General features: G+C 51.2%; 110 protein-coding genes, 3 pseudogenes and 1 riboswitch (1 of these 114 running past the window's edge). Of the genes and pseudogenes, 60 read left to right on the top strand and 53 right to left on the bottom strand.

All coding sequences use genetic code 11. The annotated features are described in order from the left end of the window. Positions 1 to 50: the start of a macrolide transporter subunit MacA gene (gene macA / locus ACJHYR_RS06440; RefSeq protein WP_001544419.1), read on the bottom strand. 1,066 nt of this gene lie to the left of the window's left edge; the window shows 50 of its 1,116 coding nt (coding positions 1-50); it begins with the start codon at positions 48 to 50; the stop codon falls past the left edge of the window. 150 nt (positions 51 to 200) lie between these two features. On the opposite strand from macA, the gene ACJHYR_RS06435 reads away from it, so the two are divergent. Beyond that, positions 201 to 1,157 carry a VirK/YbjX family protein gene (locus ACJHYR_RS06435; RefSeq protein WP_001355621.1) on the top strand — a complete coding sequence of 319 codons (957 nt, stop codon included), beginning with the start codon at positions 201 to 203 and terminating at the stop codon, positions 1,155 to 1,157. Here ACJHYR_RS06435 and ACJHYR_RS06430 read toward each other — a convergent pair. Then, entirely contained in the window at positions 1,154 to 2,812 is a 1,659-nt protein-coding gene (locus tag ACJHYR_RS06430) for an ATP-dependent endonuclease (protein WP_000599806.1), read from the bottom strand. The genes ACJHYR_RS06435 and ACJHYR_RS06430 overlap by 4 nt on opposite strands. Before the next feature lie 425 nt (positions 2,813 to 3,237). Between ACJHYR_RS06430 and aqpZ the strand changes: the two genes are divergently transcribed. The 8 genes from aqpZ (at position 3,238) to ACJHYR_RS06390 (ending at position 13,534) form a co-directional block, all read left to right on the top strand. Further along, entirely contained in the window at positions 3,238 to 3,933 is a 696-nt protein-coding gene (gene aqpZ, locus ACJHYR_RS06425; RefSeq protein ID WP_000488716.1) for an aquaporin Z, read from the top strand. A 483-nt stretch (positions 3,934 to 4,416) separates the two neighbouring features. Next, positions 4,417 to 5,316 carry an L-lysine exporter LysO gene (lysO, locus tag ACJHYR_RS06420; RefSeq protein ID WP_000491136.1) on the top strand — a complete coding sequence of 300 codons (900 nt, stop codon included), beginning with the start codon at positions 4,417 to 4,419 and terminating at the stop codon, positions 5,314 to 5,316. 143 nt (positions 5,317 to 5,459) lie between these two features. Beyond that, the gene (gene hcp, locus ACJHYR_RS06415; protein ID WP_000458817.1) at positions 5,460 to 7,112 is read left to right on the top strand and encodes a hydroxylamine reductase; all 1,653 of its coding nucleotides are present in this window, start codon (positions 5,460 to 5,462) and stop codon (positions 7,110 to 7,112) included. Positions 7,113 to 7,123: 11 nt separating this feature from the next. Further along, entirely contained in the window at positions 7,124 to 8,092 is a 969-nt protein-coding gene (gene hcr, locus ACJHYR_RS06410; RefSeq protein ID WP_000178665.1) for an NADH oxidoreductase, read from the top strand. A gap of 132 nt (positions 8,093 to 8,224) precedes the next feature. Then, positions 8,225 to 9,943, top strand: coding sequence for a ubiquinone-dependent pyruvate dehydrogenase (poxB, locus tag ACJHYR_RS06405; protein WP_000815339.1), 1,719 nt, complete (start codon positions 8,225 to 8,227; stop codon positions 9,941 to 9,943). A gap of 36 nt (positions 9,944 to 9,979) precedes the next feature. Then, complete coding sequence (ltaE, locus tag ACJHYR_RS06400) at positions 9,980 to 10,981, top strand: low-specificity L-threonine aldolase (protein ID WP_001522745.1); 1,002 nt, start codon at positions 9,980 to 9,982, stop codon at positions 10,979 to 10,981. A 10-nt stretch (positions 10,982 to 10,991) separates the two neighbouring features. Next, positions 10,992 to 12,422: an SDR family oxidoreductase gene (locus ACJHYR_RS06395; RefSeq protein ID WP_033866869.1), complete on the top strand. Its 1,431-nt coding sequence runs from the start codon at positions 10,992 to 10,994 to the stop codon at positions 12,420 to 12,422. A 98-nt stretch (positions 12,423 to 12,520) separates the two neighbouring features. Then, a complete protein-coding gene (locus tag ACJHYR_RS06390; protein WP_001305933.1) occupies positions 12,521 to 13,534 on the top strand; it encodes an NAD-dependent epimerase/dehydratase family protein in 1,014 nt (337 codons plus the stop codon). On the opposite strand, the gene amiD is transcribed toward ACJHYR_RS06390, so the two are convergent. From amiD to ACJHYR_RS06375, 3 genes are all read right to left on the bottom strand, one after another. Next, on the bottom strand, positions 13,531 to 14,361 hold the full coding sequence (amiD, locus tag ACJHYR_RS06385) for an N-acetylmuramoyl-L-alanine amidase AmiD (RefSeq protein ID WP_001255153.1): 831 nt from the start codon (positions 14,359 to 14,361) through the stop codon (positions 13,531 to 13,533). The two genes, ACJHYR_RS06390 and amiD, sit on opposite strands and share 4 nt — an antisense overlap. Continuing rightward, a complete protein-coding gene (locus ACJHYR_RS06380) occupies positions 14,358 to 14,681 on the bottom strand; it encodes a heavy metal-binding domain-containing protein (RefSeq protein WP_001160737.1) in 324 nt (107 codons plus the stop codon). Before ACJHYR_RS06380 ends, amiD begins: the two co-directional genes overlap by 4 nt. 210 nt (positions 14,682 to 14,891) lie before the next feature. Further along, positions 14,892 to 16,661, bottom strand: coding sequence for a pentapeptide repeat-containing protein (locus tag ACJHYR_RS06375; protein ID WP_047663863.1), 1,770 nt, complete (start codon positions 16,659 to 16,661; stop codon positions 14,892 to 14,894). 644 nt (positions 16,662 to 17,305) lie between these two features. On the opposite strand from ACJHYR_RS06375, the gene ACJHYR_RS06370 reads away from it, so the two are divergent. The 6 genes from ACJHYR_RS06370 to artJ all read left to right on the top strand — a co-directional run bounded on the left by ACJHYR_RS06370 (position 17,306) and on the right by artJ (position 21,864). Then, positions 17,306 to 17,821: a lipoprotein gene (locus ACJHYR_RS06370; RefSeq protein ID WP_001270657.1), complete on the top strand. Its 516-nt coding sequence runs from the start codon at positions 17,306 to 17,308 to the stop codon at positions 17,819 to 17,821. Positions 17,822 to 18,038: 217 nt separating this feature from the next. Continuing rightward, positions 18,039 to 18,767, top strand: a complete 729-nt coding sequence (gene artP / locus ACJHYR_RS06365) for an arginine ABC transporter ATP-binding protein ArtP (protein WP_000027205.1) — start codon at positions 18,039 to 18,041, stop codon at positions 18,765 to 18,767. A 17-nt stretch (positions 18,768 to 18,784) separates the two neighbouring features. Continuing rightward, positions 18,785 to 19,516: an arginine ABC transporter substrate-binding protein ArtI gene (artI, locus tag ACJHYR_RS06360; protein WP_000756575.1), complete on the top strand. Its 732-nt coding sequence runs from the start codon at positions 18,785 to 18,787 to the stop codon at positions 19,514 to 19,516. A 6-nt stretch (positions 19,517 to 19,522) separates the two neighbouring features. Continuing rightward, a complete protein-coding gene (gene artQ, locus ACJHYR_RS06355; RefSeq protein ID WP_001001687.1) occupies positions 19,523 to 20,239 on the top strand; it encodes an arginine ABC transporter permease ArtQ in 717 nt (238 codons plus the stop codon). After that, on the top strand, positions 20,239 to 20,907 hold the full coding sequence (artM, locus tag ACJHYR_RS06350) for an arginine ABC transporter permease ArtM (protein WP_000464491.1): 669 nt from the start codon (positions 20,239 to 20,241) through the stop codon (positions 20,905 to 20,907). The genes artQ and artM overlap by 1 nt, the downstream gene beginning before the upstream one ends. A 225-nt stretch (positions 20,908 to 21,132) precedes the next feature. Beyond that, positions 21,133 to 21,864: an arginine ABC transporter substrate-binding protein ArtJ gene (gene artJ / locus ACJHYR_RS06345; protein ID WP_001295905.1), complete on the top strand. Its 732-nt coding sequence runs from the start codon at positions 21,133 to 21,135 to the stop codon at positions 21,862 to 21,864. A gap of 28 nt (positions 21,865 to 21,892) precedes the next feature. On the opposite strand, the pseudogene rlmC reads toward artJ, so the two are convergent. The 10 genes and pseudogenes from rlmC to ACJHYR_RS06295 form a co-directional block, all read right to left on the bottom strand. After that, positions 21,893 to 23,020 (bottom strand): annotated as a pseudogene (gene rlmC / locus ACJHYR_RS06340) (23S rRNA (uracil(747)-C(5))-methyltransferase RlmC). 40 nt (positions 23,021 to 23,060) lie between these two features. Then, the gene (locus tag ACJHYR_RS06335) at positions 23,061 to 23,549 is read right to left on the bottom strand and encodes a YbjO family protein (RefSeq protein WP_000389260.1); all 489 of its coding nucleotides are present in this window, start codon (positions 23,547 to 23,549) and stop codon (positions 23,061 to 23,063) included. Between the two features lie 59 nt (positions 23,550 to 23,608). After that, on the bottom strand, positions 23,609 to 24,454 hold the full coding sequence (gene potI, locus ACJHYR_RS06330; RefSeq protein ID WP_001061664.1) for a putrescine ABC transporter permease PotI: 846 nt from the start codon (positions 24,452 to 24,454) through the stop codon (positions 23,609 to 23,611). Further along, the gene (gene potH / locus ACJHYR_RS06325; RefSeq protein ID WP_000105436.1) at positions 24,451 to 25,404 is read right to left on the bottom strand and encodes a putrescine ABC transporter permease PotH; all 954 of its coding nucleotides are present in this window, start codon (positions 25,402 to 25,404) and stop codon (positions 24,451 to 24,453) included. Before potH ends, potI begins: the two co-directional genes overlap by 4 nt. Positions 25,405 to 25,413: 9 nt before the next feature. Continuing rightward, entirely contained in the window at positions 25,414 to 26,547 is a 1,134-nt protein-coding gene (gene potG, locus ACJHYR_RS06320; protein WP_000996007.1) for a putrescine ABC transporter ATP-binding subunit PotG, read from the bottom strand. Between the two features lie 94 nt (positions 26,548 to 26,641). Next, a complete protein-coding gene (potF, locus tag ACJHYR_RS06315; RefSeq protein ID WP_000126075.1) occupies positions 26,642 to 27,754 on the bottom strand; it encodes a spermidine/putrescine ABC transporter substrate-binding protein PotF in 1,113 nt (370 codons plus the stop codon). 350 nt (positions 27,755 to 28,104) lie between these two features. Further along, on the bottom strand, positions 28,105 to 28,581 hold the full coding sequence (locus ACJHYR_RS06310; RefSeq protein WP_000203025.1) for a YbjN domain-containing protein: 477 nt from the start codon (positions 28,579 to 28,581) through the stop codon (positions 28,105 to 28,107). A gap of 87 nt (positions 28,582 to 28,668) precedes the next feature. Next, on the bottom strand, positions 28,669 to 29,571 hold the full coding sequence (gene rimK, locus ACJHYR_RS06305) for a 30S ribosomal protein S6--L-glutamate ligase (protein WP_000684321.1): 903 nt from the start codon (positions 29,569 to 29,571) through the stop codon (positions 28,669 to 28,671). Positions 29,572 to 29,631: 60 nt separating this feature from the next. Beyond that, positions 29,632 to 30,354, bottom strand: coding sequence for a nitroreductase NfsA (gene nfsA, locus ACJHYR_RS06300; protein WP_000189134.1), 723 nt, complete (start codon positions 30,352 to 30,354; stop codon positions 29,632 to 29,634). Next, on the bottom strand, positions 30,338 to 30,625 hold the full coding sequence (locus ACJHYR_RS06295; protein ID WP_001201580.1) for a DUF1418 family protein: 288 nt from the start codon (positions 30,623 to 30,625) through the stop codon (positions 30,338 to 30,340). The genes nfsA and ACJHYR_RS06295 overlap by 17 nt, the downstream gene beginning before the upstream one ends. A gap of 159 nt (positions 30,626 to 30,784) precedes the next feature. On the opposite strand from ACJHYR_RS06295, the gene grxA reads away from it, so the two are divergent. Beyond that, positions 30,785 to 31,042, top strand: coding sequence for a glutaredoxin 1 (gene grxA / locus ACJHYR_RS06290; RefSeq protein WP_001195231.1), 258 nt, complete (start codon positions 30,785 to 30,787; stop codon positions 31,040 to 31,042). 29 nt (positions 31,043 to 31,071) lie between these two features. Here the strand turns inward: grxA and ACJHYR_RS06285 are convergent, their stop codons facing one another. Continuing rightward, positions 31,072 to 31,449 carry an inner membrane protein YbjM gene (locus tag ACJHYR_RS06285; protein ID WP_000681108.1) on the bottom strand — a complete coding sequence of 126 codons (378 nt, stop codon included), beginning with the start codon at positions 31,447 to 31,449 and terminating at the stop codon, positions 31,072 to 31,074. A gap of 269 nt (positions 31,450 to 31,718) precedes the next feature. Here ACJHYR_RS06285 and ACJHYR_RS06280 point away from each other — a divergent pair, with 269 nt between their 5' ends. Continuing rightward, on the top strand, positions 31,719 to 33,404 hold the full coding sequence (locus ACJHYR_RS06280; protein ID WP_001024883.1) for an aspartate:alanine antiporter: 1,686 nt from the start codon (positions 31,719 to 31,721) through the stop codon (positions 33,402 to 33,404). A gap of 174 nt (positions 33,405 to 33,578) precedes the next feature. Here the strand turns inward: ACJHYR_RS06280 and rcdA are convergent, their stop codons facing one another. Beyond that, positions 33,579 to 34,115, bottom strand: coding sequence for a DNA-binding transcriptional regulator RcdA (rcdA, locus tag ACJHYR_RS06275; RefSeq protein WP_001297003.1), 537 nt, complete (start codon positions 34,113 to 34,115; stop codon positions 33,579 to 33,581). Between the two features lie 83 nt (positions 34,116 to 34,198). Between rcdA and ACJHYR_RS06270 the strand changes: the two genes are divergently transcribed. The 3 genes and pseudogenes from ACJHYR_RS06270 (at position 34,199) to ybjH (ending at position 36,592) form a co-directional block, all read left to right on the top strand. Then, positions 34,199 to 35,407, top strand: a complete 1,209-nt coding sequence (locus tag ACJHYR_RS06270; RefSeq protein ID WP_000217859.1) for an MFS transporter — start codon at positions 34,199 to 34,201, stop codon at positions 35,405 to 35,407. After that, positions 35,407 to 36,222: pseudogene (gene ybjI, locus ACJHYR_RS06265) on the top strand (5-amino-6-(5-phospho-D-ribitylamino)uracil phosphatase). The gene ACJHYR_RS06270 and the pseudogene ybjI overlap by 1 nt, the downstream one beginning before the upstream one ends. Positions 36,223 to 36,307: 85 nt before the next feature. After that, a complete protein-coding gene (gene ybjH / locus ACJHYR_RS06260) occupies positions 36,308 to 36,592 on the top strand; it encodes a protein YbjH (RefSeq protein WP_000605480.1) in 285 nt (94 codons plus the stop codon). Positions 36,593 to 36,632: 40 nt separating this feature from the next. On the opposite strand, the gene mdfA is transcribed toward ybjH, so the two are convergent. Beyond that, positions 36,633 to 37,865, bottom strand: a complete 1,233-nt coding sequence (gene mdfA / locus ACJHYR_RS06255; RefSeq protein WP_001305940.1) for a multidrug efflux MFS transporter MdfA — start codon at positions 37,863 to 37,865, stop codon at positions 36,633 to 36,635. Between the two features lie 284 nt (positions 37,866 to 38,149). Here mdfA and ybjG point away from each other — a divergent pair, with 284 nt between their 5' ends. Then, the gene (gene ybjG, locus ACJHYR_RS06250; protein ID WP_000892317.1) at positions 38,150 to 38,746 is read left to right on the top strand and encodes an undecaprenyl-diphosphate phosphatase; all 597 of its coding nucleotides are present in this window, start codon (positions 38,150 to 38,152) and stop codon (positions 38,744 to 38,746) included. Between the two features lie 57 nt (positions 38,747 to 38,803). Further along, positions 38,804 to 39,562: a DNA-binding transcriptional repressor DeoR gene (gene deoR, locus ACJHYR_RS06245; protein ID WP_000450121.1), complete on the top strand. Its 759-nt coding sequence runs from the start codon at positions 38,804 to 38,806 to the stop codon at positions 39,560 to 39,562. 46 nt (positions 39,563 to 39,608) lie between these two features. On the opposite strand, the gene dacC is transcribed toward deoR, so the two are convergent. Further along, complete coding sequence (gene dacC, locus ACJHYR_RS06240) at positions 39,609 to 40,811, bottom strand: serine-type D-Ala-D-Ala carboxypeptidase (RefSeq protein WP_000195961.1); 1,203 nt, start codon at positions 40,809 to 40,811, stop codon at positions 39,609 to 39,611. 246 nt (positions 40,812 to 41,057) lie between these two features. Here dacC and gstB point away from each other — a divergent pair, with 246 nt between their 5' ends. Continuing rightward, positions 41,058 to 41,684 carry a glutathione S-transferase GstB gene (gene gstB / locus ACJHYR_RS06235; protein ID WP_001314584.1) on the top strand — a complete coding sequence of 209 codons (627 nt, stop codon included), beginning with the start codon at positions 41,058 to 41,060 and terminating at the stop codon, positions 41,682 to 41,684. On the opposite strand, the gene yliI is transcribed toward gstB, so the two are convergent. Then, positions 41,681 to 42,796 (bottom strand): aldose sugar dehydrogenase YliI, encoded by a 1,116-nt coding sequence (gene yliI / locus ACJHYR_RS06230; protein ID WP_000555033.1) that lies wholly within the window; start codon positions 42,794 to 42,796, stop codon positions 41,681 to 41,683. The genes gstB and yliI overlap by 4 nt on opposite strands. Positions 42,797 to 42,906: 110 nt before the next feature. After that, positions 42,907 to 43,290 carry a biofilm formation regulator BssR gene (bssR, locus tag ACJHYR_RS06225; protein WP_000497137.1) on the bottom strand — a complete coding sequence of 128 codons (384 nt, stop codon included), beginning with the start codon at positions 43,288 to 43,290 and terminating at the stop codon, positions 42,907 to 42,909. Between the two features lie 212 nt (positions 43,291 to 43,502). On the opposite strand from bssR, the gene rimO reads away from it, so the two are divergent. The 3 genes from rimO (at position 43,503) to ACJHYR_RS06210 (ending at position 45,759) form a co-directional block, all read left to right on the top strand. Continuing rightward, positions 43,503 to 44,828, top strand: a complete 1,326-nt coding sequence (gene rimO / locus ACJHYR_RS06220) for a 30S ribosomal protein S12 methylthiotransferase RimO (RefSeq protein WP_000049367.1) — start codon at positions 43,503 to 43,505, stop codon at positions 44,826 to 44,828. Positions 44,829 to 45,053: 225 nt separating this feature from the next. Continuing rightward, positions 45,054 to 45,440, top strand: coding sequence for a type II toxin-antitoxin system RelE/ParE family toxin (locus ACJHYR_RS06215; protein WP_000539521.1), 387 nt, complete (start codon positions 45,054 to 45,056; stop codon positions 45,438 to 45,440). Beyond that, entirely contained in the window at positions 45,430 to 45,759 is a 330-nt protein-coding gene (locus ACJHYR_RS06210) for a helix-turn-helix domain-containing protein (RefSeq protein ID WP_001280945.1), read from the top strand. Before ACJHYR_RS06215 ends, ACJHYR_RS06210 begins: the two co-directional genes overlap by 11 nt. A 69-nt stretch (positions 45,760 to 45,828) precedes the next feature. Here the strand turns inward: ACJHYR_RS06210 and ACJHYR_RS06205 are convergent, their stop codons facing one another. The 7 genes and pseudogenes from ACJHYR_RS06205 to iaaA all read right to left on the bottom strand — a co-directional run bounded on the left by ACJHYR_RS06205 (position 45,829) and on the right by iaaA (position 55,916). Beyond that, positions 45,829 to 47,157: a GGDEF domain-containing protein gene (locus ACJHYR_RS06205; protein WP_021564116.1), complete on the bottom strand. Its 1,329-nt coding sequence runs from the start codon at positions 47,155 to 47,157 to the stop codon at positions 45,829 to 45,831. A 7-nt stretch (positions 47,158 to 47,164) separates the two neighbouring features. Beyond that, positions 47,165 to 49,505 (bottom strand): annotated as a pseudogene (locus tag ACJHYR_RS06200) (EAL domain-containing protein). A gap of 177 nt (positions 49,506 to 49,682) precedes the next feature. Next, a complete protein-coding gene (gene gsiD, locus ACJHYR_RS06195; protein ID WP_001236042.1) occupies positions 49,683 to 50,594 on the bottom strand; it encodes a glutathione ABC transporter permease GsiD in 912 nt (303 codons plus the stop codon). 2 nt (positions 50,595 to 50,596) lie between these two features. Continuing rightward, on the bottom strand, positions 50,597 to 51,517 hold the full coding sequence (gsiC, locus tag ACJHYR_RS06190; protein WP_000936043.1) for a glutathione ABC transporter permease GsiC: 921 nt from the start codon (positions 51,515 to 51,517) through the stop codon (positions 50,597 to 50,599). A gap of 17 nt (positions 51,518 to 51,534) precedes the next feature. After that, the gene (gene gsiB / locus ACJHYR_RS06185) at positions 51,535 to 53,073 is read right to left on the bottom strand and encodes a glutathione ABC transporter substrate-binding protein GsiB (RefSeq protein ID WP_021564114.1); all 1,539 of its coding nucleotides are present in this window, start codon (positions 53,071 to 53,073) and stop codon (positions 51,535 to 51,537) included. Positions 53,074 to 53,092: 19 nt separating this feature from the next. Then, positions 53,093 to 54,964, bottom strand: coding sequence for a glutathione ABC transporter ATP-binding protein GsiA (gene gsiA, locus ACJHYR_RS06180; protein WP_021564113.1), 1,872 nt, complete (start codon positions 54,962 to 54,964; stop codon positions 53,093 to 53,095). Then, on the bottom strand, positions 54,951 to 55,916 hold the full coding sequence (gene iaaA / locus ACJHYR_RS06175; RefSeq protein ID WP_000513765.1) for a beta-aspartyl-peptidase: 966 nt from the start codon (positions 55,914 to 55,916) through the stop codon (positions 54,951 to 54,953). The genes gsiA and iaaA overlap by 14 nt, the downstream gene beginning before the upstream one ends. Positions 55,917 to 56,119: 203 nt before the next feature. Here iaaA and moeA point away from each other — a divergent pair, with 203 nt between their 5' ends. Continuing rightward, entirely contained in the window at positions 56,120 to 57,355 is a 1,236-nt protein-coding gene (gene moeA / locus ACJHYR_RS06170; protein ID WP_000397322.1) for a molybdopterin molybdotransferase MoeA, read from the top strand. After that, the gene (moeB, locus tag ACJHYR_RS06165) at positions 57,355 to 58,104 is read left to right on the top strand and encodes a molybdopterin-synthase adenylyltransferase MoeB (RefSeq protein WP_000829211.1); all 750 of its coding nucleotides are present in this window, start codon (positions 57,355 to 57,357) and stop codon (positions 58,102 to 58,104) included. The genes moeA and moeB overlap by 1 nt, the downstream gene beginning before the upstream one ends. A 75-nt stretch (positions 58,105 to 58,179) precedes the next feature. Here moeB and fsa read toward each other — a convergent pair whose 3' ends face one another. After that, positions 58,180 to 58,842 carry a fructose-6-phosphate aldolase gene (gene fsa, locus ACJHYR_RS06160; protein WP_001305948.1) on the bottom strand — a complete coding sequence of 221 codons (663 nt, stop codon included), beginning with the start codon at positions 58,840 to 58,842 and terminating at the stop codon, positions 58,180 to 58,182. Positions 58,843 to 58,972: 130 nt separating this feature from the next. On the opposite strand from fsa, the gene ACJHYR_RS06155 reads away from it, so the two are divergent. The 4 genes from ACJHYR_RS06155 to ACJHYR_RS06140 all read left to right on the top strand — a co-directional run bounded on the left by ACJHYR_RS06155 (position 58,973) and on the right by ACJHYR_RS06140 (position 64,682). Then, the gene (locus tag ACJHYR_RS06155; protein WP_001305949.1) at positions 58,973 to 59,872 is read left to right on the top strand and encodes a glycyl-radical enzyme activating protein; all 900 of its coding nucleotides are present in this window, start codon (positions 58,973 to 58,975) and stop codon (positions 59,870 to 59,872) included. Between the two features lie 5 nt (positions 59,873 to 59,877). Beyond that, positions 59,878 to 62,310: a glycyl radical protein gene (locus tag ACJHYR_RS06150; RefSeq protein ID WP_000209348.1), complete on the top strand. Its 2,433-nt coding sequence runs from the start codon at positions 59,878 to 59,880 to the stop codon at positions 62,308 to 62,310. A gap of 145 nt (positions 62,311 to 62,455) precedes the next feature. Further along, positions 62,456 to 63,271 carry a sugar-phosphatase YbiV gene (gene ybiV, locus ACJHYR_RS06145; protein ID WP_000114247.1) on the top strand — a complete coding sequence of 272 codons (816 nt, stop codon included), beginning with the start codon at positions 62,456 to 62,458 and terminating at the stop codon, positions 63,269 to 63,271. A 151-nt stretch (positions 63,272 to 63,422) separates the two neighbouring features. Continuing rightward, positions 63,423 to 64,682: a DUF1479 domain-containing protein gene (locus ACJHYR_RS06140; protein ID WP_000144238.1), complete on the top strand. Its 1,260-nt coding sequence runs from the start codon at positions 63,423 to 63,425 to the stop codon at positions 64,680 to 64,682. 239 nt (positions 64,683 to 64,921) lie between these two features. Here ACJHYR_RS06140 and ACJHYR_RS06135 read toward each other — a convergent pair whose 3' ends face one another. Then, positions 64,922 to 66,514, bottom strand: a complete 1,593-nt coding sequence (locus tag ACJHYR_RS06135; protein WP_000961458.1) for an ABC-F family ATPase — start codon at positions 66,512 to 66,514, stop codon at positions 64,922 to 64,924. 218 nt (positions 66,515 to 66,732) lie between these two features. Here ACJHYR_RS06135 and ldtB point away from each other — a divergent pair, with 218 nt between their 5' ends. Next, a complete protein-coding gene (ldtB, locus tag ACJHYR_RS06130; RefSeq protein WP_001056384.1) occupies positions 66,733 to 67,653 on the top strand; it encodes a L,D-transpeptidase in 921 nt (306 codons plus the stop codon). 57 nt (positions 67,654 to 67,710) lie between these two features. Here the strand turns inward: ldtB and ACJHYR_RS06125 are convergent, their stop codons facing one another. Beyond that, positions 67,711 to 68,829, bottom strand: coding sequence for an anion transporter (locus ACJHYR_RS06125; RefSeq protein ID WP_021564111.1), 1,119 nt, complete (start codon positions 68,827 to 68,829; stop codon positions 67,711 to 67,713). Beyond that, positions 68,826 to 69,293 carry a manganese-binding transcriptional regulator MntR gene (gene mntR / locus ACJHYR_RS06120; RefSeq protein WP_000091016.1) on the bottom strand — a complete coding sequence of 156 codons (468 nt, stop codon included), beginning with the start codon at positions 69,291 to 69,293 and terminating at the stop codon, positions 68,826 to 68,828. Before mntR ends, ACJHYR_RS06125 begins: the two co-directional genes overlap by 4 nt. A gap of 185 nt (positions 69,294 to 69,478) precedes the next feature. Here mntR and mntS point away from each other — a divergent pair, with 185 nt between their 5' ends. Continuing rightward, positions 69,479 to 69,607, top strand: a complete 129-nt coding sequence (gene mntS / locus ACJHYR_RS06115; RefSeq protein WP_001001761.1) for a manganase accumulation protein MntS — start codon at positions 69,479 to 69,481, stop codon at positions 69,605 to 69,607. Between the two features lie 271 nt (positions 69,608 to 69,878). Next, entirely contained in the window at positions 69,879 to 71,462 is a 1,584-nt protein-coding gene (gene opgE / locus ACJHYR_RS06110) for a phosphoethanolamine transferase (protein ID WP_021564110.1), read from the top strand. 48 nt (positions 71,463 to 71,510) lie between these two features. On the opposite strand, the gene ompX is transcribed toward opgE, so the two are convergent. Both ompX and ACJHYR_RS06100 read right to left on the bottom strand, forming a co-directional pair. After that, positions 71,511 to 72,026, bottom strand: coding sequence for an outer membrane protein OmpX (ompX, locus tag ACJHYR_RS06105; protein ID WP_001295296.1), 516 nt, complete (start codon positions 72,024 to 72,026; stop codon positions 71,511 to 71,513). Between the two features lie 52 nt (positions 72,027 to 72,078). After that, positions 72,079 to 72,144: a protein YliM gene (locus tag ACJHYR_RS06100; RefSeq protein ID WP_120795379.1), complete on the bottom strand. Its 66-nt coding sequence runs from the start codon at positions 72,142 to 72,144 to the stop codon at positions 72,079 to 72,081. A gap of 234 nt (positions 72,145 to 72,378) precedes the next feature. Between ACJHYR_RS06100 and rhtA the strand changes: the two genes are divergently transcribed. The 6 genes from rhtA to ybiO all read left to right on the top strand — a co-directional run bounded on the left by rhtA (position 72,379) and on the right by ybiO (position 79,221). After that, positions 72,379 to 73,266 (top strand): threonine/homoserine exporter RhtA, encoded by an 888-nt coding sequence (gene rhtA, locus ACJHYR_RS06095; protein ID WP_410233097.1) that lies wholly within the window; start codon positions 72,379 to 72,381, stop codon positions 73,264 to 73,266. Positions 73,267 to 73,564: 298 nt separating this feature from the next. Continuing rightward, on the top strand, positions 73,565 to 74,068 hold the full coding sequence (dps, locus tag ACJHYR_RS06090; protein ID WP_000100800.1) for a DNA starvation/stationary phase protection protein Dps: 504 nt from the start codon (positions 73,565 to 73,567) through the stop codon (positions 74,066 to 74,068). A gap of 403 nt (positions 74,069 to 74,471) precedes the next feature. Then, complete coding sequence (gene glnH, locus ACJHYR_RS06085; RefSeq protein WP_000843866.1) at positions 74,472 to 75,218, top strand: glutamine ABC transporter substrate-binding protein GlnH; 747 nt, start codon at positions 74,472 to 74,474, stop codon at positions 75,216 to 75,218. A gap of 138 nt (positions 75,219 to 75,356) precedes the next feature. Next, positions 75,357 to 76,016 carry a glutamine ABC transporter permease GlnP gene (glnP, locus tag ACJHYR_RS06080; RefSeq protein WP_001159065.1) on the top strand — a complete coding sequence of 220 codons (660 nt, stop codon included), beginning with the start codon at positions 75,357 to 75,359 and terminating at the stop codon, positions 76,014 to 76,016. Continuing rightward, the gene (glnQ, locus tag ACJHYR_RS06075; RefSeq protein ID WP_000569080.1) at positions 76,013 to 76,735 is read left to right on the top strand and encodes a glutamine ABC transporter ATP-binding protein GlnQ; all 723 of its coding nucleotides are present in this window, start codon (positions 76,013 to 76,015) and stop codon (positions 76,733 to 76,735) included. Before glnP ends, glnQ begins: the two co-directional genes overlap by 4 nt. 260 nt (positions 76,736 to 76,995) lie before the next feature. Next, on the top strand, positions 76,996 to 79,221 hold the full coding sequence (gene ybiO / locus ACJHYR_RS06070) for a mechanosensitive channel protein (RefSeq protein ID WP_001267249.1): 2,226 nt from the start codon (positions 76,996 to 76,998) through the stop codon (positions 79,219 to 79,221). Here ybiO and rlmF read toward each other — a convergent pair. Then, positions 79,218 to 80,144, bottom strand: a complete 927-nt coding sequence (gene rlmF / locus ACJHYR_RS06065; protein WP_001305954.1) for a 23S rRNA (adenine(1618)-N(6))-methyltransferase RlmF — start codon at positions 80,142 to 80,144, stop codon at positions 79,218 to 79,220. The genes ybiO and rlmF overlap by 4 nt on opposite strands. 275 nt (positions 80,145 to 80,419) lie before the next feature. On the opposite strand from rlmF, the gene mcbA reads away from it, so the two are divergent. The 5 genes from mcbA (at position 80,420) to ybiJ (ending at position 84,811) form a co-directional block, all read left to right on the top strand. Beyond that, positions 80,420 to 80,680: a DUF1471 family periplasmic protein McbA gene (mcbA, locus tag ACJHYR_RS06060; protein ID WP_000710619.1), complete on the top strand. Its 261-nt coding sequence runs from the start codon at positions 80,420 to 80,422 to the stop codon at positions 80,678 to 80,680. A gap of 264 nt (positions 80,681 to 80,944) precedes the next feature. Next, positions 80,945 to 83,227, top strand: a complete 2,283-nt coding sequence (locus ACJHYR_RS06055; RefSeq protein ID WP_247142069.1) for a catecholate siderophore receptor Fiu — start codon at positions 80,945 to 80,947, stop codon at positions 83,225 to 83,227. 41 nt (positions 83,228 to 83,268) lie between these two features. Beyond that, positions 83,269 to 83,946 carry a PKHD-type hydroxylase YbiX gene (ybiX, locus tag ACJHYR_RS06050; protein WP_000990140.1) on the top strand — a complete coding sequence of 226 codons (678 nt, stop codon included), beginning with the start codon at positions 83,269 to 83,271 and terminating at the stop codon, positions 83,944 to 83,946. Between the two features lie 73 nt (positions 83,947 to 84,019). Further along, complete coding sequence (ybiI, locus tag ACJHYR_RS06045) at positions 84,020 to 84,286, top strand: C4-type zinc finger protein YbiI (protein ID WP_000146357.1); 267 nt, start codon at positions 84,020 to 84,022, stop codon at positions 84,284 to 84,286. Between the two features lie 264 nt (positions 84,287 to 84,550). Beyond that, positions 84,551 to 84,811, top strand: coding sequence for a DUF1471 family protein YbiJ (ybiJ, locus tag ACJHYR_RS06040; protein WP_000849302.1), 261 nt, complete (start codon positions 84,551 to 84,553; stop codon positions 84,809 to 84,811). 102 nt (positions 84,812 to 84,913) lie between these two features. On the opposite strand, the gene ybiE is transcribed toward ybiJ, so the two are convergent. The 4 genes from ybiE to dinG form a co-directional block, all read right to left on the bottom strand. After that, positions 84,914 to 84,973 carry a protein YbiE gene (gene ybiE, locus ACJHYR_RS06035; protein WP_211180490.1) on the bottom strand — a complete coding sequence of 20 codons (60 nt, stop codon included), beginning with the start codon at positions 84,971 to 84,973 and terminating at the stop codon, positions 84,914 to 84,916. 66 nt (positions 84,974 to 85,039) lie between these two features. Further along, positions 85,040 to 86,125, bottom strand: coding sequence for a hydroxycarboxylate dehydrogenase HcXB (gene hcxB / locus ACJHYR_RS06030; RefSeq protein WP_000443544.1), 1,086 nt, complete (start codon positions 86,123 to 86,125; stop codon positions 85,040 to 85,042). 140 nt (positions 86,126 to 86,265) lie between these two features. After that, entirely contained in the window at positions 86,266 to 87,228 is a 963-nt protein-coding gene (gene ybiB, locus ACJHYR_RS06025) for a DNA-binding protein YbiB (protein ID WP_000386513.1), read from the bottom strand. Between the two features lie 27 nt (positions 87,229 to 87,255). Beyond that, a complete protein-coding gene (gene dinG, locus ACJHYR_RS06020) occupies positions 87,256 to 89,406 on the bottom strand; it encodes an ATP-dependent DNA helicase DinG (protein ID WP_014639112.1) in 2,151 nt (716 codons plus the stop codon). Positions 89,407 to 89,525: 119 nt separating this feature from the next. Here dinG and ybiA point away from each other — a divergent pair, with 119 nt between their 5' ends. Both ybiA and ACJHYR_RS06010 read left to right on the top strand, forming a co-directional pair. Further along, positions 89,526 to 90,008: an N-glycosidase YbiA gene (gene ybiA / locus ACJHYR_RS06015; protein ID WP_001145139.1), complete on the top strand. Its 483-nt coding sequence runs from the start codon at positions 89,526 to 89,528 to the stop codon at positions 90,006 to 90,008. 15 nt (positions 90,009 to 90,023) lie between these two features. Continuing rightward, positions 90,024 to 90,164: a hypothetical protein gene (locus tag ACJHYR_RS06010; RefSeq protein ID WP_000502599.1), complete on the top strand. Its 141-nt coding sequence runs from the start codon at positions 90,024 to 90,026 to the stop codon at positions 90,162 to 90,164. Between the two features lie 79 nt (positions 90,165 to 90,243). Here the strand turns inward: ACJHYR_RS06010 and rhlE are convergent, their stop codons facing one another. Next, positions 90,244 to 91,608 carry an ATP-dependent RNA helicase RhlE gene (gene rhlE / locus ACJHYR_RS06005; RefSeq protein WP_000007147.1) on the bottom strand — a complete coding sequence of 455 codons (1,365 nt, stop codon included), beginning with the start codon at positions 91,606 to 91,608 and terminating at the stop codon, positions 90,244 to 90,246. Positions 91,609 to 91,836: 228 nt separating this feature from the next. On the opposite strand from rhlE, the gene cecR reads away from it, so the two are divergent. Genes cecR through ACJHYR_RS05980 form a run of 5 tightly spaced genes read left to right on the top strand, consistent with a single transcriptional unit; the run spans position 91,837 to position 97,478 of the window. Further along, positions 91,837 to 92,508, top strand: a complete 672-nt coding sequence (cecR, locus tag ACJHYR_RS06000; RefSeq protein WP_001296991.1) for a DNA-binding transcriptional regulator CecR — start codon at positions 91,837 to 91,839, stop codon at positions 92,506 to 92,508. A 2-nt stretch (positions 92,509 to 92,510) separates the two neighbouring features. After that, positions 92,511 to 93,506, top strand: a complete 996-nt coding sequence (hlyD, locus tag ACJHYR_RS05995; protein ID WP_000743444.1) for a secretion protein HlyD — start codon at positions 92,511 to 92,513, stop codon at positions 93,504 to 93,506. Continuing rightward, positions 93,499 to 95,235 carry an ATP-binding cassette domain-containing protein gene (locus ACJHYR_RS05990; RefSeq protein WP_072837463.1) on the top strand — a complete coding sequence of 579 codons (1,737 nt, stop codon included), beginning with the start codon at positions 93,499 to 93,501 and terminating at the stop codon, positions 95,233 to 95,235. The genes hlyD and ACJHYR_RS05990 overlap by 8 nt, the downstream gene beginning before the upstream one ends. Continuing rightward, the gene (locus ACJHYR_RS05985) at positions 95,228 to 96,361 is read left to right on the top strand and encodes an ABC transporter permease (RefSeq protein ID WP_000070131.1); all 1,134 of its coding nucleotides are present in this window, start codon (positions 95,228 to 95,230) and stop codon (positions 96,359 to 96,361) included. The genes ACJHYR_RS05990 and ACJHYR_RS05985 overlap by 8 nt, the downstream gene beginning before the upstream one ends. Before the next feature lie 10 nt (positions 96,362 to 96,371). After that, positions 96,372 to 97,478, top strand: a complete 1,107-nt coding sequence (locus ACJHYR_RS05980; RefSeq protein ID WP_000469031.1) for an ABC transporter permease — start codon at positions 96,372 to 96,374, stop codon at positions 97,476 to 97,478. On the opposite strand, the gene ACJHYR_RS05975 is transcribed toward ACJHYR_RS05980, so the two are convergent. Next, a complete protein-coding gene (locus tag ACJHYR_RS05975; protein ID WP_000871982.1) occupies positions 97,440 to 97,850 on the bottom strand; it encodes a YbhQ family protein in 411 nt (136 codons plus the stop codon). The genes ACJHYR_RS05980 and ACJHYR_RS05975 overlap by 39 nt on opposite strands. 132 nt (positions 97,851 to 97,982) lie before the next feature. Here ACJHYR_RS05975 and ACJHYR_RS05970 point away from each other — a divergent pair, with 132 nt between their 5' ends. The 3 genes from ACJHYR_RS05970 to ACJHYR_RS05960 are packed head-to-tail and all read left to right on the top strand — an operon-like array spanning position 97,983 to position 100,938. Continuing rightward, on the top strand, positions 97,983 to 98,744 hold the full coding sequence (locus ACJHYR_RS05970; RefSeq protein ID WP_001113348.1) for an endonuclease/exonuclease/phosphatase family protein: 762 nt from the start codon (positions 97,983 to 97,985) through the stop codon (positions 98,742 to 98,744). Next, positions 98,741 to 99,982: a cardiolipin synthase ClsB gene (gene clsB, locus ACJHYR_RS05965; protein WP_000650337.1), complete on the top strand. Its 1,242-nt coding sequence runs from the start codon at positions 98,741 to 98,743 to the stop codon at positions 99,980 to 99,982. The genes ACJHYR_RS05970 and clsB overlap by 4 nt, the downstream gene beginning before the upstream one ends. Then, entirely contained in the window at positions 99,982 to 100,938 is a 957-nt protein-coding gene (locus ACJHYR_RS05960) for a YbhN family protein (protein WP_000045450.1), read from the top strand. The genes clsB and ACJHYR_RS05960 overlap by 1 nt, the downstream gene beginning before the upstream one ends. 35 nt (positions 100,939 to 100,973) lie before the next feature. Here ACJHYR_RS05960 and ACJHYR_RS05955 read toward each other — a convergent pair whose 3' ends face one another. The 7 genes from ACJHYR_RS05955 to moaA form a co-directional block, all read right to left on the bottom strand. Further along, positions 100,974 to 101,363, bottom strand: coding sequence for a hypothetical protein (locus ACJHYR_RS05955; protein WP_000446924.1), 390 nt, complete (start codon positions 101,361 to 101,363; stop codon positions 100,974 to 100,976). A gap of 204 nt (positions 101,364 to 101,567) precedes the next feature. Next, a complete protein-coding gene (locus tag ACJHYR_RS05950; RefSeq protein ID WP_000373624.1) occupies positions 101,568 to 102,272 on the bottom strand; it encodes a Bax inhibitor-1/YccA family protein in 705 nt (234 codons plus the stop codon). A 136-nt stretch (positions 102,273 to 102,408) separates the two neighbouring features. After that, a complete protein-coding gene (gene moaE / locus ACJHYR_RS05945) occupies positions 102,409 to 102,861 on the bottom strand; it encodes a molybdopterin synthase catalytic subunit MoaE (RefSeq protein WP_000852278.1) in 453 nt (150 codons plus the stop codon). 1 nt (position 102,862) lies between these two features. Next, entirely contained in the window at positions 102,863 to 103,108 is a 246-nt protein-coding gene (moaD, locus tag ACJHYR_RS05940; RefSeq protein WP_000598612.1) for a molybdopterin synthase sulfur carrier subunit, read from the bottom strand. Continuing rightward, on the bottom strand, positions 103,101 to 103,586 hold the full coding sequence (gene moaC, locus ACJHYR_RS05935; protein ID WP_039064017.1) for a cyclic pyranopterin monophosphate synthase MoaC: 486 nt from the start codon (positions 103,584 to 103,586) through the stop codon (positions 103,101 to 103,103). Before moaC ends, moaD begins: the two co-directional genes overlap by 8 nt. A gap of 2 nt (positions 103,587 to 103,588) precedes the next feature. Continuing rightward, positions 103,589 to 104,101 (bottom strand): molybdenum cofactor biosynthesis protein B, encoded by a 513-nt coding sequence (gene moaB / locus ACJHYR_RS05930; RefSeq protein WP_000084639.1) that lies wholly within the window; start codon positions 104,099 to 104,101, stop codon positions 103,589 to 103,591. A gap of 21 nt (positions 104,102 to 104,122) precedes the next feature. Next, complete coding sequence (gene moaA, locus ACJHYR_RS05925; protein ID WP_001295301.1) at positions 104,123 to 105,112, bottom strand: GTP 3',8-cyclase MoaA; 990 nt, start codon at positions 105,110 to 105,112, stop codon at positions 104,123 to 104,125. Beyond that, positions 105,100 to 105,244: riboswitch (molybdenum cofactor riboswitch) on the bottom strand. It overlaps the preceding gene by 13 nt. 264 nt (positions 105,245 to 105,508) lie before the next feature. On the opposite strand from moaA, the gene yvcK reads away from it, so the two are divergent. Then, positions 105,509 to 106,417: a uridine diphosphate-N-acetylglucosamine-binding protein YvcK gene (yvcK, locus tag ACJHYR_RS05920; RefSeq protein WP_001305602.1), complete on the top strand. Its 909-nt coding sequence runs from the start codon at positions 105,509 to 105,511 to the stop codon at positions 106,415 to 106,417. Between the two features lie 146 nt (positions 106,418 to 106,563). On the opposite strand, the gene uvrB is transcribed toward yvcK, so the two are convergent. The 5 genes from uvrB to bioB all read right to left on the bottom strand — a co-directional run bounded on the left by uvrB (position 106,564) and on the right by bioB (position 112,767). Continuing rightward, positions 106,564 to 108,585: an excinuclease ABC subunit UvrB gene (gene uvrB, locus ACJHYR_RS05915; RefSeq protein ID WP_000042533.1), complete on the bottom strand. Its 2,022-nt coding sequence runs from the start codon at positions 108,583 to 108,585 to the stop codon at positions 106,564 to 106,566. Between the two features lie 578 nt (positions 108,586 to 109,163). Further along, entirely contained in the window at positions 109,164 to 109,841 is a 678-nt protein-coding gene (gene bioD, locus ACJHYR_RS05910) for a dethiobiotin synthase (protein WP_072837464.1), read from the bottom strand. Continuing rightward, positions 109,834 to 110,589, bottom strand: a complete 756-nt coding sequence (bioC, locus tag ACJHYR_RS05905) for a malonyl-ACP O-methyltransferase BioC (RefSeq protein ID WP_000246782.1) — start codon at positions 110,587 to 110,589, stop codon at positions 109,834 to 109,836. The genes bioD and bioC overlap by 8 nt, the downstream gene beginning before the upstream one ends. Continuing rightward, the gene (bioF, locus tag ACJHYR_RS05900; RefSeq protein ID WP_000118805.1) at positions 110,576 to 111,730 is read right to left on the bottom strand and encodes an 8-amino-7-oxononanoate synthase; all 1,155 of its coding nucleotides are present in this window, start codon (positions 111,728 to 111,730) and stop codon (positions 110,576 to 110,578) included. Before bioF ends, bioC begins: the two co-directional genes overlap by 14 nt. Then, complete coding sequence (gene bioB / locus ACJHYR_RS05895) at positions 111,727 to 112,767, bottom strand: biotin synthase BioB (RefSeq protein WP_000951213.1); 1,041 nt, start codon at positions 112,765 to 112,767, stop codon at positions 111,727 to 111,729. The genes bioF and bioB overlap by 4 nt, the downstream gene beginning before the upstream one ends. Positions 112,768 to 112,853: 86 nt before the next feature. On the opposite strand from bioB, the gene bioA reads away from it, so the two are divergent. From bioA to ACJHYR_RS05880, 3 genes are all read left to right on the top strand, one after another. Further along, a complete protein-coding gene (gene bioA / locus ACJHYR_RS05890) occupies positions 112,854 to 114,143 on the top strand; it encodes an adenosylmethionine--8-amino-7-oxononanoate transaminase (RefSeq protein WP_001309367.1) in 1,290 nt (429 codons plus the stop codon). 58 nt (positions 114,144 to 114,201) lie between these two features. Further along, complete coding sequence (locus tag ACJHYR_RS05885) at positions 114,202 to 114,678, top strand: kinase inhibitor (protein ID WP_000767422.1); 477 nt, start codon at positions 114,202 to 114,204, stop codon at positions 114,676 to 114,678. A gap of 448 nt (positions 114,679 to 115,126) precedes the next feature. Further along, positions 115,127 to 115,343, top strand: a 217-nt coding sequence (locus ACJHYR_RS05880) for a GtrA family protein (protein WP_410233095.1), incomplete at its 3' end; no start/stop codon positions are given.

Genomic DNA, 115,343 nt, shown 5'->3' with positions numbered 1-115,343 from the left:
ATCACCAGCGCAATAACGTAACGCTTCTTCACGGTTTTCCGCTTTTTCATAAATATTCTGAATACTCCATATGCCAATCCGGGTCATTAACTTCAACGAAATATCAACAAAACCCTAAAATTTACGTTAGTAATCACACTATTGATGTTTGGTTAAGATACGCAATGGTGAAATCGACGTCATGTATAACCATTGATTTCATGAATATGTCGCAGCTAACTGAACGGACCTTTACGCCATCTGAATCTCTCAGCAGCCTGTCACTTTTTCTTAGTCTGGCACGTGGACAGTGTCGGCCGGGTAAATTCTGGCATCGCCGTAGTTTTCGCCAGAAATTTTTGCTGCGCTCGTTGATTATGCCGCGTTTAAGCGTTGAGTGGATGAACGAACTTTCCCACTGGCCTAATCTCAATGTGTTGTTAACGCGCCAGCCGCGACTGCCTGTGCGTCTGCATCGCCCTTACCTTGCGGCGAATCTTAGCCGTAAGCAATTGCTGGAGGCGTTACGTTACCATTATGCGTTACTCCGCGGGTGTATGTCGGCGGAAGAATTCAGCTTATATTTGAATACCCCCGGGCTGCAACTGGCGAAGCTGGAAGGCAAAAACGGCGAGCAGTTCACACTTGAGCTGACCATGATGATCTCAATGGATAAAGAAGGTGACAGCACAATCCTGTTCCGCAACAGCGAAGGTATTCCTCTGGCAGAGATCACGTTTACCCTGTGTGAATATCAGGGGAAAAGAACAATGTTTATTGGCGGACTGCAAGGCGCAAAATGGGAAATTCCACATCAGGAAATCCAGAATGCGACGAAAGCCTGCCACGGGCTATTTCCCAAACGCCTTGTGATGGAAGCAGCCTGTCTGTTTGCCCAACGTTTGCAGGTAGAGCAGATCATTGCCGTCAGCAATGAAACACATATTTACCGCAGCCTGCGTTATCGCGATAAAGAAGGCAAGATCCATGCTGATTACAACGCGTTCTGGGAGTCGGTTGGCGGCGTATGTGATGCTGAACGCCATTACCGCCTTCCGGCACAGATAGCACGAAAAGAGATTGCCGAAATCGCCAGTAAAAAACGGGCTGAATACCGTCGGCGCTATGAGATGCTCGACGCTATTCAGCCACAAATGGCCACGATGTTTCGCGGTTAATCCGCGCGACCGCGCGCCAGCCACAGCACGCGTGAGAACATTTTTTTCAGCAGCGTCGGTACGGAATCCACACCACGACGTCCTGCCTCCATTGCCACTTCAATGGCAAGATCGGGTTTGGAAGAGCGATGGATCGCTTTCGAGATAATTTTGCGCAGATTCATCGGTACATTTTCCGGGATTTGCGCCACGCGGTGGAACACATCGGAAAATCCCTGGCGATACATAAAATGTTCCATATCCAGCGCCGGTAACGCCGTTAAATGTTCTCGTTCGGCTTCCCGATCGTTATTCAACAGGCTGCGTACCGTAGCGGCATATTTCTTCCCTGCTTCATCGCCATCGACCAGTACATGCCATTCAATCCCCATTCGCCGGGCAAATTTAACCAGTGGCTTTAGCCCGGACTGGGCAAACTCAATGACCTTGATCCCTTCGGCATCAAAATGATGTCCGCACTGACGCGCCAGTTCATTGATAACCCAGGTTTCCGTTTCGCCTTCCACCAGCAGCCAGCAGCGTGCAAACAACGATGACGGACGATTAAAACGAATATGGAAAGAGATGCGTCGGCTATCTTCGGTACTCAAACCACTCGGCCCCAGACGCCAGGCGGCAACGCGCGAGGACTCACGTACCAGTCGGCAAACATGCTCTACCGGCGTTAACGAAAGCAACTCACCCGAGTTGGTGGTGGCAATGCGCTGCAATGGCAGAAGATTCAACAGATGCCAGGCAACTGAAAGCATAATGGGGTGTAAACGGGTTTCTGGATCTTCGATCAGCAACAATGGACGGGCGTCTTTATCCAGCCGCAATGTGCCTTTTGCCTGCAATAAAGTAGCAAACAGGCCGAGCAAAATAACCCGATACGAGCGCCCACCAGGTCGGTCAATCATCCTGTTGATGATATCCAGATAGCGCCAGCTTCGTTGCTCATTGCTGGCCCGCCGCCGCATTAAACGATATCGCGCCTGTCCGGCCCCCTGCTCAGAGAAATAATGCTCAAGCAGTTGCACCATTGCGGAAAGTCCCTGACGAATCTGCCCATCAGAGAGATTTTGCGGATGTGAGGATAACTCACGGGCGAGGAAATCGAGCTGGCGCGCGGTGACTTCCACATTAGGGACATTTGGCACCGTGCCGTTACGAATACGGCGCATAAAACGGGCATCACGCAAGCGCAGCACCGGCATTAAACGCACCAGATGGCGTGCCTGGTCGTTAATATCCTCGACATCAATCGGATGTCCGTCTTTATCGAGAAAACTGCGCAGTGTCATCACGCTGCCGTCTTCCGCACTCTCCCCTTCCAGACGATAAAAAATACGGTGATAGCCATCGGTGCATGGCGTCCAGCACGCTTCCAGCGGCCGATAGCGGCGAACCCGATGTCGGCCTGGCAGCGATTCGCGGAAGGTCAAAATAATATGCAGATGATGTTCTCGCCCGTTGATATCTCCCGGCGGGAACCAGAAATCGTCGCGCTCAAAATGGTAGAGATCTGATTCTGGCGATAGCAGCAGGGTTAAGGCGTCCAGCAAGCTGGATTTACCCCACGCGTTCTCCCCAATCAGGACGTTGTTTTGTTCCAGCATCAACGACAAACGGTTGATACCGCGAAAACCCACAATTTCAACGCGCTCAAGAATCATATCCCCTCCAGAAATATGTGACTTATCCTTTACGCTGGCAGTATAACGGGAAAGGCCATGCTAATACGTGATGACATCACATTTAAGCATGGCAAATGTCTGAAAAATGAGCGAATAATCGCGTTATACTCCCTCTTGCTGATAAGCCTGCAAAAACAACAAAATCAAATAATTAGCATGATAAATTATTTTTTATTACGCCTAAAGGATTAAATCTTTTGCTTGCACTACACTGTCAATCAGACAAATGACTATATGGGGCAACCCGCTGTTGCCCTAAATCAAATTTACTGGATTTATTTATCTGGTGAATGACTCGCCTTCGTTTTTAAAATAGCCGCGCATTATTTCCGTCGTCACTTTTTTACGACGACCCTATAAAACGACCATATTTTTCACAGGGTCAATTTTTAATTGAGGTGGATATGTTCAGAAAATTAGCAGCTGAATGTTTTGGTACTTTCTGGCTTGTTTTTGGTGGCTGTGGTAGTGCCGTACTGGCCGCAGGCTTCCCGGAATTAGGCATTGGTTTTGCCGGCGTGGCGCTGGCATTCGGTCTGACCGTTCTGACGATGGCCTTTGCTGTTGGTCATATTTCTGGTGGTCATTTTAACCCGGCGGTCACTATTGGTTTATGGGCTGGCGGACGTTTCCCGGCAAAAGAAGTCGTTGGCTACGTAATTGCCCAGGTTGTCGGCGGTATTGTTGCGGCGGCGCTGCTGTATTTAATTGCCAGTGGTAAAACAGGTTTTGACGCGGCAGCCAGCGGTTTTGCTTCTAACGGTTATGGCGAGCATTCGCCAGGCGGTTATTCCATGCTTTCCGCGCTGGTAGTTGAACTGGTATTGAGTGCAGGTTTCCTGCTGGTGATCCACGGCGCAACCGACAAATTCGCTCCTGCTGGTTTTGCGCCGATCGCTATTGGTCTGGCCTTAACCCTGATTCACTTAATCAGTATTCCGGTGACTAACACTTCTGTTAACCCGGCGCGCAGCACCGCGGTTGCTATCTTCCAGGGCGGCTGGGCATTAGAACAACTGTGGTTCTTCTGGGTGGTGCCAATTGTCGGCGGCATTATCGGTGGTCTGATTTACCGGACCCTGCTGGAAAAACGTAATTAATTAACGCAGAAGGCCTGGCGCAATGTCAGGCCTTTTTTAAATATATTGATTCATCTTCCTGTTGCGCTCCTTGATGTGTTAAGCCACATATAGTCACTGGCGCAGGGAGCGCGCAGGGGGCGGCCAATCGCCGCCGCCCCCTGCACCCCCGGGCTCTGGCGAACAAAATCGCCGCTGCGCGGTGCCCTCGACTTATCCCTTGCGGCTACCGGGTCGGGCGCGAGGTAACATCCCTGTAAAACGCGCCCTCAGCCCACATCCATGTGGGCTGCCCCGGCCTTCAGGGAACGCCTCGGCGATTTTGACGCCACCAACACCGGTGCGGTTTGTAATTAAAGCGCAAGAATATCTTTAAATGAAAATGAATACCCTACCGATCCTTATGCATAACATTTCCTTTTAATTGCAACTTTACTCGTCCTTCCGCTTTCAGTAGTGTGTCATCGCGCATTTCGACTTCATCTTTGCAAGGACTGGGTTTTCATGTTTTCTGGGCTGTTAATCATTCTGGTTCCCCTGATTGTGGGTTACCTCATTCCTCTTCGCCAAAAAGCTGCATTAAGAGTTATTAATCAGCTATTAAGCTGGATGGTTTACCTCATTCTCTTTTTTATGGGTATCAGTCTGGCGTTTCTCGATAACCTCGCCAGTAACCTGTTGGCGATTCTGCATTATTCTGCCGTCAGTATTACCGTTATTTTACTGTGTAATATTGCCGCCCTTATGTGGCTGGAACGAGGCCTGCCATGGCGCAATCACCATCAGCAAGAAAAACTCCCGTCGCGTATTGCGATGGCGCTGGAGTCGCTAAAACTGTGCGGCGTAGTAGTGATTGGTTTTGCCATTGGTCTGAGTGGACTGGCTTTCTTACAACACGCGACCGAAGCCAGTGAATACACCTTAATTCTGCTACTTTTCCTCGTCGGTATTCAGTTGCGCAATAATGGCATGACCTTAAAGCAGATTGTCCTTAATCGCCGGGGAATGATTGTCGCCGTGGTGGTGGTTGCCAGTTCATTAATTGGTGGTTTAATTAACGCCTTTATTCTTGATCTTCCCATCAATACCGCGCTGGCAATGGCCTCTGGTTTCGGCTGGTATTCTCTTTCCGGTATTTTATTGACCGAATCTTTTGGTCCGGTAATCGGGAGCGCGGCGTTTTTTAATGATCTGGCCCGTGAGCTGATTGCAATTATGTTGATCCCTGGGCTGATTCGCCGCAGCCGCTCTACCGCACTGGGCTTATGCGGTGCGACGTCGATGGATTTCACCCTGCCCGTTCTTCAACGTACTGGCGGGCTGGATATGGTCCCGGCGGCAATTGTTCACGGTTTTATTCTTAGCCTGTTAGTGCCGATCCTCATCGCCTTTTTCTCTGCGTAATACCTCTCTGGCGGTAGATCCCTGCCGCCAAAATTGCGCTAAATCAATCTCCCTTAAAGTTGCATGAAAAATCCCTTTTATCCCTGCGTTAAGCGTCTTAACCTTAAACATGTATATTAAATATAACTTTAAAAGGTGTGATCATGTTTTGTGTGCAATGTGAACAAACTATCCGTACTCCGGCAGGAAACGGCTGCTCATACGCGCAGGGGATGTGTGGTAAAACGGCGGAAACCTCTGACCTTCAGGATTTACTCATCGCGGCGCTGCAAGGGCTTTCGGCCTGGGCGGTAAAAGCGCGTGAATACGGCATCATCAACCACGATGTAGACAGCTTTGCGCCACGCGCATTTTTCTCAACCCTGACCAACGTTAACTTCGATTCTCCGCGTATAGTCGGCTACGCTCGTGAAGCGATTGCCCTGCGCGAGGCGCTGAAAGCACAATGCCTGGCTGTAGATGCCAACGCCCGCGTCGATAACCCGATGGCTGACCTGCAACTGGTGAGCGATGATCTTGGCGAGCTGCAACGTCAGGCAGCAGAATTTACCCCTAACAAAGATAAAGCGGCGATTGGCGAAAACATTCTCGGCCTGCGCCTGCTGTGCCTGTATGGCCTGAAAGGTGCGGCGGCCTATATGGAACACGCGCATGTTCTCGGTCAATACGACAACGATATTTATGCCCAGTACCATAAAATCATGGCGTGGCTGGGAACCTGGCCTGCCGATATGAACGCGCTTCTTGAGTGTTCAATGGAAATCGGCCAGATGAACTTCAAAGTGATGAGCATTCTGGACGCAGGCGAAACCGGTAAATACGGTCACCCGACCCCAACCCAGGTCAACGTCAAAGCGACGGCGGGTAAATGCATTCTGATTTCCGGTCACGATCTCAAAGATCTCTACAACCTGCTGGAACAGACCGAAGGCACGGGCGTTAATGTCTACACCCACGGCGAAATGCTGCCTGCGCATGGCTACCCGGAGCTGCGTAAATTCAAGCATCTGGTCGGTAACTACGGCAGCGGCTGGCAGAATCAGCAAGTGGAGTTCGCTCGTTTCCCTGGCCCCATCGTGATGACCTCGAACTGCATCATCGACCCAACCGTAGGCGCTTATGACGATCGTATCTGGACCCGCAGCATCGTTGGCTGGCCGGGTGTGCGTCATCTGGATGGCGAAGATTTCTCTGCGGTCATTGCCCAGGCGCAACAAATGGCAGGCTTCCCGTACAGCGAAATTCCGCACCTGATCACCGTGGGCTTTGGTCGTCAAACGCTGCTTGGCGCAGCGGATACGCTGATTGATCTGGTAAGCCGTGAAAAACTGCGTCATATCTTCCTGCTTGGCGGCTGTGACGGCGCACGCGGCGAGCGTCACTACTTCACCGATTTCGCCACCAGCGTGCCGGATGACTGCCTGATCCTCACTCTCGCCTGTGGTAAATATCGCTTTAACAAACTCGAGTTTGGCGATATCGAAGGTCTGCCGCGTCTGGTGGATGCTGGTCAGTGTAACGATGCTTACTCAGCAATTATTCTGGCGGTAACGCTGGCAGAAAAACTGGGCTGCGGTGTCAACGATCTGCCGCTGTCACTGGTGCTCTCCTGGTTTGAACAGAAAGCGATTGTCATTCTGCTGACACTGCTTTCTCTGGGTGTGAAAAATATCGTCACCGGCCCGACTGCACCTGGTTTCCTGACACCAGACCTGCTGGCGGTGCTGAACGAGAAATTCGGCCTGCGTTCTATCACCACTGTTGAAGAAGACATGAAGCAACTGTTGAGCGCGTAAGGAATTTGTCGATGACGATGCCAACGAATCAATGCCCGTGGCGGATGCAGGTTCATCACATTACGCAAGAAACGCCGGATGTGTGGACGATTTCCCTGATTTGCCACGATTACTACCCATATCGCGCCGGGCAATATGCACTGGTCAGCGTGCGTAACTCAGCGGAAACGCTGCGTGCTTACACCATTTCCTCCACGCCAGGCGTGAGTGAATACATCACCCTGACTGTGCGGCGGATTGATGACGGAGTCGGCTCCCAGTGGCTGACGCGCGATGTAAAACGCGGTGATTATCTCTGGCTTTCAGACGCAATGGGGGAATTTACCTGCGACGATAAAGCAGAAGATAAATTCCTGTTGCTGGCGGCAGGCTGCGGCGTCACGCCGATTATGTCGATGCGTCGCTGGCTGGCGAAGAACCGTCCGCAGGCCGATGTGCAGGTGATCTACAACATGCGTTCGCCGCAGGATGTTATTTTCGCCGATGAGTGGCGCAACTATCCGGTGACGCTGGTGGCAGAAAATAACGTTACCGAAGGCTTTATCGCTGGTCGTCTCACTCGCGAACTGCTGGCAGGTGTCCCTGACTTAGCTTCACGTACCGTGATGACCTGCGGCCCGGCTCCGTATATGGATTGGGTAGAGCAGGAAGTGAAAGCGCTCGGCGTGACGCGTTTCTTTAAAGAGAAATTCTTCACCCCAGTAGCGGAAGCGGCGACCAGCGGTCTGAAATTCACCAAACTGCAACCGGCACGAGAATTTTACGCCCCGGTTGGCACCACGCTACTGGAGGCGCTGGAAAGCAATAAAGTTCCGGTTGTCGCTGCCTGCCGTGCGGGTGTTTGCGGCTGCTGTAAGACGAAAGTGGTTTCCGGTGAATATACGGTGAGCAGCACAATGACGCTGACCGACGCCGAAATCGCTGAAGGTTACGTGCTGGCCTGCTCCTGCCATCCGCAGGGAGATTTGGTTCTCGCATAATCGCCTTATGCCCGATGATATTCCTTTCATCGGGCTATTTAACCGTTAGTGCCTCCTTTTTCTCCCATCCCTTCCCCCTCCGTCAGATGAACTAAACTTGTAACCGTTATCACATTCAGGAGATGGAGAACCATGAAACAAACGGTTGCAGCTTATATCGCCAAAACACTCGAATCGGCAGGCGTGAAACGCATCTGGGGAGTCACGGGCGACTCTCTGAACGGTCTTAGTGACAGTCTTAATCGCATGGGCACCATCGAGTGGATGTCCACCCGCCATGAAGAAGTGGCGGCCTTTGCCGCTGGCGCTGAAGCACAACTTTCAGGAGAACTGGCGGTCTGTGCCGGATCGTGCGGCCCCGGAAACCTGCACTTAATCAACGGCCTGTTCGATTGCCACCGCAATCACGTTCCGGTACTGGCGATTGCCGCTCATATTCCCTCCAGCGAAATTGGCAGCGGCTATTTCCAGGAAACCCACCCACAAGAGTTATTCCGCGAATGTAGTCACTATTGCGAGCTGGTTTCCAGCCCAGAGCAGATCCCACAAGTGCTGGCGATTGCCATGCGCAAAGCGGTGCTTAACCGTGGCGTTTCCGTTGTCGTGTTACCGGGCGACGTGGCGTTAAAACCTGCGCCAGAAGGGGCAACCTCGCACTGGTATCATGCGCCACAGCCAGTCGTGACGCCGGAAGAAGAAGAGTTACGCAAACTGGCGCAACTGCTGCGTTATTCCAGCAATATCGCCCTGATGTGTGGCAGCGGCTGCGCGGGGGCGCATAAAGAGTTAGTTGAGTTTGCCGGGAAAATTAAAGCGCCTATTGTTCATGCCCTGCGCGGTAAAGAACATGTCGAATACGATAATCCGTATGATGTCGGAATGACGGGATTAATTGGCTTCTCGTCAGGTTTCCATACCATGATGAACGCCGACACGTTAGTGCTACTCGGTACTCAGTTCCCCTACCGCGCCTTCTACCCGACCGATGCCAAAATCATTCAGATTGATATCAACCCAGCCAGCATCGGCGCTCACAGCAAGGTGGATATGGCACTGGTCGGCGATATCAAGTCGACTCTGCGTGCATTGCTGCCATTGGTGGAAGAAAAAGCCGATCGCAAGTTTCTGGATAAAGCGCTGGAAGATTACCGCGACGCCCGCAAAGGGCTGGACGATTTAGCTAAACCGAGCGAGAAAGCCATTCACCCGCAATATCTGGCGCAGCAAATTAGTCATTTTGCCGCCGATGACGCCATCTTTACCTGTGACGTTGGTACGCCAACGGTGTGGGCGGCACGTTATCTGAAAATGAACGGCAAGCGTCGTCTGTTAGGTTCGTTTAACCACGGTTCGATGGCTAACGCCATGCCGCAGGCGTTGGGTGCGCAGGCAACCGAGCCGGAACGTCAGGTGGTCGCCATGTGCGGCGATGGCGGTTTTAGCATGTTGATGGGCGATTTCCTCTCAGTAGTGCAGATGAAACTGCCGGTGAAAATTATCGTCTTTAATAACAGCGTGCTGGGCTTTGTGGCGATGGAGATGAAAGCCGGAGGCTACCTGACAGACGGTACTGAGCTGCACGACACCAACTTTGCCCGCATTGCCGAAGCGTGCGGAATTACGGGTATTCGCGTGGAAAAAGCCTCTGAAGTCGATGAAGCCCTGCAACGCGCCTTTTCCATCGACGGTCCGGTGCTGGTGGATGTGGTGGTCGCCAAAGAAGAATTAGCCATTCCACCGCAGATCAAACTCGAACAGGCCAAAGGTTTCAGCCTGTATATGCTGCGCGCAATCATCAGCGGACGCGGCGATGAAGTGATCGAACTGGCGAAAACAAACTGGCTAAGGTAAAAAGGGTGGCATTTCCCGTCATAATAAGGACATGCCATGATTGATTTACGCAGTGATACCGTTACCCGACCGAGCCGCGCCATGCTCGAAGCGATGATGGCCGCCCCGGTTGGGGACGACGTTTACGGAGACGACCCTACCGTTAATGCTCTGCAGGACTATGCAGCAGAGCTTTCCGGTAAAGAAGCCGCCATTTTTCTGCCTACCGGCACTCAGGCCAACCTGGTCGCTCTGCTCAGTCACTGTGAACGCGGCGAAGAGTATATTGTCGGTCAGGCCGCGCATAACTATCTGTTTGAAGCCGGTGGCGCGGCGGTGCTGGGCAGTATTCAACCGCAACCCATCGACGCGGCTGCCGACGGCACGCTACCGCTGGATAAAGTGGCGATGAAAATCAAACCCGACGATATCCATTTCGCCCGCACCAAATTACTCAGTCTGGAAAACACCCACAACGGCAAAGTGCTGCCGCGGGAATACCTGAAAGAAGCATGGGAATTTACTCGCGAGCGCAATCTGGCGCTGCATGTTGACGGTGCGCGCATCTTTAATGCCATCGTGGCTTATGGCTGCGAACTAAAAGAGATCACGCAATATTGTGATTCGTTCACCATTTGTCTGTCGAAAGGTCTTGGTACGCCAGTCGGTTCGTTACTGGTCGGTAACCGTGACTACATTAAACGTGCAATTCGCTGGCGGAAAATGACCGGTGGCGGGATGCGCCAGTCCGGCATTCTGGCAGCCGCCGGGATGTATGCGCTGAAAAATAACGTCGCACGCTTGCAGGAAGATCATGACAATGCCGCCTGGATGGCGGAGCAGTTGCGTGAAGCAGGCGCGGATGTGATGCGTCAGGACACCAATATGCTGTTTGTTCGCGTCGGGGAAGAAAATGCTGCCGCGTTAGGCGAATACATGAAAGCGAGAAACGTGCTGATTAACGCCTCGCCGATTGTCCGCCTGGTGACGCATCTCGACGTCTCGCGCGAGCAACTGGCTGAAGTCGCCGCCCACTGGCGCGCATTCCTGGCGCGTTAAGGAGGGAGACGTGCCGCAACGCATTTTAGTTCTCGGTGCCAGTGGCTACATTGGTCAGCATCTGGTGCGAACTCTCAGCCAGCAAGGGCATCAGATCCTGGCGGCGGCACGTCATGTCGACAGGCTTGCAAAGCTGCAACTGGCAAACGTCAGTTGCCATAAAGTCGATCTCAGCTGGCCGGATAACCTTCCGGCCCTGTTACAGGATATCGATACCGTCTATTTTCTGGTGCACAGCATGGGCGAAAGCGGCGATTTTATCGCTCAGGAGCGCCAGGTGGCTCTCAACGTCCGCGATGCGCTACGTGAAGTACCAGTTAAGCAATTAATCTTTCTCAGTTCGTTGCAGGCCCCGCCACATGAGCAGTCGGATCATCTGCGTGCTCGTCAGGCTACGGCGGACATTCTTCGTGAAGCGAATGTACCAGTGACCGAACTGCGGGCCGGAATTATCGTTGGCGCAGGTTCAGCGGCGTTCGAAGTCATGCGCGATATGGTCTACAACCTGCCAGTGTTAACGCCGCCACGCTGGGTACGTTCACGCACCACGCCCATCGCGCTGGAAAACTTGCTGCACTATCTGGTGGCGCTGTTAGACCATCCAGCCAACGAACACCGCATCTTCGAAGCCGCCGGACCAGAGGTGCTCAGTTATCAGCAACAGTTTGAACATTTTATGGCGGTGAGCGGTAAGCGTCGCTGGTTGATCCCCATCCCCTTTCCGACCCGCTGGATTTCGGTGTGGTTTCTCAATGTGATTACTTCCGTACCGCCCACCACCGCCAAAGCGTTGATTCAGGGGCTGAAACACGATCTGCTGGCAGATGACACCGCGTTACGTGCACTCATCCCACAACGGCTGATCGCTTTCGATGACGCGGTACGTCGCACCCTGAAAGAAGAAGAAAAGCTGGTCAACTCCAGCGACTGGGGCTACGACGCTCAGGCCTTTGCCCGCTGGCGACCGGAGTACGGTTATTTCGCCAAACAGGCGGGGTTTACCGTTAAAACGTCCGCCAGCCTTGCGGCTTTATGGCAGGTGGTGAATCAAATCGGCGGTAAAGAGCGTTATTTCTTTGGCAATATTTTGTGGCAAACCCGGGCGTTGATGGACCGCGCGATCGGTCATAAGCTGGCGAAAGGCCGCCCGGAGCGTGAATATTTGCAGACCGGCGATGCGGTGGATAGCTGGAAAGTGATTGTCGTTGAACCGGAAAAACAACTTACGCTGTTATTTGGCATGAAAGCGCCGGGGCTGGGACGACTGTGTTTTACCCTGGAAGATAAAGGTGACTATCGTACTATCGATGTTCGCGCATTCTGGCATCCGCACGGTATGCCGGGGCTGTTTTACTGGTTATTGATGATCCCCGCGCATCTGTTTATTTTTCGCGGAATGGCAAAACGAATCGCCAGACTGGCAGAACAAAGCACAGATTAATCGACAAAACCTGCGTTATTCTTTCATGTTTCCCATTGCATCATGGGGGAAATCACGGAAGAATGCGCACGTTATTTTCTCAACAACAGTGGATTGATATGAAGGTACTGGTTACCGGCGCCACCAGCGGCTTAGGTCGAAACGCGGTAGAGTTTTTATGCCAGAAAGGCATCAGCGTGCGAGCGACCGGTCGCAACGAGGCAATGGGTAAATTGCTGGAAAAAATGGGCGCAGAGTTTGTTCCGGCGGATCTGACCGAGCTGGTCTCATCACAAGCTAAAGTGATGCTCGCGGGCATTGATACGCTGTGGCACTGCTCCAGCTTTACCTCGCCCTGGGGGACACAACAGGCTTTCGATCTGGCTAACGTTCGCGCCACTCGCCGCCTGGGTGAATGGGCTGTCGCCTGGGGTGTGCGTAACTTTATTCATATCTCTTCCCCCTCCCTGTACTTCGATTATCACCACCATCGCGATATTAAAGAAGATTTTCGCCCTCACCGCTTTGCCAACGAGTTTGCCCGCAGCAAAGCAGCCAGCGAAGAAGTGATCAATATGCTTTCGCAGGCGAATCCACAAACGCGCTTTACTATTCTGCGCCCACAAAGTCTGTTCGGACCGCACGATAAAGTCTTTATCCCCCGTCTGGCGCATATGATGCACCACTACGGCAGCATTCTGTTACCGCACGGCGGCAGTGCGCTGGTCGATATGACCTACTATGAAAATGCCGTGCACGCCATGTGGCTGGCAAGCCAGGAAGCCTGCGATAAGCTACCTTCCGGGCGTGTGTACAACATCACCAACGGCGAGCATCGCACACTGCGCAGCATCGTGCAGAAGCTGATCGACGAGTTGAATATTGACTGTCGTATTCGTTCCGTCCCCTACCCGATGCTGGATATGATCGCCCGCAGCATGGAGCGTTTAGGCCGCAAGTCAGCAAAAGAGCCGCCGCTGACCCACTACGGCGTCTCCAAGTTGAATTTTGACTTTACGCTGGATATTACGCGTGCGCAGGAAGAGTTAGGTTATCAACCAGTCCTCACCCTGGATGAAGGTATCGAGAAAACTGCCGCCTGGCTACGCGACCACGGAAAACTGCCGCGCTAATCCTGCCCGTATTTCTCCAGCAACGCTTCGGCAATCGCCTGAGTTTCTGCATCCGCTTCGCCGTTGTATAACGTCGGGCGGAAATGCATCTGGAACGCCATAATCACGCGCCGCTGCTCGCGCGGTGTCATATCAGGTTTAACGTCATAACCGTAGCGCGCCAAAAGCTCCAGCAATGATGCGGTATCTACCGGTGTGTGCGGCGCGCGCCCGGCAAGGTAAAAGTTCACCCGCTGCGCATCCGGCCAGGCACCAATCCCCTGCTGCGCCAGTTGTTGCCAGGGGAATAACGGCCCCGGATCGTCTTTGCGCTGCGGCGCAATATCCGCATGCGCCACTACGTTTTCCGGCTTGATGTGATAACGGGCAATAATATCTTTCGCCAGCGGAATAAGCGCCTGAATCTGTGCCTGTTCAAACGGGGCAAAATATTTAACTCCGGCTGATTTCTGCCAGCCACGGTTTTCCAGCTCAATGCCAATAGAGGTGTCGTTAAGGCGCGTTGCCCCGCGCCAGGCGCTAATCCCCGCATGCCAGGCCAGCTCCTGTTCCGGCACCAGTTGCCAGATGCGCGGTTTACCGTTGTATCGCGGTGGCACAGCAGGCACCAGATAATGCGAACTGACCTGCTTATCGGTCAGTGTCGCCAGCGAGCTATCAAAATCATCTGCGGTGTAGTGGATCACCAGCACTTTAATGCGCGGATACGCCGCCTGCGCCTGGCGTCGGGTATCAAGCTGATATCCCTCTTTCTCGACAATGCCTTTTTCGCCTGCACACCCTGCCAGTAACAGAGCGACAGCGATCAGCCAGAAGACTCTTCTCATCGACGCGTTTTCACCGCCGTACCGCTGACGCTAACCATCAGCATACTGCCGTTTTGCCCGACCGTTTCGTAGTCGATATCAATACCAACCACGGCATCGGCCCCCAGTGCCCGCGCCTGGGAGCCTAGTTCCTCAAAGGCGATCTCCCGCGCTTTACGTAGCTCTTTTTCGTAGGCACCGGAGCGTCCGCCAACGATATCGCGGATACCGGCAAAGAAATCACGGAAAATATTGGCACCTAAAATCGCTTCGCCGGTCACCACACCGCAATATTCGACGATGGTCTGGCCTTCCAGAGTTGGGGTTGTAGAAAATTGCATGATCGATCTCCTTGTTTGTTAAGCCTTCGATCTCTAAAGCATTATCGGACTGATATGCCATGTTGGGAAGAAGGTTTTGATCAGTTTAGGAAATCATCTCATTGTGTCAAAAACACCCACTTAAGTCTTTACGATTATCCGTTGCATAACCCGATATTGGTTTCATTATAGGGTACCGCTTACCTGTCTTATTATGTTGCACCAACAACATTAATGAGCGGAAAGAGGCAACTTATATTGTAAATGACTCCTAAAGTCTTCCCCATCTTGTGACTGAGGTATATACCTCTGGATTGCTTTTTGGTCAGACGCCGCAAAACAAGAAAGTAATAAGATCTCAATGCTTTTGTCATTAATATAAGCGAAGATCATTCTTGCAAATTCGTAAATAAACGCCCGATCCTGAGCGCTTAATAGTTTAATGCAATATTTATTCTTAAGAGAGAAAATAATTTCAAGGAAAGCATCCGCAGCAACCTTCACGTTATTCCCGGCGCTCATATTATATATATCCCTTGCACAGATAGAGTACAGAGATAGTAAACAGCCATACAAATAATCATTTATTAACTCTTTTGTCCATTTTACTGGCAACCATGGTTTTATCTTGACACCATGCATACTACAGTCATGAAAAAGACATTTGCTGAAATTAACTCTTATCATATCAACATTAAAAAAATGGCAATTAATAAATTTTAAAGAATGAGTATTTACGTTGTTAATTTTAACAGATCTAAACGAAACATTTTTGAATACATTGTTTACTATATTGCTATTTGTTATTTTAACATCACCTAAACTGCCGTTTTCAAAACAACATTTTTTCAATATGCTTTCATTCACAACAGTGTGTGATAAGTAGAGATTACTTATGTTTTGCTTTATTAATGCCACGTCATTAAAATGACTATATTTAATGAAACAACCATCATTGAGTAGTGTTTTAAGATTGACTAAATTACTTGCATCTTCACGTACCATCGTGGCAACTGGAACAGGCAGAGACATGAAAACTTCTTCATTCACCATCAAGTGGATCATGCATTGCGTTCCCTTTGTCATATCCACACTTATGCTACAAATATCGTTGTAATGCGAAGAGTGCATTTCAGGAAACAAATTAAACACGGTATCTTGAAAGGCACTAAATCGTGTTAATAAATCCTGATAATGAACAGGTTTTGTTTCAAAATTATCATCAGCAAATCCAAGCACTATTGCATGCTCTACATCTAACGCAGTTTCAAATGACTCTTCTTCTGTAAAATCATTATTTAAAACCTCACCTGACGTATTATCACTGTCATAAAAAGTGCTCATCAATGCGATATTGTTTGTTACAGCGTCTTTTGCGATATTCTCACTAATTGCATATCGCCTGCTATAATCATAAAAATGAATAAACGCATCCTTTATAAAGGATATATATTGCTCTTTGTTAAAGTCAATACGACTGTATAATTTTTCAAAAATCACATTCGCAATCTTACTACCCATAGTATGCCTGTATAATAATGGGTGCAATTCAATCGTAAAATACTTGTCTAATTGATGTTGTAATTTATTCTCATAGTCCAGTGGGAAAAGAAATTTTTGTCTTTCAAGTTTTCCATTCGATATATTACGTATTCCAATGGTAATTCTTTCATTACCCACTTTTATTTCAACTTCGTTATCTTCTGATTTGCCAAGATATTTTTTAACATCAATCTCGAAAGCATTACTAAAAAATATATTAAATTGATAATTCGCTGATGGAATATTTTCCGCTAGCAACTCATCATTTTTTATGAGATCACTATCAGCATTTATTGCTAATATCAGATGCAAGTAGATGGTGTCCCATGTAGACAACTCACCCTTACGACTGGAATTTAATATCGCGAAAAATTCCCTCAGTGAATCGAGGAAATTATCACTTTGATTCAGTTGTGTGCCTGGAAATGATGATGCTTGATCAGATATATTGTTTATCATATTAAAAATCACCCAAGGGAAAAGATATTCCACTGAACTCCTCGTGCTTTATTATAAAAGCACAACGCATTTATACTCATATTAATTAACGAAATACTGATACAGTTTGATTTATTCTTCACTCAAACTCATTAGCTTAAATTCTTTACCCACAACTGTAGCATATATAATATTATCAAAAGTCAAAGCTGGGACTATCAAATTTCGCTCATTTTCAAAAATACAATATAATTTTAGCAATCATCTTAATCGCAGGATCTCTTATTGCATGTGAAAAATTCTGTAATGATTAGACAATAACCGCGTTCATTTATCACGCGTTATAAATGTGAAACTGGCTTCTTGCAGATGCTCTTAACCTCTACAGGAGGATTTATCCCGCCATTTCAGAACTATCACATTTACCTTAAATGATCATTTCAGCCATATAACACGCTCAACCTCACAAATGGTTTACACTGTCTATTGTTTGAGTAATTTAAGTAAGTCAGCTACGAGCAACCTTGAGTGGGTAGCCAGCAATGGACTCAAACCTAATCAGGTGTTCAGATTGTTTCAGAATTGTACTAAAAACAATGTATTAAATAATCTGATAGTGTTTGGTCGTAGTGTGACACAGACAGCAAGCTAATAAGGAAATGATTATGCGCTACCGTTCACTATCTCTACTTATTCCATGTGCACTGCTGCTGAGTGCCTGTACCACCGTCACGCCAGCTTATAAAGATAACGGCCCCCGCACCGGTTCCTGTGTCCAGGGTGGCCCTGACAGCGTGGCTCAACAATTCTATGACTACCGCATTCAACATCGCAGCAATGACATTACCGCCCTGCGCCCCTATTTGAGTGACAAACTGGCAACCCTACTTAGCGATGCCAGCCGCGATAATAGTCATCGTGAATTGTTAAGCAGCGATCCGTTCTCCAGTCGAACCACCTTGCCAGACAGCGCCCACGTTGCCAGTGCATCGACTATCCCTAATCGTGATGCCCGTAACATTCCATTGCGCGTGGATCTCAAACAGGGTGACCAAGGATGGCAGGATGAAGTGTTAATGATTCAGGAAGGCCAGTGTTGGGTCATCGACGATGTGCGCTACTTAGGCGGTAGCGTTCACGCCACAGCGGGTACGCTCCGTCAGTCCATCGAGAATCGCTAAAGCCTTGATCAACCAATAAACCCCGTAAATTGTCCGGCATTTCGTGAGGAATGCCGACATTTATGCTCGCCGACCACCGCCCCCGTTATTTTGTGCTATGTTTATTGAATAATGCGCTTTGCTTTTAACTTTTAAAGCAGAAATATTGCATAATTATTCTGTCAAAGGTACTATCTTCGACCTCAATAGCTATCAGACTGCCAGTATACGAGTGTCAATGAGTATTCAATTAAACGGCATTAATTGCTTCTACGGCGCGCATCAGGCGCTGTTCGATATCACGCTGGATTGCCCACAGGGCGAAACGCTGGTGTTACTTGGCCCCAGCGGCGCGGGTAAAAGCTCGCTGCTGCGTGTACTCAATCTGCTTGAGATGCCGCGCTCCGGTACGCTCAACATTGCAGGCAACCATTTCGATTTCACCAAAACACCCTCTGACAAAGCGATTCGCGATTTGCGTCGTAACGTTGGCATGGTGTTTCAGCAATACAACCTGTGGCCGCATCTGACCGTGCAGCAAAACCTGATTGAAGCGCCCTGCCGTGTACTGGGGTTGAGCAAAGATCAGGCGCTGGCCCGTGCAGAAAAACTGCTGGAACGTCTGCGTCTCAAACCTTATAGCGATCGTTACCCGCTGCATCTTTCTGGTGGTCAGCAGCAGCGTGTTGCTATTGCCCGTGCGTTGATGATGGAACCGCAGGTACTGCTGTTCGATGAACCGACCGCCGCACTGGACCCGGAAATTACGGCACAAATCGTCAGCATCATTCGTGAGTTGGCAGAAACGAATATTACCCAGGTGATCGTCACCCACGAAGTTGAAGTGGCGCGTAAAACCGCCAGCCGAGTGGTGTATATGGAAAACGGTCATATCGTAGAACAAGGCGACGCGAGCTGCTTTACCGAGCCGCAAACCGAAGCATTTAAAAACTATCTCTCTCACTAATATTCGGGATAACAACAATGAAAAAAGTTCTGATTGCCGCGTTAATTGCAGGTTTTAGTCTTTCCGCCACAGCTGCCGAAACCATTCGTTTTGCTACCGAAGCCTCCTATCCTCCGTTTGAATCGATTGATGCAAACAACCAGATCGTTGGTTTTGACGTCGACCTGGCACAGGCGCTGTGTAAAGAGATTGATGCAACCTGTACTTTCTCTAACCAGGCGTTTGACAGCCTGATCCCAAGCCTGAAATTCCGTCGCGTAGAAGCAGTGATGGCGGGCATGGATATCACTCCGGAGCGTGAAAAGCAGGTGCTGTTTACCACGCCGTACTATGACAACTCTGCCCTGTTTGTGGGTCAGCAAGGCAAATACACCAGTGTTGATCAGCTGAAAGGCAAAAAAGTCGGCGTTCAGAACGGGACGACACACCAGAAGTTCATTATGGATAAGCACCCGGAAATCACCACCGTTCCGTATGACAGCTACCAGAACGCAAAACTGGATCTGCAAAACGGTCGTATCGACAGCGTATTCGGTGACACTGCAGTGGTCACCGAGTGGCTGAAAGACAACCCGAAACTGGCGGCAGTGGGCGATAAAGTGACCGATAAAGATTATTTCGGTACTGGCCTCGGCATCGCGGTACGTCAGGGCAACACTGAACTGCAGCAGAAACTCAACACTGCGCTGGAAAAAGTGAAGAAAGATGGCACTTACGAAACCATCTACAACAAATGGTTCCAGAAGTAATTCCTGATGAATGAATTTTTTCCTTTAGCAAGCGCCGCCGGGATGACCGTCGGCCTTGCCGTTTGTGCATTGATTGTCGGGCTGGCGCTGGCGATGTTCTTTGCGGTATGGGAGTCGGCAAAATGGCGTCCTGTCGCGTGGGCAGGTTCAGCGCTGGTAACCATTCTGCGTGGCCTGCCAGAAATTCTGGTGGTGCTGTTTATCTATTTTGGCTCCTCGCAGCTGCTGCTGACGCTTTCGGATGGCTTCACTATCAATCTTGGGTTCGTGCAGATCCCGGTGCAGATGGACATTGAGAACTTCGACGTTAGCCCGTTCCTTTGTGGTGTCATCGCTCTGTCGCTGCTGTATGCCGCCTATGCCTCGCAAACGCTGCGCGGCGCGTTGAAAGCGGTGCCGATGGGTCAGTGGGAATCCGGCCAGGCGCTGGGGCTGTCGAAATCGGCTATCTTTTTCCGTCTGGTGATGCCGCAGATGTGGCGTCATGCGCTGCCTGGCCTCGGTAACCAGTGGCTGGTGCTGCTGAAAGATACCGCGCTGGTCAGTTTGATTAGTGTGAATGATTTAATGCTACAAACCAAAAGCATTGCTACTCGTACCCAGGAACCGTTTACCTGGTACATTGTGGCGGCGGCGATTTACCTGGTGATCACCCTGCTCAGTCAGTACATTCTCAAACGCATTGACCTGCGCGCGACACGTTTTGAGCGGAGGCCTGGCTAATGTTTGAGTATTTACCCGAACTGATGAAAGGGCTGCACACCAGCCTGACGCTAACCGTTGCCTCGCTGATTGTGGCACTGATTCTGGCGTTGATTTTTACCATCATCCTGACGCTGAAAACGCCGGTACTGGTGTGGCTTGTGCGGGGTTATATCACGCTGTTTACCGGTACGCCGCTGCTGGTGCAGATCTTCCTGATTTATTATGGGCCGGGCCAGTTCCCGACGTTGCAGGAGTATCCGGCACTGTGGCATCTGTTGTCAGAACCGTGGTTATGTGCGCTGATTGCGTTGTCGCTGAACAGTGCAGCGTATACCACGCAGCTGTTTTACGGTGCCATTCGTGCGATCCCGGAAGGTCAGTGGCAGTCCTGTAGCGCCCTGGGAATGAGCAAAAAAGATACGCTGGCGATCCTGCTGCCGTATGCCTTTAAACGCTCGCTCTCTTCTTATTCCAACGAAGTGGTGCTAGTGTTCAAAAGTACCTCTCTGGCTTACACCATTACGCTGATGGAAGTGATGGGATACAGCCAGTTGTTGTACGGACGCACCTACGATGTCATGGTGTTCGGTGCGGCAGGGATTATTTACCTGGTCGTCAACGGCCTGCTGACGCTGATGATGCGTCTGATCGAGCGCAAAGCACTGGCATTCGAACGGCGGAATTAATGTAGCTGCGTGCTGATGCCGGATGCGTCGTGGACGTCTTACCCGACCTGCATAGTGCATAAATTCTTATAATGAAGACGGACAACCCACTAAGTTGTCCGTCTTTTTTTATTCCATGTAAATTATTTAATCATATTTATTGCATATAAATTCACTTGATGGCATTGTTATCCCATGCCGCAGACACGGCTAAAAATCATAAGATTGACAGACGGGAGTTCCATCATGAAAAAGTTAGTTCTTGCCGCTTTACTTGCTTCCTTTACTTTCGGTGCTTCTGCCGCAGAGAAAATCAATTTTGGCGTTTCAGCCACCTATCCACCCTTTGAATCTATAGGTGCTAATAATGAGATTGTCGGCTTTGATATCGATCTGGCAAAAGCCTTGTGCAAACAAATGCAGGCAGAATGTACTTTTACTAATCACGCGTTCGACAGCCTGATCCCGTCACTGAAATTCAGAAAATATGACGCCGTAATCTCCGGTATGGATATCACCCCGGAGCGTAGCAAACAGGTATCGTTTACCACGCCCTACTATGAAAACTCAGCCGTCGTGATTGCCAAAAAAGATACCTACAAAACGTTTGCCGATCTGAAAGGCAAACGTATTGGGATGGAAAACGGTACTACGCACCAGAAATATATTCAGGATCAGCACCCGGAAGTGAAAACTGTCTCCTATGACAGTTATCAGAATGCCTTTATCGATCTGAAAAATGGTCGTATTGATGGGGTATTTGGTGACACAGCGGTGGTTAATGAATGGCTGAAAACCAACCCGCAACTGGGCGTTGCGACTGAAAAAGTGACCGATCCGCAATACTTCGGCACCGGCCTGGGTATCGCTGTACGTCCGGATAACAAAGCTCTGCTGGAAAAACTGAATAACGCGCTGGCAGCAATTAAAGCTGACGGTACATATCAGAAAATCAATGACCAGTGGTTCCCACAGTAAGATTCAGAAAGCCGCACCTGCGGCTTTTTTATTGCTTCACCAGCAGCGTCAGCACTTCATAGTGCGCGGTGTGCGGGAACATATCAAAAAGCTGTACCCGTTCGATGCGGTAACCTGGCAGTTCGCGGATATCTTTCGCCATGGTTTGGGCGTTACAGCTGGAGTAGATAATAAAACGCGGTGCCATCGTTGAGAGATAATCACATAGCGGTTTACCAATGCCGCGGCGCGGCGGGTTAACCAGCACCAGCTCCGGCACTTCCCCCTGGGCGGTGGCAAACTGAGTGGAGTCCAGCGCCTGAAATTGTAAACGCGTTAAGCCCAGTTCAGCGGCTGACTGCTTTGCACAGGCAATGGCCTCTGGCGCAATTTCGATCCCGGTTAACTGCATGTCAGGCGTCGCGCAGTGTAAACCAAAGCCCCCCACACCGCAGAACAGATCCCACATATGTTTAACCGGCAGCTGTCGTACCCAGTCGCGCGCGGTGGCGTACAACTGGCTGGCGACCGCCGGATTAGTCTGGAAGAAACTTTGCGGACGGATCCACAGCGGTACGTCATTAAAACGCTCCGCCAGCGACTGTTGTTCCGTCAGGTAGATCTCCGTCTCCCCTTCCATAATCGCCATATGTACCGGCTGAATATTGACGGTAATAACTTTCAGCTGCGGTAGTTGTTCCTGTAACCACGGCAGCGCCTTACGCAGTTGCGCCAGTTTGGTTTCAGAACGCAGTACAAAGCGCAGCATCATACCGCCATCGCTCTAGCTTTCGGTCAGCAGAATGTATTTCAGTTCGCCACGCTTACGCGCCACGTTGTAGGGCGTTAACCCCGCTCGGGCGATAAACGGTTTTAGCGCCGCAAAAACGGGCGCAAATGAGGCAGGATAAAGCGGGCAGTCACAAAGGTCTTCCGGTGTGCCGTCTCGATGCAGCATACCGAGCAGTGGTTTTTCAACGCTACCACTCACCACCATTTTGGCTTTATTACGAAACCCTTGTTCCGGGCCTGACACTGGCGCACACCATTCCCCAACCGGAAAATCGGCGAGCAGATTTTTAAGATCGGCGGTTTTAGCGGAGAGTTGCTCAGGAATCGGCTGCGTTATCCACTGACAGGAACGACAGCGACCCGCGTCGTAAAGTGCGCACTGCATACATTGACCTTCACATCATCAGGGGCGACGATTATACACATTATTGCAACTGGAAGAACCGCCGACTGGTCGAGGGAACGAACAGCAGCATCAGGATGAGCATATCCGGCAGCTTCTGCAGCATCAGGCTATGGAAGATTTCACGTTTTGATTCACCGGGAATGCTGAACAGCTCCGGATAACCATACCCCAGCGAAGCCGCCCACAAGTAACTTGCGGCCGTGATTTGTGTCAACAGATACAGCCAGCGCGCCCAGCGACGCCCTTTCACCAGTGAAAACGCACACCAGATCTCAATAAAAACCAACACCAGACTGCTTAAAAAGACCAGCGTTAGACTCCAGGTTTGTACGCTGCGATGAATGAACTCGCCAATACCGCGCACGCCCAGCGTATTGAAAATCATCAGCACGTCGAGGCCACGGATCATAATAATGGCGAGCGCCGCCACCTGCACCAGCGCAGGCACATTCAGGCGAGCATGAGATGAAGATGTTTTCTTAAAAAATCCCAACGTTTCGTCTTCCATGAAAACAATGCCGCGACATGCGCGGCATTATGTAGCCAGGTTGGCAAATTTTAGTGTCTTCAGCCACGTCTTGCACGCTGGATGTCGCGTATCCGCTGTTTTTCTGCGCGCGCCATCAGATACCAGGCGATAAATCCGACAATTCCGACCGCGCAGAGGATCAATGTTGCCAGGGCGTTGATTTCCGGATTCACCCCCATCCGCACGCTGGAAAAGACCAGCATCGGTAACGTGGTGGCTCCCGGCCCGGAAACAAAGCTGGCGATCACCAGATCATCAAGCGACAAAGTAAAAGCCAGTAACCAGCCAGAAATGATCGCGGGCATGATCATCGGTAGCGTAATGACAAAAAACACTTTCAGTGGCGTCGCACCGAGATCCATCGCTGCTTCTTCTATCGAGCTATCCAGTTCCCGCAGACGCGACGAAATAACGACTGCCACATAAGCCGTACAGAAAGTGACATGCGCCAGCCAGATGGTGAGCATACCGCGGTCCGCAGGCCAGCCAATGGCATGAGCAAGCGCGACGAATAACAACAATAGCGACAAGCCCGTGATGACATCTGGCATCACCAGCGGCGCGGTGATCATAAAGGCAAAGCCATTTGATCCGCGAAACCTGCCAAAGCGCACCAGCACGACCGCCGCAATCGTCCCGAGGATCGCCGCCGCCGTCGCCGCACAGGCCGCAATTGTCAGGCTTAAACCAACCGCACTCATCATTGCGTCATCGCGCAATAACTCACCATACCAGCGTGTTGACCAGCCGGCCCACACCGTCACCAGCTTCGAGCTGTTGAATGAATAGATCACCAGCATCAGCATTGGCGCGTAGAGAAAGGTGAAGCCCAGCAGCAAAATCACAATCCGCCAGGGCGAACGAACTACCGGTAAATTATTCATCCGTGTTCTCCCACACTTTTTTGCTGATGCTTGTGGAACCACATTATCGGCACAATTAGCAGCAGCAACATGATGATCGCTACCGCTGAGGCCACCGGCCAGTCGCGATTGTTAAAGAACTCCTGCCATAGCACGCGCCCGATCATGATGCTGTCCGGGCCACCGAGCAGTTCAGGGATCACAAACTCGCCCACAGCCGGGATAAAAACCAGCATCGATCCGGCAATAATCCCGCCTTTGGTCAGCGGCACGATCACAGTAAAGAACGTTTTCAGCGGTCTTGCACCGAGATCCAGTGCCGCTTCCACCAGCGAATAATCAATACGAATCAACGCGGTATAAATCGGCAGCACCATAAACGGCACATAGGCGTAAACAATGCCAATATAAACAGCCAGATTGGTATGCAGAATGGTCAGAGGTTGATCGATAACCCCCAGCCACAGCAGAAAATTATTCAGAACGCCGTTATTTTTTAATATTCCCATCCAGGCATAAACGCGAATCAGAAACGAGGTCCACGACGGCAGGATCACCAGTAGTAATAAGATATTACGGGTCGAAGGCTTACTGTGCGCCACCGCCCACGCCAGCGGATAGCCGATCAGTAAACAGCAAATAGTCGAAATCGCCGCCACCTGTAGCGACTGGAGATAAGCATCGAAATAGAGCGGATCGTCGGTCAGTTGCAGGAAATTACCGAGATTAAGAGTGATGGAAAGTTGCCCGTCAGCCCACTCCATCAGTTCGGTATAAGGTGGAATGGCGCGCGCCATCTCCGCCAGGCTTATTTTAAAGACAATCAGAAATGGCAGCAGAAACAGCAGGATTAGCCAGATATACGGCAGCGCAATCACCAGTTTGCGCCCATGCTTCATTTGCAGCTGCGACAACCACAGCTTAAATCCGCCCGGCGGTTTCGACTGGGCAGCAGGTTCAAGTGTACTCATTTTTGCTCCTTAAACCGTCAGCACCACACAGCTGTCCACTTCCCAGCACAAACGCACTTCATCGCCCCAGGTCGGTAACCCTTTACGATGACGATGGGCGTTTTGTAGCTGGGCGCTGATCATCTGCCCACTTTTCAGACGAACGTGATACACTGAAAGATCGCCGAGATAGGCAATGTGTATCACCTCCCCCACCGCGAAGTTACAACCATTGGCGGGCGGCTCTTCGCAAAGCATGATTTTTTCCGGACGCAGCGCTACGTGTACCGGCACGTTATCAACCACTGAAGCATCTGCATCGACTTTCAGTGGATGCACCAGCCCCGGCGAATAAAGCACCAGACCATCTTCCTGACGCTCTTTGAGTACACCTTCAAAGACATTAACCGAGCCAATAAATTCGGCGCTGTAGCGAGTGGTCGGATGCTCGTAGATCTCTTCCGGTTCGCCAATCTGGACAAATTTCCCTCGATTCATAATGGCGATACGCCCCGCCATGGTCATCGCCTCTTCCTGATCGTGAGTAACCATCACGCAGGTCACACCGACGCGCTCCAGAATATCCACCACTTCAAGCTGCATCCGGTCACGCAGCTTTTTATCCAGTGCGCCCATCGGCTCATCGAGCAGTAATAGTTTCGGGCGCTTGGCAAGGCTTCGGGCCAGTGCCACACGCTGTCGCTGACCGCCGGAAAGCTGATGCGGTTTGCGTTTGGCGAACTCCTGCATATGCACCAGGCCGAGCATCTCATTGACCCGGCTGGCAATTTCCGCTTTCGGCAATTTGTCCTGTTTCAGGCCAAAAGCGATATTCTGTTCCACGGTCATATGCGGAAACAGCGCGTAAGACTGAAACATCATATTGATGGGGCGCAGGTAAGGCGGTACCTGTGACAAATCGACGCCATCAAGCATTATCTGTCCGGCAGAAGGTTGTTCGAAACCTGCCAGCATACGCAGCAGCGTGGACTTGCCACAGCCGGATGCGCCCAGCAGCGCGAAGATTTCACCTTTGTAGATGGTCAGGCTGACATCATCCACTGCATGTTGACCATCGTAGGATTTGGTGAGGTTGCGGATTTCTAATAGCGGCGTCAGCGCCTTACGGGTTTTCGCCTGCGGGCGAGGGATAGCGTCATTCACGGCTGCTCTCCGGCATTGAATGTGTGCAAGCGCACCATAATGGTGCGAATTGCCGGCGGGTGTGGTGCGCCCGTCCGGCATCTACGACTACGGATTATTTTCCGCTCTTCACTTTGGTCCACGCGCGGGTGCGCACACGGTCTATTTTTGGATCCTGCACTTTCAGAGTGAACAACTTCGCACGAACGTCCGCCGGAGGATAAATCCCTGGATTATCACGCACTTCCGCGCTTACCAGCGGCGTAGCTTCTTTGTTCGCGTTGGCATAGAACACATGGTCGGAAATATGCGCCACCACATCCGGGCGCAGCAGGTAATTCAGGAACTGATAGGCTTCGTCTTTATTTTTGGCATCCGCAGGCATGGCGAAGACATCAAAGAACGCCATCGCCCCTTCTTTCGGAATCGAGAACGAGACATTTACGCCATTCTTCGCTTCCTTCGCGCGGTTTGACGCCTGCCAGACATCACCTGCCCAGCCGATAGCGACGCAAATATCGCCGTTTGCCAGGTCGTTAATGTATTGAGATGAATGGAAATAACGAATGTTCGGGCGCAGCTTTAACAGCAGATCGGTTGCCGGTCCGGTGTAATCATCTGCTTTAGTGCTGTTGGGATCTTTACCGAGATAATTCAGCACGGTAGCAAACACTTCTTCCGGTGCATCAAGGAAAGAGACGCCGCAGCTTTTCAGTTTTTCCAGATTTTCAGGTTTGAGGATCAAGTCCCAGCTATCGACGGGCGCGTTTTCGCCCAGTACCGCTTTGACTTTATCGACGTTATAGCCAATCCCGGTTGTCGCCCACATATAGGGCATAGCAAATTTATTATCCGGGTCGTGTTTGGCAACCAACTTCAGCAGTTCCGGGTCGAGATTCTTCCACTCCGGCAATTTGCTTTTATCCAGCGGCTGGAAAACTCCCGCAGTCAACTGGCGTTCAAGAAAGCTTGCTGACGGCACCACCAGGTCAAAGCCGGTGCTACCCGCCATTAATTTGCCTTCCAGTACTTCGTTAGAGTCGAAAACATCGTAGACGACTTTAATACCGGTTTCTTTTTCAAAATTGGCCACCGTGTCCGGGGCGATATAATCAGACCAGTTATAAATGTGGAGTGTTTTTTGTTCAGCCGCGAGCGTGCCGACAGAGACGGCCATCAGAGCACCCGCAACCAGACCCGATAGCCATTTTTTATTTAAGGCGGTCATATCTCTTTCCTTCTGAAAGTTCGTTAACAAACGAACAAAAGTTGTCACACTGAAAGATATGCAATAAACGTGCATATTTTTTATCGGCGCGGTGTAAGAAAAGAGAACTCTCTCCCGGCCAGCACTGCTCGCTATATAAAAGCATCGCAAGAATAACTTTAGCCAGGGTTTGAGACTATAGCTCGGATTAAAAAACGGTATTTAACAAATTTTTATGCGTATTTGCTCTATGTGATAAAGCCAAATCGCCACAAGAGAAGTGAAATAATCTTTAAGAAAAGGTTAAAAGCAGCAGATAATTTTGCAGCACGCAGTCACTGCGGCAGCGACTGCGTACTCGAAAGGAGTTATCAGTGGAGGAAATAGTTTTCGGTAACGTTGTTTTGCCCTTCATCGTCAGTCGGTAACAGCAGTTGATGGGCATTAGCTTCAAGAATGACCATCGAAATCTGCTCTTCGCTCTGACGCACGAACCATGCAAACTGCTCATAGGTTACGCCCTGCATAACGGATAAAGACTGGCAAACCACCAGCTTTGGCAGATTATCATCCTGCATATCAAGAAATGCTTTCACGGTCAGCGAACTGGCATTGATGGCAGATAAATCCGCCGCCAGCGGCAATACGGCTGAAGGTCGGACTTCCGCCATGGCAGAAAACAGGATCGTGTTATCGATCAGATCGATTTTGGCATCAAAGACACCGTCGAAATTCTGCATATGGGGCAGATGCAGAGCCTGACAGTTATCACATTCAAAAAAACTCATCCCCAGGTCATCGAGCCATTGACGCAGCGTATCCAGACCAGGAACGACCAGCGATGTCATAATTTTGTACAACCTCTTTCGATAAAAAGACCGGCACAGCTTACGCAAAAAGCGCAGGCAAAACCATGATCAGTAATGTGATTGCGACTAACCACCCGTTTTCAGGCAATATTCTGTCGTAGCGTGGCGTTCGATCCAGCGGATCATTTTACCCGCGATGTCGATACCGGTGGTTTTTTCTATTCCTTCCAGCCCCGGCGACGCATTCACTTCCATCACCAACGGCCCGCGATTAGCACGCAGAATATCCACACCAGCAACGTCCAGCGCCATCGTTCGCGCGGCTTTTATCGCGATTTCACGCTCCTGTGGTGTGATACTGGCGACGCTTGCCGCGCCGCCACGATGCAAATTGGAACGAAAATCGCCCTCTTTCGCCCGCCGTTCAATCGCAGCGACCACTTCATCGCCAACAACCAGACAGCGGATATCGCACCCTTGCGCCTCTTTGATATATTCCTGCACCAGAATATGCGCGTTCAGACCGCGGAAAGCGTCAATCACGCTTTCGGCCGCCTGACGCGTCTCCGCCAGCACGACGCCAATTCCCTGCGTGCCTTCAACCAACTTGACCACCAGCGGCGCACCACCGACCATGTCGATTAAATCGCTGGTATCATCCGGCGAATGCGCAATGCCCGTGACAGGCAGGTCGATGCCCTGACGCGCCAGCAGTTGCATGGAACGCAATTTGTCACGCGCCCGGGCAATGGCGACCGACTCATTGAGCGGATAGCTCCCCAGCATCTCGAACTGGCGCAGTGCCGCCGTCCCATAAAAGGTAATGGCGGTGCCAATACGCGGGATCACTGCGTCAAAATGGGGTAACTTGCGGCCTTTGTAGTGAATAGAAGACGCCGCAGGATTTATGTTCATGTAGCAAGAAAGCGGATCAAGAATTTCAACCAGGTGACCGCGCTGTATAGCGGCTTCACGCAGCCGCTTACACGAATAGAGCGTTCCATCCCGGGACAATATGGCAATTTTCACCCTGCACCTCTCTGTCAGACCTGGTCAAAAGCCCGCGTATCATACATCGGCGTGGCGGTTTTAGCGCGTTGCCCAACCCTGTTTGTGCAAATAATCCAGAATAAATGGGCGGCTTTCTTTAATGATTGTTCGGCGGATATGATCGCTCCAGGTATCCCGGCGATTATTGCTGCCACGTGTGAGGTAATATTCCGCCAGTTGCTCGTCATACTGCGCCAGTTCGTCTTTATCCAGCGGTTGATAGCTGTTTTCATGCACCAAAATGGAGGCCGGTAAACGCGGCTTAAGATCTGGATTATCCGCAGGCCAGCCAAGGCACAGCCCAAACAGCGGCAGAACATGCTGCGGTAATTTCAGAAGTTCCGTCACCGCTTCAATATTATTGCGCAGGCCGCCGATATATACCCCACCCAATCCCAGCGATTCCGCTGCGGTTAATGCATTCTGCGCCATCATTGCCGTATCAACGACACCGAGCAACAGTTGTTCCGCCAGGCCAAGTTGTGCATCCGGACAGATCTGTAAATGGCGATTAAAGTCGGCACAGAACACCCAAAACTCCGCCGCTTTCGCTACGTGTTTTTGCCCGCCGGTCAGCGTCACTAATTCATCACGTAACGCTTTGTCGGTAATGCGAATAATGCTACTGCACTGCAAAAAACTGGAACTAGACGTCGCACGGGCGCTGTTAATAATCGCCTCACGCTGCGCTTCGGAAATGGGTTCATCAGTGAAATGGCGAATGGAGCGATGGCCACAAATAAGTTCAATGGTTGGCGTCATTATCTTTTTCTCTTTCTGAACGTGAATATTGCGGTGGACGGTTCATCAGCTGTGGGGCAAGACGTTTTGCCACCTGAAGAATAACCACCACCGCAGCGGGAAGCATGAGCAAAACACCGAGAAAAATCATCAGAATCTGCACTTCTGGCCGAGAAAATGGCTCAGGCAGCGACAGGGAGCCGCTTACCGACAGCAGCGCCACCGCCAGCAACATCATTCCGATAAATTCCAGTATCAACACGCTTTTAGGCAATTTACCGATCGCGCGCATACGCTTCCCTCTGCAAAGTGAGCCTTCAGTCTAAAACTTTTCACTGTATTGTGTTTAACAGTTATAGCTTTTAGCAATTAATGCAACAGGTTAAACCTACTTTCAGCGAATACATTTTAGCGTGATCATTACAGGCATAAATCTATGAGGAGAGAAATAATGCAAACCGTTATTTTTGGTCGTCCGGGTTGCCCTTACTGTGTGCGTGCAAAAGATCTGGCTGAGAAATTGAGCAATGAACGCGATGATTTTCAGTATCAGTATGTAGATATTCGTGCGGAAGGGATCACTAAAGAAGATCTACAACAAAAGGCAGGTAAACCCGTAGAAACCGTGCCGCAGATTTTTGTCGATCAGCAACATATCGGCGGCTATACCGATTTTGCTGCATGGGTGAAAGAGAATCTGGACGCCTGATCGTCTGACAAGCCCTCGCGTTGAGGGCTTTATTGATTTTTTCTGTGCTGTGGTTTAAACAAACTACTGATAAATAAGAAACACAGTGCCCCCAGCGCACACCAGAACACCGCACTTAATAACCATGCCAGCTCTTGCCAGAATGAGCGCGTCGGTGAAAAAAACAGCCGCATAATAAGCATGGAACAGGGTGCCGCCAGCATTGCGCCAAACAGAGGTTTCAGGACTTCTCTACGCTGTGAAAAGAAGCTGGCAACTGCTCCAGGAAGAATGAAAAACAGCAAGCCGATTTCAGGATGCCCGGCAGCCCGAAAAGCGCCTTTCATGTGCGTCGCCAGAAAAAGGCACACCACAATGAAGAGGACAAAACAGCAGATTGCCCCCGCCCAACGTTGTTTATGTTTCACTCGTTCCTCCTGACACTGCGTCTATCGAACACATTTTTCGCCAGTGTGGCGTTCAGTAAGATAAAGCCGCTTCGCATTCCATGCTAATATAGGCCAACGCAATTCATATAGCCGTTGATACCTAATGTGATTACACTAGTAAAATATATTGTTACTTTACTATCGTTTAGGTGCGCTGAATGAATCTGCGCCCTGAATTCTGGTAAAAAACATTATCGTAAATTACCATTTCTTTCAACAGCTTACTAGTAAACAAGAAGTTAGCCTCCGTGAATATAAACGTCGCCGAATTGTTAAATGGGAATTACATTCTGTTATTATTTGTGGTCCTCGCGCTTGGGCTATGTCTCGGGAAATTACGACTTGGTTCGATCCAACTGGGTAATTCCATTGGCGTTTTAGTCGTATCGCTGTTATTAGGCCAACAACATTTCAGCATTAACACCGACGCGCTTAATCTTGGCTTTATGCTGTTTATTTTCTGCGTCGGGGTCGAAGCCGGACCGAACTTTTTTTCCATTTTTTTTCGCGATGGGAAAAATTACCTAATGTTAGCACTGGTGATGGTTGGCAGTGCGCTGGTCATCGCCTTAGGGTTAGGTAAGCTGTTTGGCTGGGATATTGGCCTGACGGCCGGTATGTTAGCAGGCTCTATGACGTCAACACCGGTTCTGGTCGGTGCTGGCGATACACTGCGTCATTCCGGCATGGAAAGTAGGCAGCTCTCACTGGCACTGGATAATCTGAGCCTCGGGTATGCCTTAACCTATTTAATCGGTCTGGTGAGTTTGATTGTTGGTGCGCGTTACTTGCCAAAATTGCAGCATCAGGACTTACAGACCAGCGCCCAGCAAATCGCCCGCGAACGTGGCCTGGACACAGATGCCAACCGTAAGGTTTATTTGCCGGTGATCCGCGCCTACCGCGTCGGCTCGGAGCTGGTAGCCTGGACCGACGGCAAAAATCTGCGTGAACTGGGTATTTATCGACAAACTGGCTGTTACATTGAACGTATTCGACGTAACGGGATTCTGGCAAATCCAGACGGTGATGCCGTGCTACAAATGGGCGATGAAATAGCGTTGGTAGGCTATCCCGACGCCCATGCCCGACTCGATCCCAGCTTCCGTAACGGTAAAGAAGTTTTCGATCGTGACCTTCTCGACATGCGTATCGTCACTGAAGAAGTGGTCGTTAAAAACCATAACGCTGTAGGTAAACGTCTCGCACAACTGAAGTTGACCGATCACGGTTGCTTCCTTAACCGCGTCATTCGTAGCCAGATTGAGATGCCGATAGATGACAACGTCGTGCTTAACAAAGGTGACGTTTTACAAGTCAGCGGCGATGCCCGCCGGGTAAAAACCATCGCCGATCGCATCGGCTTTATCTCGATTCACAGCCAGGTCACTGACTTGCTGGCATTCTGCGCCTTCTTTGTTATTGGGTTGATGATCGGGATGATCACCTTCCAGTTCAGCACATTCAGTTTCGGCATGGGGAACGCTGCCGGGTTGTTATTCGCCGGAATTATGCTGGGCTTTATGCGTGCTAACCACCCGACCTTCGGTTACATTCCGCAAGGTGCATTAAGCATGGTGAAAGAGTTCGGCTTGATGGTGTTTATGGCAGGCGTTGGTCTGAGCGCCGGTAGCGGTATTAATAACGGCCTGGGCGCGATTGGCGGTCAAATGTTGATTGCCGGATTGATTGTCAGTCTGGTGCCAGTGGTTATCTGCTTCTTGTTCGGTGCTTATGTATTGCGAATGAACCGCGCACTGTTGTTCGGCGCAATGATGGGCGCACGCACCTGCGCGCCGGCAATGGAGATCATCAGTGATACAGCTCGCAGTAATATCCCGGCGCTGGGCTATGCGGGCACTTACGCAATCGCCAACGTCCTGCTGACGCTGGCAGGGACAATCATCGTCATGGTATGGCCAGGATTAGGATAAAACTGAAGTTGCCCTGAAAATGAAATTTTTTTGCACAACCGCAGAACTTTTCCGCAGGGCATCAGTCTTAATTAGTGCCACTGCTTTTCTTTGATGTCCCCATTTTGTGGAGCCCATCAACCCCGCCATTTCGGTTCAAGGTTGGTGGGTTTTTTGTTATCTAAAACTTATCTACTACCCTGCAACCCTCTCAACCATCCTCAAAATCTCCTCGCGCGATAGCGGCTTACGGTCGGTGACAAAATGCAGCGTCATCCCCTCAATAAACGCATCAAGCGCGCGGGCGGTTCCGGGTTCAAACCATTGTTCGAGCGTTTGCTGACTGCGCTGCATCCAGTTTTGCATTACCGTTTTTAATAGCGGTTTTCGGCTAGCCAGCGCGTAGAGCTGGTACATCAGCTCCATGTTATCCGGCGTTGCAACCTGTGAGCTGTAGATCATATCGGTGATAGCCTGGCATGCGCCTTGAGCATCACTAACATCGCTAAAAAATGCCTGATATTGCCGGGACATGATCTCAGTAAAACTGCTGAACGCCTCCAGCAACAACTCATCAATTCCTGAAAAATAGTAGGTCATCGATCCCAACGGTACCCCGGCAAGGGTAGCAATTTTGCGGTGCGTAACAGCATGTATTCCATAAAGTTTCACCGCCTCCAGCGTGGCCTGGATAATTTTTTCTCGCCGTTGCGGATCGTTAGCGCGACGCATGTCATTTCCTCTCTCTGCAATTGTGTACAAATGTACACAACCTTGCTAATGTTGTCTTCCCTCTTCTTATTTTGACGTGATCTATGACCGTAAATTCTTCACGTAATGCATTGAAACGCCGAACCTGGGCGCTGTTTATGTTCTTCTTTTTGCCGGGCCTGTTAATGGCGTCCTGGGCAACCCGTACGCCTGCTATCCGCGATATTCTTTCTGTTTCGATCGCTGAAATGGGCGGAGTCCTCTTTGGTCTGTCGATCGGTTCAATGAGCGGTATTCTCTGCTCGGCGTGGTTAGTGAAACGCTTTGGGACGCGTAATGTCATCCTGGTCACGATGTCCTGCGCATTGATCGGGATGATGATACTAAGTCTGGCACTCTGGCTGACATCGCCCCTGCTCTTCGCGGTTGGTCTCGGCGTCTTTGGGGCAAGTTTTGGTTCTGCGGAAGTGGCGATAAACGTTGAAGGTGCCGCCGTTGAGCGAGAAATGAATAAAACGGTTTTGCCGATGATGCACGGTTTTTATAGCCTGGGCACGCTGGCAGGCGCAGGTGTCGGGATGGCACTTACGGCCTTTGGCGTTCCGGCAACGGTGCACATTTTATTGGCGGCGCTGGTAGGCATCGCGCCTATTTATATCGCCATTCAGGCAATCCCTGACGGTACGGGCAAAAATGCTGCCGATGGCACCCAGCATGGTGAAAAAGGCGTACCTTTTTATCGCGATATCCAGTTGCTGCTGATTGGTGTTGTGGTGCTGGCGATGGCCTTTGCCGAAGGTTCTGCCAACGACTGGTTACCCTTATTAATGGTTGACGGTCACGGTTTTAGCCCTACTTCCGGCTCGCTGATTTATGCCGGTTTTACCCTGGGGATGACTGTTGGACGCTTTACCGGCGGTTGGTTCATCGACCGTTACAGTCGCGTTGCCGTGGTTCGGGCCAGTGCACTAATGGGAGCGTTGGGTATTGGGCTGATTATTTTTGTCGATAGCGCCTGGGTCGCAGGAGTGTCTGTTGTACTTTGGGGACTAGGTGCCTCGCTGGGCTTCCCACTGACCATTTCTGCCGCCAGCGATACCGGCCCCGATGCACCAACCCGCGTCAGTGTGGTAGCAACGACCGGTTATCTGGCTTTCCTCGTCGGGCCGCCGCTGCTGGGCTATCTCGGCGAACATTATGGATTACGTAGTGCAATGCTGGTTGTACTGGCGCTGGTTATTCTCGCGGCTATTGTCGCGAAAGCCGTCGCCAAACCCGATACCAAAACGCAGACGGCGATGGAGAATAGTTGATGAGCATTAAATTAATTGCGGTAGACATGGATGGTACTTTCTTAAGCGATCAAAAAACCTATAACCGTGAGCGGTTTATGGCTCAGTATCAGCAAATGAAAGCACAAGGCATTCGCTTTGTGGTCGCCAGCGGGAATCAATATTATCAGTTGATCTCTTTCTTCCCTGAAATTGCTAATGAAATTGCCTTTGTGGCTGAAAACGGCGGCTGGGTAGTGAGCGAAGGCAAAGATGTTTTTAATGGCGAGCTGTCGAAGGATGCGTTTGCTACTGTCGTGGAACATTTGCTGACGCGCCCGGAAGTGGAAATTATTGCCTGCGGAAAAAATAGTGCCTATACACTCAAAAAATATGACGATGCCATGAAAACGGTGGCGGAAATGTATTATCACCGTCTGTAATACGTCGATAACTTTGACAACTTAGAAGATATCTTCTTTAAGTTTGGCCTGAATCTTTCCGATGAACTGATTCCACAAGTACAAAAAGCATTACATGAGGCCATCGGCGATATTATGGTGCCGGTCCACACCGGCAACGGCAGCATCGATCTGATTATCCCCGGCGTACATAAAGCCAATGGCCTTCGCCAACTGCAGAAATTATGGGGAATAGACGACAGCGAAGTGGTGGTCTTTGGCGATGGCGGTAACGATATTGAGATGCTGCGTCAGGCTGGCTTTAGTTTTGCAATGGAAAATGCCGGCAGCGCGGTCGTCGCAGCGGCAAAATACCGGGCAGGCTCCAATAACCGTGAAGGCGTACTGGATGTGATCGATAAAGTTCTTAAACACGAAGCGCCATTTAACCAATAAAAACGGCAGCACGCCCGGCAACACAATGCCTGAATGAAGGCTGCATAATTCGCGCAAATTAACCCGCTGCATTATTTCAGGCGAAATGATTATGAAAAATTGTCTACTGTTGGGCGCGCTTTTAATGGGCTTTACTGGTGTGGCGATGGCGCAAAGTGTCACCGTCGATGTGCCGAGTGGATACAAAGTGGTTGTGGTTCCTGATTCAGTCAGCGTTCCACAAGCGGTCAGCGTCGCGACTGTGCCGCAAACCGTCTATGTGGCTCCTGCGCCAGCTCCGGCTTACCGCCCGCATCCTTATGTTCGCCATCTTGCCAGCGTAGGTGAAGGGATGGTTATCGAACACCAGATTGACGACCATCACCATTAATTCGAAAATGCCTGATCGCACAAAGCAATCAGGCATTTTTTTACCCTTCGTGCGAATTTCCCATCTGTTTATCTTTTAAAAAGATAACCATCAGCAACAGCCACAAAATTCCGTTGACAAGGTTGAAGAGATTAAACAGTCCGTTGCCCCCGTTCAGCCAGGCATGTTTGCTGATTTCAATACCGACGGTAAAGATCAGCATTTGCAGCATTCCCATCGCCGCAGAAACCGTACCTTTACTCATATCGCTGGCAAACAGGGTTAATCGCACCAGTCCCGCATTCGCCAGACCAATACCGAAAGCATAAAGACTTAACCCGGCGGTCATCCATAAATACGCATGCGATGAGATAACCGTTGCCGCAGCAGCGACCAACAGACCAATCATAATCGGCCAGCCGCCCATAATAATCAGCGAACGTACGGTGCGGCGCGAGGTCAGACGCGCTAACAGCAAGTTACCCGCAATTAACGCCCCGAAAATAGGCACTTGCAGCAAACCATATTCATAGCTGCTTAACTGCTCGCCGGTAATGATGATAATCGGCGACTGGGCGATCCACGCCAGCAACGGCAAACTAACGAATCCCAGCGCCAGCGCCCCCGCAACAAAGCGACCGTTCTTCAGCACCAGCTTATAGTCACGACCGAGTTCTTTCAGCGACAGTTTCTCGCCTATACGCGTGGCGGTTTCAGGCATGGCTCGTTGCAGACCGAAAAAGGAGATCGCTGCCAATGCGGCAAACAAGACAAACATCCCTTCCCAGGGCAGCACATGGATCCACGCCGCGCCCACCAGCGGGCCAAGTAGTGGAGCAATCAGCGCCACGTTCGCCATCAGCGCGGTGATCTTGATACAAACCGCCTCTTCGAAGGATTCCTGAATTGCGGCGTATCCCACAGCGCCAATGAAACAGAGGCTTATGCCCTGCAAGAAGCGCAACAGGGTGAATTGTTCAATGTTTTGCGCCAGTAATATTGCCAGACAGGTGATGATAAACCACACCACCCCCGCCAGCATCACCGGACGGCGACCAATACGATCCGACAGCGGCCCCAGGAGCCATTGTAAAAACATCCCGCCCGCCAGATACGCGGTCATCGAAGTAGGAACCCAATCAATGCCCGCCTGATATTGTTCCACCACGGCCAACATACCGGGTTGAATCATATCGTTGCCGATATAGGTTGAAAATTCGTAAAGCACCAGACAGAGAGGGAAAAGTAACGCCTGACGTCCAAGCCTGGCACCGGAAGCTAATTTATTTTGCATGCAATTTCTTCGCCAATAATAATCGCGCAAAGTTTAATAAAAGCGCAGCTAACGAGAAAGCGAATTTTGTAGCTGAAACCACGGTTAAGCACATTCTTACATTATCGCGAGTATAGCTACGCTTTCTTTAAGTTTTATTTAACCTATGCCCGTTACAATCACCCACCGTAAACAGGCCGCTTGAGGGAAATAAGACGATGCCGCTTTACCCAGTTTAACCTGCACTTTATTCTCAACGACTTGCCTGTATTGGCTCCCTTTTAATCACTTTGCGTCGGGAAGTTATGCTGGAAAATTTGAATCTCTCTCTATTCTCTCTTATTAACGCGACGCCAGACTCTGCGCCGTGGATGATCTCGTTGGCGATTTTTATTGCTAAAGATTTGATTACCGTGGTGCCGTTGCTGGCCGCGGTACTTTGGCTGTGGGGGCTTACAGCACAACGGCAACTGGTGATAAAAATCGCTATCGCGCTGGCGGTCAGCCTGTTTGTGTCCTGGACGATGGGGCATCTTTTTCCGCACGACCGACCCTTTGTCGAAAATATCGGCTATAACTTCCTGCATCATGCGGCGGATGACTCATTCCCGAGCGATCACGGTACGGTGATTTTCACCTTTGCACTGGCATTTTTATGCTGGCATCGCCTGTGGTCCGGCTCACTTTTAATGGTGCTGGCCGTCGTCATTGCCTGGTCGCGCGTTTATCTTGGCGTCCACTGGCCGCTGGATATGCTCGGTGGATTGCTGGCAGGTATGATTGGCTGCCTTAGCGCCCAGATTATCTGGCAAGCGATGGGGCATAAACTCTATCAACGTCTGCAATCGTGGTATCGCTTCTGTTTTGCATTACCGATCCGCAAAGGCTGGGTGCGTGACTGATCTCTGCTAAAAAGTGTAGTATTGAGCGGCTCGCTTCAATAACTATTCAGAGGGATTATGGAAACACGTCGCGAAGAGCGTATCGGGCAGCTGCTGCAAGAATTAAAACGCAGCGATAAGTTACATCTTAAAGACGCCGCCGCCCTGCTTGGGGTTTCGGAGATGACGATTCGTCGCGATCTGAACAACCACAGTGCGCCCGTCGTTTTGCTCGGCGGCTATATTGTTCTGGAACCGCGCAGCGCCAGCCATTACCTGTTAAGCGATCAAAAATCCCGCCTGGTGGAAGAAAAACGCCGGGCGGCAAAACTGGCTGCGACGCTGGTAGAACCCGATCAGACCCTCTTTTTTGACTGTGGCACCACCACACCGTGGATTATTGAAGCAATTGATAATGAAATCCCCTTTACCGCCGTTTGTTATTCGCTAAATACCTTTCTGGCACTGAAAGAGAAACCCCATTGCCGCGCGTTTCTGTGTGGTGGTGAATTTCACGCCAGCAACGCCATTTTCAAACCCATCGATTTTCAGCAAACGCTGAATAATTTTTGCCCGGATATCGCTTTTTATTCCGCGGCGGGGGTGCATGTCAGTAAAGGCGCTACCTGTTTTAATCTTGAAGAGTTGCCGGTAAAACACTGGGCCATGTCGATGGCGCAAAAGCATGTGCTGGTTGTCGACCACAGTAAATTTGGCAAGGTGCGTCCGGCACGCATGGGTGACCTGAAACGCTTTGATATTGTGGTGAGCGATTGTTGCCCGGAAGATGAGTATGTGAAGTACGCGCAGACGCAGCGTATTAAGTTGATGTATTAATGACGTATTACCGGATGACGTTTCGCGCCATCCGGTTATCAGAAGATTAAGAGAACCAGCTGCCGAACCACTGATGGAATTTCATCATAACGAAATCCCACATCCGCCCAAAGAATCCGCCCTCTTCCACATTTTCCATCACGATCAGCGGACGCTGCTCAATGGATTTACCGTTAAGCTGGAAATCAATGGTCCCGACAACCTGACCTTTTTTCAGCGGTGCGGTAAGCTGCGGTTCCGTTAACGTGTAGCTCGCTTTCAGGTTTTTCAGCTGCCCACGCGGTATGGTCACTGAGCCCGCTTCGCCTGCCCCGAGATTCACTTCGCTCTTATCACCAAACCAGACGCGCTGAGTCACAAAGGTGGCATCAGGTTTAATTGGCGTCACGGTTTCAAAGAAGCGGAAACCCCAGGTCAATAATTTCTCAGACTCATTAAAACGGATACGGTCAGTTTTCGCACCCAGTACTACGGAGATCAAACGCATATCGCCCTGGGTAGCCGAAGCAACCAGATTATATCCCGCGCCTGCCGTGGTTCCTGTCTTCATGCCATCAACATTCAGATTGCTGCTCCATAGCAGACGGTTACGGTTAGGCTGTCGAATTTTGTTGAAGGTGAACTCTTTCTCTTTATGAATGGCGTACTCTTCCGGCACATCGTGGATTAATGCTTTACCCAGCAATGCCATATCGCGCGCGGTACTGAACTGCCCCGGCGCATCCAGACCGTGCACCGTCTGGAAGGTAGTGTTGGTCAGACCCAGTTTTTTGGCATAACCATTCATCAAACCAATAAATGACTCCTGGCTCCCGGCAACGTAATCGGCCAGCGCAATACAGGCGTCATTACCGGACTGGATAATCACACCTTTGTTCAAGTCTGCCACCGAAACCTGATCGCCCGGTTTGAGGAACATTACCGATGAACCACGCAGTGCCGGATTTCCCGTCGCCCAGGCATCTTTGCCGACCGTCACCATATCGGTGAGTTTAATCTTATCGGCCTTAAGCGCCTGCCCAACCACATAGCTGGTCATGATTTTAGTCAGGCTCGCGGGATCCAGTTTCTCATCCGCATTGCCTTCTGCCAGCACTTTACCGCTGGCGTAATCCATTAAAATCCATGCACGCGCATCCACGCTCGGCGCTTCAACGGTTTGTTCCGCCGCGAATGCCGTTGGGGCAAAAAGGAATAAAAATGCAGAACCCGCTGCAAGACCACGAAGGAGAGAGGAGTATTGCGTCATAAATGCCACCCGAGTATCCATTCAAAAAAAATACGTTATATCGCCGTATGATAAGTTCGGTGATTAATAACGCACACACAAACTTAAAGAAACCGTAAGTTGGTAAAGTTTTTAAAGTTTATGCAATATCCTGCCGCTTCGCTGCTTCTGGTGTCATTTTTTTGCCAGCTGTTGCTTAAAAGTTAACTTTACTTCACCATCGGAGTCCTGTTCAGCCTGTGGCTGCCTGTCGGAAAAGGGGTGAGTATGATTACGCTGTGGGGTCGGAATAATTCAACCAACGTAAAAAAAGTATTGCTGACGCTCGAAGAACTGGAACTACCTTATGAGCAAATTCTCGCGGGCCGTGAGTTTGGGATAAATCACGATGCTGATTTTCTGGCGATGAACCCTAACGGGCTGGTGCCGTTGTTACGCGACGACGAAAGTGATCTCATTCTTTGGGAATCAAACGCCATTGTCCGCTATCTGGCGGCACAGTACGGGCAAAAACGCCTGTGGATCGACTCACCGGCACGTCGTGCGGAAGCAGAAAAATGGATGGACTGGGCAAACCAGACGCTCAGTAATGCCCATCGCGGGATCCTGATGGGATTAGTCAGAACACCACCGGAAGAGCGCGATCGGGCCGCCATTGATGCCAGTTGTAAAGAGTGCGACGCCCTGTTTGCCCTGCTCGATGCGGAACTGGCAAAAGTAAAATGGTTCTCCGGCGACGAGTTTGGTGTGGGCGATATCGCTATCGCACCGTTCATCTACAATTTGTTTAACGTTGGCCTGACCTGGACACCGCGTCCAAATCTGCAACGCTGGTATCAGCAACTCACTGAACGCCCAGCAGTGCGCAAAGTGGTGATGATTCCCGTTAGCTAATTGCGTGGGCTAACTTTAAGTAATTCCCCACTGGACTCGTCGGTGAGAACGTATAAATAACCGTCGGGTCCAGTGCGAACATCACGAATTCGCTGCCCTCTGTCCGTTAAAATACGGCCATCTTCTGTCACTTTGTCGCCGTTGACGCTCATCACAATGACATCTTTATCTTTCAGCGCGCCAATAAATAATTTTTGCTGCCACTGGGGGAATTTATCGCTGTTATAGAAGGCCATGCCGCTCACGGCGGGCGAATCTTTCCAGTAAAAAACAGGTTGCTCGGTCCCGGCGACGATCTCCCCTTTCGCTTCCGGTATCTTAAAGCCTGAATAGTTGATTCCCCAGGTTGCCAGCGGCCAGCCGTAGTTTTTGCCTTTTTGCGGGATATTAATTTCATCGCCACCGCGCGGGCCATGTTCATTCAGCCATAGTGCATTACTCCACGGATTCATCGCCATTCCTTGCGGATTACGATTGCCATAAGACCAGATCTCGGCGCGCGCACCGGATTCCTTTATAAAAGGATTATCATCCGGGATTTCGCCCTGGTCGGTCAGACGCACCAGTTTGCCCTGTAATTTATCCAGATCCTGCGCCGTCGGGCGCTGATTGTTTTCGCCCAGAGCAATAAAAAGATAACCTTTACCGTCGAATACCAGCCGCCCGCCAAAATGGTTGCCGGTAGACAGTTTTGGCATCTGGCGAAAGACGGTGCGGAAGTCGGTCACCTTTGAGAGATCATCACTTAAGCGGCCATAACCCACAGCAGTTCCGGCTTTGCCATCATCGCCAACTTCGGAATAACTTAACCAGATGCGGCGCGACTGAGCAAAATCAGGCGCTAAAACCACGTCCAGCAGACCGCCCTGCCCGTGCGCCCAAACGTCCGGCACTCCGGAAAGCGGCGCAGATAATCCTTTTCCTGCTTGCCAGTGACGCAACTCGCCGCCGCGCAGAGTGATTAACATACCGTGATTGTCGGGTAAAAAGGCCAGCGCCCAGGGATGGTCGAGTTTGTCTTGCAGTACTTCGACATTTACCGTTGCAGGAGCCGCCCAGAGAGCGGAAGAAAGACAAATAAGGGGCACAAGGAAAAAGGATTGTCGATGCATAACGCCTCCGGATTGACTCTGGCTTAAAGCGTAGTCAGTGGAGGAGATAACAAATTCATTTTTACAAAAACTTAAACATGAAGGGGGAGACGCTTTCTCCCCCTTAGTTTTCAGGCCTTCTCAAGCATGGCGTGCTTCTGCAGGCTCTGGATACTCAGCGTTAAGCTCATCAGACAATTTTCAAGCTTATCGGCGTTGACGGTAATAACAGTCGGGCAATCATGGTGCCCACTCATCAAACATACTGCGGCTGTCGCTAATGCTTCTTCAGCATGATGAAGAGCACTCCACTCTTCCTGATCCAGATGAAGATTCAACCGCAGCGATTTATCGTGCAGTTCGCGATTCAGTTTAAAAAAGTTATCTCGTAGATGATTGCTTTCGCTGACGGACATGTATCCTTTTGCCTTCCTCAGTTGCACGTATGCGGCGAGGTCAACGCGTGCGTCGATCAACCGGTTCAGCAGATCGATTCGCTGTCTGTCAACGAACATACTTCGATCCTCCTCTTTCCAGCCTTGTTGCAATTAAATAGTATGGCTATTTTTTGAGCAAAATGCTGTCCAGGATCAATTCTTCACGCCGAATTAACAAAATTTACATTTCCTTCGCCTCCGCCAGCGAATGAGATTGCGATACAAATTTTATCCAGAACTCTGTAGAATCCCTGCCCTGACCTTTCCTGTAACTGAATATTTTTTAAGCTATGAGCAAAGTAACTCCCCAGCCGAAAATCGGCTTTGTTTCCCTTGGCTGTCCGAAAAACCTTGTCGATTCAGAGCGTATTCTCACCGAACTACGCACTGAAGGTTATGACGTGGTACCGAGCTATGACGATGCGGACATGGTGATCGTCAACACCTGCGGCTTTATTGACAGCGCGGTACAAGAATCACTGGAAGCCATTGGTGAAGCGTTGAATGAAAACGGCAAGGTAATTGTGACCGGTTGTCTGGGGGCAAAAGAAGATCAGATCCGCGAAGTCCACCCGAAAGTGCTGGAAATCACCGGGCCTCATAGCTATGAGCAGGTTCTGGAGCACGTTCATCACTACGTGCCAAAACCGAAACACAACCCATTCCTGAGCCTGGTGCCAGAACAAGGCGTGAAACTGACGCCGCGTCATTATGCCTATCTGAAAATTTCTGAAGGCTGTAATCACCGCTGCACCTTCTGCATTATTCCGTCTATGCGCGGCGACCTGGTGAGCCGTCCGATTGGCGAAGTGTTAAGTGAAGCGAAACGTCTGGTTGATGCGGGCGTTAAAGAGATTCTGGTGATCTCGCAGGATACTTCCGCCTATGGCGTCGATGTTAAACATCGTACTGGCTTCCACAACGGCGAGCCGGTAAAAACCAGCATGGTCAGCCTGTGCGAACAGTTATCGAAACTGGGGATCTGGACACGTCTGCACTACGTTTACCCTTATCCGCATGTGGACGACGTCATCCCACTGATGGCAGAAGGCAAAATCCTGCCGTATCTGGACATTCCGTTGCAGCACGCCAGCCCGCGCATTCTCAAACTGATGAAGCGTCCGGGTTCTGTAGATCGCCAACTCGCGCGCATCAAACAGTGGCGCGAAATCTGCCCGGAACTGACCCTACGCTCAACCTTTATTGTCGGCTTCCCTGGCGAGACAGAAGAAGATTTCCAGATGCTACTCGACTTCCTGAAAGAAGCGCGTCTGGATCGCGTTGGCTGCTTTAAATACAGCCCGGTTGAAGGTGCAGACGCCAATGCCCTGCCTGACCAGGTTCCGGAAGAAGTGAAAGAAGAACGCTGGAACCGTTTCATGCAGTTGCAGCAGCAGATTTCCGCCGAGCGCCTGCAAGAGAAAGTGGGCCGTGAAATTCTGGTGATTATCGACGAAGTGGACGAAGAAGGTGCGATTGGTCGCAGCATGGCAGATGCACCGGAAATCGACGGCGCGGTTTATCTCAATGGTGAAACCAACGTTAAGCCGGGTGATATCCTGCGTGTGAAAGTCGAGCACGCCGATGAGTACGATTTGTGGGGTAGCCGGGTTTAATTAATCTTAAGGCAGATCTAACAAGAATATTGTTCTTCGATCTGCCTCTGCTACCCTTCCCTATGTCCTACCCTTACGCACAAAATCCCCTGACGCATAAATCGAGAAAAATGAATCGTACTCGAGGCAACTCTCACTTTTTCACACCAAATTAAAGTTTTGATCGCAATTACTTGAAATAAGCGTAATGGTTACTATAGTAAACATTACCACAAGGATGGATGTATGGGTGTGTATAAGGCAAGACGATTCAGCCAAAGCACGAAAAAACTTGGTATTCACGATAAAGTTCTCATGGCTGCCGCTGAAGAAGTGATGCAGGGCATATGGGAGGCTGATTTAGGTAGCGGTGTCATCAAAAAACGTTTACCCCTCCAACAAGGAAAGAGTGGTGGAGCCAGAACAATTATCTTTTTTAAATCAGCAAATCATGTGTTTTTTTATGATGGTTGGTCCAAGAGTGGTCTAAGCAGTAAAGGAACCAAAGAAATCGAAGATGATGAACTGGCGGCCTACAAAAAAATGGCAAATGCATTTCTGGCCTTTAGCAATAAGCAAATAGAGGATTTGATCGAAACTGGCTTTTTGATTGAGGTGAAAAATGAGCGATAAATTACAAATGATGCTGGAAGATGCAAAGGAACTGAATGCACTGGGCCTGATGTCTGATAGTGAAGTTGATGCCATTGCCGTCATGGTCAAAGCTCGTGAAGTCAGCGCCCGTATAGCCAAAGTCAAATCAATGACGGGTGAAGAGATCAAAGCCATCCGCACCCGATACGGCATGTCACAATCCGTGCTGGCACATACAATGGGAATGTCAAAAGAAAGTGTCTCGAAATGGGAACGTAATGAAATAAAACCGAGCGGCCCGGCATTACGTATTTTGAATACATTGGCAATAAAAGGGCCGGAAGTTTTTGCAAAGTAAAATGTTTGCAAATGATTTACCACATTCATTAGTACCCCTTGATTAAGGGGTACTAACACTATTCTAATTCTACTGCCAGCTAATCTGCGCCCTGCCGTTTTTCTTACTCTTATACAGCCGCTCATCCGCCAGCATTTTCAAGCGTTCGACGGTAGTACATTCATTTGAATGCGCTACACCGATACTGGTGCTTAAATTAATGCTTCCCACCTGGAAATGAACAATTTCTTTTAGAATCGATAGCAACTCTTCCAGCGTTCCACCCGTATAAATCACCGCAAATTCGTCACCGCCGAAGCGGTAGACTTTACCTTTATCTACCGGGATCTGTGATTTAAGGATTTTCACCACTTTCATCAACACTTCATCGCCCAGCAAATGACCGAAGGTGTCGTTGATGTTTTTGAATTTATCGACGTCAAACAGGCACAAATAACCGCCTTTTTCCGGCAGCGCTTTTAAATCTTCGTCAAAGGATTTTCTGCCCATTGCTTTGGTCAGGTCATCCAGGAACGCCGAGTTATACAGACTGTAGAGTTTTTTGACATCGGCAGCCGAAAAGAAAAGCCCGCCATCCAGTACGCGTTCAAAATGGTTATTAATGATGGCTTCTTTCTCCACAATACCACGATTAATCACTCTGCGTACCAGATAGAGGCAACTGACACCCGATATCACTGCCACCAATGCGGCAAAGAAAATAATCAATGTACAGACCCGCAAATAAACATCTTTTTTATACGCAAATACGTACAATCCGGTCGGCAAATAGGCGAAGTGCTCCATCGCTTCCGAAACGGTGAAGATGGCGTTTTTAGCATTAAATTCATCACCGGTCACCGGTTTACCGTTCTTAAACAGAGAGAACATCAGGTTCTCGCTATCCATCGCCAGCGATTTTGACAGTAAAGAAAAACGCTCCAGACCAAGCAAAAATATCAGACTGCGATTGTGAGTTACCGGATAGAGGTAATAGACGAAGGTTTTACCGTCAAAAGAGATAAACCCTGTATTTTTGACATGTCGATACTTCACAATCTGCATAATATCTGCACAATAATTTTTCTCGAACTCCTTTACCTGAATACATTCGTCACTGGAAATCAGATAAGGACCGACATCGTACAAATAAGAGGGTGAAACCGAGTCGGCGTAAGCTGTGCGCAAACCAACCAACAGCTGTTCCTCCGTGGGGTTTAGCGTGTTGATGAGCTCAATTGCCACGCTACGCCGATATTCAGCAATATTTGCCACCGCAAAAGCAGTATCAATAACGGACTGTTTCAGGCCATACACCCGTTCTTTTACCATTTGAGTGTAGATCCCGCAGGCAACTGCTGAAATCATGATAAAAATCAGCAGACTGACTGTAAGTACGAACTTATTGATTCTGGACATACGTAAACTACTCTTTTACTAATTTTCCACTTTTATCCCAGGCAGAGAATGGCATGGGTTTCTGGTACAGATACCCCTGAGCCTGAACACATCCTAATTTGATTAATTCGCGCGCAACGTCTTCGCTCTCTACGCCTTCCGCAATCACCGGGATCCGGTTATAGCGTGCCAGATCGAAAATAATGCGCACAATTTTTCCCGCAGTACCGAAAATATCGCCGGTAAATTGCGAGTCCACTTTTATGCTATCTGGATTAATTTCATAAAAACGTTTCAGGTTTGACAAACCGGTGCCAAAGTCATCAATCGATATCCGTACCCCTTGTTTACGCAGTTGTTCAATATTGAGATAAAAATGTTCATTAATTCGCTCGATCACGGTTTCAGTGATCTCAACACAGAGGCTGTTCGCCTTCAGGCCATTTTCTTCCATGATGGTGGTAAAACGCTCATGAAAGTGTGGTTCGTTTAACTGCCAGGGCGAAACATTAATATGCAGTAAGAAACCGTCCTTCAGAACCGCACGCTCGCTAAAATGCCTGAATTCACCCATTGCCGTTTTAATAATCTGATAACCCAGCTCATTGATAAACCCGATATCTTCAGCAATGGTAATGAACTTTAGCGGTGAAATGATCCCCCGCTCCGCAGACACCCAACGGCACAACGCCTCCGCGCCCAGAATGGTGCGGGTGTTAATATCAACGATCGGCTGATAGACCAGGAATAGTTCGCCAATTTCCATTGCATGGCGAATATTACGCGCAATCCAGATATTCTCTTCTATTTCGTTGAGTTTCGCGTCATCACAGAAAATAAACTCTGAGAACATATGGTCACGGATGCTGGAAATCGCCAGTTTCAGTTTTTCTGCGTAACTCCAGGCGTTTTCCCCCTGCAAAGGTTCACAAATGGCAGACTTATGGATGCGCAGATTGCGGTAGCCAAAGCTGCTGTCAAAATCGTTTACCATCGCTATTTTACGGGTAAATGTCTGTACATTTTCCCGACACAGAAGTAAATAGAGATCGGCATTGAATGTCACGATATCGCAGCATTGCGCATATTTCTCGGCAATTCGCTGACACAATTTCCTGACGATTTTATTGCGTTCATCAACACCAAACACCGCTTCCACGGCTTCCAGACCACACAGTTTGATGATCCCAACAGCCAGATACTGATTATTGTTGGACTCAATAATCGCCATATTTTTAATAAAACCGCTTTCCTGATCGTAAGAGATCAGTGAGAGCAATTTATTTGACCGTTCAATTTCGGCATCTTTCATTTCCGCGATCGAATTTTTGATGCTGATAATCTCTTTCGCATCGCCTTCGCGAATTTTCAGAGCCTCGATCTGATCCGTTGAGTCGGGCAAAAACGCCAGCGTATTAACCAGCTCGGTCATTTCAGAAAATTGCCGACGGAACACACGAGTGGTCATTAAATAAACCACCAGCAATACGATAATAATGAAAGCAAACGGAAAGTTTATCTGATGCGTTCAATAAATTACCGCCAGGATAATAAAAATAGATTTCGAATAATGCGTTGTTTGGCACCGCTGATGTTTTTTCGATATATTCAGTATCGACAGAATCAATAATATTATAATTACCTTCGCTATTATAAATAATCAGTTTTTCACGCGCGAGTTGATTCTTGGCAATGATCTCATGGCCTTGTTTCAAAAATAGAACTTCATCATTAGCGCTGATTTGATCAAGATACTCGTTCAGATATCGCCAGTTTAAATCGACATGAATTTTATCCACCGCTAACAAATCGTGATCTTTGCCGTTGATGTGTAGCGTAAAAGAGATACATTTTTTACCCGGACGATCAAAGCAATTGTATGCCGGATTCCAGCTGTTGTTAGAGTCATCTGAAGCCACCGACCACGGTCGTTTCGATGGGTTAAAATCGGCAAAAATAACCCGCCCTGACTCGTCGACAAGCGGTCCATTTACTTGTTCCTGATGATAAACTACGATTTTATCATTCGCCCTCCGCGAAAAGAGATAATATTTATTATCATCAAGTACCAGTCCCACCGAGTCTAAAAATGGCATCATTTCCATTTTAAGAATCACGGCGCGTTGAATCTCCTCTGTATTTTTTAATAAATACAGTGAGTCCTTTAATGTCAGGGCCGAACGTTCAATATCTTTAAAGAAATAGCCAACGTTTTTCTGAATAAGTTCAAAGCGGCTATCGGCACGTTTTACCGCGCGCTCCGATACCAGTTGATAGTTAATGATGAAAAAAAGACCAATAAATGACAGTGCTGCCAATAAAAATAAAATTATCAGCCTTATCTTTATCTTTTCGTATAAACTCAGCATGTTAATACATTTAACAAAATAACTATCTGAACGCTGTGCCGCTGCAAAAATTGTCCCTTGCTGCGGCTTTTTAACCAAATTACCCGATTCTACAAAATCAGCAGAAAGTTACAACACTTGCTTAGGGCAATAATTTCCTGTGAGGTGATTACCCTTTCAAGCAATATTCAAACGTAACTATCCTTTAATTTTCGGATCCAGCGCATCGCGTAAACCATCACCCAACAAATTGAACGCCAGTACAGTCAGAAAAATAGCCAGGGCCGGAAAAATAGCGACATGCGGCGCGATAACCATATCCGCTCGTGCCTCATTGAGCATTGCTCCCCACTCTGGTGTCGGCGGCTGCGCACCGAGGCCGAGAAATGACAGGCTGGCGGCAGAGATAATCGAGGTACCGATGCGCATGGTGAAAAACACCACGATAGACGAGACAGTCCCGGGCAAGATATGGCGCAATAAGATGGTCATGTCGCTGGCACCAATACTGCGCGCCGATTCAATAAAAGTTTGCTGTTTCAACACCAGCGTGTTGCCGCGCACCAGTCGGGCAAACGCGGGGATGGAAAAAATGGCGACTGCAATAATCACGTTAGCAATGCCGCTTCCCAACACCGCAACAACAGCGATCGCCAGTAAAATACCAGGGAAGGCAAACAGCACATCGCAAATGCGCATGATCAGCCGATCCCACCAGCCTTCATAATATCCAGCCAACAAGCCCAGCAACGTCCCGATCGCCGCACCGATAAACACGGCAAACACGCCCGCCGCCAGCGAGATTTGTGCACCAACCAGGACACGGCTGAAAATGTCACGCCCCAGTGAATCAACGCCAAACCAGTGCTGCAAAGAAGGTCCGTTATTCAGATTGTCATAATCAAAATAATTTTCGGCGTCATAGGGAGCGATCCAGCGTGCAAAAATAGCCACCACAATCAATAAAATAACGAACAATGCGGCGGTCATCGCCATATGCTGACGGCGAAATCGTCGCCAGAATTCATGCCACGGTGTACGTACCTGGTCAGGTTTGACCAGTGGCATGGCGTTTAACACCGCCTGACGTCGCCAGTTAAATAGTCGCATCCTTACTTGTACCTGATAGCCGGGTTAATGGCGGCGTAAAGCACATCCACCACTAAGTTGATAAGAATAAATTCCAGCGAGAAAAGCAGAATTTCTGCCTGAATCACTGGGTAATCGCGCATTTCAACGGAGTCAACGAGTAAGCGTCCAAGTCCGGGCCAGTTGAAAACTTTCTCCACCACGATGGAACCACCGAGCAAAAAGCCAAACTGTAAGCCCATCATGGTCACTACCGGGATCATCGCGTTACGTAGCCCGTGTTTGAGGACAACCCAGGTTTCGCTCACCCCTTTCGCCCTCGCGGTACGCATATAATCTTCGCTTAAAACGTCGACAAACGACGCGCGGGTAAAGCGCGCCATCACGGCTGCCACTGCCGCGCCGAGCGTCAGGGAGGGTAAAATGTAGTGCTGCCAACTGTCTGCTCCCACGGTAGGCAGCCAGCCCAGTTCAACGGAGAATACCTGAATTAAAAGCATCCCCAGCGCAAATGCCGGAAACGAGATCCCCGACACCGCAATGGTCATACTCAATCGATCCGGCCAACGATTACGCCAGACGGCGGCGATAATTCCCGCCGCCATACCAAATATCACCGCCCAGACCATACTGGTTATGGTCAGCCACAGCGTTGGCATAAAGCGGCTGGCAATCTCATCGGCAACCGGACGACGCGACACCATCGACAGGCCAAAATCCCCCTGCACAGCATTGCTGATATAGTGCCAGAACTGGTGATACAGCGGCTGATCCAACCCCAGCTGCTGACGCACCAGTTCTATAACCTGCGCATCAGCTTCGGGCCCGGCAATCAATCGCGCCGGATCGCCGGGCAGCATATGCACAAATAAAAACACCAGCACCGAGACGATAAACAGCGTTGGAATCAACCCCAGTAAGCGTTTGATAACGTAATTAAGCATTCCACTCCCTGCGTTGCTTATTGCAAATCCGCGTCTTCAAAGCTGAAACCGGTGTCTGGCATGATCCAAAAACCGGTCAGGTTTTTACTGTGTGCCGACACCAGTTTTTCTACCACCAGCGGGATCCACGGCGACTCTTGCCAGATGATATCCTGCGCCGCCTTATATAAACGGGTCTTTTCTGCCGGATCATTAGTTTTCAGTGCCTGAGCCAGGAAGTCATCCACCTGTTTATTGCTGTAAAACGCGGTATTAAACAGCGTCGGTGGCCAGTTCTGCGAGGCAAACAGCGGCGATAGTGCCCAGTCCGCTTCGCCGGTTGAAGCCGACCAGCCAGTGTAGAACATTCGCACGCCGCTCTCTTTTTGCCCTTTACCTTCAACTTCTGCCGCCCGCTGTCCGGCATCCATCGCAGTCACCTGGGCTTTAATCCCGACCTGCGCTAACTGCTGCTGGGTAAATTGCAGCACTTTCTGCGCGGTGCTGTGGTTATGTGACGACCACAGCGTGGTACTGAAACCGTTGTGATATCCCGCCTCTTTCAGTAATTCGCGCGCTTTCACTGGATCGTAAGGCCACGGTTTATAACTTTGCGCGTAGGCGATACTCGGCGGTACCACACCAGTAGCTGGCGTTGCATAGCCCGCGAAGGCTACTTTCACCAGCGCCGGGCGGTTAATGGCGTAATTCAGCGCCTCACGGACCTTCGGGTTATCGAACGGCTTTTGCGTCACGTTCATACTGATATAACGCTGCATAATTGACGGACTGGCCATCAACTCGATATTTTTGTTTTTCTCCAGCAGTGCGGCCTGCTCGTAGGGAATGGGGAAAGCAAACTGCGCTTCACCGGTTTGCAGCATTGCCGCGCGGGTGTTGTTATCCGCCACCGGACGCCAGGTTATGCTGTCCAGTTTGGGCAATCCTGGCTGCCAGTAACCCGCGAATTTTTTCACCTTCACAAAATCAGTCTGATTCCAGGTATCCAGTTCATACGGCCCGGTTCCCACTGGATGAAAACCAATATCCTTGCCATATTTTTCCAGCGCTGCCGGCGAAATCATCGCGGTCGCCGGATGGGCAAGAATATTAATAAACGCTGAGAACGGCTGTTTGAGGGTAATCTTTACCGTTGTTGGATCGATCGCTTCCGTTTTGGCAATATTCTTATACAGGTTGTAGCGTTTAAGATGATTCGCCGGATCGCTGGCCCGGTCCAGATTCGCTTTTACCGCCGCTGCGTTGAAGTCGGTGCCATCCTGGAATTTAATTCCTTCCCGCAGTTTCACGGTGTAAGTAAGGCCGTCATCGGAAACGGTATAACTCTCCGCCAGCACGTTTTTCAGTTTCATCTCTTTATCGAGACCGAACAGCCCCTGGTAAAACGATTTCGCTACGGCCTGAGATAACGTGTCATTTGCGTCATACGGATCGAGCGTGGTGAAGTTCGATCCTACCGCCACCACCACATCTTTGGCAGCGAATGCACAAGATGCCATCAACGCTGTCGCAATGCCCAGCGCCACTAACCCACTACGGTGTACAGCTCTTGCCATTTTATTCTCCGCCTGAATGTTATCTACGCATGAATGCGTATTCTGATTGTGGTTGTGCGACGTAATGCCCCGGCCCGACGCATTGCAACGAGACGGCTGCCACCTCTTCGCCACGCAGATGAATATTGCTGGGAAGATCGTCCGACAGCAGTACACGCTGCGGTCGTTGTCGGGACGGTTCAGCGACCGGAACTGCCGCCAGTAATTTACGCGTATAAGGATGCTGCGGGTTTTCGAAGACCGCGCGCCGTGGACCAATTTCAACAATTTGTCCGAGATACATCACCGCCACACGATGACTAATCCGCTCTACCACGGCCATATCGTGGGAGATAAACAGATACGCAATGCCGAAATCACGCTGGAGATCGAGCAACAAGTTGATAATCTGCCCGCGAATAGAAACGTCCAGCGCCGAGACGGCTTCGTCGGCAATGATCACTTTTGGATTCAATGCCAACGCGCGAGCAATGCAGATGCGCTGGCGCTGACCGCCGGAAAACTCATGCGGGTAACGCCAGGCATGTTCAGGTAACAGGCCCACGCGCTCCAGCAACCACGCAACGCGTGCAGCCGCTTCTTTACCTGGCAATAAACCGTGTACGCGCAGCGGTTCGATAATCGAATCACCGATGGTCTGACGTGGGTCCAGCGAAGCGTAAGGGTCCTGAAAAATAAACTGAATATCGCGGCGCAATGCCTGAAGTTTACCGGATGACAAGGTATCGATTCGCTGACCGTTAAAGATAATTTCGCCGCCCTGCGATTCGACCAGGCGCAGCAACGCCCGCCCGGTAGTGGATTTACCGCTGCCAGACTCGCCCACCAGCGATAGCGTTTCGCCAGGCCAGAGATCAAAACTGACTTTCTCAACGGCATGCACTTCCCGCGTTACGCGATTCAACAAACCGCTGCGCAAAGGGAAACGGGTGACCAGATTACGCACCCGTAAAACAGGTTCGCCATCCACCACCGTTTTCTGCTCGATGGGGGGGTCCTGTTTCGCTGGATGTTCAAGCGATATCAACGGGAAACGTCGGGGATAATCTAACCCTTTCATAGCACCAAGTTGCGGAACAGCAGCTAACAGCGCACGGGTGTAAGGATGTTGCGGTGCATGGAAAATCTGTTCGACGCTACCCGTTTCCACCGCCTCGCCCTGATACATCACCAGTACCCGATCGGCAATCTCTGCCACCACGCCCATATCGTGAGTGATAAAGATAACGCCCATCGACATCTCTTTTTGCAATACTTTGATTAATTGCAGGATCTGCGCCTGAATAGTGACATCCAGCGCGGTGGTTGGCTCATCGGCAATCAGCACCGCCGGGCGGCATGACAGCGCCATCGCAATCATCACTCGCTGGCGCATCCCGCCAGAGAGTTGATGCGGATAACGTGAAAGAATGGTTTGTGCCTCCGGAATGCGTACCTGATCCAGCATCCGCTTCGCCTCGACCATCGCTTCTTCACGACTGGCGTTCTGATGCAGACGAATTGATTCGGCAATCTGTTCACCCACAGTAAATACCGGGTTCAGCGATGTCATCGGTTCCTGAAATATCATCGCCATATCCGCACCGCGCACATGGCGCATTTGTGCAGCGCTCTGCTCGCTAAGTTCAATCACTTCGCGACTGCGCCGCCGCAACAGCATTTTATCGCACTGTACTAAACCGCCCGCCTGTTCCAACAGACGCATCAATGCCAGCGCAGTCACTGACTTACCGGAGCCGGATTCGCCAACAATTGCCAGCGTCTCACCGCGTTGCAGGCTAAAAGAGAGATTGCGGACCGCAGCTATTTTCTGCTGGTCCTGCATAAAGGCAATATTAAGATTTTCAACCGCCAGCACATTACCGGCATCAAGTTCATCACTGTGTGGCAACGGTGTCCCCTTTTTCACGGTAGATACCGGTGGTTGGCGTATCGCCTGCGTAGCCCCAGGCGCGATACATTCCTTCGGTGTTAAACGGTAGCGCGACATTCCCTTCATGGTCGATAGCGATTAAGCCACCGCTACCGCCAAGCGCAGGGAGTTTTTCCATTACTACCCGCTCGCAGGCTTCCGCGAGACTTAATCCGCCGTAATCCATTAACGCGGCGATGTCATATGCCGCCAGCGCGCGGATGAAGACTTCGCCCGTGCCGGTACATGAAACCGCCACACTGGCGTTATTGGCGTAGCATCCGGCCCCCACTAAGGGACTATCGCCAACTCGTCCGGGTAATTTATTGGTCATTCCGCCTGTGGACGTGGCTGCCGCCAGATTGCCGTCTAAATCCAACGCCACGGCCCCCACAGTGCCCATTTTCTGTTTTTCATCCAGTGGCGCACCGCTATGGTCGAGGACCATTTCCCCTTCCTCGCGCGCTGCCAGTAGTTGTTCATAACGCAAAGGCGTGGAGAAAATCTCCGGCGAGACGCGCTCCATGCCATGAGCAAACGCAAAATTTTCTGCCCCTTCGCCAATCATCATCACATGCGGGCTTTGCTCCATCACCAGCCGGGCGGCAAGAACCGGATTACGCAGATGACTAACGCCCGCCACCGCACCGGCTTTCAGGGTGTTACCATCCATCACACAGGCGTCCAGTTCATGGGTTTCATCACGCGTAAAGACAGCGCCAATTCCGGCGTTAAACAGTGGACACTCTTCCAGCAGACGCACCGCTTCCGTCACCACATCCAGCGCACTTTCGCCCGCTTCCAGCATTTTCTGCCCGGTTTCAACAATGGCAGACAGCGCCTCGATGTAGCGTAATTCCTGTTGCAGACTCATCTGCGCGCGGCTAATTGCACCTGCGCCACCATGAATTGCAATGACTGCTTTGCCCATAGTATTCGTCCATTAAGGGTGGCTCGCCACTTTTGCTATAAATATCAGAATTTTTATGAATTACTCATTCAATTTTTGAATATAGAAAGATGGATATGGCATGTAAAGGCAGGAGCCAGCGCTACGCCCGAGGTGGCATACAGTCTGTGGCGTTTTTCTGACATAATAGGCAAATTCGATTTTGCCTCCGCAGGAGTGTTTTCATGGAATTTACCACCGGATTGATGTCGCTCGACATCGCGCTTAATGAGATGCTTTCTCGCGTTACCCCACTGACCGCCCAGGAAACGCTGCCACTGGTACAGTGTTTTGGTCGTATTCTGGCGAGCGATGTCGTTTCGCCACTGGATGTCCCGGGGTTTGATAACTCCGCTATGGACGGCTACGCGGCGCGTTTAGCCGATATTGCCTCCGGGCAACCGCTGCCCGTTGCCGGTAAATCCTTTGCCGGTCAGCCGTACCATGGTGAATGGCCTGCGGGTACCTGCATTCGTATTATGACCGGTGCGCCGGTGCCGGAAGGCTGCGAAGCGGTGGTGATGCAGGAACAGACCGAACAGACTGACGCTGGCGTGCGTTTTACTGCTGAAGTGCGTAGCGGGCAAAATATTCGCCGTCGCGGTGAAGATATCTCTGCAGGTGCGGTTGTTTTCCCGGCGGGAACACGCCTGACTACCGCAGAGCTGCCAGTAATTGCTTCACTGGGGATTGCCGAAGTTCCGGTGATTCGTAAAGTGCGTGTAGCGCTGTTTTCTACCGGTGATGAACTCCAGTTGCCAGGCCAGCCGCTGGGCGACGGCCAAATCTACGATACCAACCGTCTCGCCGTACACCTGATGTTAGAACAGTTGGGATGCGAGGTAATCAACTTAGGGATTATCCGCGACGATCCCCATGCCCTGCGCGCCGCATTTATTGAAGCCGACAGCCAGGCGGATGTGGTGATCAGTTCCGGCGGTGTTTCAGTGGGTGAAGCGGATTACACCAAAACGATTCTTGAAGAGCTGGGGGAGATCGCCTTCTGGAAGCTGGCGATTAAACCAGGTAAACCGTTCGCGTTCGGTAAACTCAGCAATAGCTGGTTCTGCGGCCTGCCGGGCAACCCGGTTTCAGCAACGCTGACCTTCTATCAACTGGTACAGCCTTTGCTGGCAAAACTAAGCGGCAATACCGCCAGCGGCCTGCCCGCGCGCCAGCGTGTACGCACGGCATCGCGTCTGAAAAAAACGCCAGGACGCCTTGATTTCCAGCGCGGCGTGCTGCAACGCAACGCCGATGGCGAACTGGAAGTGACGACCACCGGACATCAGGGTTCACATATATTTAGCTCCTTTAGCCTCGGCAACTGCTTTATCGTGCTGGAGCGCGAACGCGGCAATGTGGAAGCGGGCGAATGGGTGGAAGTAGAACCGTTTAACGCGTTGTTCGGAGGCCTGTAATGGCGGAACTCAGCGATCAGGAGATGCTGCGCTATAACCGGCAAATCATTCTGCGCGGCTTTGATTTTGATGGTCAGGAGGCGCTAAAAGATTCTCGTGTGCTGATCGTCGGCCTCGGTGGACTCGGCTGCGCAGCCTCACAGTATCTGGCAAGCGCCGGTGTCGGCAACCTGACGCTGCTCGACTTCGACACGGTTTCGCTCTCAAATTTACAGCGCCAAACGCTGCACAGCGATGCCACAGTCGGGCAACCGAAGGTGGATTCTGCCCGTGACGCCCTGACGCGGATCAACCCACATATCGCGATTACGCCAGTCAATGCACTGCTGGATGACGCAGAACTTGCTGCGATGATTGCAAAACACGATCTGGTGCTCGACTGTACGGATAACGTTGCGGTACGTAATCAACTGAACGCAGGCTGTTTTGCCGCGAAGGTGCCGCTGGTTTCCGGCGCGGCAATTCGCATGGAAGGTCAAATCACGGTCTTCACTTATCAGGACGGCGAGCCTTGCTACCGCTGCCTCAGCCGTTTGTTTGGCGAAAATGCATTAACCTGCGTAGAAGCAGGCGTGATGGCACCGTTGATCGGCGTAATTGGTTCGTTGCAGGCAATGGAAGCGATCAAACTGCTGGCAGGTTATGGCAAACCTGCCAGTGGCAAAATCGTCATGTACGATGCGATGACCTGTCAGTTTCGCGAAATGAAACTGATGCGTAATCCGGGATGTGAGGTGTGCGGGCAGTAATTGCCACCTCCAGGCCTGATAAGACGCGGCACTGCGCCACGTCATCAGCAATTTATGAGGATGCAGAACGTCCGGTTAAATCGACGTTCTGCCAAACGCTCCCTGCCAGTCCTGCTCAAACTTCGCCACAGCGGCATCAACCGCCGGATAGCTAATCATCTGTTGTGCCACATCCAGTGGCAGAGTAATTGATTCACATCCTGCCAGTAAGCAGTCCAGCGCCTGACGCGGGGTTTTGAAACTTGCGGCTAACACTTTTGCCTGCGGCGCATGCATTTTCAATAACTGGTGTAAGTCGGTCACAGTCTGAATGCCGCTACCGCCCTGAGCATCAATACGATTAACGTAAGGCGCAACATATTCCGCACCTGCCAGCGCCGACAGTAGCCCTTGTGCTGCGCCATATACCGCGGTTCCCAGCGTCGGAATCCCTTCCGCTTTTAACATCTTAATTGCTGCCAGCCCCTCAGCGGTCACCGGAACTTTCACCACGATATCCGCAATAATAGAGCGCAGCTTACGCGCGTCATTCACCATCCCTTCAGCAGTGGTAGCCATTACCTGGGCAAACAGACGCCCCTGACCGCCCATCGCTTCATGAAGTTCCGGAAGCACAACCTCCAGCGGTTTTTTACCCGCTGCGATAATGCTTGGGTTAGTGGTTACACCCGCCAGCGGAAAAATACGTGACAGCGCCTTCACCGCAACAACGTCTGAAGTATCCAGATACAGTTCCATAACCATCCTCAAAATGTACTTTTTGTCTGAATGTAGACTATCACGGGAAAACTCTCTGAACAGTTGACGCACATCAATCTAACTTTCATTCGAAAGTATTTTAATGTTTGAACGAAACAGAGAGGCAACTATGATTTTCAATATTCAGCGCTACTCGACCCATGATGGCCCCGGTATCCGCACGGTCGTATTTCTTAAAGGCTGTTCGCTGGGCTGCCGCTGGTGTCAGAACCCGGAAAGCCGCGCCCGCACGCAAGATCTGCTGTATGACCCACGACTCTGTCTGGAAGGCTGTGAACTGTGCGCTAAGGCCGCGCCGGAAGTGATTGAGCGCGCGTTGAATGGTTTGCTTATTCATCGAGAAAAGTTAACCCCGGAGCATTTTACGGCGCTAACCGACTGCTGCCCGACACAGGCATTAACCGTGTGTGGTGAAGTGAAAAGCGTTGAGGAGATCATGGCGACCGTTTTGCGGGATAAACCGTTTTACGATCGCAGCGGCGGCGGCTTAACGCTTTCGGGCGGTGAACCGTTTATGCAGCCGGAAATGGCGACGGCGCTACTGCAAGCCAGCCACGAGGCCGGCATTCATACTGCGGTAGAAACCTGTCTGCATGTGCCGTGGAAATATATCGCCCCTTCTCTGCCCTATATCGATCTGTTTCTTGCCGATTTAAAACACGTTGCCGACGCGCCGTTTAAACAGTGGACCGACGGTAACGCCGCCAGAGTGCTGGATAACCTGAAAAAACTCGCCGCAGCGGGCAAAAAAATCATTATCCGCGTGCCGCTGATTCAGGGCTTTAATGCCGACGAAACCTCTGTAAAAGCCATTACCGATTTTGCCGCCGACGAGCTGCACGTTAGCGAAATTCATTTCCTGCCCTACCACACGCTGGGCATCAACAAATATCACTTACTTAATCTGCCCTATGACGCCCCGGAAAAACCGCTTGATGCGCCAGAACTGCTCGACTTTGCCCAGCAGTATGCCTGCCAGAAAGGGTTAACCGCGACCTTACGAGGATAACAACCATGACCACACTGAAACTGGACACGCTCAGCGATCGCATTAAAGCGCACAAAAATGCGCTGGTGCATATTGTGAAACCGCCGGTCTGTACCGAGCGCGCGCAGCACTATACCGAGATGTATCAACAACATCTCGATAAGCCGATCCCGGTACGTCGCGCGCTGGCACTGGCGCATCACCTGGCGAATCGCACCATCTGGATCAAGCACGATGAGTTGATCATTGGCAACCAGGCAAGCGAAGTTCGCGCCGCGCCGATCTTCCCGGAATATACTGTCTCATGGATCGAAAAAGAGATCGATGATCTGGCAGATCGTCCCGGTGCTGGCTTTGCGGTGAGCGAAGAGAACAAACGCGTTCTGCATGAAGTGTGCCCGTGGTGGCGCGGTCAGACCGTACAGGATCGCTGCTACGGCATGTTTACCGATGAGCAAAAAGGTCTGCTGGCGACCGGCATCATTAAAGCGGAAGGCAATATGACCTCCGGCGATGCGCACCTGGCGGTCAATTTCCCGCTGCTGCTGGAAAAAGGGCTTGATGGTCTGCGCGAGAAAGTAGCGGAACGTCGCTCGCGCATCAACCTGACGGTGCTGGAAGATTTACATGGCGAGCAATTCCTGAAAGCGATTGATATCGTGCTGGTAGCGGTCAGTGAACACATTGAACGTTTCGCTGCCCTGGCGCGTGAAATGGCCGCGACCGAAACTCGCGAAAGCCGTCGCGATGAACTGCTGGCGATGGCAGAAAACTGCGATCTTATCGCCCACCAACCGCCGCAGACTTTCTGGCAGGCGCTGCAACTGTGTTACTTCATCCAGTTGATTTTGCAGATCGAATCTAACGGTCACTCAGTATCTTTTGGTCGTATGGACCAGTATCTGTACCCGTATTATCGTCGCGACGTTGAACTCAACCAGACGCTGGATCGTGAACACGCCATCGAGATGCTGCATAGCTGCTGGCTGAAATTGCTGGAAGTGAACAAGATCCGCTCCGGCTCGCACTCAAAAGCCTCTGCGGGAAGTCCGCTGTATCAGAACGTCACTATTGGCGGGCAAAATCTGGTTGATGGTCAACCAATGGACGCGGTGAATCCACTCTCTTACGCGATCCTTGAATCCTGCGGTCGCCTGCGTTCCACTCAGCCTAACCTCAGCGTGCGTTACCACGCGGGAATGAGCAACGATTTCCTCGACGCCTGCGTACAGGTGATCCGGTGCGGCTTCGGGATGCCGGCGTTCAACAACGACGAAATCGTGATCCCGGAATTTATTAAACTCGGTATTGAACCGCAGGACGCTTACGACTATGCAGCGATTGGTTGTATCGAAACCGCCGTCGGTGGCAAATGGGGCTATCGCTGTACCGGCATGAGCTTTATCAACTTCGCCCGCGTGATGCTGGCGGCGCTGGAAGGCGGTCGTGATGCCACCAGCGGCAAAGTGTACCTGCCACAAGAAAAAGCGTTGTCGGCAGGTAACTTTAACAATTTCGATGAAGTAATGGACGCGTGGGACACGCAAATCCGTTACTACACCCGCAAATCAATCGAAATCGAATATGTCGTTGACACCATGCTGGAGGAGAACGTGCACGATATTCTCTGCTCGGCGCTGGTGGATGACTGTATTGAGCGAGCAAAAAGTATCAAGCAAGGCGGCGCGAAATATGACTGGGTTTCTGGCCTGCAGGTCGGCATTGCCAACCTCGGCAACAGCCTGGCGGCAGTGAGGAAACTGGTGTTTGAACAGGGCGCGATTGGTCAGCAACAGCTGGCTGCCGCACTGGCGGATGACTTCGACGGCCTGACTCATGAGCAACTGCGTCAGCGGCTGATTAACGGTGCGCCGAAGTACGGCAACGACGATGATACCGTCGATACGCTGCTGGCTCGCGCTTATCAGACCTATATCGACGAACTGAAACAGTACCATAACCCGCGCTACGGTCGTGGTCCGGTTGGCGGCAACTATTACGCGGGTACGTCGTCTATCTCCGCTAACGTACCGTTTGGCGCGCAGACTATGGCAACGCCGGACGGGCGTAAAGCCCACACCCCGCTGGCAGAAGGCGCAAGCCCGGCCTCCGGTACTGACCATCTTGGCCCTACTGCGGTCATTGGCTCAGTGGGTAAACTGCCTACGGCAGCGATTCTCGGCGGCGTGTTGCTCAACCAGAAACTGAATCCGGCAACGCTGGAGAACGAATCTGACAAGCAGAAACTGATGATCCTGCTACGCACCTTCTTTGAAGTGCATAAAGGCTGGCATATTCAGTACAACATCGTTTCCCGCGAAACGCTGCTGGAAGCGAAAAAACATCCGGATCAGTACCGCGATCTGGTAGTGCGTGTCGCGGGTTATTCCGCCTTCTTCACTGCGCTCTCTCCAGACGCACAGGACGATATCATCGCCCGTACTGAACATATGCTGTAACTCTTCCGCCCGGCGGCCACCGTCGCCGGGCCAAATCATTCACATCATCAATTTCAGCCTCGCTTTCATTCGAAATATAATTTGTGCTCTGCGTCACATTGTTATTACACTGTTACGGTTTCATTTTCGAGCCAGGAGCACACCTATGAGCGTAAAAGTTATCGTCACAGACATGGACGGTACTTTTCTTAACGACGCCAAAACGTACAACCAACCACGTTTTATGGCGCAATATCAGGAACTGAAAAAGCGCGGCATTGAGTTCGTTGTCGCCAGCGGTAATCAGTATTACCAGCTTATTTCATTCTTTCCTGAGCTAAAGGATGAGATCTCTTTTGTCGCGGAAAACGGCGCACTGGTTTACGAACATGGCAAGCAACTGTTCCACGGCGAACTGACCCGACATGAATCGCGGATTGTTATTGGCGAGTTGCTAAAAGATAAGCAACTCAATTTTGTCGCCTGCGGTCTGCAAAGTGCATATGTCAGCGAAAATGCCCCTGAAGCATTTGTCGCACTGATGGCAAAACACTACCATCGCCTGAAACCTGTAAAAGATTATCAGGAGATTGACGACGTACTGTTCAAGTTTTCGCTCAACCTGCCGGATGAACAAATCCCGTTAGTGATCGACAAACTGCACATAGCACTCGATGGCATTATGAAACCCGTCACCAGTGGTTTTGGCTTTATCGACCTGATTATTCCCGGTCTACATAAAGCAAACGGTATTTCGCGGTTACTGAAACGCTGGGATCTGTCACCGCAAAATGTGGTAGCGATTGGCGACAGCGGTAACGATGCGGAGATGCTGAAAATGGCGCGTTATTCCTTTGCGATGGGCAATGCTGCGGAAAACATTAAACAAATCGCCCGTTACGCTACCGATGATAATAATCATGAAGGCGCGCTGAATGTGATTCAGGCGGTGCTGGATAATATCGCTCCTTTCAATAGTTGATCTTCCCCCTGGCCGAAGTGACCACTTCGGCCTCTCTCCTTTTTGCTCGCTTTGTGCACTGACTCAAGATTTTAATCTTGCGTTAACTTATTTTTAACTTAATGTATCAATCGTAATCATTTTACTTCCGAATGAAAGATGCGAGGTTGATATGACTTTTTCCTGTGAGACGCTGCCCACAGATGCGAAAGCGGCTATCCGAGAGATGAAAGCTGCGCTGCGGGAACAGCTCGGTGATGTGCAACAGGTTTTCGATACACTCTCTGCAAAAATCGAAACGCGTGTTGCTGAAATCGATGCCCTAAAAGCGCAATGGCTGCCGGTTTGGCCGGAAGTTTCTTATAGTGATATTGCCGCAGGTACAGTAAGCGATGCCACTCGCAATGAAATTAAGCGTCGCGGCTGTGCAGTCATAAAAGGCCATTTCCCTCGCGAGCAGGCGCTGGCGTGGGATCGTGCCATGCTCGATTATCTTGATATCAATCATTTTGATGATGTTTATAAAGGCCCTGGCGACAGTTTTTTCGGCTCGCTGGAGGCTTCTCGTCCCGAAATCTATCCCATTTACTGGTCGCAAGCACAGATGCAGGCGCGGCAGAGCGAAAATATGGCTGCTGTGCAATCTTTTCTAAACCGACTGTGGACGTCTGAAAGCAACGGCAAACAGTGGTTTGATCCTGATATCAGTGTAATTTATCCAGACAGGATCCGCCGCCGCCCTCCAGGTACCACATCTAAAGGCCTGGGCGCACATACCGATTCTGGTGCGCTGGAACGGTGGTTATTACCCGCTTATCAGCGCGTTTTTGCCAATGTGTTTAATGGTAATTTCGATGATTACGATCCCTGGGATGCTACACACCGGACCGAAGTCGAAGAGTACACGGTAGATAACACTACCAAATGTTCGGTGTTCCGCACGTTTCAAGGCTGGACGGCGCTCTCTGATATGTTATCGGGTCAGGGATTGTTACATGTGGTGCCTATCCCGGAAGCGATGGCGTATGTTTTATTGCGCCCGCTGCTGGATGACGTACCGGACGATGAACTGTGCGGGGTTGCACCTGGCAAAGTTCTGCCCATTTCAGAGAAATGGCATCCACTACTGCTTAAAGCGCTGACTTCCATTCCCGCGATAACAGCAGGGGATTCCGTCTGGTGGCACTGCGATGTGATTCACTCCGTCGCGCCAGTAGACAATCAACAGGGTTGGGGCAACGTGATGTATATCCCTGCTGCGCCAATGTGCGAGAAAAATCGGGCTTATGCACACAAAGTCAAAATGGCACTGGAAAAAGGCGCATCGCCGGGCGACTTCCCGCGCGAGGACTATGAAACAAACTGGGAAGGACGCTTTACGCTTGCCGACCTCAACATTCACGGTAAGCGAGCGTTGGGCATGGATGTTTGAGAGTTAATGGAAGTGAATTGATGTGGGATTAAGAAAATCGATTCGACGTTACTCAGATTGCTGACAAGTGCGCTTTGTTAATGCCTGATGCGGTGTTAACGCCTTATCTGGCCTACAAAGTCCAGCAGATTCAATATATTACAGGTACTGCCAGGCCTGATAAGCGTAGCGCATCAGGCAATTTTGCATTTGTCATCAGTTTCAGTAGCCCTGACCATATCAGGGCTACTGATAATAACTTACTCGATCCCTTTACTACGCAGATAATCTTCGTAATTACCGCTAAAGTCGATCACGCGTTCCGGGGTGATTTCCAGAATTCTGGTCGCCAGGGAGCTTACAAACTCACGGTCGTGAGACACAAAGATCAGCGTGCCCTGATACAGTTCCAGCGCCATGTTCAGCGACTCAATGGATTCCATATCCAGGTGGTTGGTCGGTTCGTCCATGATCAGAATGTTCGGCTTCTGCATCATTAACTTACCAAACAGCATCCGCCCTTTTTCTCCACCGGAAAGCACTTTCGCTGGCTTTTTGATGTCGTCCTGGCTGAACAGCAAACGACCGAGAATGCTGCGTACCGCCTGCTCGTCATCGCCTTCCTGCTTCCACTGGCTCATCCATTCGAACACGGTAAGATCATTTTCAAACTCATATTCGTGGTCCTGAGCGTAGTAACCAATGCGTGCGTTTTCAGACCATTTTACGGTGCCGCTGTCCGGTTGCAGATCTCCCACCAGCGTTTTCAGCAGCGTTGATTTACCGACGCCGTTGGTACCCAGTACCGCCAGTTTTTCACCCACTTCCAGCAGCAGGTTGAGATTTTTAAACAGTGGACCGTTATCAAACCCTTTGGTCAGACCTTCCACTTCCAGCGCGTTACGGAACAGTTTCTTATCCTGCTCAAAACGGATGAACGGGTTCTGACGGCTGGAGGCTTTCACCTCTTCCAGTTTGATTTTATCAATCTGGCGCGCGCGCGAAGTTGCCTGGCGAGATTTCGAGGCGTTGGCGCTAAAGCGGCTAACGAAAGATTGCAGCTCAGCAATCTGCGCTTTCTTCTTGGCGTTATCAGCCAGCAGACGTTCACGCGCCTGGGTCGCCGCCGTCATGTACTCATCGTAGTTGCCCGGATAAACGCGCAGCTCGCCGTAATCCAGATCAGCCATGTGGGTACAAACCATGTTAAGGAAGTGACGGTCGTGCGAGATGATGATCATGGTGCTGTCACGCTCGTTCAGCACCTGTTCCAGCCAACGAATGGTGTCGATGTCGAGGTTGTTGGTCGGTTCGTCGAGCAGGAGAATGTCCGGATCAGCAAACAGCGCCTGCGCCAGCAGCACACGCAGCTTCCAGCCAGGAGCAACTTCACTCATCGGGCCGTAGTGCTGTTCCACTGGAATTCCCACGCCAAGCAACAGTTCACCGGCGCGAGCTTCCGCAGAGTAACCGTCCATTTCGCCGTATTTCACTTCCAGATCGGCCACTTTATAGCCGTCTTCTTCACTCATTTCCGGCAAAGCATAGATGCGGTCACGCTCCTGTTTCACTTCCCACAACTCTTTATGCCCCATGATCACCGTATCCAACACAGTGAACTCTTCAAAGGCAAACTGATCCTGACGCAGCTTACCAATGCGCTCGTTGGGATCGAGGGAAACGTTACCCAACGTCGGCTCTAAGTCGCCGCCGAGGATCTTCATAAAGGTGGATTTACCACTACCGTTCGCGCCAATCAGGCCGTAACGGTTGCCGCCGCCAAATTTGACGGAAATGTTTTCAAACAACGGCTTACTGCCGAACTGCATGGTGACGTTACTGGAAACTAACACAGGCGTATCCTGAAAAGAGATATGACAAACCGCGCATTATGCCATAAGTCTGAAAGAAGATCCTGCTCCTCGCTTAAGGTCTACACTCAAGCCAAAGGCAAAAAATGTGATTTCGTACACATCTGATTTCACTGTGAGCAGGAATGAACTTATAATGCGCTTCCAATACTCTAATATTCTCAACCCAATGGCCTGCCAGGCACAAAATCTCGCTTAACATGAATATGAAATTGAAAACATTATTCGCAGCGGCCTTCGCTGTTGTCGGCTTTTGCAGTACCGCCTCTGCGGTAACTTATCCTCTGCCAACCGACGGGAGTCGCCTGGTTGGTCAGAATCAGGTGATCACCATTCCTGAAGGTAACACTCAGCCGCTGGAGTATTTTGCCGCCGAGTACCAGATGGGGCTTTCCAATATGATGGAAGCGAACCCGGGTGTGGATACCTTCCTGCCGAAAGGCGGTACTGTACTGAACATTCCGCAGCAGCTGATCCTGCCGGATACCGTTCATGAAGGCATCGTCATTAACAGTGCAGAGATGCGTCTGTATTACTATCCGAAAGGAACCAACACCGTTATCGTGCTGCCGATCGGCATTGGTCAGTTAGGCAAAGACACGCCTATCAACTGGACCACCAAAGTTGAGCGTAAAAAAGCAGGCCCGACCTGGACGCCGACCGCCAAAATGCACGCAGAGTACCGCGCTGCGGGCGAACCGCTTCCGGCTGTCGTTCCGGCAGGTCCGGATAACCCGATGGGTCTGTATGCACTCTACATCGGTCGCCTGTACGCAATCCATGGCACCAACGCCAACTTCGGTATCGGCCTGCGTGTAAGTCATGGTTGTGTGCGTCTGCGTAACGAAGACATCAAATTCCTGTTCGAGAAAGTGCCGGTCGGTACTCGCGTACAGTTTATTGATGAGCCGGTAAAAGCGACCACCGAGCCAGACGGCAGCCGTTATATTGAAGTCCATAATCCGCTGTCTACCACCGAAGCCCAGTTTGAAGGTCAGGAAATTGTGCCAATTACCCTGACGAAGAGCGTGCAGACAGTGACCGGTCAGCCAGATGTTGACCAGGTTGTTCTTGATGAAGCGATTAAAAACCGCTCCGGGATGCCGGTTCGTCTGAATTAATCGTCAAAACGTAAAACAAAGGCGGACTCATCATCCGCCTTTTTAATTTGCCAGACCTTATCCCGCCGGGATCATAACCAACAAAACATATCCCACCAGCGCCGCCCACAACAGCATCGGTATCGAATAAAGATGAAAACGCCACCAGATACGGCGATCGTTCGCCATCCGTAACGCAATCAAATTTGCCAGCGATCCGGGTAATAAACCAAAGCCACCCACGTTTACCGCCCATGCCAGTAATAAAGACGGTGGCACATAATTGAGCAGCAAAATGGTACTCGGCACGTTACTGATCACCTGCGATAAACCGATTGCCGTTAACCATAATCCGGGTTCGGATAAATGACTCACGTTACTTAACCCCCCCTGCAAAGCTGGCAGTTGGGTTAGTAAATGGACGTCGATAAACATCGCCATAAACACCAGCAGCAGCGTCCAGTCCACACTCAACACCACGCGACGTGCCAGCAGCGCAAAGCCCGCCGCCACAATCACCAGTCCCCACAGCTCTTGTTTTAACTCCAGCGCCGTCAGAAAGACGATATACAGCCCCAGACAACTCCACACCAGCCGCGGTTTCCACTCCGGAGTTTGCACCCCCGTATGGTATTGCAGTGCCTTTCCAGGGAAACAACACCAGCACAGGAGCAGGAGCGTCAGCATCATTGCGCCAGCCAGTGGTGCCATTTGGGCAATAAATCCGGCAAACGAAAGATCAGAACGTCCCCAGATAAGAATATTTTGCGGGTTGCCAATTGGCGTCAGTAGCGAACCAGCGTTGACTGCCAGCGCTTCAAAAATAATCAGCCGATTAACCGGGATCTCACACAGTCTTTTTAGCGTGATAGTCAGCGGAACAACAATAAACAGCGCGACATCGTTGGTCAGAAAGGTAGAAAGCAGCGCCGCCGCCAGCACCATAAACATCGCCAGCCGACGCTCCGTAGCAAAGCGGCGCACCATTTTGCGCCCCAGCACATCAAAATAACCGCTTAACTCCACACCTTTGGTCAGCAGCATCAGGCCGCTTAAGGTGATGATGGTGTGCCAGTCGATAGCAGCAGGCCAGGATTTCGGTGCAAAAGGCACGAAAAAGCTTAATCCGATACCAACAAGAATTAATAACTGAAAAAAACGATCACCTTGCAGCGTGCGTAAAAAAGGCAGGCTCATTTGGCACCGTGTTTCTGGGTAAACAAACGAAAGGCATCCAGCGTCTCTTCACTAACATGGTGCTCCATGCCTTCCGCGTCGCGACGGGCGATTTCCGGACTGACGCCCAACACCAACAAGAAATTTTCGACTATCTGATGTCGCTCGCGGCTTTCCTGCGCCAGCTTCTCTCCTTCTGCCGTTAAAAACACGCCACGCCAGGGGATCATTTCAATCAGCCCCATGGTTGCCAGCCGCTTAAGCATTTTAGCCACCGTCGGTTGCGAAACTCCCAAACGAGCAGCCATGTCTACCTGACGAGCTTCCCCCACTTCCCTGATCAAGTCAGAAATCAGCTCAACGTAATCATCAATAAGCTCGCGCCGATGCGCCTCTCTGACCTGGCGGAACCCTTCAACGTGCTCTTCCACGTTCACTAACTGCGTCACTTTTTTTGCTGTTGGCGTACCTGCGCGACGACTCATTGTGCTTCCTCATTATGGTGACGCATACCTAGCGTTCTCATTTCGTGCGCACATTGTAAACCAGAGTTGCGAAGGTACAAAAAATTAACGTTTTAGCAATAGCTATATAATATAGCCTGTGCTATATCTGTATGTAATGCAATCATCCCTCAAGGATCGACGGGATTAGCAAGTCAGGAGGTCTTATGAATGAGTTCAAGAGGTGTATGCGCGTGTTTAGTCATTCTCCCTTTAAAGTACGGTTAATGCTGCTCTCTATGTTGTGCGATATGGTCAACAACAAACCGCAGCAAGATAAACCTTCCGATAAATAGCGGCGTCGCGGTACGCCGCTTCACTCCTGCTTTTATGCAGGCACAACGCGTTTTGGTCTGAAAAACCCCACTTTTTGTCGGATTTGCAATCCCCTTCGCAAAAGATTTGTTCGTCAGTAGTTGACCTGAACGGCGGCGCGCTCTATCTTCTTGCAGCCCTGCGTATATTGCGGCTCGCGGATGCGGACCCCTTTCCCCTCTCCACGCACTCTTGCAGGTATTGACCCTTGACGCCAGGGTAAGCACATGGCGTTTGTTACGATAGTGGCATATGAATTTAACCCTCAAAGAATCGCTTGTTACCCGTAGCCGGGTATTTAGTCCGTGGACTGCGTTCTACTTTTTACAGTCGCTATTAATTAACCTCGGCTTAGGTTATCCCTTCAGTTTGCTCTACACCGCTGCGTTTACGGCTATTTTGCTTTTGCTATGGCGAACATTGCCTCGCGTACAAAAAGTTCTGGTCGGTGTCAGTTCGCTGGTGGCGGCTTGTTATTTCCCTTTTGCTCAGGCCTACGGCGCGCCTAATTTCAATACATTGCTGGCATTGCACTCCACCAATATGGAAGAGTCGACCGAAATCCTGACGATTTTTCCGTGGTACAGCTACCTGGTCGGCTTATTTATTTTTGCGCTCGGCGTAATAGCAATCAGGCGAAAAAAAGAGAGTGAAAAAGCGCGCTGGAATACCTTCGACAGCTTGTGTCTGGTATTCAGTGTGGCGACATTTTTTGTTGCTCCCATGCAAAACCTGGCCTGGGGCGGCGTATTTAAACTGAAAGATACTGGCTATCCGGTATTTCGTTTTGCTAAGGATGTCATCGTCAATAATAACGAGGTGATTGAAGAGCAAGAACGGATGGCAAAACTTTCCGGAATGAAAGATACCTGGACGGTCACTGCCGTTAAGCCGAAATATCAGACCTATGTGGTGGTGATCGGTGAAAGCGCGCGTCGCGATGCCCTCGGTGCCTTTGGCGGTCACTGGAACAATACCCCGTTTGCCAGCAGTGTTAACGGTTTGATATTTGCTGACTACATTGCCGCCAGTGGCTCCACGCAGAAATCGCTTGGCTTAACGCTCAATCGCGTAGTCGATGGCAAACCACAGTTTCAGGATAACTTTGTCACCCTGGCAAATCGCGCGGGCTTCCAGACCTGGTGGTTTTCCAACCAGGGCCAAATCGGCGAATACGATACCGCCATCGCCAGCATCGCCAAACGTGCAGATGAAGTGTACTTCCTGAAAGAAGGTAATTTTGAAGCAGATAAAAACACGAAAGACGAAGCGTTACTGGATATGACCGCTCAAGTGCTGGCGCAAGAGCACTCGCAACCGCAGCTGATTGTTTTACATCTGATGGGCTCACATCCGCAGGCCTGCGACCGGACACAAGGCAAATACGAAACCTTTGTGCAATCGAAAGAAACGTCGTGCTATCTCTATACCATGACGCAAACAGACGATTTACTGCGCAAGCTGTACGATCAGTTACGCAACAGCGGCAGCAGCTTCTCGCTGGTTTACTTTTCTGACCACGGTCTGGCTTTTAAAGAGCGCGGCAAAGACGTGCAATACCTTGCCCATGATGATAAGTATCAGCAAAATTTCCAGGTGCCTTTTATGGTCATTTCCAGCGACGATAAAGCGCATCGGGTGATTAAAGCCCGCCGCTCAGCCAATGACTTCTTAGGCTTTTTCTCGCAGTGGACGGGAATTAAAGCGAAGGAAATTAACATCAAATACCCGTTTATATCTGAGAAGAAAGCCGGGCCGATATACATCACCAACTTCCAGTTACAGAAGGTGGATTACAACCATCTCGGAACCGATATTTTCGACCCGAAACCTTAAAAACAAAAATCCGCCCCGAGAGGCGGATTTTTTATATCACCGAAGTGATTAGAAGCGGTAACCAACACCGGCAATCCAGGTGCCTACGTCAACGCTACGAATACGGCTCTGCTCGTAAGAGAAGTCCAGAGCAACGTTTTCCATCGGGTTGAACTGCAGACCAGCACCGTAGGAGAAACCGTAGTCGCTGGTGTCGTGTTTGTAAGTCGGGTATTCAGTGGTCTGGAATTTACCATAACCCACACCCACTACACCGTAGATGCTTGCCCAGTCGTTAATGCGGTAAGCCGGACCAGCAGTGATGCCGTAGTACTGGTTTTTGTTGTAGTCACCAGAGCTTGCAGTACGGCTTTTCTCGGTGTAAGTGAAAGAACCGATCACACCCAGCGGGCTGTTGTCTTCTTCATAGCGGTATTTCAGGTTGAAACCGCCCATTTTGTTCATTTGGCCCTGAGCGTCGCTCTGTGCGTAACCGCCAGTTACGGTAGAAGTTGCAGCTACGGAAGTACCTGCGGTGAAAGCCAGAACTGCGGCCAGTGCTGAAAGACATGCAATTTTTTTCATAACCACCTCAAATGTGATTCAAATAAGTCCTAAGTTTTAAATATATCAAAAATTAATGGGAAACTCTTCGCGATTTGTGATGTCTAACGGGCCATTTCATGTAACAGAACGTTTCCATACACCGCTATCCATCTAAATTTAAATCACTTTTTCAGAGAACTGCGTAAGTATTACGCATGTTTTCCCTGTCATTCATCCAGATTATTCCTAATCACCAGACTAATGATTCCATCAATCCTGGCGCATTTTAGTCAAAACGGGGGAAAATTTTTTCAACAAATGCTCAACCAGCATTGGGTATATCCAGTACACTCCACGCTTTACTTAAGTCTAGATATTTGTGGGAGAAAGGATGCCTGGTTCATTACGTAAAATGCCGGTCTGGTTACCAATAGTCATATTGCTCGTTGCCATGGCGTCTATTCAGGGTGGAGCCTCGTTAGCTAAGTCACTTTTTCCTCTGGTGGGCGCACCGGGTGTCACTGCGCTGCGTCTGGCATTAGGAACGCTGCTCCTCATCGCGTTCTTTAAGCCATGGCGACTGCGCTTTGCCAAAGAGCAGCGGTTACCGCTGTTGTTTTACGGCGTTTCGCTGGGGGGGATGAATTATCTTTTTTATCTTTCTATTCAGACGGTACCGCTGGGTATTGCGGTGGCGCTGGAGTTCACCGGACCACTGGCGGTGGCGCTGTTCTCTTCTCGTCGCCCGGTAGATTTCGTCTGGGTTGTTCTGGCGGTTCTTGGTCTGTGGTTCCTGCTACCGCTGGGGCAAGACGTTTCCCATGTCGATTTAACCGGCTGTGCGCTGGCTCTGGGGGCCGGGGCTTGTTGGGCTATTTACATTTTAAGTGGGCAACGCGCAGGAGCGGAACATGGCCCTGCGACGGTGGCAATTGGTTCGTTGATTGCAGCGTTAATTTTCGTGCCAATTGGAGCGCTTCAGGCTGGTGAAGCACTCTGGCACTGGTCGGTTATTCCATTGGCTCTGGCTGTCGCTATTCTCTCGACCGCTCTGCCTTATTCGCTGGAAATGATTGCCCTCACCCGTTTGCCAACACGGACATTTGGTACGCTGATGAGCATGGAACCGGCGCTGGCTGCCGTTTCCGGGATGATTTTCCTCGGAGAAACACTGACACCCATACAGCTGCTGGCGCTCGGCGCTATCATCGCCGCTTCAATGGGGTCTACGCTGACAGTACGCAAAGAGAGCAAAATAAAAGAATTAGACATTAATTAAATTTACATTTCTGCATGGTTATGCATAACCATGCAGAATTTCTCGCTACTTTTCCTCTACACCGTCTTTATATATCGAATTATGCAAAAGCATATTTATTCCGAAAATTCCTGGCGAGCCAATAAATAAGAATTGTTCTTATCAATATAACTAACCCATTGAATTTTTATTAGTTTTGTTTTTCACGCTTGTTACCACTATTAGTGTGATAGGAACAGCCAGAATAGCGGAACACATAGCCGGTGCTATACTTAGTCTCGTTAATTACTGGGACATAACATCAAGAGGATATGAAATTATGAGTACCGCTAAATTAGTTAAATCAAAAGCGACCAATCTGCTTTATACCCGCAACGATGTCTCCGACAGCGAGAAAAAAGCAACAGTAGAGTTGCTGAATCGCCAGGTTATCCAGTTTATTGATCTTTCTTTGATTACCAAACAAGCGCACTGGAACATGCGCGGCGCTAACTTCATTGCCGTACATGAAATGCTGGATGGCTTCCGCACCGCACTGATCGATCATCTGGATACCATGGCAGAACGTGCAGTGCAGCTGGGCGGTGTAGCTCTGGGGACCACTCAAGTTATCAACAGCAAAACTCCGCTGAAAAGTTACCCGCTGGACATCCACAACGTTCAGGATCACCTGAAAGAGCTGGCTGACCGTTACGCAATCGTCGCTAATGACGTACGCAAAGCGATTGGCGAAGCGAAAGATGACGACACCGCAGATATCCTGACCGCCGCGTCTCGCGACCTGGATAAATTCCTGTGGTTTATCGAGTCTAACATCGAATAAATCCATCGCTGATGGTGCAGAACTTTAGTACCCGATAAAAGCGGCTTCCTGACAGGAGGCCGTTTTGTTTTGCAGCCCGCCTCAACGCACTTATTTAGTGCATCCATCTGCTATCTCCAGCTGATTAAGTAAATTTTTTGTATCCACATCATCACACAATCGTTACATAAAGATTGTTTTTTCATCAGGTTTTACGCTAAATAATCACTGTGTTGAGTGCACAATTTTAGCGCACCAGTTTGGTGCCCCAGAATGGTGCATCTTCAGGGTATTGCCCTAGAAATCGTGCATCACGTTTTTACCGCATCTCGATAAATCAATGAGTTGCAAAACTGGCACGATTTTTTCATATATGTGAATGTCACGCAGGGGATCGTCCCGTGGATAGAAAAAAGGAAATGCTATGAAGTCTGTATTAAAAGTTTCACTGGCTGCACTGACCCTGGCTTTTGCGGTTTCTTCTCATGCCGCGGATAAAAAATTAGTTGTCGCGACGGATACCGCCTTCGTTCCGTTTGAATTTAAACAGGGCGATAAATATGTGGGCTTTGACGTTGATCTGTGGGCTGCCATCGCTAAAGAGCTGAAGCTGGATTACGAACTGAAGCCGATGGATTTCAGTGGGATCATTCCGGCACTGCAAACCAAAAACGTCGATCTGGCGCTGGCGGGCATCACCATTACCGACGAGCGTAAAAAAGCGATCGATTTCTCTGACGGCTACTACAAAAGCGGCCTGTTAGTGATGGTGAAAGCTAACAATAACGATGTGAAAAGCGTGAAAGATCTCGACGGGAAAGTGGTTGCGGTGAAGAGCGGCACTGGCTCCGTTGATTACGCGAAAGCAAACATCAAAACTAAAGATCTGCGTCAGTTCCCGAACATTGATAACGCCTATATGGAACTGGGCACCAACCGCGCAGATGCCGTTCTGCACGATACGCCAAACATTCTGTACTTCATCAAAACCGCCGGTAACGGTCAGTTCAAAGCGGTAGGTGACTCTCTGGAAGCACAGCAATACGGTATTGCGTTCCCGAAAGGTAGCGACGAGCTGCGTGACAAAGTCAACGGCGCGTTGAAAACCCTGCGCGAGAACGGAACTTACAACGAAATCTACAAAAAATGGTTCGGTACTGAACCGAAATAATAACGCTACGCCTGTAAGGCGCACTGGCAGTTCCCTCTCCCCTCTGGGGAGAGGATTAGGGTGAGGGGCGCAAACCCGCTCCGGGGCCATTAATTACCCTGAATTTGATTATTTACACCACGGTAACAGGAACAACATATGCAGTTTGACTGGAGTGCCATCTGGCCTGCCATTCCGCTTCTGATTGAAGGTGCCAAAATGACCCTGTGGATCTCGGTCCTCGGTCTGGCTGGCGGCCTGGTGATCGGATTGCTGGCAGGTTTTGCACGCACCTTCGGTGGTTGGATAGCCAACCACGTCGCGCTGGTCTTTATTGAAGTGATCCGCGGCACACCTATCGTCGTCCAGGTGATGTTTATCTATTTCGCCCTGCCGATGGCGTTTAACGACTTACGCATCGACCCGTTTACTGCGGCGGTGGTCACCATCATGATCAACTCCGGCGCGTACATTGCGGAAATCACGCGTGGTGCGGTGCTGTCTATTCACAAAGGTTTTCGTGAAGCAGGACTGGCGCTCGGTCTTTCACGTTGGGAAACCATTCGCTACGTCATTTTACCGCTGGCACTGCGTCGTATGCTGCCGCCGCTGGGTAACCAGTGGATCATCAGCATTAAAGACACCTCGCTGTTTATTGTGATCGGCGTGGCGGAACTGACCCGTCAGGGGCAAGAAATTATTGCCGGTAACTTCCGCGCCCTTGAGATCTGGAGCGCCGTGGCGGTGTTCTATCTGATTATTACCCTGGTGCTGAGCTTTATTCTGCGTCGTCTGGAAAGAAGGATGAAAATCCTGTGATTGAATTTAAAAACGTCTCCAAGCATTTTGGTCCAACCCAGGTGCTGCACAATATCGATTTGAACATTGCTCAGGGCGAAGTCGTGGTGATTATCGGGCCGTCCGGTTCCGGTAAATCGACCCTGCTGCGCTGCATCAACAAACTGGAAGAAATCACCTCCGGCGATCTGATTGTCGATGGCCTGAAGGTTAACGATCCGAAAGTTGACGAGCGCCTGATTCGCCAGGAAGCGGGTATGGTGTTCCAGCAGTTTTACCTCTTCCCGCATCTGACGGCGCTGGAAAACGTGATGTTTGGTCCGCTACGCGTGCGTGGCGCGAACAAAGAAGAGGCGGAAAAACTGGCGCGTGAGCTGCTGGCGAAAGTCGGTCTGGCAGAACGTGCACATCACTACCCTTCCGAACTTTCTGGTGGTCAACAGCAGCGTGTGGCCATCGCCCGCGCGCTGGCGGTGAAGCCGAAAATGATGCTGTTTGATGAACCGACTTCCGCTCTTGACCCGGAACTGCGCCATGAAGTGCTGAAGGTTATGCAGGATCTGGCTGAAGAAGGGATGACGATGGTGATCGTGACCCACGAAATCGGTTTTGCCGAGAAAGTAGCTTCGCGCCTTATCTTTATCGACAAAGGCCGGATTGCGGAAGATGGCGATCCGCAGGTGTTGATCAAGAACCCGCCGAGCCAGCGCTTGCAGGAATTTTTGCAGCACGTCTCTTAATAAGACACATTGCCTGATGCGCTACGCTTATCAGGCCTACAGGATATCTGGCAACTTATTAAAATTGCATGAACTTGTAGGACGGATAAGGCGTTCACGCCGCATCCGGCAAAAAAGCCCGCACGTTGTCAGCAACCTGCTTAATATCCCTTCCTCCCTTTCCCCCGAAAGGGAGGCACACCAGATTCCTCTCATTTAAAATCGCCCCTCCCCCAGCATCTATACTTATCTTTTTGCTCTGTTTTCTCACTGGAGGAGTCATGCGGTGGATCCTGTTCATCCTCTTCTGCCTGCTGGGCGCACCTGCCCACGCGGTATCCATACCCGGCGTTACAACCACAACGACAACGGACTCAACGACTGAACCGGCCCCGGAACCGGATATCGAACAAAAAAAAGCGGCCTATGGCGCACTGGCGGATGTGCTGGATAATGACACCTCGCGTAAAGAATTGATCGACCAGTTGCGCACCGTCGCCGCTACGCCCCCTGCGGAACCGGTACCAAAGATCGTGCCGCCGACGCTGGTTGAAGAGCAAACCGTGCTGCAAAAGGTCACCGAAGTCAGCCGCCATTATGGTGAAGCCCTTTCCGCCCGCTTCGGGCAACTTTATCGCAATATCACCGGCTCCCCGCATAAGCCGTTTAATCCACAAACCTTCAGCAATGCGCTGACCCATTTTTCAATGTTAGCGGTATTAGTGTTTGGTTTTTACTGGCTGATTCGCCTGTGCGCACTTCCGCTGTATCGCAAAATGGGCCAGTGGGCGCGGCAAAAAAATCGTGAGCGCAGTAACTGGTTGCAGCTTCCGGCGATGATTATCGGGGCGTTTATTATCGACCTGCTGTTACTGGCACTGACATTATTTGTCGGTCAGGTTTTAAGCGACAACCTGAATGCGGGCAGTCGCACCATCGCTTTCCAACAAAGTTTGTTTCTCAACGCCTTTGCCCTGATTGAATTTTTCAAAGCTGTACTACGCCTGATTTTTTGCCCAAACGTGGCGGAGCTGCGCCCGTTCACGATTCAGGACGAGAGCGCCCGTTACTGGAGTCGTCGCCTGAGCTGGTTAAGCAGCCTGATTGGCTATGGCCTGATTGTGGCCGTGCCGATTATCTCTAATCAGGTGAATGTACAGATAGGTGCGCTGGCGAACGTCATCATTATGCTGTGCATGACGGTCTGGGCGTTGTACCTGATCTTTCGTAATAAAAAAGAGATTACCCAGCATTTGCTCAACTTCGCGGAGCATTCGCTGGCCTTTTTCAGCCTGTTTATCCGCGCCTTTGCGCTGGTGTGGCACTGGCTGGCAAGCGCCTATTTTATCGTGCTGTTTTTCTTTTCGTTGTTCGATCCGGGCAACAGCCTGAAATTTATGATGGGTGCAACGGTGCGCAGCCTGGCGATTATTGGTATCGCAGCATTTGTTTCCGGTATGTTTTCCCGCTGGCTGGCGAAAACCATCACTCTCTCGCCACATACTCAGCGTAACTATCCGGAGCTGCAAAAACGGTTGAATGGCTGGCTGTCGGCGGCGCTGAAAACGGCGCGTATTCTGACCGTCTGCGTGGCGGTAATGTTGCTGTTGAGCGCATGGGGATTGTTCGATTTCTGGAACTGGCTGCAAAACGGTGCGGGGCAGAAAACCGTAGATATCCTGATACGTATCGCACTCATTCTTTTCTTCTCGGCGGTTGGCTGGACGGTGCTCGCCAGTTTGATCGAAAACCGGCTGGCTTCGGATATTCATGGCCGCCCGCTACCCAGCGCCCGTACGCGTACCCTGCTGACGCTGTTCCGTAACGCGCTGGCGGTGATTATCAGTACCATCACCATCATGATTGTGTTGTCGGAAATCGGCGTCAATATCGCACCATTGCTGGCAGGTGCCGGTGCATTGGGGCTGGCTATCTCTTTTGGTTCGCAAACGCTGGTGAAAGATATTATCACCGGCGTATTTATTCAGTTTGAAAACGGCATGAACACTGGAGATTTGGTGACTATCGGGCCGTTGACCGGCACAGTGGAACGGATGTCGATTCGCTCCGTGGGCGTGCGTCAGGATACCGGGGCGTATCACATCATTCCGTGGTCTTCGATAACCACCTTTGCTAACTTCGTCCGCGGCATTGGTTCGGTGGTGGCAAATTACGATGTTGATCGCCATGAAGATGCTGATAAAGCCAATCAGGCACTGAAAGATGCGGTAGCTGAATTGATGGAAAACGAAGAAATTCGCGGGTTGATTATCGGTGAACCGAACTTTGCCGGGATTGTCGGCTTAAGCAATACCGCATTTACACTGCGTGTTTCGTTCACCACGCTGCCACTCAAACAGTGGACGGTCCGCTTTGCCCTCGACAGCCAGGTGAAAAAACATTTCGACCTGGCGGGTGTTCGCGCGCCGGTACAGACTTATCAGGTGCTGCCTGCTCCGGGCGCGGCCCCGGCTGAACCGCTGCCGCCGGGGGAGCCAACGCTTTAACGTTGGCGATTGACAAAACGGCGGCGCTGCTCGTCGTTCATAAAGGTCCAGGCAATAAAGCGACTCTGCTTTTGCCCCTGGGCCATCTCTTTTTTAACCACCTTCACCGCGCCAACGTCCGTCAGGGCACGATACAATGGCGGTAAGTTTTCACCACGAGATACCAGTGAGGTAAACCACATCACCTGCTTCGCGAAGCCTTTGCTCTCTTCAATCATCTTTTTGATAAAAGCGACTTCACCGCCTTCACACCACAACTCCTGTTGCTGACCACCAAAGTTCAGTACATCGTCTTTGTTCAGCCCCAAGTTACGGCGTTTACGTTCACTACCTGCCCGTGCCGCAGCGGCGGAATCGTGGAATGGCGGGTTACACAAGGTCGCGTCGTATTGCTCGTTTTTATGGATGATGCCGTTAAAAATCGCCCCACTCTCTTTTTGCCGACGCAGACGAATGGCGCGGTTAAGCCCCGGATTAGCACTGATGATCGCCTGCGCACTGCTTAACGCCTGGCTGCTGGTTTCACTACCGGTAAAACGCCAGCCATATTCATGTACGCCAATCAGCGGGTAAATACAGTTCGCACCAACACCGATATCCAGAATGCTGGCATTCGCTGGAATTGATCCTGTTGCTTCTGCCAGTAAATCGGCAAGGTGATGAATATAATCCGCCCGGCCCGGTACTGGTGGGCAGAGAAAACCGTCGGGGATATCCCAGTTCGCTACGGCGTAAAAATGGGCCAGCAACGCCTTATTGAGCGCCTTCACCGCCAGCGGATTGGCAAAGTCTACGCTTTGCTCCCCGGCGGGTGTAAGCGTGAGGAATTGCCTGAGTTCAGGATTGACCTGACAAAGCGTGGCGAGATCGTAGCGGCTGTGATGACGGTTGCGCGGATGCAACCCCGGTTTCTGGGCGGACATAGCATTCTCCTTTAAGCAGCGGCGTAAGATACCCGCATAACGCGACAGGGTAAATATCTGGCTGCGTTTATCATTTCTATAAACCTTCACATGGCTATGGTTTATGGCAATTCATCATAAAAATCATCATTATGCATGTCATTGATTTGTCTTGTTTTGTAAAAATATATCGTTCAAAAAACAAGCGCATCTCTGTCAATTTTTTGCGTCATTTTCATCGCCCAGGCGACCTACACTTATCAGGCACTACCCGTTGTATTTATGAGGATGTCATTATGAAAAAGTGCCTCACACTACTGATTGCCACCGTCCTGAGCGGAATCTCTCTCACGGCTTATGCCGCGCAACCGATGAGTAACCTGGACAGCGGTCAGCTACGGCCCGCCGGTACCGTTTCGGCAACTGGCGCATCAAACCTAAGCGATCTGGAGGATAAACTGGCAGAAAAAGCGCGCGAGCAAGGCGCGAAAGGTTATGTCATTAATTCCGCGGGCGGAAATGACCAGATGTTCGGTACTGCAACCATCTACAAATAACCCCACCAACGTAACTGCATTCGCCTCTGGATGCAGTTTTCGCCTGTTTTGTAATCAAAAAACATCAAATATGAACGCAATGTAAATAAATGTATTTCTTTTTCGCGCAATGGGTGATAGAAAATCGCGCCAAGTGATAATGCTTATCAAAATTATTATCACTTGCACGAACGCTATCACGAGATTAACAGTGGCATCGCATCCGCAGAGAGGCTTTCTCGTGGCAGTGAAAATTTCAACATATAAGAAAAAGTCACCTGCAAAATGGAAAACAATCGCAATTTCCCTGCCAGACAATTTCATTCGCTCACGTTCTTTGCCGGTCTTTGTATTGGCATCACGCCTGTGGCTCAGGCACTCGCCGCCGAAGGGCAAGCAAACGCGGATGACACGCTGGTTGTCGAAGCATCAACGCCTTCGCTTTATGCGCCACAACAATCTGCCGATCCGAAATTCTCGCGTCCGGTAGCGGATACTACCCGCACGATGACGGTGATTTCTGAACAAGTGATTAAAGATCAGGGCGCAACCAACCTTACCGACGCGCTCAAAAACGTCCCCGGCGTGGGTGCGTTTTTTGCGGGTGAGAACGGTAACTCCACCACTGGCGACGCCATTTATATGCGCGGTGCCGATACCTCTAACAGTATTTATATCGATGGCATTCGCGATATCGGCAGCGTCTCGCGCGACACCTTCAATACCGAGCAGGTCGAAGTGATTAAAGGGCCGTCCGGCACCGACTACGGGCGCAGCGCACCGACGGGCTCGATCAATATGATCAGCAAGCAGCCGCGCAATGATTCGGGCATTGACGCCTCCGCGAGTATTGGCAGCGCCTGGTTCCGCCGCGGCACGCTGGACGTCAATCAGGTCATTGGTGATACCACTGCGGTGCGCCTGAACGTGATGGGCGAAAAAACGCACGATGCCGGACGCGACAAAATCAAAAATGAGCGTTACGGCGTCGCCCCTTCTGTCGCTTTTGGCCTTGGTACAGCGAATCGTTTGTATCTTAATTATCTGCATGTCACCCAGCACAACACGCCAGACGGCGGCATTCCGACCATCGGTTTACCGGGTTATTCTGCCCCATCTGCGGGAACAGCGGCTCTGAATCATTCCGGAAAAGTTGATACTCATAACTTTTACGGCACGGATTCCGATTACGACGATTCGACCACCGACACCGCTACTATGCGTTTTGAGCACGACATCAACGATAACACCACCATTCGCAATACTACCCGTTGGTCGCGCGTGAAGCAGGATTACCTGATGACGGCGATTATGGGCGGGGCGTCGAATATTACCCAGCCCACCAGCGATGTGAATAGCTGGACCTGGTCACGCACGGCGAATACTAAAGATGTGAGTAATAAAATTCTCACCAACCAGACCAACCTGACCTCGACGTTCTATACCGGTTCTATCGGTCATGATGTCAGTACCGGCGTGGAATTTACCCGTGAAACGCAGACTAACTACGGCGTTAATGCGGTGACGTTACCTGCGGTAAATATTTATCATCCTGACAGCAGCATTCATCCCGGCGGCCTGACGCGCAACGGCGCAAACGCCAATGGTCAGACGGATACCTTCGCAATTTACGCCTTCGATACGCTGCAAATCACCCGTGATTTTGAGCTGAACGGCGGGATCCGTCTGGATAATTATCATACTGAATATGACAGTGCCACCGCCTGCGGCGGCAGCGGACGCGGTGCCATCACCTGCCCTGCTGGCATGGCAAAAGGTTCTCCGGTCACCACCGTCGATACCGCTAAGTCGGGCAATCTGGTGAACTGGAAAGCCGGGGCGCTGTATCACCTGACGGAAAACGGCAATGTCTATATTAACTATGCCGTTTCCCAGCAGCCTCCGGGCGGCAACAACTTCGCCCTTGCGCAGTCTGGCAGCGGTAACAGTGCCAACCGCACCGATTTTAAACCACAAAAAGCCAACACCAGCGAGATTGGCACCAAATGGCAGGTTCTGGATAAACGCCTGTTGCTCACCGCCGCGCTGTTCCGTACTGATATCGAAAATGAAGTTGAGCAAAATGATGACGGAACTTACTCGCAATACGGTAAGAAACGCGTCGAAGGCTATGAGATATCCGTGGCCGGGAATATCACTCCCGCGTGGCAGGTGATTGGCGGCTATACCCAGCAAAAAGCAACCATCAAAAACGGCAAAGATGTTGCCCAGGATGGTTCCTCATCGCTGCCGTATACCCCGGAGCACGCCTTTACCTTATGGAGCCAGTATCAGGCAACCGATGATATCTCTGTTGGTGCGGGCGCACGCTATATCGGCAGTATGCATAAAGGTTCTGACGGCGCGGTGGGAACGCCAGCGTTTACCGAAGGTTATTGGGTCGCCGACGCTAAACTGGGGTATCGGGTTAATCGCAATCTCGACTTCCAGCTAAACGTCTACAACCTGTTTGATACCGATTACGTCGCCTCAATCAACAAGAGCGGCTACCGTTATCACCCGGGCGAGCCAAGAACCTTCTTGCTCACGGCCAATATGCATTTCTGATTCAGATGTGGGGCGCAGGCCCCACTTTTTGGAGAACTTGTATGATGTACCACATTCCCGGCGTGCTATCGCCAAAGGACGTCGCCCGTTTTCGCGAACAACTGGAACAAGCCGAATGGGTGGATGGACGCGTCACCACCGGCGCACAAGGTGCGCAAGTTAAGAACAATCAACAGGTAGACACCCGCAGCGCGTTATACGCCGCACTGCAAAATGAGGTGCTGAACGCGGTTAACCAACATGCATTGTTCTTTGCCGCTGCCTTGCCGCATACCCTTTCCACGCCGCTGTTTAATCGCTATCAGAACAATGAAACTTATGGTTTTCATGTGGATGGCGCAGTACGCAGTCACCCACAAAACGGCTGGATGCGCACTGACCTTTCTGCCACGCTGTTTTTAAGCGATCCACAAAGCTACGACGGCGGCGAACTGGTCGTTAATGACACCTTCGGGCAACATCGGGTAAAACTTCCGGCAGGCGATCTGGTGTTGTATCCCTCCAGCAGCCTGCATTGCGTGACGCCCGTAACCCGCGGCGTACGAGTGGCATCATTTATGTGGATCCAGTCGATGATCCGCGATGATAAAAAGCGCGCCATGCTGTTCGATCTGGACAACAATATTCAGTCGCTGAAAAGCCGCTACGGCGAAAGTGAAGAGATCCTGTCGCTGCTCAATCTTTATCATAATCTGCTGCGGGAATGGTCGGAGATCTGACGCTTGAACTGCCCGAGTTCGTCCCTATATTAGCTACACTTAACTGTACAAGTATTGATATGGGGAGGACGATATGGCATCCGGTTGGGCTAACGATGACGCCGTCAACGAACAGATCAACAGTACAATTGAAGATGCGATTGCCCGCGCTCGGGGTGAAATTCCGCGTGGTGAAAGCCTGTATGAATGTGAAGAGTGCGGAGCCCCCATCCCGCAAGCCCGTCGGGAAGCCATTCCTGGTGTGCGCTTATGCATTCATTGTCAGCAGGAGAAAGATTTACAAAAACCAGCTTATACAGGATATAATCGCAGAGGTTCGAAAGACAGCCAGTTACGTTAACTACAACTGGCGGGATGTATAGCGAGTATAATTTGTATTTTGCGTGGCATTCCGTGCCTTTAACGCTGTCGTGACTGCCACGCTGCATAAAACAAGTCCATAAGTTCAACAAATAAATGGGTTATCAGTATGTTAGATATCAATCAATTTATTTGAACAAGGCGGTCAATTCTCTTCGATTTTATCTCTCGTAAAAAAACGTGATACTCATCACATCGACGAAACAACGTCACTTATACAAAAATCACCTGCGAGAGATTAATTATGAAAACTATCAATACTGTTGTTGCTGCTATGGCTCTGTCAACTTTGTCATTTGGCGTGTTTGCCGCGGAACCGGTAACGGCATCCCAGGCACAGAACATGAATAAAATCGGCGTGGTTTCTGCCGATGGCGCATCCACCCTCGATGCCCTGGAAGCGAAACTGGCTGAGAAAGCGGCGGCAGCCGGTGCTAGTGGATACAGCATCACTTCTGCCACCAACACCAATAAATTAAGTGGTACTGCGGTAATTTATAAGTAATTCGTAGGACGGATAAGGCGTTTACGCCGCATCCGGCAACAGATGCCTGATGCGACGCTACCGCGTCTTATCAGACCTACAAAATCCGAACCGTTGGCTGGATCAGGCGTTTACGCTACGTCCAGCACAAGTATTTCCCTGTCTGTTTGCCGACAGACGCATATGCTCTAACCCTCATTGATCCTATGTTACCCTTGTTTGCCCGTCCGCCACTGGACGGGCTTTTTTTTAGCTGGCTAACTGCTGACAGAAAGCCTGCAACGTCTCTTCCGGCATACCAATCTGCCGCGCCGCATCACAAATGGCCTGCCAGCTTCCCGCATCCAATGGAATCCCCTGCTCCTGCCGTTCGAGACGCGTGTTAACTTCCCACTCGCCCGGTAGCAAAATCGGCTTATCGTCATCATGCGGCGAGGCTTTCACCCACTCGGCAAAGGCTTCGGTCTGCGCGCTACAATCCGGCGCGCCGAACAGCTCCGGATTGATGATGATGGTGGTCATGCAGTTAAGAATGGCATCGGGGCTGGTTTGCAACGTTTCCTGATGCGTCGTTTTACCGCCAGAAAGCGCCCCACCAAGAATTTCACACATTGCTGCAAGGGCGTAGCCTTTATGTTCGGCAAAGGTCAACAGCGAACCCAACGGCGACTCCTGCATTACCGCCGGATTGGTCGTCGGCACGCCGTTAACGTCAATCAGGCAACCTGGCGGCACGGGGATGCCTTTATGCCAGGCGACGCGGGTTTTGCCAAATGCGATGGCGCTGGTGGCGTAATCAAGCAACAGCGGGAAATTATCTTTACGAGGGAAAACCACACAGAACGGATTGGTGCCAAAGCGGCTGTCGCGACCGTGGAACGGCGCGACCATTGGAATACCGACCACGCTAACAAAGTGGATAGAGACAAACCCCGCCGCTGCACACTGCTCCGCCCAGTAACCGATACGGCCGATATGATGCGAGTTATGTAGCGCCACGGCAGCAATACCGTGCTGATGCGCTTTCTCAATCCCCAGCGCCATCGCTTCGTGTGCTGCGACCTGACCAAATGCGCGATCGCCATCGAGCGTGACCGCCGCCCCCGCCTCTTTAACGATTTTGGCATGGTGGTTAATTCGCAGATGCCCCTGACTCCAGGAACGCACATAGCTTGGGATCATGCCAATACCATGTGAATCATGCCCTGCCAGGTTTGCCGCTATTAAATGATCGGCAACTAATTTCGCTTCTTGTTCCTCGCTACCCATCTGACGAAATACAGCCTGAATAAAACTGTGCAACGTCTGAGCATCAAAGCGATGACCACTTTCCATGGTTAACTCCTGTTTATGTTATGTGTTTGTTGTTTTTTTATGCTGCACGCCGGGCGCGGGAAGGTCAATAAAGATGCAGGAATTTCATATTACGGTGGGGTAAAAGCCGGATGACGTGGCTCATCCGGCTGAGATAAAAATTAAAATGCCTGATTAACGCGCGCCAGGCCATCGCTGATAGTTGCCGCTTCCCCCGTAGCCACCAGGCAGCAAGCCATCTGGATTTTCAGCGATTCGGGAATCGGTTCGCTGCCAGCCAGGCAACGCTCAATCCACTGCGCCGTGGTTTCCGGATCTTTTGCTTGCGGCAGTAACTCACTACCAGCAGGGTCCTGTTTTTCATACAGCACCCGCATCCCTTCATGGTCGATCAAATTGATCTGCGGGCAGCGTTGCGGATTAGCATACACTTCACCTTCAGTACCATGCATTAGTAACGCCCGCCCGCCGATATCGCTAAAGAACTTCGCGACGCGTCCAATGTATTCCGGATGCGAAACGCTGGAAAGACGCAGTGCCTCACCTTCGGCAAATGGCGTCGCCAGTTTCGCCAGGGTATGTGCACTGTTACGCACGCCCATCCGCCAGCGCATCGCCAGTTGTTTTTCCAGCGGCGGGCAAAACGCGCCGACAGGCATAAACACCGGTTGATGTTCGTCGAGCTTCGCCTGCGCCTGCCCGCCGTGCAACGTTGGCGTAATACCCATCAGTTCGAAAATGGTTTCTGTCAGCACGCGGGTTGGATCTTCGCTAACCCCGTGAACCACCACAGGAAAACCGAGTTTGTGCAGGAGAATCGCCAACAACGGCGTCAGGTTGGCCTGTTTACGCGCGCCGTTGTAACTGGGGATGACAATCGGCATCGGCTTGTCTGCAGGCGGCGTCAGCTTGATGGTGTGATTTTGCATGGCTTCGTAAAAGCCGAGCATCTCTGCTTCCCCTTCCCCTTTGATACGCAGCGCAATCAATACGCCGCCCAACTCAAGGTCAGGGACTTCACCATTGAGCATATGGGCATACAGGCCGCGCGCAGTATCCCGGTCTAAATCGCGCGCGTGGTTTTTCCCGCGCCCGATCTCTTTAATGATTTTGCGATAGTCCATTTACGACTCCTTACCTGACTCACATCATTAACGCCGCCGACGGCGTGGGGATTTCGTTTTTTCTTTCTTTTTAACTATACCTTCAGGGACTTCCGGTTGCTCTATCGGAAATACCGGTAATGCATCCAGTAGCCGCTTGCCGTAGTTTTTGGTGAGCAAGCGTTTATCGTAAATCACCACTTCGCCCCAGCAACCGTGGCTTCGAATCAGTCGCCCAACCTGCTGAATCAGGTTAAACGAGGCACTCGGCAGGCTTTGCACCTCAAACGGATAGCGGTTGAGGCTTTTCAGCCATTCCCCTTCGGTGATCACCACCGGGCTGTCGATGGGCGGAAAAGCGATTTTGTGGATATGCACCTGGCTGAGCAGATCACCTTTCAAATCAAGTCCTTCGGCAAAGGACTGTAAGCCCACCAGCACACTACGCTCACCGTTGGCAACGCGTTTGCGGTGCAGTTCAACTAAGCGATAACGCGGCTGATCGCCCTGCACCAGCAACATCAGGCGTAAATCCGTCACATAGTCGAGAAACCGCTGCATCGCCCGTCCGCTGGCAAACAGTACCAACATACCGAGATGTTTTTTGCTCTCCACCTGCTCACGGAAAAAGGCTGCCATTTCAGCAATGTGCTGCTCTTCGTTGTCGATGGAAGGCTCAACGCGCATCCGGGGAATAACAATTTTGCCCTGTTCGCAGTGGTTAAAGGGGGAATCCAGCGCCACAAAACGGTCGCCCGCTTTCTCTTTCAGCCCGCTCATCTCCTGCAAACGCGAAAAACTGTTCAGCGAACGTAAGGTCGCGGAAGTGATAATAATGTGCGGAATACTGCGCCACAGCAGCCTTTCCAGCTGATCGCTGACACGAATACCCACACAGTGAAACCAGAGATGTAGCTGCCCTTCGCGCTCTTCCCGCGTCGCCCATTTGGTCACCGGCGCACCGGAAGATTGCGCCAGAGACGCCAGCCGCCAGAGTTTGCTTTGCGCCTCGAACATCCCCAGCGCGCGGTTCATCTGCAAAATCAACCGATGCAGACGTACAATGTCATGGCTGCCGGTTTTCTCACTTAAATCGTTAAGAAATAACTCCGCCAGACCACGCAGCATCTCGGTGAGTTTTGCCAGCCGCTGGCAGATCTCCAGCACTTCATCAGGTAGTTCGCCCATCGCAAAACGGTGTTCTGCCTCCTGCCCGGCAGGCATGTAGAGATTGAGAATGTTGTTTAACGAGGCGATAAGCTCATACAACTCTTCACAATGCGCATTCAAACGCTCGGGGATCGCCAGCGGTGGGATGGTCTTCGGGCGAAACTGCTCCATACAGGTAGCGACCAGTTTCGTGAACAAGTCCAGTTGCAGCCGATACCAGGGCGCGGTGATTTCGGCGCTCATCTCCAGCGCATCCCGCGCCACATCCGGCAGGTGATGACCTTCGTCCAGCACCAGCAGTAAATTTTTCGGGTCAGGCAATACGGCTTCGCTTTCCATCGCCGCCATCACCAGCGCATGGTTTGCCACCACCACTTCCGCTTCCTGAATCTCCCGACGAGCGACAAAAAACGGGCATTCGCGATAGTAATAACAGTTGCGGTTGAGGCAGCTGGCTTTGTCGGTACTTAAACGACGCCAGAGATCGTCATCTATAGCAATATCCGTATGATCGCGCAGACCATCCCATTTATAAGTATCGAGATCGCCCTTAAGTTTCGCACAACGTTTTTGCTCTTCCTGATTATTTGGCGTCAGTTCGTCGTCAAGAAACGCCAGCAGATCCTGTTGCGTGGGTTCAGTACTGGCAAGCGCCGTCAGATTACGCGGGCAAACGTAGCGCCCACGCCCAAAAGCGGCAGTGAATTTAAGATCGGGAATGATCTTTTTCAGCAGCGGTAAATCTTTGCTGTAAATCTGATCCTGCAACGCCACGTTGGCGGTACTCACCACCAGCGTTTTTTGCTCTTCGCGGGCAATGGCGATGCCGGGGATCAAATAGGAGAGCGTTTTCCCAACGCCGGTGGGAGCTTCAATCGCCAGATGCCGCCCTTCTTCTCCGGCCAGCGTTTTGGCGACGTCCGCAATCATCTGCCGCTGCGGCGCACGGGGAATAAAGTCGGGGATCTGTTCCTGAAGCGCCTTATACCAGGCGGCAATTTGCGCTTTAAGCGCGGCGGTTAATGCCATGAGAAAACCTGAAATACTGTATAAACAGCCAATATTGTGGCATTTTTCGGTTTTCAGGGGTAATGGTTTTTCTGTTTCTGGAAAGCGACTCGCAATAACCACCAACATAATGCGGTTTAATGCCCGTTCGAGCACAAAGGATCCAACACGTCATGCAAGACACCACCATAAATTTCTACAGCACCGGCGATGACTACGGTGATTTTTCTAACTTTGCCGCCTGGCCCATTAAGGTTGACGGGAAAACCTGGCCCACCTCAGAACACTATTTCCAGGCACAAAAATTCCTTGATGAAAAATACCGCGAAGAGATCCGTCGGGTTTCTTCCCCTATGGTCGCCGCTCGCATGGGGCGTGATCGTTCCAAGCCACTTCGTAAAAACTGGGAGTCGGTCAAAGAACAGGTGATGCGAAAAGCGCTTCGCGCTAAATTCGAACAACATGCAGAACTGCGTGCGCTCTTGCTGGCAACCGCGTCCGCAAAACTGGTTGAGCATACGGAAAATGATGCTTACTGGGGAGACGGTGGTAATGGTAAGGGCAAGAATCGACTGGGCTACCTTTTAATGGAGTTGCGTGAACAATTGGCTATAGAGAAGTAACATCTCGGGTGACTTATGGGCGATAAAACAGAGAAATCTTTTTGCCGCGTTCTCAAATTGCTGACAAGTGCTTGTTGTGAAATGCCGGATGCGGCGCAAACGCCTTATCCGGCCTACAAAAGCATGCAAATTCAATATATTGCAGAGTTCATGTAGGCCTGATAAGCGTAGCGCATCAGGCAGTTTTGCGTTTGCCATCAGGCTCAGTTGCCGGGCATAGCCCGGCATCAAAAGATTACTGCGCAGCGGCAGGTTTACGCGGACGGCGGCGACGTTGTTGTTCGCCTGCCGGTTTGGCATCGCCGAGGCGACGAGACGGTTTTTCTCCAGGTTTAGCGCTTGCAGATTTTGCGCCACCTTCTCCACGGCGTGGTTGCTGTTGACCGCGACCACCACCTTGCCCACGACCGCCGCCGCCACGTTGCTGGCGACCGTTCTGGATTGGTTCGGCTTTGATTGACGGGTCCGGCTCATAGCCCGGAATCGCAATGCGCGGGATCTCTTTTTTCAGCAGTTTTTCGATATCACGCAGCAGTTTGTGTTCATCAACACACACCAGCGACAACGCTTCACCGGTAGCAGCCGCACGACCGGTACGCCCGATACGGTGGACATAATCTTCCGGTACGTTTGGCAGTTCATAGTTGACCACGTGCGGCAGCTCTTCAATATCCAGGCCGCGCGCAGCGATGTCAGTTGCCACCAGTACACGAATATCGCCCGATTTAAAATCAGCCAGCGCACGGGTACGCGCACCTTGCGATTTATTGCCGTGGATCGCCGCACTGCGGATGCCATCTTTATTGAGCTGTTCAGCCAGATGGTTAGCGCCATGTTTGGTACGGGTAAACACCAGCACCTGCTGCCAGTTCCCTTTCCCAATCATGTGCGACAACAATTCGCGTTTGCGTTTCTTATCAACAAAGTGAACATGCTGGGTCACCTGATCAGACGCGGTATTGCGGCGTGCCACTTCGATTTCCAGCGGGTTGTGCAACAGTTTTTCCGCCAGAGCTTTAATATCGTCAGAGAAGGTCGCGGAGAACAACAGGTTCTGGCGCTTCGCAGGTAGTTTTGTTAACACGCGACGGATATCGTGGATAAAGCCCATGTCGAGCATGCGGTCAGCTTCATCGAGGACGAGGATTTCAACCTGATCCAGCTTCACCGCATTCTGATGTTCCAGGTCCAGCAGACGTCCCGGCGTTGCCACCAGCACATCAACGCCGCCGCGCAACTTCATCATCTGCGGGTTAATGCTGACACCGCCAAACACCACCAGCGAACGAATGTTCAGGTATTTGCTGTAATCACGGACGTTTTCGCCAATCTGCGCCGCCAGTTCACGGGTCGGGGTAAGAATGAGCGCACGTACCGGACGACGCCCTTTGGCGTGCGGCTGGCGAGTAATCAGGTGTTGCAACAGCGGCAGCGTAAAGCCCGCTGTTTTGCCGGTGCCGGTCTGGGCACTGGCCATCAGGTCGCGGCCTTCCATCACCGCAGGGATCGCCTGCTGCTGAATAGGGGTGGGTTCACGGTAACCCTGCTCGGCAACGGCGCGCAGGATATCAGGGCTTAAACCCAAAGAATCGAAAGACATAACTACTCCGAACCGCCCCGACCGTTACCGGTGTAGTTTTCAGGGAGATACTGAAAAGGAAAATGACAAAAACCACAATGTCATGAGGGAGCGGAGTGTAGCAGTTTTTGTGACGCAGCGCATAAATTATCCCTGTGACTGGCGTTGCTAAAATTCTTAGCCATACTGGACAACTCTCATATGGAGTCATAATCTTAATCAATCATTTGATTAAGAATGGACTGTGCGATGAATAATCCTGCCATGACAATCAAGGGTGAACAGGCGAAAAAACAGCTGATTGCTGCCGCACTGGCGCAGTTTGGTGAATATGGAATGAACGCCACCACCCGCGAGATAGCCGCCCAGGCCGGGCAGAATATCGCTGCCATCACCTACTACTTCGGTTCGAAAGAGGATTTGTACCTCGCCTGCGCCCAGTGGATTGCCGATTTTATTGGCGAGCAGTTCCGTCCGCACGCCGAAGAGGCCGAACGCTTGTTCGCACAACCACAGCCAGATCGGGCTGCCATCCGTGAACTGATCCTTCGCGCCTGCAGGAACATGATTAAGCTGCTCACCCAGGATGACACTGTCAACCTCAGCAAGTTTATCTCCCGTGAGCAGCTCTCTCCCACGGCAGCCTACCACCTGGTGCACGAACAGGTGATTAGTCCGCTACACAGCCACCTGACACGCCTGATTGCCGCCTGGACCGGCTGCGACGCCAATGACACCCGCATGATCCTTCATACCCATGCGTTGATTGGTGAGATTCTGGCGTTTCGTCTTGGCAAAGAAACAATTCTGTTACGTACCGGCTGGACCGCGTTCGATGAAGAAAAGACCGAACTGATCAACCAGACGGTGACCTGTCATATCGACCTGATTTTGCAAGGATTATCGCAAAGGAGTTTGTAGTGATGAAAAAACCTGTCGTGATCGGACTGGCGGTAGTAGTACTTGCCGCCGTGGTTGCCGGAGGCTACTGGTGGTATCAAAGCCGCCAGGATAACGGCCTGACGCTGTATGGCAACGTGGATATTCGTACGGTGAATCTTAGTTTCCGTGTTGGGGGGCGCGTTGAATCGCTGGCGGTGGACGAAGGTGATGCTATCAAAGCGGGCCAGGTGCTGGGCGAACTGGATCACAAGCCGTATGAGATTGCCCTGATGCAGGCGAAAGCGGGCGTTTCGGTGGCGCAGGCGCAGTATGACCTGATGCTTGCCGGGTATCGCGATGAAGAAATCGCTCAGGCCGCCGCAGCGGTGAAACAGGCGCAAGCTGCCTATGACTATGCGCAGAACTTCTACAACCGCCAGCAAGGACTGTGGAAAAGCCGCACCATTTCGGCAAATGACCTGGAAAATGCCCGCTCCTCGCGCGACCAGGCGCAGGCAACGCTGAAATCGGCACAGGATAAATTGCGTCAGTACCGTTCCGGTAACCGCGAACAGGATATCGCCCAGGCAAAAGCCAGCCTCGAACAGGCGCAGGCGCAACTGGCGCAGGCGGAGCTGAATTTACAGGACTCAACGTTGATAGCCCCGTCTGATGGCACGCTGTTAACGCGCGCGGTGGAGCCAGGCACGGTTCTCAATGAAGGTGGCACGGTGTTTACCGTCTCGCTGACGCGTCCGGTGTGGGTACGCGCCTATGTTGATGAACGTAATCTTGACCAGGCCCAGCCGGGGCGCAAAGTGTTGCTTTATACCGATGGTCGCCCGGACAAGCCGTATCACGGGCAGATTGGTTTCGTTTCACCGACTGCTGAATTTACCCCGAAAACCGTCGAAACGCCGGATCTGCGTACCGACCTCGTCTATCGCCTGCGTATTGTGGTGACCGACGCCGATGATGCGTTACGCCAGGGCATGCCAGTGACGGTACAATTCGGTGACGAGGCAGGACATGAATGATGCCGTTATCACGCTGAACGGCCTGGAAAAACGCTTTCCGGGCATGGACAAGCCCGCCGTCGCGCCGCTCGATTGCACCATTCATGCCGGTTATGTGACGGGACTGGTAGGGCCAGACGGTGCGGGCAAAACCACGCTGATGCGGATGCTGGCGGGATTACTGAAACCCGACAGCGGCAGTGCCACAGTGATTGGCTTTGATCCAATCAAAAACGACGGCACGCTGCACGCCGTGCTCGGCTATATGCCGCAGAAATTCGGTCTGTATGAAGATCTGACGGTGATGGAGAACCTCAATCTGTACGCGGATTTGCGCAGCGTCACCGGCGAGGCACGGAAGCAAACTTTTGCTCGCCTGCTGGAGTTTACATCTCTTGGCCCGTTTACCGGACGCCTGGCGGGCAAGCTCTCCGGTGGGATGAAACAAAAACTTGGCCTGGCCTGTACCCTGGTGGGCGAACCGAAAGTGTTGCTGCTCGATGAACCCGGCGTCGGCGTTGACCCTATCTCACGGCGCGAACTGTGGCAGATGGTGCATGAGCTGGCAGGCGAAGGGATGTTAATCCTCTGGAGTACCTCGTATCTCGACGAAGCCGAGCAGTGCCGTGACGTGTTACTGATGAACGAAGGTGAATTGTTGTACCAGGGAGAACCGACGGCCCTGACACAAACCATGGCCGGACGCAGCTTTCTGATGACCAGCCCGCACGAGGGCAACCGCAAACTGTTGCAACGCGCCTTGAAACTGCCGCAGGTCAGCGACGGCATGATTCAGGGGAAATCGGTACGACTGATCCTCAAAAAAGAGACCACACCAGACGATATTCGCCATGCCGACGGGATGCCGGAAATCAACATCAACGAAACTACGCCACGTTTTGAAGATGCGTTTATTGATTTGCTGGGCGGTGCCGGAACCTCGGAATCGCCGCTGGGCGCAATATTACATACGGTAGAAGGCACACCCGGCGAGACGGTGATCGAAGCGAAGGAACTAACCAAGAAATTTGGTGATTTTGCCGCCACCGATCACGTCAACTTTGCCGTTAAACGCGGGGAGATTTTTGGTTTGCTGGGACCAAACGGCGCGGGTAAATCGACCACCTTTAAGATGATGTGCGGTTTGCTGGTACCGACCTCTGGCCAGGCGCTGGTGCTGGGCATGGATCTGAAAGAGAGTTCCGGTAAAGCGCGCCAGCATCTCGGCTATATGGCGCAAAAGTTTTCGCTCTACGGCAACCTGACGGTCGAACAGAATTTACGCTTTTTCTCTGGTGTGTATGGCTTACGCGGTCGGGCGCAGAACGAAAAAATCTCCCGTATGAGCGAGGCATTTGGCCTGAAAAGTATTGCCTCACACGCGACCGATGAACTGCCATTAGGTTTTAAACAGCGGCTGGCGCTGGCATGTTCGCTGATGCATGAACCGGACATTCTGTTTCTCGACGAACCGACGTCCGGCGTTGATCCCCTCACCCGCCGTGAATTCTGGCTGCACATCAATAGCATGGTAGAGAAAGGCGTCACGGTGATGGTCACCACCCACTTTATGGATGAAGCGGAATATTGCGACCGCATCGGCCTGGTGTACCGTGGGAAATTAATCGCCAGCGGCACGCCGGACGATTTGAAAGCACAGTCGGCTAACGATGAGCAACCCGATCCCACCATGGAGCAAGCCTTTATTCAGTTGATCCACGACTGGGATAAGGAGCATGGCAATGAGTAATCCGATCCTGTCCTGGCGTCGCGTGCGGGCACTGTGCGTCAAAGAGACGCGGCAGATCGTTCGCGATCCGAGTAGCTGGCTGATTGCGGTGGTGATCCCGCTGCTACTGCTGTTTATTTTTGGTTACGGCATTAACCTCGACTCCAGCAAGCTGCGGGTCGGGATTTTACTGGAACAGCGTAGCGAAGCGGCGCTGGATTTCACCCACACTATGACCGGTTCGCCCTACATCGACGCCACCATCAGCGATAACCGTCAGGAACTGATCGCCAAAATGCAGGCGGGGAAAATTCGCGGTCTGGTGGTTATTCCCGTGGATTTCGCCGAACAGATGGAGCGCGCCAACGCCACCGCACCGATTCAGGTGATCACCGACGGCAGTGAGCCGAATACCGCTAACTTTGTGCAGGGGTATGTCGAAGGGATCTGGCAGATCTGGCAAATGCAGCGAGCGGAGGACAACGGGCAGACTTTTGAACCGCTTATTGATGTACAAACCCGCTACTGGTTTAACCCGGCGGCGATTAGCCAGCACTTCATTATCCCCGGTGCGGTGACCATCATCATGACGGTCATCGGCGCGATTCTCACCTCGCTGGTGGTGGCGCGAGAATGGGAACGCGGCACCATGGAGGCTCTGCTCTCTACGGAGATTACCCGCACGGAACTGCTGCTGTGTAAGCTCATACCCTACTATTTCCTCGGGATGCTGGCGATGTTGCTGTGTATGCTGGTGTCGGTGTTTATTCTCGGCGTGCCGTATCGCGGGTCGCTGCTGATTCTGTTTTTTATCTCCAGCCTGTTTTTACTCAGTACCCTGGGGATGGGGCTGCTTATTTCCACGATTACCCGCAACCAGTTCAATGCCGCTCAGGTCGCCCTGAACGCGGCTTTTCTGCCGTCGATTATGCTTTCCGGCTTTATTTTTCAGATCGACAGTATGCCCGCGGTGATCCGCGCGGTGACGTACATTATTCCCGCACGTTATTTCGTCAGCACCCTGCAAAGCCTGTTCCTCGCCGGGAATATTCCGGTGGTACTGGTGGTGAACGTGCTGTTTTTGATCGCTTCGGCGGTGATGTTTATCGGCCTGACGTGGCTGAAAACCAAACGTCGGCTGGATTAGGGAGAAGAGCATGTTTCATCGCTTATGGACGTTAATCCGCAAAGAGTTGCAGTCGCTGCTGCGCGAACCGCAAACCCGTGCGATTCTGATTTTACCCGTGCTGATTCAGGTGATCCTGTTCCCGTTCGCCGCCACGCTGGAAGTGACTAACGCCACCATCGCCATCTACGATGAAGATAACGGCGAGCATTCGGTGGAGCTGACCCAACGTTTTGCCCGCGCCAGCGCCTTTACTCATGTGCTGCTGCTGAAAAGCCCACAGGAGATCCGCCCAACCATCGACACACAAAAGGCGTTACTACTGGTGCGTTTCCCGGCTGACTTCTCGCGCAAACTGGATACCTTCCAGACCGCGCCGTTGCAGTTGATCCTCGACGGGCGTAACTCCAACAGTGCGCAAATTGCCGCCAACTACCTGCAACAGATCGTCAAAAATTATCAGCAGGAGCTGCTGGAAGGAAAACCGAAACCCAACAACAGCGAGCTGGTGGTACGCAACTGGTATAACCCGAATCTCGACTACAAATGGTTTGTGGTGCCGTCGCTGATCGCCATGATCACCACTATCGGCGTAATGATCGTCACTTCACTTTCTGTTGCCCGCGAACGTGAACAAGGTACGCTCGATCAGTTACTGGTTTCGCCGCTCACCACCTGGCAGATATTCATCGGCAAGGCCGTACCGGCATTAATTGTCGCCACCTTCCAGGCCACCATTGTGCTGGCGATTGGTATCTGGGCGTATCAAATCCCCTTCGCCGGATCGCTGGCGCTGTTCTACTTTACGATGGTGATTTACGGTTTATCGCTGGTGGGATTCGGTCTGTTGATTTCATCACTCTGTTCAACACAACAGCAGGCGTTTATCGGCGTGTTTGTCTTTATGATGCCCGCCATTCTCCTTTCCGGTTACGTTTCGCCGGTGGAAAACATGCCAGTATGGCTGCAAAACCTGACGTGGATTAACCCTATTCGCCACTTTACGGACATTACCAAGCAGATTTATTTGAAAGATGCGAGTCTGGATATTGTATGGAATAGTTTGTGGCCGCTACTGGTGATAACGGCCACGACAGGGTCAGCGGCGTACGCGATGTTTAGACGTAAGGTGATGTAACTTCTTATCTTTCGCCAGCAAAGACACTACCGCCGGGCCGGCAAGGATTGCCAGCCCTGCAATTGCCAGCAAAAAGTTGTTTTCCAGTACGCGGGACAACAGCCACAGCACAATCAGCGCTGCGCCAAAATACCAGGTCGTGGTCAGCTCTTCCAGCACGTCTGCCACCTCACGCCAGCGTTGCTCGGGGTGGCGCTGAAACACCAGCATCATCACTACCGTGACACAATACAGTGCGCATAATCCCACGCCGACGTGAACCAGAGTCTTACTCATCCAGCCCACCACCAGCAGCGCCACTACCAGTAAATGCAACATAATCTGCCAGCAACTTAGACCCGTTGCGACACGAACACGTTGTTGCCACTTCATGGCTTCTCTCCTGAAGAATTTATCTCTACTTACTCAGAGTACCGAACTTTACGGAAAATTCCGTAAGACCGCACCTTTTTGTGACGCCGACTACACTATTTCAATGAGATAAGAGGCAAAGACAGGAAAATTATGCCCGATCAAACACAACAATTTTCGTTCAAGGTGCTCACCATCAATATTCACAAAGGCTTTACCGCGTTTAACCGACGCTTCATTTTGCCGGAACTTCGCGACGCCGTGCGTACCGTCAGCGCCGATATTGTTTGCCTGCAGGAAGTGATGGGCGCGCACGAAGTTCATCCGCTGCATGTGGAAAACTGGCCCGATACCTCGCACTACGAGTTTCTCGCCGACACTATGTGGAGCGATTTTGCCTACGGTCGCAATGCCGTATACCCGGAAGGACATCACGGTAACGCCGTTCTTTCACGTTATCCCATTGAACATTATGAGAATCGTGATGTTTCGGTCGATGGTGCGGAAAAGCGCGGCGTGCTCTACTGCCGCATTGTGCCGCCGATGACCGGGAAAGCGATTCATGTGATGTGCGTACATCTGGGCCTGCGTGAGGCGCACCGTCAGGCGCAGCTTGCGATGCTCGCCGAATGGGTGAATGAGCTGCCGGACGGCGAACCGGTATTGGTGGCGGGTGATTTCAACGACTGGCGGCAAAAAGCTAATCATCCGTTAAAAGTGCAGGCCGGGCTGGATGAGATATTTACCCGCGCCCACGGACGCCCGGCGCGCACGTTTCCGGTGCAATTTCCTCTACTACGTCTGGACAGGATCTATGTCAAAAATGCCAGCGCCAGCGCGCCAACCGCGTTGCCGCTGCGGACATGGCGACACCTTTCTGATCATGCCCCTTTAAGTGCGGAGATTCATTTATGAAATGTAGCTGGCGCGAAGGCAATAAGATCCAGTTGCTGGAAAACGGCGAGCAATATTATCCCGCGGTGTTTAAGGCGATTGGCGAGGCGCAAGAACGCATCATTCTTGAAACGTTTATCTGGTTTGAAGATGACGTCGGCAAACAGCTGCATGCGGCGCTACTGGCAGCAGCGCAACGCGGGGTGAAAGCGGAAGTCTTGCTGGATGGCTACGGTTCGCCGGATCTCAGCGATGAGTTTGTCAATGAATTGACGGCAGCTGGCGTGGTATTTCGCTACTACGATCCCCGCCCTCGCCTTTTTGGTATGCGCACCAATGTGTTTCGCCGGATGCATCGCAAAATTGTGGTGATCGACGCGCGTATTGCCTTTATTGGCGGACTGAACTACTCCGCCGAGCATATGTCCAGCTACGGTCCGGAGGCTAAACAGGATTACGCGGTGCGCCTTGAAGGGCCGATTGTCGAAGATATTCTGCAATTTGAACTGGAAAACCTGCCAGGACAGAGCGCGGCACGACGCTGGTGGCGACGTCATCACAAAGCGGAAGAGAACCGCCAGCCGGGAGAAGCGCAGGTATTGCTGGTCTGGCGCGATAACGAAGAACATCGCGATGATATTGAACGTCACTATCTGAAAATGCTCACTCAGGCGCGGCGAGAAGTCATTATCGCCAACGCCTACTTCTTCCCCGGCTATCGATTTTTACACGCCTTGCGTAAAGCGGCACGGCGCGGGGTGCGGATCAAACTGATCATTCAGGGCGAACCGGATATGCCGATTGTCAGAGTCGGTGCACGCTTGCTGTATAACTATCTGGTTAAAGGCGGCGTTCAGGTGTTTGAGTACCGCCGCCGTCCGCTACATGGCAAAGTGGCATTGATGGACGATCACTGGGCGACGGTAGGGTCCAGTAATCTCGATCCGCTCAGTTTGTCACTGAATCTCGAAGCAAATGTCATCATCCACGATCGTCATTTTAACCAGACGCTGCGCGATAATCTGAACGGCATTATCGCCGCAGACTGCCAGCAGGTGGATGAAACCATGCTGCCGAAACGCACCTGGTGGAATCTGACCAAAAGCGTGCTGGCCTTCCACTTTTTACGCCACTTCCCGGCGCTGGTCGGCTGGCTTCCGGCACACACACCACGTCTGGCGCAGGTTGACCCGCCCGCTCAGCCGACAATGGAAACGCAGGATCGGGTAGAAACTGAAAACACGGGGGTAAAACCCTGATGAGTAAATCACACCCGCGCTGGCGCTTAGCAAAGAAGATCCTCACCTGGCTGTTTTTTATCGCGGTGATTGTGTTGCTGGTGGTCTACGCCAAAAAGGTGGACTGGGAAGAGGTCTGGAAGGTCATCCGCGACTACAATCGCGTTGCGTTGCTCAGTGCGGTCGGGCTGGTGGTCGTCAGTTATCTGATTTACGGCTGCTATGATCTGCTCGCCCGCTTTTACTGCGGTCACAAACTGGCGAAGCGCCAGGTGATGCTGGTGTCGTTTATCTGCTACGCCTTCAACCTGACGCTCAGTACCTGGGTCGGCGGCATTGGTATGCGCTATCGTTTGTACTCCCGGCTAGGGTTACCGGGCAGCACTATTACGCGGATTTTCTCGCTCAGTATTACCACCAACTGGCTGGGCTATATTTTGCTGGCAGGGATTATCTTTACCGCGGGCGTGGTGGAGCTGCCGGATCACTGGTATGTCGATCAAACTACGCTGCGTATTCTCGGCATTGGCTTACTGATGATTATCGCGGTTTATTTGTGGTTTTGCGCTTTCGCGAAGCACCGCCATATGACCATCAAAGGGCAAAAGCTGGTGCTGCCTTCATGGAAATTCGCCCTCGCTCAGATGCTGATTTCCAGCGTTAACTGGATGGTAATGGGGGCGATTATCTGGCTGTTACTTGGTCAAAGCGTGAACTATTTCTTTGTACTGGGCGTGTTACTGGTTAGTAGTATTGCTGGCGTCATCGTGCATATTCCGGCGGGAATTGGTGTGCTGGAAGCGGTATTTATCGCGCTACTGGCTGGGGAGCATACCTCCAAAGGTACAATTATCGCCGCCCTACTCGCTTACCGTGTGCTGTATTACTTTATCCCACTGCTGCTGGCGCTGATCTGTTACCTGCTACTGGAAAGCCAGGCGAAGAAGCTGCGGGCGAAAAATGAAGCGGCGATGTGAAGTTTAGTTAAGTTCTTTAGTATGTGCATTTACGACTAATGAAAAAAACGCGTATGCCTTTGCCAGACAAGCGTTATCGCTATTGCTGCAAGTATCCCAAAGAAGCCGATAAAATAGTAATAGAGAGTTAATGCACCTGTAAAAGCGCAACGAACCGGACTCCACAACTCTTCACTATGGCATTTCCCCGCCAGTTCAAGGAGCTTATTTCGTCCATGCGAGATAATGCCTGACCATAACACAATCATTAAGCAACTTATTACCCAAACGGGTCGTTCACTCATTAATGCGGCATTCATGATGATCACCAGGGCCAGCCCTGCGGTTGCCACCATACCCAAAGCGGTAATGAGCCATATGCCGTTTAATATCCTGGCTTCGTGCTGAAAATCTAATTTATTGCTGTTTTGCGAGTATGATTCCATTCTTTTAGTTATCCTTAGATAAAATATTAATATTCACCATCAATAAATTTAAAACCACGCATACAAAATACTTTTGTATTTATGGATACGGAAAACACTTCCGCTCGGCCATAAGGCATATTTTATACCTGGTACTTGTTAAGTGTCGTTTTTAGTAAGAAAAAAATCCCGACACATGGCCGGGATATTGATGGTGAAAAAGAATTAACGGCGGTTGCCGAAGATCCGCAACAACATCAGGAACAAGTTGATGAAGTCCAGATACAAGGTTAACGCGCCAAGAATGGAATATTTGCGCAGGTTCGACGTGTCGCGGGTATCAATCTGCTCACCCATATTTTTCAATTTCTGAGTGTCATACGCCGTCAATCCGACAAAGACAATCACGCCGATGTAGGTAACTGCCCACATCAATGCTTCGCTTTTCAGCCAGAAGTTGACCAGCGATGCCAGCACAATGCCGATTAACGCCATAAACAGCATATTGCCAAAGCCGCTTAGATCGCGCTTCGTGGTGTAACCGTACAGGCTCATTGCGCCAAACATCCCGGCAGTAACGACGAAAGTACTGGCGATAGAAGCAGCGGTATAGACAATGAAAATACTGGAAAGCGTAAGACCCGTCAGCGCCGAATAAAGCATAAAGAGCATCGTCGTTACACCTGCGCTCAGCTTTTGAATCATCGCTGATAACACAATAACCAATGCTAATTGCGCGATGATCAGACCGATTAAAAAGACACGGTTAGTGAACAACAGCTCCATCACGGCCGCGGAATTAGCCGCATACCAGGCAACAAATGCGGTCAGCAACAAGCCAACGGTCATCCAGCCATAGACTTGCGCCATATAAGTTTGCAAGCCAGCCCGGGGTTGTACAATTGAATCAGAACGTGGGAATCTGTCCATGACGATCTCCTGAAGATATAAGGAATATCTTAAGGATACTGCAAAATGATGAGGCTGTGCATCGACGCAGCGTAAACGCATGTACTGAGCGGTGAAATTGCCGGACGCAGCGGTGCCTTATCCGGCTAACAAAAAACTACCAGCGTTTTGCCGCCTGCTGATCGCTCTCCCGAGCTTCAACCCAGCGGTCGCCTTCCGGCGTGGCTTCACGCTTCCAGAACGGTGCGCGGGTTTTGAGATAATCCATAATAAACTGCCCGGCTTCAAACGCACTGCTGCGATGCGCACTGGTGACACCGACAAAAACGATTTCATCTCCCGGCCATAATTCCCCGATGCGGTGAATCACCGTGATGCGCCCCAGCGGCCAGCGGTTACGCGCTTCATCGACAATTTCTGCCAGTGCTTTTTCAGTCATCCCCGGATAGTGTTCGAGGGTTAATGCTTTGACGCTGTCGCCAAGGTTATGGTTGCGCACCTTACCGGTAAAGGTGACTACCGCACCGTCTTCATCACGCTCAGCCAGCCACGGGTACTCTTCTCCTACGCTGAATGGCTGCGGGCCGACAACAATTTTGGTTTCTGCCATCTTAACCTCCGGTTACCGGCGGGAAGAAAGCCACTTCGTCGCCGTCAGTCAGCGGATGGTCAAAACTCACCAGCGTCTGGTTGACGGCAGCCAGCAATTTGCCATCTTCCAGCGCCAGCGCCCAGCGATCGCTCTGCGCAGCCAGATGTTGGCGTAACGCTTCAACGGTTGGGAAATCCGCAGCCACTTCGGTTGCATCTGTTCCCACCAACTCGCGCACCTGGGCGAAAAAAAGAACTTTAATCATCCGCTTCCACCTTAAAGTCACCCGACTTGCCGCCACTCTTCGCCAGCAAACGTACCGGACCAATTACCATATCTTTTTGCACCGCTTTGCACATGTCATAAATGGTCAGCGCCGCCACGGAGGCCGCGGTTAACGCTTCCATTTCGACACCGGTTTTCCCGGTCAGGCGGCATAAGGTTTCTATACGCACCCGATTGTGCTCCGGCTCAGCCTGTAAATTGACTTCAACTTTGCTGAGCATCAGCGGATGACACAGCGGGATCAGATCCCAGGTGCGTTTTGCCGCCTGAATACCGGTAATACGCGCAGTGGCAAATACGTCGCCTTTATGGTGGCGACCATCAATAATCATCGCCAGCGTCTCGCTGCGCATGGTGACAAAGGCTTCCGCCCGTGCTTCACGCACGGTTTCCGCTTTGGCGGAGACATCCACCATGTGCGCTTCGCCAGCGGCGTTGATATGGGTCAGTTGCGACATACTTATTTCTTCAAATGTGGATGGAAATTGCATGGACGTGTACGGGCATCGAGCTGCGGCGCGATGATATTTTCCCACGCGGTGCGGCACGCTTTGGTCGAACCCGGCATGGCGAAAATCAGCGTTTTGTTAGCGACGCCCGCTACCGCACGAGATTGCAACGTGGAAGTGCCAATCTCTTCGAACGACAACATCCGGAACACTTCACCAAAACCTTCAACTTCACGGTCGAACAACGGCAGCAGCGCTTCGGGAGCCTGATCTCCTTCCGTCAGGCCAGTCCCCCCCGTAATCAATACCACTTGTACATCGTCGCTGGCGATCCACGCAGATACCTGAGCGCGAATAGCGTAGCGGTTTTCTTTCACAATGGCTTTATCGACAACGTGATGGCCCGCTTCCTGCGCCGAATCGCGCAGATAGTGACCGGAGGTATCGTCTTCTTCACCGCGACGATTAGAAACCGTAAGAATAGCAATACGGGTCGGGATAAATTCAGTGCTTACCTGACTCATCTGATCTCTCCTTTTGACGTTTTAGCCGCCAATGTACGATAAGTTTTGCGTAATACCGGTGTTGTTTTGATGCAGGAAATGGGTCTGTTTCTTCTCCCGCAGCGCCGCTGAAATACGCGCTTCCAGCGCCTGTTGCTGGGTATCGTCTTCCAGCAGATCGCGCAGGTTAACGCCGCCTTCACCAAACAGGCAGAGATGGAGTTTACCAATGGAGGAAACGCGCAGGCGGTTGCAAGTGGCGCAGAAGTCTTTTTCATACGGCATGATAAGGCCAATCTCTCCGGCGTAATCCGGATGACAAAAGACTTGCGCGGGACCGTCACTGCGTTGACGTAATTGGTGGATCCAGCCGCGACGCAGTAGCTCGTCACGCAGAACCTGACCAGAGATGTGATGCTTACGGAAGAGCTCGCTGCCCTCGCCCGTTTCCATCAATTCGATGAAACGCAGCTGGATAGGGCGATGCTGGATCCAGTTCAGAAAGGTGTCGAGCTGATGATGATTAACATCACGCATCAGCACGGTATTGACTTTGACCTTCTCAAAACCGGCCTCAAATGCAGCATCGATCCCTGCCATGACCTGGTTGAATTTATCCTGCCCGGTAATGGCATGAAACTGGCGAGCGTCAAGGCTATCAACGCTGACGTTGATGCCAGTAAGTCCCGCATCGCGCCAGTTCGCCACATCGCGTTCCAGACGGTAACCATTGGTGGTGACCGCAATCTGGCGGATAGCGTCGTTTTCCCGCACAGCGGCGATGATATCGGTAAAGTCGCGGCGTAAAGACGGCTCACCGCCTGTCAGGCGCACTTTTTCGGTGCCCAGACTGGCAAAGGCGCGCGTAACCCGGCGAATTTCATCGACGGTAAGAAAGCCTTTATTGGTGACGCCGCTCGGTTTGTAGCCATCCGGCAGGCAGTAGGTGCAACGAAAGTTACACACATCAGTAATCGACAGGCGCAAGTAGTAAAACTTACGCGCAAATGCATCAGTCAGTTGTGAAGCCATGTACACCTTTCCAGATACGGGAGGCGAAGTCATTTCTTTCTTCGCCCTGGTGGCAATCTTTACGAGCATTGTCACGGCCAAAGCACCGTATCAGTTGACCCAGGTGCAGAGGCTAGAGTGTTTAGTGGTTAAGCCGATACTAGCGTGTAAATGAGATTTTTACCATCCACACTTTCGCTATATAATCATGTATATAGCGTCATGATCGTGCTATTTCGCTACAGAATAAGGGAAAATGGCGGTTTTACTTTGATATACATCATCAGAGAGGCATAGCGTGCTTCATCCTTTAGAGGTAGAAGAAAATAGTTTGTATCCTCAATATTGGCAGGTTAATTGCTGTTTCCCCGCAATTTGCGCTACTGTAGCGCGGATAATCTGACTCCAGGAAACTATATGCGCAATCGTACGCTGGCTGATCTTGATCGTGTCGTTGCTCTCGGCGGAGGGCATGGACTGGGACGCGTTCTCTCATCACTTTCGTCTTTGGGTTCTCGTTTAACGGGTATCGTCACCACCACGGATAATGGCGGATCGACGGGGCGTATTCGCCGCTCAGAAGGCGGTATTGCCTGGGGCGATATGCGTAACTGCCTCAACCAGCTGATAACTGAACCCAGCGTCGCTTCCGCAATGTTTGAATATCGTTTCGGCGGTAATGGCGAACTTTCCGGACACAACCTTGGAAACCTGATGCTGAAGGCACTGGATCACCTTAGCGTGCGACCTCTTGAAGCGATCAATCTGATTCGCAATCTGCTGAAAGTGGACGCACATTTGATTCCGATGTCGGAGCATCCGGTGGATCTGATGGCGATTGACGATCAGGGGCATGAAGTTTACGGCGAGGTCAATATCGACCAGTTAACTACGCCGATTCAGGAGTTACTGTTAACGCCGAATGTACCCGCAACGCGTGAGGCTGTTCACGCTATCAATGAAGCGGATCTCATCATTATTGGGCCTGGCAGTTTTTATACAAGCCTGATGCCAATTCTGCTGCTGAAGGAAATCGCACAGGCATTACGCCGCACGCCAGCGCCGATGGTCTATATCGGCAATCTGGGGCGTGAGTTGAGTTTACCTGCGGCTAATTTGAAGCTGGAAAGCAAGCTGGCAATTATGGAGCAGTATGTCGGTAAAAAGGTCATTGATGCGGTCATCGTCGGGCCAAAAGTGGATGCCTCGGCGGTGAAAGAGCGGATTGTGATTCAGGAGGTACTGGAGGCCAGCGATATTCCGTATCGTCATGACCGCCAGTTGTTACATAACGCACTGGAAAAGGCGTTACAAGCACTGGGTTAATGTGGCCGAGATTGCTGACCAGGCTTCTGGTGCAATGCGACCTGTTCCCCTCACCCTCTCCCCGGAGGGACGAGGGGACCGTTCGAGCACTTTTTTGACTTGATCGTTAATCTGAACCGGAAGAACATTCCGGCTTTTTCATCTTGTCACGACGCGGCAATGAACAATTCACGCAGCTGATGCAACTGGTCACGAATTTGCGCCGCTTCTTCGAACTCCAGATTCTGCGCGTGTTGCATCATCAACCCTTCCAGTTCATGGATCTTCTGCTGCAACGCTTTAGGCGACATATCCATCGGCACATTATCCGGCTCAACAATCGGTCGCGATTTTCCTCTGCCCTTCGCTTTGGTTTTAGCAATGTTCTGCCCCAGCGCCAGGATATCGACCACTTTCTTGTTCAAGCCCTGCGGCGTAATACCGTGTTCCTCGTTGTACTTCTGCTGTTTCTCGCGACGACGTTCGGTTTCGCCAATCGCTTTCGCCATTGACGGGGTGATCTTATCGCCGTAGAGAATCGCTTTACCGTTAACGTTACGCGCCGCACGACCAATAGTCTGGATTAACGAACGTTCAGAACGCAGGAAGCCTTCTTTGTCGGCGTCGAGGATCGCCACCAGCGAAACCTCCGGCATATCCAGACCTTCGCGCAGTAAGTTGATCCCCACCAGCACGTCGAACTCGCCCAGACGCAAGTCGCGGATAATCTCCATACGCTCGACGGTGTCGATATCGGAGTGAAGATAACGCACGCGCTCGCCGTGTTCTTCGAGATATTCCGTGAGATCTTCCGCCATTCGCTTGGTCAGAGTTGTAACCAGTACGCGTTCGTTAATTGCCGCTCGCTGACGAATCTCCGATAGAAGATCATCGACCTGTGTCGCCACTGGCCGCACTTCGATAATCGGATCCAGCAATCCGGTTGGACGCACCACCTGATCCACCACATCGCCGCCCGATTTTTCCAGCTCGTAATTACCCGGCGTCGCCGAAACATAGATGGTTTGCGGCGCTAATGCTTCGAACTCTTCAAATTTCAGCGGACGGTTATCCAGCGCTGATGGCAGGCGGAAGCCGTACTCCACCAGCGTCTCTTTACGCGCCCGGTCACCGCGATACATGCCGCCAATTTGCGGAATGGTGACGTGTGATTCATCGACCACCAGCAGCCCATCGGCAGGCAGGTAATCAAACAGCGTCGGCGGTGGCTCACCCGGTCCACGACCGGAGAGGAAGCGCGAGTAGTTCTCAATCCCGGAACAGTAGCCCAGCTCGTTCATCATCTCCAGATCAAACTGGGTACGCTGGGTCAGCCGCTGCTCTTCCAGCAGTTTGTTATTCTCCAACAGCACTTTGCGTCTGGCGGCCAGTTCTTCTTTGATCTCTTCCATCGCCTGTACGATGCGCTCGCGCGGCGTGACGTAGTGCGTTTTCGGGTAGATGGTAAAACGTGGAATAGTGGAAACAATCTGCCCGGTGAGCGGGTCAAATAACGACAATCGTTCCACTTCCTCGTCAAACAGCTCCACGCGAAGTGCAATGTCATCCGATTCTGCTGGGAAGATATCAATCACCTCACCACGAACGCGGAAAGTACCACGCTGGAATGCCTGATCATTACGAGCGTATTGCAGCTCCGCCAGTCGGCGCAGGATCGCGCGCTGATCGATAATCATGCCGACCGTGAGATGGAGCATCATCTTGAGATATAAATCAGGATCGCCCAGACCATAAATCGCGGAAACAGACGCCACCACAACCACATCACGCCGCTCCAGCATCGCTTTGGTGGCGGACAAACGCATCTGTTCAATATGTTCGTTAACCGAGGCATCTTTCTCAATGAAGGTGTCGGAACTCGGTACATAGGCTTCCGGCTGATAGTAGTCGTAGTAGGAGACGAAATATTCCACCGCGTTTTCCGGGAAGAACTCTTTCATTTCGCCATACAACTGGGCCGCCAGCGTTTTGTTGGGCGCAAGTACCATGGTAGGGCGCTGAAGATCAGCAATGACATTGGCAATGGTGAAGGTTTTCCCGGAGCCAGTCACGCCAAGTAACGTCTGGTGCGCCAGGCCATCTTCCAGCCCCTCTTCGAGACGTCGAATCGCCTCTGGCTGATCGCCAGAAGGTTTAAAAGCGGAATTCAGTTTGAACGGTTTACTCATGAGTCGCTACCTGAAGGAGTTGGGCGGGCAGGTATGTAATTTTACTCGTCGTACTTAATTATGCCAACAAATTATACTGGATAAAAAAACAGTTTCTCACCATAATATTTCTGTTACAGCGTAAACTCCGCTGTCAAACATGAGCAAAATTTACTCTGTGGCGAGATAAAACTCCGGCCTTACCGGGTTATCCCCAAAGCAACGGCTTTTTTAACATTTGTCAAGATGAGTGATGACAGTTTTATGGCAAGAGATGCCTCTTCAGTGACTGCCATTGCAATTATCTAACCAGTTAAAAAATAAAAGATATTTCTTTGAGCCGTCTTTAACGCCAATTCGCGTGCAAGCCGCGTATTCTCTCGCTTGCCTCGTGTTTTCTAACTCTAATACACATGGTTATCCACAGGAATAGTGGATAACTGTCTGCAGCCCCTATCCCCCGCCGCCTGGGCAATTCCCACATACATCGCATGATGCGGAAGTAAAATTTTTTTCGTGATTATTTTAGAATTTAATTGGTTAAATTGCAGTCAATCGAAGACGCGATCTCGCTCGCAATTTAACCAAATACAGGATGGCTACAACAAGGCAAGGTTTATGTACTTTCCGGTTGCCGCATTTTCTGGATTTTCTGCAAGCCAGGGGATCTCTCCCAGCAGCGGCGCGGGAATCATGCGGGTGAGCGTGGTCATATATTCAGCGTGACGTTTTCCCGGAGACGTGACATCATTCGCCACCCAACCCGCCAGAGTCAGCCCGGCGTGTTGTATTGCCTGTGCCGTCAACATCGCGTGATTAATACAGCCGAGTTTCACACCAACTACCAGTATCACCGGCAGTTGTTCCTGTGTTACCCAATCCGCAAAAGTGAAAGTGTCAGAAAGCGGCGTAAACCAGCCGCCAGCACCTTCCACTAACACCCAGTCAGCCTGTTGTTCAAGCCCGCGTAATCCGGCGCTCATTACCAATGATTCTATCGGCCTGCCCTCTTGTGCGCTGATGATGTGCGGCGAAGTGGGTTCTGCGAAGGTGTAAGGATTTACCGTTGCGTAATCCAGCTGCAGGCTGCTGTTGTGCTGTAACGCCAGCGCGTCACTATTACGTAAGCCTTCCGGGGTCTTTTCGCTGCCAGAGGCGACCGGTTTATAACCTGCCGTCCGATAACCTGCTGCCTTCGCGGCTTGTAAAAGTGCACAACTGGCGACAGTTTTCCCCACTTCGGTATCTGTTCCGGTGACAAAATAACGTTTACTCACGAGCAATTACTCCCAAAAAAAGATGATACGTCAGAGGATATCGCCCCTGTTGTTGCGGCCAGGCCAGTTGTAATCGCTGCAACTGCGAACGCGTTAATATTCGCGGGTCGCGCCCTTCATGAAGATGCGTGGCACCGATGCCTTTCAGCGAACGCATGGCACTGAGCGCATCATCAAACCACAGCGTGATGGGCTGAATATGATGTTGATAATGCAGGCCGTTCAGCGACTGTTCGATTTTATCTGGCGGTAAAAAGCGATTAGCATGCGGGCGCTCGTCCACCACCTGCCACGCCTGATGTAATTCAGGGAGCGATCCCTGCACCAGCGTGGTAAACGCGACCACGCCTCCGGGGCGCACCACCCTGTATAGCTCGCGGAGTGCCGTGGATAAATTACCGCACCACTGCACCGCGAGATTGCTCCATGCAAGATCGAAGGTTGCAGTCGCTAACGGCAGGGATTCGATATCTCCCGCCAGATAATGGTCTGCGGCATCCTTCTGGCGTGCCTGAACAAGCATTGGCGGCGAGAGATCTAACGCCGTCACCTGCGCGTGACGTTCCCGCCAGTGGCGGCTCATCCAGCCAGGTCCACAACCCGCGTCCAGTACGTGGGTGTATTTACGCTGTGGAAGCATTGCCAGTAAGACGTCAGCACTCTGGCGCTGTAGATCCGCATGTTGCTCATAGTGCGCGGCTGCCCGACCAAATGCCGCTGCAATGGCTTGTTTATTAACCGTTGCCATGCAGCACCTCCAGCAGACGGTCGATATCCTGCATTTCATGCGCGGCGGTTAGTGTTAAGCGCAGTCGCGCAGTACCAGCAGGTACGGTTGGTGGGCGAATCGCCGTGACCCAGCAGCCTTGCTGGCGCAGTTTTTCTGCCAGTTGTAACGCACGGCTGTTATCACCGACGATCAATGGCTGGATGGCGCTGCATGAATCAGCAAGCGTAAACGGCAAATCCTGTACTCCGGCACGAAAACGCGTAATGAGTGCCGCCAGTTTTTCGCGCCGTGCATCACCCTCATCACTGCGAATGACCGCCAGCGACGCACGTAATGCCTGCGCCTGAGCGGGCGGCATACTGGTGCTGTAAATAAGATGGCGGGCAAATTGCAGTAGATAATCCGCCACCGCATCGGAGCAAAGCACCGCTGCCCCGCTGACGCCAAATCCTTTGCCAAAAGTCACCACCAGCAATTCTGGATTTACCTTTTGCAACCAGCAGCTGCCGCGCCCCTGCTCCCCGATAACGCCCGTGCCGTGGGCATCATCGACCATCAACCAGCCATTGTGCTGTTGCGTTACCTGCTGGATTTCCGCCAGTGGCGCACTATCGCCGTCCATGCTGAACACGCCTTCTGTCACCACCAGTTGCTGCCCCGGACAGGGGGAAGCAAGCAGTCGCGCCAGATGAGCGACATCGTTATGGGTAAAACGGCGAAGCTGCGCCGGGCTTAAACTGGCAGCTTCCAGCAATGAGGCGTGACTCAGCCGATCGGCAACAATACGGTCCTCTTTCGCCGTCATCGCGGTAATAACTGCCTGGTTAGCGGCAAAACCAGAGATAAACAGCAGTGCCCGCGAATAGCCCAGCCACTCGGCCAGTTCTTCTTCCAGCGCCTGATGCGCCACGCTATAACCGCTGACGTGACCGGAACCGCCGCTACCGACGCCAAATTGCTCCGCTCCCTGCTTCCATGCACGAATGATGTCCGGATGATGGCTTAAGCCGAGGTAATCATTGCAGGAAAAGTTCAGATACTGGCGATCATCCGCCACCAGCCAGCGTCCGGCCCCTTGCGCCACCGGATAACGGCGACGCAGGGCATCGGCAGCACGCCGCGCATCGAGCGCCGCGTTGATTTTCTCCTGCCAGCTCATAGTGCTGCCGCGTTGTAATATTCGTCAGTGTCCGGGGTCATCAGTGCCTGCTCCAGACGCTGCTGTTGTTCGTTATCCCCTGCCAGCACGGCAGTTTGCTGTGGATTTAGCCCCAGTTTGCGGAACAGTTGCAGGTCTTTATCTTCTTCCGGATTCGGCGTGGTTAGCAGTTTGCAACCGTAGAAAATCGAGTTAGCCCCGGCCATAAAGCACATCGCCTGAGTCTGTTCGTTCATCTGCTCGCGTCCGGCAGAAAGGCGCACGTAAGAGGTCGGCATCATGATCCGCGCTACGGCAATGGTGCGAATAAAATCAAAGGCATCGACATCATCGTTATCTGCCAGTGGAGTACCTTTCACCTTCACGAGCATGTTGATTGGCACGCTTTCCGGCGGCGTCGGCAGGTTTGCCAGTTGCAGTAATAATCCGGCGCGATCTTTTACCGTTTCGCCTAAACCCACAATGCCACCTGAGCAGACTTTGATCCCGGCATCGCGCACTTTTTCCAGCGTATCGAGGCGTTCCTGATAAGTGCGTGTGGTGATGATATTGCCGTAAAACTCCGGCGAGGTGTCGAGGTTGTGGTTGTAGTAATCCAGCCCGGCATTCGCAAGGCGCTGCGCCTGAGATTCACTCAACGTACCCAGCGTCATACACGCCTCCAGCCCCATCGCTTTTACTCCCTGCACCATTTGTTCCAGGTAGGGCATATCGCGTTCGTGGGGATTCTTCCACGCCGCGCCCATGCAGAAGCGCGTCGATCCTGCCGCTTTCGCTTTGCGCGCCGACTCCAGCACCTGTTCAACTTCCATCAACCGCTCGGCTTCCAGCCCGGTTTTGTAGCGCGAGCTTTGCGGGCAGTATTTGCAATCTTCCGGACAAGCTCCGGTCTTAATTGACAGCAAAGTGCTGACCTGCACCTGACGTGGATCGAAATGCTGACGATGCACCTGCTGCGCTTCAAACAGCAGATCCAGCAACGGTTTTTCAAATAATTCTGTGACTTGCGACAATGTCCAGCGTGGGCGGTGAGCCATGGGGCTTCTCCAAAACGTGTTTTTTGTTGTTAATTCGGTGTAGACTCGTAAACCTAAATCTTTTCAATTTGGTTTACAAGTCGATTATGACAACGGACGATCTTGCCTTTGACCAACGCCATATCTGGCACCCATACACATCCATGACCTCCCCGCTACCGGTTTATCCGGTGGCGAGCGCCGAAGGTTGCGAGCTAATTTTGTCTGACGGCAGACGCCTGGTTGACGGTATGTCGTCCTGGTGGGCGGCGATCCACGGTTACAATCACCCGCAGCTTAATGCGGCGATGAAGTCGCAAATTGATGCCATGTCGCATGTGATGTTTGGCGGTATCACCCATGCGCCAGCCATTGAGCTGTGCCGCAAACTGGTGGCAATGACGCCGCAACCGCTGGAATGCGTTTTTCTCGCGGACTCCGGTTCCGTAGCGGTGGAAGTGGCGATGAAAATGGCGTTGCAGTACTGGCAAGCCAAAGGCGAAGCGCGCCAGCGTTTTCTGACCTTCCGCAATGGTTATCATGGCGATACCTTTGGCGCGATGTCGGTGTGCGATCCGGATAACTCAATGCACAGTCTGTGGAAAGGCTATCTGCCAGAAAACTTGTTTGCTCCCGCCCCGCAAAGCCGCATGGATGGTGAATGGGATGAGCGCGATATGGTGGGCTTTGCCCGCCTGATGGCGGCGCATCGTCATGAAATCGCGGCGGTGATCATTGAACCGATTGTCCAGGGCGCAGGCGGGATGCGCATCTACCATCCGGAATGGTTAAAACGAATCCGCAAAATGTGCGATCGCGAAGGTATCTTGCTGATTGCCGACGAGATCGCCACCGGATTTGGTCGTACTGGCAAACTGTTTGCCTGTGAACATGCAGATATCGCGCCGGACATTTTGTGCCTCGGTAAAGCCTTAACCGGCGGTACAATGACCCTTTCCGCCACACTCACCACGCGCGAGGTTGCGGAAACCATCAGTAACGGCGAAGCCGGTTGCTTTATGCATGGGCCAACTTTTATGGGCAATCCGCTAGCCTGCGCGGCAGCAAACGCCAGCCTGGCGATTCTCGAATCTGGCGACTGGCAGCAGCAGGTGGTGGCTATTGAAGTACAACTGCGCGAGCAACTGGCACCAGCCCGTGATGCCAAAATGGTTGCCGATGTGCGCGTGCTAGGGGCCATTGGCGTGGTCGAAACCACTCGTCCGGTGAATATGGCAGCGCTGCAAAAATTCTTTGTCGAACAGGGTGTCTGGATCCGGCCTTTTGGCAAACTGATTTACCTGATGCCGCCCTATATTATTCTCCCGCAACAGTTGCAGCGTCTGACCGCAGCGGTTAATCGTGCGGTGCAGGATGAAACATTTTTTTGCCAATAACGGGAAGTCAGCGTGAGGGTTTCTGGCTACACTTTCTGCAAACTAGAAAGGAGGGTTCATGAAACTCATCAGTAATGATCTGCGCGATGGCGATAAGTTGCCACATCGTCATGTCTTTAACGGCATGGGTTACGATGGCGATAATGTTTCACCGCATCTGGCGTGGGATGATGTTCCTGCGGGAACGAAAAGTTTTGTTGTCACCTGCTACGACCCGGATGCGCCAACCGGCTCCGGCTGGTGGCACTGGGTAGTTGTTAATTTACCCGCTGATACCCGCGTATTACCGCAAGGGTTTGGCTCTGGTCTGGTAGCAATGCCAGACGGCGTTTTGCAGACGCGTACCGACTTTGGTAAAACCGGGTACGATGGTGCAGCGCCGCCGAAAGGCGAAACCCATCGCTACATTTTTACCGTTCACGCGCTGGATGTAGAACGTATTGATGTCGATGAAGGTGCCAGCGGCGCGATGGTCGGGTTTAACGTCCATTTCCATTCTCTGGCAAGCGCCTCGATTACTGCGATGTTTAGTTAATCACTCTGCCAGATGGCGCTATGCCATCTGGTATCACTTAAAGGTATTAAAAACAACTTTTTGTCTTTTTACCTTCCCGTTTCGCTCAAGTTAGTATAAAAAAGCTGAACGCGAAACAGCAAAAGCCAATAATATCAATGTGTTAAAATACATTTAGCCTAAAAAATAGACTGCATGATACTACAAAAAACAACATATCCAGTCACTATGAATCAACTACTTAGATGGTATTAGTGACCTGAGACAGAGCATTAGCGCAAGGTGATTTTTTGTCCTCTTGCGCTAATTTTTTGTCATCAAACATATCGCACTCCAGAGAAGCACAACACCTTGCAGTCCAGTGCAAAGCTTTGTGTACCAGAGTTTTCCTCATCAACTACCGCAAGTATCGATCGATTGAGACTTGGATGATAGACTTCATACCTTTCAGAACTCATTGATTAAATAAATGTTAAATATATTTGCAAGGTACACCTCGATTGGTGTGCTGAACACACTTATACACTGGGTGGTTTTTGGTGTATGTATCTATGCCGCGCATACCAATCAGGCTCTGGCAAACTTCGCAGGTTTCGTTGTGGCTGTGAGTTTTAGCTTCTTCGCGAATGCAAAATTCACATTCAAAGCATCAACTACAACGATGCGCTACATGTTATATGTCGGGT

This window comes from Escherichia sp. WS1450 (genome assembly GCF_046487395.1).
GTDB lineage: Bacteria > Pseudomonadota > Gammaproteobacteria > Enterobacterales > Enterobacteriaceae > Escherichia > Escherichia coli.
This window is presented reverse-complemented; position numbering and strand designations above follow the sequence as displayed.

Coding starts and splice junctions, on each gene's coding strand:
- ACJHYR_RS06435 (WP_001355621.1), top strand. CDS start 201: ATGAATATGTCGCAGCTAACTGAACGGACCTTTACGCCATCTGAATCT.
- ACJHYR_RS06430 (WP_000599806.1), bottom strand. CDS start 2,812: ATGATTCTTGAGCGCGTTGAAATTGTGGGTTTTCGCGGTATCAACCGT.
- aqpZ (WP_000488716.1), top strand. CDS start 3,238: ATGTTCAGAAAATTAGCAGCTGAATGTTTTGGTACTTTCTGGCTTGTT.
- lysO (WP_000491136.1), top strand. CDS start 4,417: ATGTTTTCTGGGCTGTTAATCATTCTGGTTCCCCTGATTGTGGGTTAC.
- hcp (WP_000458817.1), top strand. CDS start 5,460: ATGTTTTGTGTGCAATGTGAACAAACTATCCGTACTCCGGCAGGAAAC.
- hcr (WP_000178665.1), top strand. CDS start 7,124: ATGACGATGCCAACGAATCAATGCCCGTGGCGGATGCAGGTTCATCAC.
- poxB (WP_000815339.1), top strand. CDS start 8,225: ATGAAACAAACGGTTGCAGCTTATATCGCCAAAACACTCGAATCGGCA.
- ltaE (WP_001522745.1), top strand. CDS start 9,980: ATGATTGATTTACGCAGTGATACCGTTACCCGACCGAGCCGCGCCATG.
- ACJHYR_RS06390 (WP_001305933.1), top strand. CDS start 12,521: ATGAAGGTACTGGTTACCGGCGCCACCAGCGGCTTAGGTCGAAACGCG.
- amiD (WP_001255153.1), bottom strand. CDS start 14,361: ATGAGAAGAGTCTTCTGGCTGATCGCTGTCGCTCTGTTACTGGCAGGG.
- ACJHYR_RS06380 (WP_001160737.1), bottom strand. CDS start 14,681: ATGCAATTTTCTACAACCCCAACTCTGGAAGGCCAGACCATCGTCGAA.
- ACJHYR_RS06375 (WP_047663863.1), bottom strand. CDS start 16,661: ATGATAAACAATATATCTGATCAAGCATCATCATTTCCAGGCACACAA.
- ACJHYR_RS06370 (WP_001270657.1), top strand. CDS start 17,306: ATGCGCTACCGTTCACTATCTCTACTTATTCCATGTGCACTGCTGCTG.
- artP (WP_000027205.1), top strand. CDS start 18,039: ATGAGTATTCAATTAAACGGCATTAATTGCTTCTACGGCGCGCATCAG.
- artI (WP_000756575.1), top strand. CDS start 18,785: ATGAAAAAAGTTCTGATTGCCGCGTTAATTGCAGGTTTTAGTCTTTCC.
- artQ (WP_001001687.1), top strand. CDS start 19,523: ATGAATGAATTTTTTCCTTTAGCAAGCGCCGCCGGGATGACCGTCGGC.
- artM (WP_000464491.1), top strand. CDS start 20,239: ATGTTTGAGTATTTACCCGAACTGATGAAAGGGCTGCACACCAGCCTG.
- artJ (WP_001295905.1), top strand. CDS start 21,133: ATGAAAAAGTTAGTTCTTGCCGCTTTACTTGCTTCCTTTACTTTCGGT.
- ACJHYR_RS06335 (WP_000389260.1), bottom strand. CDS start 23,549: ATGGAAGACGAAACGTTGGGATTTTTTAAGAAAACATCTTCATCTCAT.
- potI (WP_001061664.1), bottom strand. CDS start 24,454: ATGAATAATTTACCGGTAGTTCGTTCGCCCTGGCGGATTGTGATTTTG.
- potH (WP_000105436.1), bottom strand. CDS start 25,404: ATGAGTACACTTGAACCTGCTGCCCAGTCGAAACCGCCGGGCGGATTT.
- potF (WP_000126075.1), bottom strand. CDS start 27,754: ATGACCGCCTTAAATAAAAAATGGCTATCGGGTCTGGTTGCGGGTGCT.
- ACJHYR_RS06310 (WP_000203025.1), bottom strand. CDS start 28,581: ATGACATCGCTGGTCGTTCCTGGTCTGGATACGCTGCGTCAATGGCTC.
- nfsA (WP_000189134.1), bottom strand. CDS start 30,354: ATGACGCCAACCATTGAACTTATTTGTGGCCATCGCTCCATTCGCCAT.
- ACJHYR_RS06295 (WP_001201580.1), bottom strand. CDS start 30,625: ATGCGCGCGATCGGTAAATTGCCTAAAAGCGTGTTGATACTGGAATTT.
- grxA (WP_001195231.1), top strand. CDS start 30,785: ATGCAAACCGTTATTTTTGGTCGTCCGGGTTGCCCTTACTGTGTGCGT.
- rcdA (WP_001297003.1), bottom strand. CDS start 34,115: ATGCGTCGCGCTAACGATCCGCAACGGCGAGAAAAAATTATCCAGGCC.
- ACJHYR_RS06270 (WP_000217859.1), top strand. CDS start 34,199: ATGACCGTAAATTCTTCACGTAATGCATTGAAACGCCGAACCTGGGCG.
- ybjH (WP_000605480.1), top strand. CDS start 36,308: ATGATTATGAAAAATTGTCTACTGTTGGGCGCGCTTTTAATGGGCTTT.
- mdfA (WP_001305940.1), bottom strand. CDS start 37,865: ATGCAAAATAAATTAGCTTCCGGTGCCAGGCTTGGACGTCAGGCGTTA.
- ybjG (WP_000892317.1), top strand. CDS start 38,150: ATGCTGGAAAATTTGAATCTCTCTCTATTCTCTCTTATTAACGCGACG.
- deoR (WP_000450121.1), top strand. CDS start 38,804: ATGGAAACACGTCGCGAAGAGCGTATCGGGCAGCTGCTGCAAGAATTA.
- dacC (WP_000195961.1), bottom strand. CDS start 40,811: ATGACGCAATACTCCTCTCTCCTTCGTGGTCTTGCAGCGGGTTCTGCA.
- gstB (WP_001314584.1), top strand. CDS start 41,058: ATGATTACGCTGTGGGGTCGGAATAATTCAACCAACGTAAAAAAAGTA.
- yliI (WP_000555033.1), bottom strand. CDS start 42,796: ATGCATCGACAATCCTTTTTCCTTGTGCCCCTTATTTGTCTTTCTTCC.
- bssR (WP_000497137.1), bottom strand. CDS start 43,290: ATGTTCGTTGACAGACAGCGAATCGATCTGCTGAACCGGTTGATCGAC.
- rimO (WP_000049367.1), top strand. CDS start 43,503: ATGAGCAAAGTAACTCCCCAGCCGAAAATCGGCTTTGTTTCCCTTGGC.
- ACJHYR_RS06215 (WP_000539521.1), top strand. CDS start 45,054: ATGGGTGTGTATAAGGCAAGACGATTCAGCCAAAGCACGAAAAAACTT.
- ACJHYR_RS06210 (WP_001280945.1), top strand. CDS start 45,430: ATGAGCGATAAATTACAAATGATGCTGGAAGATGCAAAGGAACTGAAT.
- ACJHYR_RS06205 (WP_021564116.1), bottom strand. CDS start 47,157: ATGTCCAGAATCAATAAGTTCGTACTTACAGTCAGTCTGCTGATTTTT.
- gsiD (WP_001236042.1), bottom strand. CDS start 50,594: ATGCGACTATTTAACTGGCGACGTCAGGCGGTGTTAAACGCCATGCCA.
- gsiC (WP_000936043.1), bottom strand. CDS start 51,517: ATGCTTAATTACGTTATCAAACGCTTACTGGGGTTGATTCCAACGCTG.
- gsiB (WP_021564114.1), bottom strand. CDS start 53,073: ATGGCAAGAGCTGTACACCGTAGTGGGTTAGTGGCGCTGGGCATTGCG.
- iaaA (WP_000513765.1), bottom strand. CDS start 55,916: ATGGGCAAAGCAGTCATTGCAATTCATGGTGGCGCAGGTGCAATTAGC.
- moeA (WP_000397322.1), top strand. CDS start 56,120: ATGGAATTTACCACCGGATTGATGTCGCTCGACATCGCGCTTAATGAG.
- moeB (WP_000829211.1), top strand. CDS start 57,355: ATGGCGGAACTCAGCGATCAGGAGATGCTGCGCTATAACCGGCAAATC.
- fsa (WP_001305948.1), bottom strand. CDS start 58,842: ATGGAACTGTATCTGGATACTTCAGACGTTGTTGCGGTGAAGGCGCTG.
- ACJHYR_RS06155 (WP_001305949.1), top strand. CDS start 58,973: ATGATTTTCAATATTCAGCGCTACTCGACCCATGATGGCCCCGGTATC.
- ACJHYR_RS06150 (WP_000209348.1), top strand. CDS start 59,878: ATGACCACACTGAAACTGGACACGCTCAGCGATCGCATTAAAGCGCAC.
- ybiV (WP_000114247.1), top strand. CDS start 62,456: ATGAGCGTAAAAGTTATCGTCACAGACATGGACGGTACTTTTCTTAAC.
- ACJHYR_RS06140 (WP_000144238.1), top strand. CDS start 63,423: ATGACTTTTTCCTGTGAGACGCTGCCCACAGATGCGAAAGCGGCTATC.
- ldtB (WP_001056384.1), top strand. CDS start 66,733: ATGAATATGAAATTGAAAACATTATTCGCAGCGGCCTTCGCTGTTGTC.
- ACJHYR_RS06125 (WP_021564111.1), bottom strand. CDS start 68,829: ATGAGCCTGCCTTTTTTACGCACGCTGCAAGGTGATCGTTTTTTTCAG.
- mntR (WP_000091016.1), bottom strand. CDS start 69,293: ATGAGTCGTCGCGCAGGTACGCCAACAGCAAAAAAAGTGACGCAGTTA.
- mntS (WP_001001761.1), top strand. CDS start 69,479: ATGAATGAGTTCAAGAGGTGTATGCGCGTGTTTAGTCATTCTCCCTTT.
- opgE (WP_021564110.1), top strand. CDS start 69,879: ATGAATTTAACCCTCAAAGAATCGCTTGTTACCCGTAGCCGGGTATTT.
- ompX (WP_001295296.1), bottom strand. CDS start 72,026: ATGAAAAAAATTGCATGTCTTTCAGCACTGGCCGCAGTTCTGGCTTTC.
- rhtA (WP_410233097.1), top strand. CDS start 72,379: ATGCCTGGTTCATTACGTAAAATGCCGGTCTGGTTACCAATAGTCATA.
- dps (WP_000100800.1), top strand. CDS start 73,565: ATGAGTACCGCTAAATTAGTTAAATCAAAAGCGACCAATCTGCTTTAT.
- glnH (WP_000843866.1), top strand. CDS start 74,472: ATGAAGTCTGTATTAAAAGTTTCACTGGCTGCACTGACCCTGGCTTTT.
- glnP (WP_001159065.1), top strand. CDS start 75,357: ATGCAGTTTGACTGGAGTGCCATCTGGCCTGCCATTCCGCTTCTGATT.
- ybiO (WP_001267249.1), top strand. CDS start 76,996: ATGCGGTGGATCCTGTTCATCCTCTTCTGCCTGCTGGGCGCACCTGCC.
- rlmF (WP_001305954.1), bottom strand. CDS start 80,144: ATGTCCGCCCAGAAACCGGGGTTGCATCCGCGCAACCGTCATCACAGC.
- mcbA (WP_000710619.1), top strand. CDS start 80,420: ATGAAAAAGTGCCTCACACTACTGATTGCCACCGTCCTGAGCGGAATC.
- ACJHYR_RS06055 (WP_247142069.1), top strand. CDS start 80,945: ATGGAAAACAATCGCAATTTCCCTGCCAGACAATTTCATTCGCTCACG.
- ybiX (WP_000990140.1), top strand. CDS start 83,269: ATGATGTACCACATTCCCGGCGTGCTATCGCCAAAGGACGTCGCCCGT.
- ybiI (WP_000146357.1), top strand. CDS start 84,020: ATGGCATCCGGTTGGGCTAACGATGACGCCGTCAACGAACAGATCAAC.
- ybiJ (WP_000849302.1), top strand. CDS start 84,551: ATGAAAACTATCAATACTGTTGTTGCTGCTATGGCTCTGTCAACTTTG.
- hcxB (WP_000443544.1), bottom strand. CDS start 86,125: ATGGAAAGTGGTCATCGCTTTGATGCTCAGACGTTGCACAGTTTTATT.
- ybiB (WP_000386513.1), bottom strand. CDS start 87,228: ATGGACTATCGCAAAATCATTAAAGAGATCGGGCGCGGGAAAAACCAC.
- dinG (WP_014639112.1), bottom strand. CDS start 89,406: ATGGCATTAACCGCCGCGCTTAAAGCGCAAATTGCCGCCTGGTATAAG.
- ybiA (WP_001145139.1), top strand. CDS start 89,526: ATGCCCGTTCGAGCACAAAGGATCCAACACGTCATGCAAGACACCACC.
- ACJHYR_RS06010 (WP_000502599.1), top strand. CDS start 90,024: ATGGGCGATAAAACAGAGAAATCTTTTTGCCGCGTTCTCAAATTGCTG.
- rhlE (WP_000007147.1), bottom strand. CDS start 91,608: ATGTCTTTCGATTCTTTGGGTTTAAGCCCTGATATCCTGCGCGCCGTT.
- cecR (WP_001296991.1), top strand. CDS start 91,837: ATGAATAATCCTGCCATGACAATCAAGGGTGAACAGGCGAAAAAACAG.
- hlyD (WP_000743444.1), top strand. CDS start 92,511: ATGAAAAAACCTGTCGTGATCGGACTGGCGGTAGTAGTACTTGCCGCC.
- ACJHYR_RS05990 (WP_072837463.1), top strand. CDS start 93,499: ATGAATGATGCCGTTATCACGCTGAACGGCCTGGAAAAACGCTTTCCG.
- ACJHYR_RS05985 (WP_000070131.1), top strand. CDS start 95,228: ATGAGTAATCCGATCCTGTCCTGGCGTCGCGTGCGGGCACTGTGCGTC.
- ACJHYR_RS05980 (WP_000469031.1), top strand. CDS start 96,372: ATGTTTCATCGCTTATGGACGTTAATCCGCAAAGAGTTGCAGTCGCTG.
- ACJHYR_RS05975 (WP_000871982.1), bottom strand. CDS start 97,850: ATGAAGTGGCAACAACGTGTTCGTGTCGCAACGGGTCTAAGTTGCTGG.
- ACJHYR_RS05970 (WP_001113348.1), top strand. CDS start 97,983: ATGCCCGATCAAACACAACAATTTTCGTTCAAGGTGCTCACCATCAAT.
- clsB (WP_000650337.1), top strand. CDS start 98,741: ATGAAATGTAGCTGGCGCGAAGGCAATAAGATCCAGTTGCTGGAAAAC.
- ACJHYR_RS05960 (WP_000045450.1), top strand. CDS start 99,982: ATGAGTAAATCACACCCGCGCTGGCGCTTAGCAAAGAAGATCCTCACC.
- ACJHYR_RS05955 (WP_000446924.1), bottom strand. CDS start 101,363: ATGGAATCATACTCGCAAAACAGCAATAAATTAGATTTTCAGCACGAA.
- ACJHYR_RS05950 (WP_000373624.1), bottom strand. CDS start 102,272: ATGGACAGATTCCCACGTTCTGATTCAATTGTACAACCCCGGGCTGGC.
- moaE (WP_000852278.1), bottom strand. CDS start 102,861: ATGGCAGAAACCAAAATTGTTGTCGGCCCGCAGCCATTCAGCGTAGGA.
- moaD (WP_000598612.1), bottom strand. CDS start 103,108: ATGATTAAAGTTCTTTTTTTCGCCCAGGTGCGCGAGTTGGTGGGAACA.
- moaC (WP_039064017.1), bottom strand. CDS start 103,586: ATGTCGCAACTGACCCATATCAACGCCGCTGGCGAAGCGCACATGGTG.
- moaB (WP_000084639.1), bottom strand. CDS start 104,101: ATGAGTCAGGTAAGCACTGAATTTATCCCGACCCGTATTGCTATTCTT.
- moaA (WP_001295301.1), bottom strand. CDS start 105,112: ATGGCTTCACAACTGACTGATGCATTTGCGCGTAAGTTTTACTACTTG.
- yvcK (WP_001305602.1), top strand. CDS start 105,509: ATGCGCAATCGTACGCTGGCTGATCTTGATCGTGTCGTTGCTCTCGGC.
- uvrB (WP_000042533.1), bottom strand. CDS start 108,585: ATGAGTAAACCGTTCAAACTGAATTCCGCTTTTAAACCTTCTGGCGAT.
- bioC (WP_000246782.1), bottom strand. CDS start 110,589: ATGGCAACGGTTAATAAACAAGCCATTGCAGCGGCATTTGGTCGGGCA.
- bioF (WP_000118805.1), bottom strand. CDS start 111,730: ATGAGCTGGCAGGAGAAAATCAACGCGGCGCTCGATGCGCGGCGTGCT.
- bioB (WP_000951213.1), bottom strand. CDS start 112,767: ATGGCTCACCGCCCACGCTGGACATTGTCGCAAGTCACAGAATTATTT.
- bioA (WP_001309367.1), top strand. CDS start 112,854: ATGACAACGGACGATCTTGCCTTTGACCAACGCCATATCTGGCACCCA.
- ACJHYR_RS05885 (WP_000767422.1), top strand. CDS start 114,202: ATGAAACTCATCAGTAATGATCTGCGCGATGGCGATAAGTTGCCACAT.